Here is a 115,343-nt window from a genome sequence, read left to right as displayed (position 1 = left end):
CACCGGGTGATCCGTTTCGATCACCGCGACACCGGCCTGTCGGCCAAGATGCACGGGATGCAGGCCCCGGGCTCGGTCTACCGGCGCATCGGCCGGTACTTCATGGGCAGGACGAGTCCGGTGCCCTACACGCTGATCGACATGACCGAAGACGTGGTCGCGCTGCTGGACCATCTGGGCCTTTCCCGGGCCCACGTCGTCGGCGCCTCACTGGGCGGCATGATCGCGCAGATTCTTGCCGCTACCCATCCGAACCGGGTCGCCTCGCTGGGGATCATCATGTCGACGACTGGCAAGCCGCTGTCGCCGCCGCCGGCGTGGCGAGTAATCAAGCTGGCATTCGACCCACCTGCCAAAGACGCCACCGCTGAGGAAAAGTTGGCCTTTGAGGTGCGCAACGTAGCGGTATTCAATGGCCCCAATTTCCTGCCGCCCGACGAAGAGTTGCGAGCGCGAGTTCAGCAGCTTGCGGAACGCAGCACCTATCCGCCCGGAATGCTGCGCCAATTCGACGCCGTATTGGGCACCGGCAGCTTGCTTTCGTACAGCAAGGCGATCACCGTGCCGACGGTGGTGTTGCATGGATCGGCGGACCCCATGCTGCGGCCCCGCAACGGCCGCTCGGTTGCCGCGGCCATCGATGGCGCACGCTTCGTGGTCATCGATGGCATGGGCCACGACCTGCCCGAACCGGTGTGGCGGCCGATCGTGGAGACGCTGACCGAGAACTTCGCCCGCGCGACCTGATTTCAGCTTGGACGGGGATTTCCCCGCAGGTGAGCGGGGTCACGTGGATTGGTTGTTTGGTACTTCGATTTGGCACACTGCAGTAATGAGTTCCACTAAGCACCGCGACGTGGCCAGATTGGACCGGGTGCCGTTGCCGGTCGAAGCGGCCCGGGTAGCTGTCACTGGCTGGCAGGTCACCCGAACCGCGGCACGGGTGGTCGCCGCACTACCCGGCAAGGGTCCTTGGCAGCAGAAAATCATCAAGCAAATTCCGCAGACCTTCGCCGATCTCGGTCCGACATACGTGAAATTCGGACAGATCATTGCGTCAAGCCCGGGAGCATTCGGCGAATCGCTGTCCCGTGAATTCCGTAGCCTGCTGGACCGGGTTCCTCCGGCCGATACCGAGGCCGTACACAAACTGCTGATCGAGGACCTCGGCGACGAGCCCGCCAATTTGTTCGCCAGCTTCGAGGAAGAGCCGTTCGCATCTGCGTCGATCGCCCAGGTGCATTACGCGACCCTGAAGACCGGCGAGGACGTGGTGGTCAAAATCCAGCGGCCGGGAATCCGTCGCAGGGTCGCCGCAGACCTGCAGATCTTGCAGCGCTTCGCTCAGGCCGTCGAATTGGCCAAGCTGGGGCGCCGGCTGTCGCCGCAGGACGTCGTCGCCGACTTCTCCGACAACCTGGCCGAGGAATTGGACTTCCGTCTGGAAGCTCAGTCGATGGATGCGTGGGTATCCCACTTGCATGCTTCGCCGCTCGGCAAGAACATCCGGGTGCCCCAGGTGCACTGGAACTTCACCAGCGAGCGGGTGCTGACGATGGAACGGGTGCAGGGCATCCGCATCGACAACGTCGCTGCCATCCGGCAGGCGGGCTTCGATGGGACCGAACTGGTGAAGGCCCTGCTGTTCAGCCTGTTCGAAGGCGGGCTGCGACACGGGCTGTTCCACGGCGACCTACATGCGGGCAATCTCTACGTCGACGACGAGGGCCGCATCGTGTTCTTCGACTTCGGGATCATGGGCCGCATCGATCCGCGCACCCGCTGGCTGCTGCGCGAGCTGGTGTACGCGCTGCTGGTCAAAAAGGACCACGCCGCGGCCGGCAAGATCGTCGTGCTGATGGGCGCGGTCGGGAACGTGAAGCCCGAGGCGCAGGCAGCCAAAGACCTGGAGAAGTTCGCCACCCCGTTGACCATGCAGTCCCTCGGCGACATGTCGTATGCCGACATCGGCCGCCAACTGTCGACGCTGGCCGACGCGTACGACGTCAAGCTGCCCCGGGAATTGGTGCTGATCGGGAAGCAGTTCCTCTATGTCGAGCGTTACATGAAGCTGCTGGCTCCGAAGTGGCAGATGATGACGGACCCGCAGCTGACCGGATACTTCGCCAATTTCATGGTCGAGGTTAGCCGCGAGTACAACTCGGATATAGAGGTCTAGATGGAAGTTCGCAGCGGCACCGCGCTGTCCGGTGATGTGAAGCTGTACTACGAGGACATGGGCAACCTCGACGACCCGCCTGTACTCCTCATCATGGGCTTGGGCGCCCAGATGCTGCTGTGGCGGACCGGGTTCTGCGAGCGACTCGTCGGTCATGGCCTGCGGGTGATCCGTTACGACAACCGCGATGTCGGCCTGTCCACCAAGACCGAGCGTTATCGGGCCCCCCAGCCGCTGCTGACGCGGATGGCCCGCTCCTTCCTCGGGCTACCCAGCCAGGCGGCCTACACCTTGGACGACATGTCCGATGACGCGGCGGCCCTGCTCGATCACCTCGACATCACCCGCGCGCACATCGTCGGTGCGTCCATGGGCGGCATGATCGCGCAGGTTTTCGCGGCGCGGTTCGCCGAGCGGACCCAGACCCTGGGCATCATCTTTTCCAGCAATAACCACAGGTTCCTGCCGCCGCCGGCGCCGCGCCAACTGTTGGCACTACTCAAGGGCCCGGCACCGAGTTCACCCCGAGACGTCATCATCGACAACTCGGTCAGGGTCGGCAAAATCATCGGCAGCCCGCTCTACCCCACGCCCGACGATGAGGCGCACGCGGACGCCGCCGAGAGCTACGACCGGAACTTCTACCCGTGGGGCATATCCCAACAGTTCAGCGCCATTTTGGGCAGCGGCAGCCTGATGCACTACGATCGCCGCATTACTGCGCCGACCGTGGTCATCCACGGACGGGCAGACAAACTAATGCGGCCATTCGGGGGCCGCGCGATTGCCAGGGCGATCAAGGGTGCCCGCCTGGTGCTGATCGACGGCATGGGACACGACCTGCCCGAAGCTTTGTGGGATAGGGTACTCAGCGAGCTGAGGAGCAACTTCGCTGCGTCTAGCAAGGGCTCAGGGCTAGGTGTATGAAGACCCTCCACTTTCGCTCCAGCCCTCTGCCGTTGTTGCGCAGCGCGCGAAATTGCCACCTTCGAAGGGGAGGATGTTCGACATGGCCGAGTTGAGGCCGTATTACGAAGAGTCGCAAGCGACATACGACATTTCCGACGACTTCTTCAGGTTGTTTCTGGACCCCAACATGGTCTACACGTGCGCCTACTTCGAGCGCGATGACATGACCCTCGCCGAGGCCCAGATCGCGAAGCTGGACTTGGCGCTGGACAAGCTGGAGCTCAAGCCCGGCATGACGCTGCTCGATGTCGGCTGCGGATGGGGCGGTGCCGTCGTCCGAGCGGTTGAGAAGTATGACGTCAACGTCATCGGCGTCACCCTGAGTCGGCACCATTACGAGCTCAGCAAAACACGACTGGCCAACATCGACACCAAGCGCCATACCGAGGCTCGGCTACAAGGCTGGGAAGAGTTCAACGAGCCGGTCGATCGCATCGTCAGCTTCGAAGCCTTCGACGCCTTCAAAAAGGAACGCTGGCCGGCATTCTTCGATCGCTCCTACGAGATCCTGCCCGAGGGCGGCCGGATGCTGTTGCACAGCATTTTCACCCATGAGCAGACGTACTGGCGTGACAACGGCATCACCGTGACCATGAGTGATCTGCGGTTCTTCCGCTTCCTGGCAACCGAGATCTTCCCGGGTGGCGGAATGTGCGGCGAGGTCGACATCATCGACAACGCCCTGAACAGCGGATTCGCGGTCGACGAGATTCAATACCTACAGCCGCACTACGCACGGACGCTGGACATGTGGGCGGAAAACCTGCAGTCGAACCGCGAACAGGCGATCGCCATCCAGTCCGAAGAGGTCTACAACCGCTTCATGCGCTATCTGCACGGCTGCGCGAACCTGTTCCGCAAGGGCCTCTCCAATGTCGCCCAGTACACGCTGACGAAATAGCCGTCTGGCCCGGAAAGGCAACTACGACACTATGGCCGACAAGCTGAAGCCGCACTTCGACGACGTGCAGGCGCATTACGACCTGTCCGACGACTTCTTCCGACTGTTCTTGGACCCGACTCAGACCTACAGCTGCGCGTACTTCGAGCGCGACGATCTGACGTTGGAGGAAGCTCAGATCGCCAAGATCGACCTGGCACTGGGCAAGCTGGGCCTAGAACCCGGCATGACGCTGCTCGATGTGGGATGCGGATGGGGCGCCACCATGCGCCGCGCAATAGAGAAGTACGACGTCAACGTCATCGGCCTGACGCTGTCGAAGAACCAGGCCGCTCACGTGCAGCAGACCTTCGACGAGCTGGACACCTCGCGCAGCAGGCGGGTAGAGCTCAAAGGCTGGGAAGAATTCGACGAGCCCGTTGACCGCATTGTGTCGATCGGCGCGTTCGAGCACTTCGGATTCGACCGCTACGACGACTTCTTCGCGATGGCCAACAAGCTGCTTCCCGATGACGGCGTGATGCTGCTGCACACGATCACCGCGTTGATCCCGTCCCAGATGACCGAGCGCGGCATGCCGCTGACCTTCGAGATGGCCCGCTTCATCAAGTTCATCCTGACCGAGATCTTCCCCGGCGGCCGGTTGCCGTCGATCGAAAAGGTCGGCGAACACTCTGCCAAGGCCGGCTTCGAGCTGACCCGCCGCCAGTCGCTGCAACCGCACTACGCCAAGACCCTCGACATATGGGCGGCGGCGCTGGAATCGCGCAAGGATGACGCCATCCGGATCCAGTCTGAAGAGGTCTACGAGCGTTATATGAGGTACCTGACCGGTTGCGCGGATGCGTTCCGGGTCGGCTATATCGACGTCAACCAATTCACTTTGGTCAAGTAGCGCGTATTTCCAAGAAAAGCAAGCGTTGCCGCCGCCAAATGCCGAAGATGCGCCTGGTCGCGTGTAGGGTGCCGGTGGTAGTCACCTCGAGGGGTGTGGTCTTGTCCCATGGGGAGGATGTATGGCAGACAATTTGACTCGAGCCCGGAGTAGGGCCGAGAACTACGACGACATCCAGGCGCACTACGACATTTCCAACGAGTTCTTCGAGCTGTTCACGGATCCGACCCGGACCTACAGCTGCGCCTACTTCAAGCGCGACGACATGACGCTGGAGGAAGCCCAGGTCGCCAAGCTCGATCTGGCGCTGAGCAAGCTGGGGCTGCAGCCGGGGATGACCCTGCTCGACGTCGGATGCGGCTGGGGTTCGACCATGAAGCGCGCCCTGGAGAAGTACGACGTCAACGTCATCGGGCTCACCTTGTCCAAGAACCAGCACGCCTACTGCGAGCGGCTTCTCGGCCAGGTCGACACGAACCGCTCGTACCGCGTGCTGCTGAGCGACTGGGCCGAGTTCGACGGGCAGGTGGACCGCATCATCACCATCGAAGCGTTGGAGCACTTCGGCTTCCAGCGCTACGACGACTTCTTCAAGTTCGTCTACAACGCACTGCCCGAAGATGGCGTGATGCTGCTGCACTCGATCACCGGTTTGACCGGGGGGCAGATCGTCGAGCGGGGCATGCCGGTGACTTTCGAGATGGCCCGCTTCATCAAGTTCATCGTGACCGAGATCTTCCCCGGCGGTCGGCTGCCATCGGTCGAGAAGGTCGAGGAGCATGCGACGAAGGTCGGGTTCAAGGTGAGCAATGTCGAATCGTTGCAGCTGCACTTCGCCAAGACCCTCGATCTGTGGGCCGACGCTCTCGTGACCCACAAGGACGAGGCCATCGAAATCCAGTCCCAAGAGGTCTACGACCGTTATATGAAGTACCTGACCGGCACCGCCGAGTGCTTTCGGATCGGCTACGTCGACTGCCACCACTTCACACTGACCAAGTAGACTTTGCTGCCGCAGAGGGATGATCGGGGCGCTCCGCACCAGTTGTGAAAATCGTCAATCCGTAAGCTGAACAACCCAGTCGAGCGAGCGTGCGCGCGTACGAGCAGTGAACATCATTCAGGAGATCAGGACGACAATGGCTGAGAACCCGCCTAGCCCGACGAAGATTCGGACCAGCTTCGAAGACATCCAGGCGCATTACGACGTCTCGGACGAATTCTTCGCGTTATTCCAGGACCCGACTCGGATCTACAGCTGCGCCTACTTCGAGCCCTCGGATCTCACGCTGGAAGAAGCCCAGATCGCCAAGATCGATCTGAACCTGGACAAGCTGGACCTCAAGCCGGGCATGACGCTGCTGGACATCGGTTGCGGCTGGGGCACCACGATGAAGCGTGCGGTCGAGAAGTACGACGTCAACGTCATCGGCCTGACCCTGTCCAAGAACCAGCACGCCCGATCGCAATCGGTGCTGAATGCGATCGAGACCGACCGCTCACGCCGCGTTCTCCTGCACGGCTGGGAGGATTTCAATGAGCCGGTCGACCGGATCGTGTCCATCGAAGCGTTCGAGCACTTCGGGCACGAGAACTACGACGACTTCTTCAAGCGCACTTTCGACATCATGCCCGACGACGGCCGGATGGCAGTGCAGAGCAGCGTCAGCTACCACCCCTACGACATCAATGCTCGCGGCAAGAAGCTGACCTTCGAGACGGTCCGTTTCATCAAATTCATCATCACCGAGATCTTCCCGGGCGGTCGCCTTCCCACCACCGGCATGATGGTCGAGCACGGCGAGAAGGCCGGTTTCACCGTCCCCGAACCGCTTTCGCTGCGACCGCACTACATCAAGACGCTGCACATGTGGGGCGATACGCTGGAGTCCAACAGGGACAAGGCCATCGAAATCACCTCCGAAGAGGTCTACAACCGCTACATCAAGTACCTGCGCGGCTGCGAGTTTTACTTCACAGACGAGATTCTCGACGTCAGCCTGGTCACCTACCTCAAGCCGGGTGCGGTCGCCTGATTTCTTTTCCGGCTGGCTGTCGGATTGCTCGCGCGTCGTTCGTCTAACCGGTAGAGAGTGAAGCAGACGGCTTCGCTCACAACCCGGAGGTGACCGAACATGCAGTACCTCGCTTTGTTGATCAACCAGGAGCGCGACCTCACACCCGACGAGGGTGCTGCCGAGATGGCCGCCTATCAGGCCTTCCACGCGAAGGTCGCGTCCGCGATCCGTGGCGGTGATGCGCTGGTCCCCGCGGCCACCGCGGTCCACATCACCGGGACCCCCGACGCGCCCGTCGTAACTGACGGCCCATTCGCCGAGAGCGCGGAAATCGCCGGGGGCTTCTACGTGTTCGAAGCCGAGAATCTCGACGAGGCGCTGGCTTTCGCCCGTGATATCCCCGCGGCCAAGCACGGCGCCATCGAAGTGTGGCCCGTGTACGGGGAGTTCCAGCCCACCCAACGAGACGGCACCCAATGGCTGGCACTGCTGCTTGAGCCGCCCGCCAACGCCGAACCGCCCGGCAGCGCCGAATGGGAGGTCATGGCCGCTCAGCACGGGCAGTTCGCGGCCGCCGCCGGCGAGCACATCATCGGTGGAGCCGCTTTGCACCAGCCGTCCACCGCGACCACTGTCCGGGTTCGCAACAGTGAAACGCTGATTACTGACGGGCCGTACGCGGAAGGTGCGGAGGTCGCGAACGGCTTCTATGTGCTCGGCGCACGCGACCGCGACGAAGCCGTCAAGCTCGCGTCGATGATCCCTGCCTCGACTATCGAGGTGCGGCAGCTCGCCGGAATCTCGGGGTTGTAGATAGCCGAATGTCCAGCCTGGACGGCGTCTTCCGCCGGGAATGGGGAACCGCCGTCGCCGCGCTCGCGCGGTGGTCTGGCGATCTGTCCATCGCGGAAGACGCCGTCCAGGAAGCCTGTGCCGAGGCGTTGCGCACTTGGCCGCGCGACGGCATGCCCGACAAGCCCGGCGGATGGTTGGTCACGGTTGCCCGCAACCGCGCCCGGGATCGGCTGCGCCGCGAATCGGTCCGGCCGGGAAGGGAATCGGCCGCAGTGATCGAATCCATTCGGGCCCGCACCGACTACACCGATCCGCAACCGGTGCCCGACGACGAGTTGCGAATGATGTTCACCTGCGCACATCCGGCGTTGGATCGGCAGTCGCAACTGGCATTGACACTGCGGCTGGTTTCAGGCCTGACCGTAGCCGAGATCGCTCGGGCACTGCTGCAGACCGAGACAGCGGTCGGCCAGCGAATCACGAGAGCCAAGAACAAGATTCGGCACGCCAACATCCCGTTGCGGGTGCCGCCGGCCGAATTGTTGGCCGAACGCACACCGCACGTTCTCAGCTGCATTTATTCGGTCTTCACCGAGGGGTACTGGTCAACCGCGGGGCCGTCGGCAATTCGCGACGAACTGTGCAGCGAGGGGGTTCGGTTGGCTGCGGAGTTGTGCGCACTGATGCCGCATGAGCCGCAGGCACAAGCCCTGGCAGCCCTTGTGCTGCTCCATGATTCACGCCGCGAGACTCGGGTGGACGACGCCGGCGCGTTGGTGCCGCTCGAGGAGCAAGACCGTCGACGGTGGGACCGTGGCCGGATCGGTCGCGGCCTGGATCGGCTGCGGCAGGCCGAGGGATCGGGTGGGCCTTATTTGCCGCAGGCCGTGATCGCCGCGGTACATGCCACGGCACCGACCTGGGAACAGACCGACTGGACAACGATCTGCGCGGCCTACGACCGACTGGTGCAGACGACCGATTCGCCGGTAGTGCTGGCCAATCGTGCGCTCGCGGTCGGTTTTCGGGACGGCCCTGATGCCGGCCTGGCCGCGCTGGACGAAGTCGCTCACGATCCTCGACTGGCCAGGTCCAATCTGGTCGCCCCGATTCGCGCCGACCTACTGCGCCGCGCGGGACGTCCCGCCGATGCGGTTACCTGGTATCGAATCGCGCTGGAATCCAACGGATCTGAGCCGGGCCGCGATTTCCTGCGGCGCCGTATCACCGAATGCAGCGGCTAACCCCCGAACGCCGAACAGACGCAAACTCGCATCGCCGAAGCGATTTCTGTGCGATTTTGCGTCTGCTCGCGCTGAGAGCCTAGGCCTCGGTAACGAAGTTCCGCGTGATCGACGGGTCAACCGGGATACCCGGGCCCGTGGTCGTCGACACGGTGACCTTCTTCAGGTAGCGGCCCTTCGACGACGAAGGCTTGTGCCGCAGCACCTCTTCGAGCGCCGCGCCGTAGTTCTCGGCGAGCTTGGTCTCGTCGAACGACGCCTTGCCGATCACGAAGTGCAGGTTGGCCTGCTTGTCGACGCGGAAGTTGATCTTGCCGCCCTTGATCTCGGTGACGGCCTTCGCGACGTCTGGGGTGACAGTGCCGGTCTTAGGGTTCGGCATCAGGCCGCGCGGCCCGAGGACTCGCGCGATGCGACCCACCTTGGCCATCTGGTCGGGGGTGGCGATCGCGGCGTCGAAGTCGAGGAAACCGCCCTGGATCTTCTCGATCAGGTCGTCGCTACCCACGATGTCAGCTCCGGCAGCGATGGCGGCTTCTGCCTTCTCGCCCACCGCGAACACCGCGACGCGAGCGGTCTTACCCGTGCCATGAGGCAGGTTGACCGTGCCGCGGACCATCTGGTCAGCCTTACGCGGGTCGACACCGAGCCGAATCGCGACCTCGACGGTCGAATCCTGCTTGGTCGACGAGGTCTCCTTGGCGAGCTTGGCGGCCTGCAGCGGGCTGTAGAGGTTGTTGCGGTCAACCTTCTCGGCCGCGGCGCGGTATGCCTTGCTGGTCTTGCTCATCTTCATATCCAATCTGTGTTGGGTTCGTGGTTCGACGGGCCGCAGCTGGCCCTCCCACGCTTTCGGGGTGTGACTTGTTCTACTACTCGACCGTGATGCCCATCGACCGGGCGGTCCCGGCGATGATCTTGGCGGCCGCGTCGATGTCGTTGGCGTTGAGGTCCGCCTTCTTGGTCTCGGCGATCTCGCGAACCTGATCCCAGGTGACCTTGGCGACCTTGGTCTTGTGCGGTTCCGCCGAGCCCTTGGGCACACCGGCAGCCTTGAGCAGCAGCTTGGCGGCCGGCGGCGTCTTCAGGACGAACGTGAACGTCCGGTCCTCATAGACCGTGATCTCGACCGGGATGACGGTGCCGCGCTGGCTTTCCGTCGCGGCGTTGTAGGCCTTGCAGAACTCCATGATGTTGACGCCGTGCTGACCCAGCGCGGGACCAACGGGGGGCGCGGGGTTAGCCTGCCCCGCCGTGATCTGGAGCTTGATTAGCCCGGTGACCTTTTTCTTCTTCTTCGGTGGCATGAGATGTCGATATTCCTTCCTGGATTTTCAAAGTTGTTGCTGGCGTGCCCAGCGGGCTAGATCTTGGAGACCTGGCTGAAGGTCAGTTCCACCGGTGTTTCACGGCCGAAGATGGAGACCAGCACCTTGAGCTTCTGCTGCTCGGCGTTGACCTCGTTGATCGTGGCCGGCAACGTGGCGAACGGTCCGTCCATCACCGTCACCGATTCGCCGACCTCGTACTCGACGTCGATGATCGGACGTTCCAGCCCACCCGTCTCGGCCGCGGCAGCGGTGCTTGCCGCACCCTTGGCGGCCTTCTTCGCCGCTCCCGGCGGCAGCAGAAACTTCACCACGTCGTCGAGCTTGAGCGCTGAGGGGCGCGACGTAGCACCGACGAATCCGGTCACTCCCGGCGTGTTACGCACCGCAGCCCACGAGTCGTCGGTCAGATCCATGCGCACCAGGATGTAGCCGGGCAGCACCTTGCGGTTGACCAGCTTGCGCTGGCCGTTCTTGATCTCGGTGACCTCCTCGGTGGGAACCTCCACCTGGAAGATGTAGTCGCCGACGTCAAGATTCTGCACCCGGGTTTCGAGGTTGGCTTTCACCTTGTTCTCGTAGCCGGCATAGGAATGGATGACGTACCAGTCGCCGGGTTTGCGGCGAAGCTCAGCCTTGAGCGCGGTAGCGGGGTCGACGTCTTCAGCCGGGGCCTCGGCACCCTCTGGGGTGCTGACCTCTTGCAAGTCGACCGCTTCACCCGCGGACGTGTCACCGTCGAAGGTAGTCACGGTATTCAGTCCCTCTCTATCACTGTCAGGTCTCAGCCGAACACCAGCAGGACGAGCTTGCTCAGACCCAGATCAGCGCCGCCGACCAGCGCCACCATAAAGGCGAGGAAAACCAGCACCACCGAGGTGTAAGAGATCATCTGCTTGCGGTTAGGCCAGATCACCTTCCGCATCTCGGCTACAACCTGCTTGAGGTAGTTGTAAACGAAAATGAACGGGTTGATCGAGCCGGACTTCGCCGACTTCTTCGCCTTGTCCTGCTTGCCCGACTTGGCTTTGGAAGCTTTAGACGCGTCCTTCTTGTCCTTCTTGGCCGAGTCTTTCTTGGGGTCCTTCTTCGGATCCTTCTTCAAGACCACAGCTTCGGCCGTCTCATCGTCGGCCGACGACTCCTCGGGTTCCAATGCACGCTGCCGGGACCGCTTGCCGGTGGGGCGCTGTGGCCGCGACACCGCCTTGGTCACTACGGCCGTCCGACCACCGTTGGTGTCGTCGTCGCCGTCGCTTGTGGCGTCGTCGGCAATGTCGCCTTCGTCGCTCACCGCATGCTCCTTTGTTCGCTAACTGTCCCGCGAGCCGTTGTGTGGTTGGACACTCTCCCAGTGTCCACCATTGCACAGCCCGCCTCTGGTCCGGCTCCTCCGCAGGCCATGCTGGCCTGCATCGCCGCCGGACGGCCTTCTGCAGGGGCGACAGGACTTGAACCTGCAACCTGCGGTTTTGGAGACCGCTGCTCTGCCAGTTGAGCTACGCCCCTTCGCGGTTGGCAGGCCATGCCCAGACCAACCCAGCTGACTTGGGGCTTACATGACTCGCGCGCTCCCCGTTCGGCAATCGCGAACCGACCGGACAGCGCGCTTGTAATGGGAAAACCCCGAGGTCCGAGTGTACATGGAGGCAGGACTCAGTTACTAATCACGCCGTCCGGACGACCTGGCCGGTTTCCTTGTCCCATTTCAGCTGGATGGAGTTGTCACCCTCGTGGCCCATCAGGGTGGTGAAAGCCTCCAAAACCAGGTCGCCATGCTGATTGTGGCAATGGTTCTTGGTGACGACGATGTCGGCGCCGAATCGCTCGACGACAGATTCGATGCGCATGCTGCCGTAAAGCTTGTCGCCGACCTGCGCCTGCTTGTGATAGACGAACTTCTGGTCGACCTGAACGATCTGCATGGTCTCCATGCCCACGTCGACATTGCGGAAGAAGTCGTCCTGGATGAGTTTGGCCAGAATCGACACGAAAGTCAGCGGGGCGATGATGGCCTCGTAACCCAGTTCCGCCGCCGCGGCTTCTTCGAAACAGGCCCGGTCGTCACTCTTGATCGACCGGGAGAATGCTCGGACCTGTTCGCGACCGACCTCGAAGTAGTCCGGGTACTCCCAGGTCATCCCGACAATGTTGGTCTTGAGCGCCATCGACTACGCCAGCTTCGCCGAGGCGATGGCCCGGCCGAAAATCTTCTTGCCACCGGTTGTCGCGGTCAGGGCGATCGTCACAGATTTGCTCTCCGGGTCGACAGACTTCACCCGGCCGCTGAAGATCAGCTCCGCGCCCTTGCCGTCGTTGGGCACCGGGACCACCGCGGTGAAACGCACGTTGTACTCGGTGACCGCACCCGGGTCGCCGACCCAAGACGTCACATAGCCACCACCGATACCCATGGTCAGCATGCCGTGCGCGATCGCGGTGTCCAGCCCGACCACCTTGGCAATCTCGTCGTCCCAGTGGATCGGGTTCAGATCACCCGACACACCGGCGTAGTTGACCAGGTCCTGGCGGGTGAGCGGGTAGGTCCGCTCTGGGAGCTGGTCGCCCACCTGCACCGAACTGAACTCACGCAGAGGCATCAGAAAATCCTTCTTCTCCGTCTTCGCCGGCACGACCTGCCAGGGTCGTGTAGTTCTCCTGCACAGTGTCACCAGCTTCATTGGTGATGATGTTCTTGGTCACGATGATCTGGGTGCCGTGCGCCTCGCGTATCGAATCCACGTAGACATCGCAATAAAGCTTGTCCCCAGCAACAATGGGCTGCTGAAATCTCAGCACCTGGTCGATCTGCACGATTTTCTCGTCCGAAATCGCGATGTTCGCGTGCTTGAAGAACGCCGACTGTGCCTTGTAGCCGAATACGCAGATGAACGTCAGCGGTGCGGTCAGCCCGTCGTAGCCCAACTCCGACGAAGCGTCTTCGCCGAAGAAGGCGGCATCGTCGTTTTGCACCGCAATCGCGTACTCGCGGATCTTTTCCCGTTCCACCACGTAATGGTCGGGGTAGCGATAATGCATCCCGACGATGTCTGCGGACAGCGCCACGGCTCTGAAACCTACCTAATGTTCGGGGTCGGTCTGCGACCAACGGCGTGCGCAATCACCGCGTTTCGCGGTGCCCCTGGTGCTTTCCGCAGTTCGGGCAGAACTTCTTCAGCTCCAGCCGGTCGGGGTCGTTGCGGCGGTTTTTCTTGGTGATGTAGTTGCGGTGTTTGCACACCTCGCATGCCAAAGTCACTTTCGGCCGCACATCGGTGCTGGAAGCCATAACGGTTCCCTCTCAAATCTCTCTTCACGAGCCACGTTGTATGTCGTAGCGATGGCCGGACTCGAACCGGCGACCTAACGATTATGAGTCGTTCGCTCTAACCAACTGAGCTACACCGCCCTGGACGCGCCGTCCACGTGCTCGGCGTCCGCCGAGCCCCCTAACGGAATCGAACCGTTGACCTTTTCCTTACCATGGAAACGCTCTACCGACTGAGCTAAGGGGGCCGTTCACCCGGAGCGACCAGTCGTGCAGGTTACGCTTCAAGGCCTAGAAGAGGTTACAGCGTGGCGCGCGACGTCGCCAAACCGCCGTGTGAAACCGCATCGATCACTGCCCGAAGAGAGTCATCCCGTCCCGCTGGTTGGATGCAGTCGCCAGGCGTTCAGATCGGTGAACTCGTCGTAATCATCGTCCTGCGGCTCTGCCTCGTTCTCGGCCTGATCAAGAAGCGCCATAAGCGCCACATGAATGGCTTCGCGGGCATCGGCCAGGTGGTACCGGTGTATGACCTCTTGGAGGAGGTCGTCAGCAACTAAGATCTCGACCCTCTTCAGCATGGACCAACTTTACCGACGAGTCTGTGCAGGTGGAAGGCCGAATTGGGTTAATTTTGGACGCCTCATACTCTGGTGGGGTGTCAGATTCGGATCGGCTCTATTTCCGCCAACTGCTTTCCGGTCGCGATTTCGCCGTCGGCGACCCGATAGCTGCGCAGATGCGCAACTTCGCCTACCTGATCGGTGACCGCCAGACCGGGGATTGTGTGGTGGTCGACCCGGCATACGCGGCCGGGGACCTGGTCGACGCCCTGGAGGCCGACGACATGCACCTGTCCGGGGTGCTGGTGACCCATCACCACCCGGACCATATCGGTGGCTCGATGATGGGCTTCGAACTCAAGGGGCTGGCCGAGCTGCTGGAGCGAACCTCGGTTCCAGTGCACGTCAATACCCACGAGGCGCTGTGGGTTTCCCGGATCACCGGGATCCCGGTGAGCGATCTCACCACCCACGACCACCGCGACAAGGTCAGCATCGGCGACATCGAGATCGAGTTGCTGCACACTCCCGGGCACACGCCGGGCAGTCAGTGCTTCCTGCTCGACGGTCGCTTGGTCGCCGGCGACACATTGTTCCTGGAAGGCTGCGGCCGCACCGATTTTCCCGGCGGCGACTCCGACGAGATATATCGCAGTCTGCAGCAACTCGCCGCGCTGCAAGGCGACCCGACGGTGTATCCCGGGCATTGGTATTCCGCCGAACCGAGCGCGGCACTGTCGGAGGTGAAGCGTTCCAACTACGTATACCGGGCACGCAGTCTCGACCAATGGCGAATGCTGATGGGCGGCTGACCGCTCGGCGAACTCAGGCGACTCTTCCAGGCACGGTCGATAACCCTCTCAGCAATATGCAGCACGCCCCTCTACGATCAGGGCAGCTACATTCCCGGTCCGAGGTCGGTTTCGGGCGTCGGTAGCGGTACGAGCGGAGGTGGGGTGCCAATGGGGTGGGTCCAAGGCTGGCACGGAATCACAGATGTCGAGTCCAACACCTGGCTGGCGTGGGCCGCCTGGGGGGCGCTCGCACTCGGCGTCGTCGCGCTGATCTTCACGCATAGACAACTGCAGCGCAGCCGTTCACTGGCTGCCGAAAGCACGCGGCCGCACGTCGCCATGCTGATGGAGCCGCATGTTGCGGACTGGCATGTCATCGAGCTCGTGGTCAGGAATTTCGGCCGCACCGCGGCCTACGACATCCACTTCAACTTCCCCAATCCCCCGACCGTGGCCGAGTACGAGAACGCATCCGACGGCTACGCCGATGTGGTCGAACTGCAGCTGCCCAAGGAGCTCCCCACCTTGGCGCCCGGCCAGGAGTGGCGGATGGTGTGGGATTCAGCGCTCGACCGCGCCGAGATCGGGCATGGCGTCGAGTCCCGTTTCGAAGGGACGGTCACCTACTACGACCGCCGCGAGCAGCCACGAGGATGGAAATTCTGGCAGCGCGCCCGTAGCCCGCTGGAGACGAAGGTAGTGCTGGACTGGGACGCCCTGCCGCCCGTGCAGCGCATCGAGCTGATGACCACACACGACCTGGCCAAGCGGGAGAAGCAGAAGCTGGAGTTGTTGCGCAGCCTGCTGACCTACTTCCACTACGCAAGCAAGGAAACGCGTCCCGACGTGTTTCGCGGCGAGATCGATCGCATCAACCGCGCCGTGACCGAAACGCAGGACAGGTGGCGCACCCGGCAACTCGACGAGCCCACCGACGTCAGCCTGCGTTGGGGCGACGCCGAGAACGAACTGGGCAAGCACCGCAGCCAACGGGTGTAGCCGCGCGACCGGAACGGCATCTGATTCAATCGACTCCGTTGCCCGCAGCGAAGGAGTCACCCATGAGCGACCCGGTCGTTTACACCCACGACGAAACCATCGGGGTCATCCGGATGGACGACGGCAAAGTGAATGCGTTGGGCCCGGCCATGCAGCAGGCCCTCAACGACGCGCTCGACCAAGCTGACAGCGACAACGTGAAGGCGCTGGTGATCACCGGCAATCAGCGCGTGTTCAGCGGCGGATTCGACTTGAAGATCCTGACGTCCGGCGAGATGCAGCCCGCGATCGACATGCTTAGGGGCGGATTCGAACTGTCCTACCGGCTGCTGTCTTATCCCAAGCCGGTGGTGATCGCCTGCACCGGGCCCGCGATCGCGATGGGCTCGTTCCTGTTGTGTTCCGGCGATCATCGAATCGCCGCCCACGCGTACAACATTCAGGCCAACGAGGTCGCGATCGGCATGGTCATCCCCTGGGCCGCACTCGAAGTGTTGAAGCTTCGGCTGACGCGGTCGGCGTACCAACAAGCCACCGGACTGGCCAAGACGTTCTTCGGCGAAACGGCCCTGGCCGCCGGCTTCATCGACGAGATGGTGCTGCCCGAGGTGGTCGTCAGCCGCGCCGAGGAAGCAGCGCATGAATTCGCCAACCTGAGTCAGTCGGCGCACGCTGCCACCAAGTTGCGGGCCCGCGCCGACTCATTGAAGGCGATCCGGGCTGGGATCGATGGGATCGAGAAGGAATTCGGCGCCTAGATGGACAGGTGATGCGGTTGCCCGAAACAACCGCGCCACACCGCGCCTCCTCCAAATCGGAGTCTGGCACTTTCCGCGGCGCTTTCAGGGCAATTTTGCCGTTTTTAACTGAAGGTCTTTTTTCAGGCTCAGATGATGCCTACTGGTATTGGCGGAACCGCTCCAAATATTCGACCCAGTTCCAGGTCGACAAAAAGGTCGCGGCGGCGTCGTAACCCTTTTGGTAGAGCGCTTCGGCATCCCTTCGCGAGATGCCGAAATCGAGGAAATTGACCGCTGTGGAGTCCACGCGGATCGCACGTGCGCTGACCCACGGCTGGTTGAGGTAAGTCTGATCGCGCCCGACGAACATCGTGGTGATCAGTTGCTCGAGGAGCACCGACGGCGGGCCCAGCAAACGCAGTGCCGACACACCGGGGATCACCTGATCGTTGCCTTCGGGCAGATTCGGCATCACCGTGATGCCGAAAGTGGGCCAGCGCGGGGGTTTTCCGTCCGGCCGGTCAAAGGAGTCGATCGGGAAGTTGGACAGCACACCGCCGTCGACCAACGTCGAGGTGAGCCCGGCGGAACTGGTCAGGGTGACCGGACGGAAATAGAACGGGATCGACATCGACGCCCGGACGGCGTCGGCAACCAATTGCTCGTCAGGATCGAGTCCATACAGGCGGCGGTAGTCCCAGGGCAGCCGCACCAGTTGCCCGGTCGTGATGTCGGTGACGGTGACCGCCAACCGGTAGCGGCGCTCGGCATGGATCTGTTTGTCGGGCAGCGCCAGATCGCCAAAGGTCGTGACGCCCAGGTTCTTCAGTTCGCTGCGGATCCAGTCCCGGGCGAAGTCGCCGCGGTAGATGCCGTTCTCGCGCAGCAGCCCCCACGCCTGGCCGACGACCGGTAGGTGGCCGACGGGACCGGAGTCACGGAACTTGTCGTAGGGCAGGGTGAGGGCAAGTTCTTTGATCTGGGCGCTGGTCAGCTTGTCGCCGTTGGACGCGGCAGCCAGGATCGAGCCGACCAGGGAACCGGCGGAGACCCCGGATACGCGTTTGAGCGAGTAACCGGCGTCCATGATGGCGACCACGCCGCCCACCAGGCCTACGCCCTTGACCCCGCCGCCGGACAGAACCAGATCAACCGATTTAGACCGTTGCGCTGCCATGACTCACCCTTCAGTCTTGCGCCGAAGTCCATTGGTAGGGAAGGAATTTCCCGTCAAACGTCACCACCACCCGATCGCCTGACGGGTGCTCTTTCTTCTGCAGGTCGAGACTGAAATTGATCGCGCTCATGATGCCGTCGCCGAACTGTTCGTGGATCACTTCCTTGATGGCACCGCCGTAGACCTGAAGCGCCTCGTAGAAGCGGTAGATGGTGGGGTCGGTGGGCACGCCACCGGACTGGCTGCCGCGCAGTGGCGGGGCTGCCAGAACCGGCACCGCCGAGTCATCCAGACCGAGCATCTCGACCAGGATCTTGCCCAGCTCGGCGGGTACCGGGTGCTGCCCCAGCAGGGCCGAGGTCGTCCATAGCAGTGGTCGGTCGACGGCATCGGCCAGTTGCTGCCAGCTCAGCCCCTTGGACAACCGAGCAACCACGATCTGTTCGGTGATCTCGTTTCGGTTCATCGCCCTAGCATGCCAAGCATCGTCACCAGCGGCCGTGATGGACCACCTCGTCGAACGGCCGTCGACTGGGTTTGCGGATCGGAGCCAACGGGCGGTCGGCCGGATATCCGACCCCGAGCAGGTAAGCGACCAGATAGCCGTCGGGCACGCCCAGGATGGCCCGCGCTTTGTCCTGATCCCCCACCGACGAGTGACCGGTACCAATCCCTCGATCGGTGGCCGCGATCATCATCGCCATGGTCGCCTGCCCGACGTCGTACTGGTCGGTCACTTTGCGGCGCTCATCCGGCGGCACCGGAATCACGAAAGCGATCGCGGCCGCGGCTCCCGCAATATGACCCGCGCCCATCCAGACGGTCGAAAGTTCTTGCAGCTGAGCAGAATCGGTGACGACGACGAAATCCCACGGCTGGCGGTTCTTCGCCGACGGCGCCCGCCAGCCGGCCTCGACGATTCGGTTCAAGTCATCCGCTGAAACCGGCTGCTGTGTGTACTGCCGCACGTTGCGCCGGGCACGGATCGCATCCCAGGTCTCCAATTTCACGCCTCCCTATCGCTTCCCCGCCATCCATGCTGCCATCAGCCTGTCGTAGCAAAGAGCTATCGTGGCGCCCGATGCCGCTTCACCTCCACCGTGCCGAACGGACCGATCTACTTGCCGACGGACTCGGCACATTGCTGGCCACTGCGCTGTCCGACCCGTTCGGCGAGGAGTTGGTACTCGTTCCGGCGCGCGGCGTGGAGCGCTGGCTGAGCCAGCGACTGTCACACCGCTTGGGCTCCGGCCATGCCGGTGGTGACGGCATCTGCGCCGGGGTCACGTTCCGCAACCCCGCGTCGTTGATCGCCGAGATCACCGGAACCGTCGACGAAGATCCGTGGTCAGCAGATGCGATGACGTGGCCACTACTCGAGGTGATCGACTGCTCGTTGCAGCAGTCTTGGTGTCAGACACTGGCAAAACATCTGGGCCACTTCGACATCGGAGCCGAGGCAGACCTGCGCCGGGGCCGGCGGTACTCGGTGGCCCGCCGACTGGCGGGGCTGTTCGCCTCATACGCGCGGCAGCGTCCCCAACTGCTCATCGACTGGCTCGACGGCAATCCCGGCGAGCTCGATACCGACCTGGCCTGGCAGCCCGAATTGTGGCGGGCACTGGTCGCCGCCGTGGCCGCCGATCCGCCGCACGTCCGCCACGAGAAGACGATCGTCCGACTGCAGGAAGGTCCGGCCGAACTGCCGTCGCGGCTGTCACTGTTCGGCCACACCCGTCTGGCGTCCACCGATGTGCAACTGCTCGGCGCGCTGGCCACCCACCACGACCTGCACCTGTGGCTGCCGCACCCCAGCGATACCTTGTGGCGGGCGCTCGCCGACGGCGACACCAGCAGGGGGCCGGTGCCGCGGCACGAAGACACCAGCCACCGCCTGGTCGGCCATCCCCTGCTGGCGACTCTGGGCAGGGACCTGCGCGAACTGCAACGGAGCCTGCCGTCCGCGGTCGCGACCGACGAGAGTCTCAGCAGCCCGGATCGTCCCGAAAACCTTTTGGGCTGGCTGCAATCCGACCTGGCAGCCAACACCGTCCGCCAATCCGGCCGCACGTTGGCGGCCGATGACCGGTCGATTCAGGTGCACAGCTGCCACGGGCCTGCCCGGCAGATCGACGTGCTGCGGGAGGTGCTGCTCGGGCTGCTCGCCGACGACCCGACGCTGGAGCCGCGCGACATCCTGGTGATGTGTCCCGACATCGAGACCTACGCGCCGCTGATCGTCGCGGACTTCGGTCTCGGCGATGTGGTCAGCGGCTCGCATCCCGCCCACAAGCTGCGGGTGCGCCTGGCCGACCGCTCGTTGGTGCAGACCAATCCACTGCTGGGCGTTGCCTCGCAGCTGCTGGCGCTGGCCGGCAGCCGGGTCACCGCGAGTGAAGTACTCAACCTCGCCCAGGCCGACCCGGTACGCGCCCGGTTCAGCTTCAGCGATGACGATCTGGAGAACATCACCCGGTGGGTCCGACAGTCCAACATCCGGTGGGGCTTCGATCAGGAGCACCGCAAGCCGTTCGGCGTCGACTTCGTCCACAACACATGGCGATTCGGCATCGATCGCGTCCTGGCCGGCGTCGCGATGTCCGACGCATCGCACGCCTGGATCGACTCGACGCTGCCCCTCGACGACGTCGGCAGCAACCGGGTCGAATTGGCCGGCCGACTCGCCGAATACATCGACCGACTACAGCGGGTGGTCGACTCGCTCACCGGCACCAGGCCGCTGCGGGAATGGCTGAGCGCGCTGTCCGACGGCATCAGCCTGCTGACCCGCACCGACGATGACGATGTGTGGCAGACCAACCAGATGCAACGTGAGTTCGCCGGCATCGTGCGCACCGCGGGATCCCGGGCCGACACCGCGCTGCGGTTACCTGACATCTGTGCACTCCTGCAACGACACCTGGCCGGACGGCCCACCCGTGCCAACTTCCGCACCGGGACACTGACCGTGTGCACGATGATTCCGATGCGCTCGGTGCCACATCGGGTGGTCTGCCTGGTCGGTCTCGACGACGGCGTGTTCCCGCGTCTCGGTGTCGTCGACGGCGACGACGCCCTGGCCCGCCACTCGTTGACCGGTGAGCGCGACATCCGCTCAGAGGACCGGCAGTTGCTGCTTGACGCCATCGGCGCGGCCACTAGCAATCTGGTAATCACCTACACCGGCGCCAATGAGTACTCAGGCCAACGCAGACCACCCGCCGTGCCGCTGGCCGAACTCTTGGACGCAGTGGACATGACCACCGGCACGAAGGTTCGTGACCAAGTCCTCGTCGAACATCCGTTGCAGCCGTTCGACATTCGCAACGTGGAACGCGGAAAGCTGGTGCCGGGCGTCCCTTTCAGCTTCGACCCGACCGTGTTGCGGGCAGCCAGAGCAGCAAACGGGGAACGCGCCGAACAGCCGAGTTTCATCGGTGCACCGCTGCCAGCACCGCCACCGGACGATGTGGCACTCGCCGATCTGATCGCCTTCTTCAAGGACCCGGTGAAAGGCTTCTTCCGGGCACTCGAATTCACGCTGCCCTGGGATGTGGACGGTGTCGCGGACGCCATGCCGGTCGACATCAATGCGCTCGAGGAATGGTCGGTCGGCGACCGGATGCTGCACGACATTCTCGGTGGCATGGCACCCGACGAGGCGCGACAAGCGGAGTGGCGGCGCGGAACCTTGCCGCCCGGCCAACTCGGCTGGCGCAAGGTGACCGAGATCCGCGATCAGGCCGCCCTGCTGGCTAGCGCAGCACTCCGACACCGACGCGCCGCACCCGTGGCATATGACGTCGACGTTGATCTCCCCTCGGACCTCGGCTCGCGGCGGTTGACCGGCACCGTGCCACAAGTGTTCGGCGAATGTCTGGCGTCGGTCACGTACTCGAAACTCGACGGCAAGCACCTGCTTGAATCCTGGATTTCGTTGCTGGCGTTGTGCGCTCACGCCCCGGACCGCGACTGGTCCGCCGTCTGCATCGGCCGGCCGAAACGTGGCACCGCGCCTCGGGGGCAGGCGCTGGGACGGCCACGCGAGAATGCCGTCGATGTACTCCGCGAGCTGGTAACGATCTACGACGCGGGTCGCCGCGAGCCAATTCCGTTGCCCATCAAGACATCTTATGCGTGGGCGGTGGCCCGGTCCGGCGGTGACGATCCGGTGCGGCAAGCGGGTTACCGGTGGAAAACCGATCTCTATCCCGGCGAGGATGAATCTCCGGCGCACGTGCGGGCCTGGGGCAGGCACGCGCGGCTGACCGAACTGATGCAACCAGTCCGGCCCGGCGAGGAGTATGCCGGCGAAGACAACCGATTGGGGGCCTTCGCCGCACGGCTCTGGCTGCCCCTGTTGCGTGCCGAGAAGGATCCCGGCTGATGAAACCTTTCGATCTGCTCGGCCCGCTGCCCGCGGCGCGTTCCACGACAGTGCTCGAGGCCAGCGCGGGAACCGGCAAGACATTCGCGCTGGCCGGCCTGGTCACCCGCTACCTTGCCGAGGGCCACGCCACGCTGGACGAGATGCTGCTCATCACATTCGGGCGGGCCGCCAGCCAGGAGCTGCGCGAACGGGTTCGTTGTCAGATCGTCGACACAGTGCGCGCTTTCGACGACCCATCGGTCGTCGGGGACAACCAGTTGGTGGCACACCTGATCGACGGCACTGACGAGGAGCGCCTGGAGCGCAAGCAACGACTACGCGACGCATTGGCGGGCTTCGACGCGGCGACCATCGCCACCACCCACCAGTTCTGCCAGCTCGTGCTGAAATCCCTTGGTGTGGCTGGTGATAGCGACGCGGGCGTCACGCTGGTGGAGGATCTCGGTGACCTGGTCGCCGAAATCGTCGACGATCTCTATCTCGCCCATTTCGGGCGGGAGCGTGACGATCCCGCGCTGACTTACCGCGACGCACTGCGCATCGCCAGGACGGTCGTCAACAACCCCTCGACGCAGCTGAGGCCCAGCGACCCGCCTGCAGGCACCGCGGCCGCGGTCCGCGTCAACTTCGCGAAAAGCGTTCTCGTCGAGCTGGAAGCGCGTAAGCGGCGGCGCGGCATCCTGCACTACGACGACCTGCTCAGCCGATTGGCCGACGCGCTGGCCACGAACGACTCCCCCGCTCGCGTCCGGATGCGGCAACGCTGGCCGATCGTCATGGTCGACGAATTTCAGGACACCGATCCGGTGCAATGGCAGGTGCTCGACCGGGCGTTCACCGGACAATCCACGCTTATCCTGATCGGCGACCCGAAGCAGGCGATCTACGCGTTTCGCGGCGGCGACATCGTCACCTACCTGGAAGCGGCCAAAACGGCCGGCGAGAAGCAGACCTTGGCGACGAATTGGCGCAGCGACAGCGTGCTCGTCGACCGGTTGCAGTCCCTGCTGCTCGGAGCCGAACTCGGCGACCCCGCTATCGTCGTCCGCGAGGTCGGCGCGTACCACCAGGGACATCGCCTGATCGGTGCGCCGCACAGTGACCCGTTCAGGCTGCGCGTGGTTCGTCGTGCGACTCTGGGCCGCAGAGCAACTCAGAACTTGCCGATCGACGAGGTGCGGGAACACATCGGCCGTGATCTGGCCGCCGACATCGCAGGTCTGTTGGCATCGGGGGCGACATTCGGCGGCAAGGCACTTGTCGCTCGCGACATCGCGGTGATCGTCGAGACACACAAGGACGCCCGCGCCTGCCACCAAGCTCTGACTCAAGCCGCCATTCCCGCGGTGTACACCGGCGACTCGGACGTGTTCAATTCGGAGGCCGCCGACGATTGGCTGTCGTTGCTGGAGGCCTTCGACCAGCCGCATCGGCCCGGACTGGTGCGTGCTGCCGCAGCGACGATGTTCTTCGGCGAGACCGCGGAAGGTCTTGCGGCCAAAGGTGATGCGCTGACCGACCGCGTCGCCGAAACTCTGCGGGAGTGGGCCGATCACGCGCGTGAACGCGGGGTAGCCGCCATCTACGAGGCCGCTCAATTGAACGGGATGAGCGACCGCGTGCTGTCGTGGCAGGGCGGCGAACGGCACATGACCGATCTGGCCCACCTCACCCAGCTATTGCAGGAGACCGCGCACCGTGAGGGCTTTGCGCTACCGGCGCTGCGGGATTGGCTGCGCGGCCAGCGTGAGGAGCGCGGCGGCGCCACCGAACGCAATCGGCGGATCGACAGTGACGCGGCCGCAGTGCAGATCATGACGGTCTGGGTGAGTAAGGGACTGCAGTACCCCGTGGTGTATCTGCCGTTCGCGTTCAACCGCAATACCCAGGAACGCGACTTGCTGCTGTTCCACGATGACGGAGTGCGCTGCCTGCACATCGGCGGAAAGGACAGCCCCGATTTCGCAGCTGTGGAGCGACTGGGGAGCAAGGAAGCTGCCAGCGACGACAGTCGGCTGACCTATGTCGCGATGACGCGGGCCCAGTCGCAGGTGGTGGCCTGGTGGTCGCCGGCCTACTACGAACCCAACGGCGGGCTGTCACGACTGATCCGGGGTCGCCGACCCGGGGCTACGGCGGTGCCGGATCGCTGCACACCTGCCAAGATCACCGACGAAGCCGCGTGGGATCTGTTCACGGAGTGGCAACGCGCCGGTGGACCAGTGTTGGAAGAGTCTGTGATCGCCGCGGCGCCAAGAATTTCCGGTCAATCAACGGTGACCGATCTAGACATTCGCGATTTCCATCGCAGCATCGACACCCGGTGGCGGCGCACTTCCTATTCCGGGCTGATTCGGGTCCTCGAAGGGGCGGCCACGACAGGCGTCAGCAGTGAGCCGGAGGTCACCGAACTCGACGATGAGGTCGGCGACATACCGCTGACGCAGGCGCCGTCCGGGGCTGAGGTGCCGTCGCCGATGGCCGACCTGCCGATGGGCGCACGGTTCGGCACGCTGGTGCACGCGGTACTGGAGACGGCCGATCCGTTCGCCACCGACCTCGGCGCCGAACTAGAAGCGCAGATAGACACACATTCCGTCTGGCATCCGGTCGACGTGCCGGCCGCCGACCTGGCAGCGGCGATGATCCCGATGCACGACACTCCGCTGGGCCCGTTGGCCGGCGATTTGACCCTGCGGCAGATCGGTTTGCGAGACAGGTTGCGAGAACTGGACTTTGAGTTCCCACTGGCGGGTGGCGATCGTCGCGAGAAGGCACCGGACATCCGCCTGGCCGACGTCGGCAGGTTACTGCGGTCCCACCTCCCAGCCGAGGATCCGCTGGCGTCCTACGCAGACCGACTGGTCGGCGAGACGCTCGGCGGCCAGTCGTTGCGCGGTTATCTCAGCGGTTCGGTCGACGCGGTACTCAGGATTCCCGACGGGTCAGGCCATCGCTACCTGGTCGTTGACTACAAGACCAACTGGCTGGGTGATCCCGATCGGTCGCTGACCGCCGCGGATTACGACCGGCCACGGTTGGCCGAAGCGATGTTGCACTCGGACTATCCGCTGCAGGCTTTGCTCTACAGCGTTGTGCTGCATCGGTTTCTACGCTGGCGGCAGCCCGGCTACGACCCGTCACGACATCTCGGTGGCGTGCTGTATCTGTTCCTGCGCGGAATGTGCGGACCTGACACTCCGGTGATCGACGGCCATCCGACCGGAGTCTTCAGTTGGGCGCCGCCGCCGGTGTTGGTGACGGCGTTGTCGGATCTGCTCGATGCAGGGCGGGTGGTGGCATGACGATCGCAAGCCCGGCGGAGCCGGGCGCAGCGGGTCGGCATCAAACAGCCATGACGATCGCAAGCGAAGGTGCCACTGAGGTCCTCGACCCGGCGGACCGGCGCCAAGCGGTCAGCGCCTCCGGGCTCCTGCGGACCTTCAGCGAGGCCGGCGTATTCGAGCCCGCCGATGTTCATGTCGCGCAACGACTTACCGCCATGGCCGGCGATTCGGATCCCGCCGTGTCGCTCGCGGTCGCGTTGGCGGTGCGCGCGCTGCGGGCCGGCTCGGTGTGTGTTGACTTGAGGTCGGTCGAGGACCAAGTCGGCATTGCCGACCTCCCGTGGCCGCGGCCAGACGAGTGGCTCGCGGCGGTGCTGGCCAGCCCGCTGGCCGGCTCACCGCCGGTGCTGCGGGTGTATGAGAACAATCTGCTCTACCTGGACCGGTATTGGCGCGAGGAACAGCAGGTGGCAGATGACTTCCTGGCTTTGCTGTCCACCCGCACCCCGGGCCAGGCCCTCGACGCCCATCGACTGTTTCCGGAAGGCTATGACGAACAGCGGGCGGCCGCGAGCATCGCGCTGACGCAAGGCTTGACGGTGCTCACCGGTGGCCCCGGAACGGGCAAGACCACCACGGTGGCACGACTGCTTGCCCTATTCGCCGAGCAGGCCGAGCAAGCCGGTAACGCCCGGCTGCGTATCGCCCTGGCGGCGCCGACCGGGAAGGCGTCGGCACGGCTGCAGGAGGCGGTCCAGTTGGAGATCGAGAAGCTGGATCCGGTTGACCGGCAACGAGTCCCGGCTTTGCAGGCCACCACGTTGCACCGGCTGTTGGGAAGCCGACCGGATACCTCGTCACGCTTCCGTCACCATCGCGGTAACCGGCTGCCGCACGACGTGATCGTCGTCGATGAGACCTCGATGGTGTCGCTGACCATGATGGCCCGGCTGCTTGAATCGGTGCGCCCCCAAACGCGCCTGCTCCTCGTCGGCGACCCGGACCAGTTGGCCTCAGTGGAGGCCGGCGCGGTACTGGCCGATCTGGTCGACGGGCTTGGCGCCCGCAAGGATGCTCGAGTTGCGGCCCTGAAGACCTCGCATCGGTTCGGCAGTTCCATCGGCGAGTTGGCGGCGTCGATCCGGGACGGAGACGCCGACCTCGCCATCGACAAACTGCGCGCAGCGGGCGAGCACATCGAGTGGATCGACACCGAAATTCCGACTGAGCATCTGCGCAATGTGCTGGTGCCGCACGCTCTTCGGCTTCGGCATGCCGCCGCGCTTGGCGATAGGGCGACCGCGCTCGCGATACTCGACGAGCATCGACTGCTGTGTGCGCACCGCCGGGGGCGATTCGGCGTCGAGCACTGGAACCGGCAGGTTGAGCGATGGCTCGTCGAGGAGACGGGCGAGCCCATCTGGTCTTCGTGGTACGCCGGACGGCCGTTGCTCGTCACAACCAACGACTACGGGCTTGGCGTCTACAACGGCGACGCGGGAGTCACGGTTCTTGCTGACGACGCACTCCGCGCCGTCATCGCCGGCGCCGAGGAGTCGCACGAGTTCGCCACCAGCCGATTGTCCGACGTCGAAACGATGCACGCCATGACAATCCACAAAAGCCAGGGCAGCCAGGCCGACGAGGTGACCGTGTTGTTGCCGTCGGCGGATTCGCGGTTACTCACGCGAGAGTTGTTCTACACCGCGGTAACTCGCGCCAAGACAAAGGTGCGTGTGGTCGGCACCGAGGCCGGGGTGCGCGCCGCGATTGAGCGGCGCGCCGTGCGTGCCAGCGGCCTGGCTCGTCGGCTTCAGGCCAAATCACCTGTTAGCTGACAGGAACGAGCACCGCGATATCGCTGTGCAGGTGCGCTAGCCCACTATCGAGAGTGGCCAACTGCCCGTTACGATTTCGGGCAAGTTGCGCGAGGTAGGCGTCTGTCACCTGCCGGTGACCCACTACGCCACCGACTCCCACGTCGGCGAAAGAGATACTGGCGGGCCAGAATTCATGGCGGTCCACATTCTCGATTGCACTCACGACGTCGCGTGCAGCGGCTGCGGACTGGCCCGTTCGAACGAGAAATCGGACAAGACTTCCCTGGGTGATCGGGCAAGTGGCGAACATCGCCTCGGATGCCGCCAGCCACTCTGCCGCCGCATCATGATGCACGTGCTCCGCAACGGCGAGCGCGATGAGCACATTGGCGTCGAGCAGTGCCGTCACTCATCCTCCAGCGAGCGCACGTCTTCTGAAGTCACGACCCTCCCGACACTCACCACCGGAAACCCGGTCCGCGGATCTGCCGATATCGCAGCAACTTTGCCGGGTCCCAGGCCGCGCCGCATCAGATCGGCGACCGTGGCACTCAATGTTTGGTTGGTATCGCGCGCAATTGCCATCGCCTGTTTGTGCAGGTCATCCGGTAAATCGATGGTCGTGCGCACACCAAATAGTAGCATCAATGCATCATGATGCAATGATGGCTTGTCGCCAACTCACGATGCTGACGCGACAGGAGCGGTCTGGAGCGCACTGCACGCAGCTCCGAAGCGGGCCCACTCAGACGCGTAGGGTCGCACGCCGCGGTCCGAGAAAGCATCGTCGCTAACCACCAGACCCGGCCCGATCGACGTGAGCGAAGTTGCCAGCTTGCCGATCTGCCTCGCCGGGCTGGCGGAAACGACTACCAGTCAAGTGCTGGGCGGGCCTAGGTCCGCTGTGCAGCCACGAACAAGTTCCCCGGCACCCGGTCCGCTACCTCGGCGGCAGCGGCTCGCCCGTAACCGGCCATCAGCTCATCGGATGGCGTCACCCGCACATCCCAGCCGTGGCGCCGAAACCAGTCACCCACGTCTTCGCGCTCTTCGAAATACCAAAGCTCGTCGGTCCGCGGGACTTGACGCGTGGGATCCACTCGCGCCAGGACCTCCTGGACCCGATCCATCCGAGCGCGACGCTTGGCACGGACTTCGGGGTCCGAAAACGTCGGCCCCAGCGCCTCCACTGCGACCCGACTGCCGCCGGCGGTGAGTCCCTGAACACGATCGAACAGCAAATCCTGGGCCGCGGCAGGCAGGTAGGGCATCAGCCCCTCCGCTGACCACGCGCTGGGTGCGGAAACGTCAAAACCCGCCTGCGTTAATGCCGCCGGCCAGTCCTGGCGCAGATCCACCGCAACAGGGATCCGGTTACACGCGGGCTCTGCGCCGTTCTCGGCCAACGTCGACGCCTTGAAGTCCAACACCTTGGTCTGGTCGAGTTCGTAGACCGTCGTCCCGTCCGGCCAGGGCAGCCGCCAGGACCGCGAGTCCAGGCCGGCCGCCAGAATCACCACCTGGGTGATGCCCGCCCCAGTCGCGTCGAGGAAGTACTGGTCGAAAAAGGCTGTCCTGCAAGCCATATACCCGACCATCGCTTGCATCTGGTGCGCCAGGTCCGGCTCGGTTTCGAGCACCTCAGGCGGCAGCTGAGGCGCCGAATGCCAGTTCCAAACACCGTCGCCGACAGCATCGATGAACACCTGCGCAAGCTGATCGATGATCAACGGATTCTCACTTCGCGTCTCCGCTGCACGTGCCGCAGCCACGCCCAACGCAGTCGCTCCCACGCTTTCGGTGATCTCCCAGCTGTCGTTATCGGTCCGCACCATGCCCTCGTCCTCCCATCGGTCACAACCCCAGTGGCGAACGTACGTCAGTTGGATGTGAACCAGCTGTACGCCGTCAGACAGCGCGGTCGTAGCGACCGTTCAGCAGAGCGGACACCGTCGCCGGCTGCCACGGCCGTCCCTTCGGAGTGCGCTGGCCCACCGAGTTCAATACCCGCGCAGTCGCCGCTTGGGTCACACCGCACTCTCGTACGAGCCATCGGACGTAGCCCTTCAGCGCCGGTCGGCGCTGCCGCCAGGGCGCATTCGGCACCGGGAGCATTGGCGTCACAGACGCGCCGTCCACGCGCGCATCGGCGCCGCCTCCGCCGCCCGCGACGATTCGCCGCCCGCCGGGGGGCACGCAAGACGCATCCGCCGCAACCAGCTCTAATTCGATTGCACGCGAGAGACTTTCGGCGCCGAGGGCCGCCATCACCGCGCTGTCGAGATCATCGACCGCGTGTACCTCACGCCTCAGCGCGTAGTCGATTTCGTTGAAGCCGCCGGTGATCGAACACGGGTCGAGGTCCCAACCGAACCGAAGATTGAGGCCGTGGCGCTGCAGAACCAGGCTGAGGCGCCGCCAGTGCTGCTCCCGACCCAGATCCGGACCCGGAAAAGGCACCCAGAGGTGTACGCGGTTCGCGATGGCGTGGCCCAGCGCCGAGACCACCGCGTCGATCTCGGTCAGATCGTCGGCCGATGCCACCTCACCAGGCGCAAATGAGAAGGCTTCGACGATGACGCATCGCTGCACCCTCGCTTGTTCGCACAACCTGTCGCGGTCCCGCCGCGCCGTGTCGTGGTCGCCGAGCAGGACGACCTGAAATTCGACCTGTGAGTGGTCCGAAGAATGCGCCATGGATACCTCCCAATGTCCGACGCCAGTCGATTTATCGTCCGAGCCGCCGAGGCATTTCATGAGGCTGGCATCTCGCGAAGTTGAAATCAGGCTATCGGCGGCCACCGACAAGTTTGCTTGCTCAGAACCTGCCGGCACCCGATGCGGCGTGGGTCTGACTGATCACCGGCTCGTCGTACCCCGCATCGACCGCAGCCCGTTGCACCGCTTCGGTGACGCCCTGCGTCCGGTCGCCCGGCACCAGCGCGATGACGACGCCTCCGAAGCCGCCACCGGTCATCCGGGCACCCAGCGCACCGGCGCCCACCGCGGTGTCCGCGAGCAGATCGATGTGCCCGGTCGTGATGCCGAAGTCGTCACGCATGGATTCGTGAGACGCCGTCATGATCCCACCGGCAGCGTTGAGGTCCAAATCAGCCAGTGCAGCAACGAAATCCAGCACCCGCTGATTCTCGGTCAGGACGTGACGGGCCCGGCGGGCGTCGATCGGATCGTTGACGACACTCAGTGCAGCCACCCCACGATCCTGCACATCGCGCAACGACGACGCTCCCATATCGGCGGCCGCCCGTTCGCACGCAGCCCGCCGCGCCGCGTACTCGCCACCGGCGTGTCGGTGCCGGGCCAGGGAGTCGATCAACAGCAATGTGGCATCGGAGGTATCCGGGTCGAATGAAACCGGACGCACGGTGATGTCGCGGAAGTCGATCAGCAGCGCGACCTTCGGCTGTGCGAACAGCGCTGCAAGGTGGTCAAGCAAACCGGTTGGGGCACCGACGTAGTCGTTCTCGGCACACTGGGCGACCCGGGCCCACTCGACCCGGTCCATTTCGATCCCGGCCGCAGCGCCAATCGCGCCGAGGGCAGCGCCCACCAACGCCGCCGATGACGACAGTCCAGAACCGATTTGAACGTCGCTGGTGATCGACATCGTCCCGCCCGGCACCCGATAACCGGCCTCGCGAAGCGCCCAGATCCCCCCGGCCACGTAGGCAGCCCAACCCACGACCTCTCCCGGCGCGGTGTCGAGCGGGATCCGCACCGAGCCGTCTGCACGGTCGCTGCAAACTGTGATCGCGTCGGTGCCGTCCGGCGAGAGCGTGACGACGGTGCGCTGCGGCAACCCGATCGGCAGTGCGAAGCCCAGGTTGTAGTCGGTGTGCTCGCCGATCAGGTTTACCCGCCCAGGTGCGGCGAAGCGGATGCTCATGACCCCAGCTCGCGCAGTCGTGCGGCTACCGTCTCCGGGCTGACGTCACTGATGAAGGCATCCATCGCGGACTCGGCGGCCGCCAAATATTTCAACTTGGTGGCGCTGCGCCGAACAGACATCAGCTCGACGTGAAAGTAGCCATCGCGCTGGGCATTGGTGTCGGCGTACTGGTGCAGCGCCGACATGTACGGCAGCACAGAGAAATACATTTGATCGAACCTGCTCAGCACGTCGCTGTACATCGTTGTGAATGCTTCCAATTCTGCGCTGGAAAGGTCAGTAACATTGCGCCTGAATTGATTTGGATAGATGTGTACCTCCACCGGCCAGCGGGCCGCGAACGGCACGAACGCCGTGAATACCTCGTTGCGCGCGACGATGCGGCTGCCATCGGCGACCTCGCGCGCCAGTAGATCAGCAAAAAGGTTGGTGCCGTGCTTTTTACGGTGCTTCCGCGCCTGACGCAGCATGGTTGCCGTGCGCGGAGTCAGGTAGGGGTAGGCGTAGATCTGGCCGTGCGGGTGAGCCAGGGTCACTCCGATCTCCTCGCCGCGGTTCTCGAAGCAGAACACCTGCTCAACCCCGGGCAGCGCCATCAGCTCCGCCGTACGGTGCTGCCACGCCTCGACGACCAACTGCGCGTGCGCCGGCGGTAGATCGGCGAACGACCCGGTGTGGTCGGACGAGAAACAGATCACCTCGCAGCGGCCGTACCCAGCGTTTTCCACCAATCCGTCGAGCGGAGTAGCCGAAATTAGGCCCTGGCCAGCCAGACTGGGGAAGCGATTCTCGAAGACGACGACGTCGTAATCGGCAGCAGGCACCTCGCTGGTCAGGCCGGTCGGTCCGGGACACAGCGGGCACTGGTCGGGCGGCGGTTTGTACGTGCGGTCCTGGCGGTGTTCGGCGATGATCACCCACTGCCCGGTGGTCCGGTCGTACCGCAAATACGAAGGGCCGGAGTCGCGTTGGGGCAACGGCCGTCGATCCGGCACCGGCACCGGGACGTGTCCGGGCAGCACGAAGAACAGCAGATCACGGCCATCGGCCAGCGTCCACCGCGTCGGTGCCGTCACGTTGTCGAACCTTACTGGGCCAGCCTCCTCACTCAGCCACTACACTTCCCGAGGATGGAATCCGGAGAGTTGCGGATCAGTGTCCATCAGCTAGAAGCCACGGCCAGGCGATGGAGTGCGCTCAGCACCGAACTCAGCGTCCTCGCACCACCTCCGCCGGGGCAGCCATTTCAACCCACGACGGCGGCGCTGGGCAGCGCCCACGTGGCGGTTGGCCTTGCTGCAGCCGCGTTGACAGCCCGCGCACAAGCCACAGCCGCGGCCGTAGAGGCGAGCATTGCGGGGTACGTCAACAACGAGGCAAACGCAGCAATCGACATGGCGGCCGTGCCACCGAGGTCGGTGTAAATGGTGCCGACGGTGTCCCAAGTCCAGGCATGGAGCACCGACCATTTGATTGAGGCGGCCACATACTGGACCAAGACCGCCGATCAGTGGGAAGACGTATTTCTGCAGATGCGCAACCAATCCCACACTCTGACTTGGGGAGGCACGGCCGCCGATGCAATGCGCACCCGAACCGGTGCGGACCTGGCGATGGTCAGCGCCCAGGCCGACAAACTACGCCAAGCCAGCAGGATTGCCCGTGACGGCGCCGGAAGCATAGGCGCCACCCAGCGCAGGGTCATCTATGCCGTCGAGGACGCCCACAATGCGGGTTTCACTGTCGGAGAAGACCACTCGGTCACAGACATCCGAACCAGTCGCACCGCCGCCGAACAAGCGGCTCGCCAGGCCGAAGCCCAAGCCTTCGCCACCGAAATCCACCGACGCGCAGCCCAACTCATCGGGATCGAACATGAAGTAGCAGCCAAAATCACCGCCGTGACTGCCGGAATTGCCATCAACGACTTCCCGGAAACACCCCACGAACACACACCTCACATACGGACCGTCGATCACTCCTTCAAACAAGACCCACCACCAGGGTTAGGGCCTAACAACGGCCCAAACGCCGACGATATCCGCCGGGTGCTCGACAGACTGCCCGCCGGGGAGCGACCGTCCATCAGGGAGGTCCGTTCGCCCGAAGATCTTCAGAATCTATGGAAGTGGGCCCAGCAGAACGGGGTGGAAATCCCGAACGGGTACGGCGACCCCGGTAAGGGCACCCGATACCAACTACCTGACGGCACCATAATCGGGCAACGCTGGTCCGCTGGGTCCACGAGCAGGCCGGTCCTTGACTTCGATATCCCAAGCAACGGTGGCTACACCAAAATTCACATCAACCCGCGAGGGGGCGTACCGGACATTCCCGCCTCCGTCAGGCCAGTGCTACCCGAACCGGTACGAGTGCCCGTCGAGCCGCCACCCGTAGCGCGTCCACCCGTAGAGCCAATGCCCGGGCGCTGCGGGCCAGCACCACCGGGCGCCGGCCTCGGCCCAGTGCCGCCAGAATCCATCCCACACCCTGTTCACCCGCCGCACAGCCACCACGGGCTACCTGTGCTCGGCAAAGACGAGCTACCTGACCTAGATGAGTTCGGCCATTGATGACGCCCCCGACGTTGGGCTCCTACTGGTCGCCGGAAAATTACGGCCCCAAACACTGCCGAAAAATGGAGAACGATGACCCAGCCTGAGGACGGCCGCGCCGATCACCAGCCCGACATGACGCCACAAGAGCGGCTGCGCGCCGAGCTACTCACCAGTGGGCTCTACGACTGGGTGCCTCTGGCGGAGGTCGAAACCGCGATCGTCCGCTTGAGCCTCGCCATACCCCGTGCGGCTCAACAGGACCTGGCGCTGCGAACTATTCGATCGCTGGTGGAAGAGGGGCTGATGCAAATTGGGGACCTCCCTTACCCAGGCGAGAAATTCTCAGGATGGGATCTCTCGATCGACGCTGCCATGGAACGCGTCTACGACCTCTACGTACGACGCCACGAAGAGCGCCCGTTGTGGGATCTCACGATCTGGCTGGGGCTCACGCCCAACGGGGAACAGTTCGCCCGCGCGCTCAGGGATCAGAAAACGAACTGAACCGCACATTCGACGAGATCTGTCACCGCGAGCGTTATGAGCGGCGGACGCCGGCGACGAACAACGTCCGCGGAGTCGTGTCCTCAATCTCGTCAGGAATCCCACGACCGTAGCCGGCCATCAGGTCCTTCGACGGTGTCACGGTCGCGTCCCAGCCGTGCCGACGCAACCAGTCGCCGACGTCCTCGCGCTCCTCGAAGTAGAACAGTTCGTCGGTTCGCGGGATCTCGCGCTGCGGATCGGCGCCGGCCATGAAACCACGCAATCGATCCATCCGCTCGCGCCGTTGTGCGCGAATATCGGGATCCATCCAGCCCGGTCCGGGCCCCTCCACCGCGATGCGGCTACCCGCCGCGCTCAGCGCATCAATCCGTTCGAACAGCAGCTCGTGGGCAGCCGCCGGCAGATATGGCAGCAGTCCCTCGACCGACCAGGCACTCGGTCTCGAAGCGTCAAAACCGTTCTGCTGCAACACCGACGGCCAATCCTGGCGCAGATCCACGGCGACGGCGACCCGATCGCACGTCGGCTCGGCACCATGCTTGTTCAGAGTCGCGACCTTGAAATCCAACACCTTCGGCTGGTCGAGCTCATAGACCGTCGGGCCGCCGGACCACGACAACCGCCAGGCCCGGGAGTCCAACCCGGCCGCCAAGATTACCGCCTGGCTGATGCCTGCCGCGGTCGCGTCGACGAAGAAGGCGTCGAAAAATGCTGTGCGCGAGGCCATGTAGCCCATCATCGACTGCATCTGCAGCGGCAGGTTCGGTTCAGCTTCGAGGAGTTCGTCAGGCAACTTCGGGGTGGCGAACCAATTCCACACCCCATCGCCGGCAGCGTCGAGGAAGACCCGCGCAAACGGATCACTGATCAGTGGGTTGTCACTTTCGGTTTCGGCCGCCCGCGCCGCTGCAACGCCCAGTGCCGTGGCACCTACGCTTTCGGTGATCTCCCAGCTGTCGTCATCGGTCCTCGCCACGCCCAAGTGTCCTCTCGTTCAGCCCTTCGGCGCCAACATCTTCCGCCACCCGTCTTCTCCGATGTCGCTGGAATTCTCGACGGAGTACACGGCGCCGTCGGGTCCGACGACGACGCCACTCTGCACATCGTAGATCGCGGTGGGAACAGCGCTCGGGACGTAGATGCAGGGATTCGGTTGCTGCCCATTGCATCGGACCGTGCCCGACCCCGGTCGCTGCAGTGGATCACTGACGGGTGGCGGTGTGCCCGGCAGCCGATCCGCGGGTAGCGGATTGAGGCCGTTGTTGACCGAGGGCGCCGGGATCACCTGACCCGGCTTCACCGGCTGGTCACAGCGCGCAGCGGGCGCGGGACAGGTCAGGATCTGGTTCGGGTCCCCGTACCAAGGGTTGGTACCCAGCGGCACATAGGGCTCGTTGCTGCGGCACTCCCTCGGGGTCGCCGCCCGCTTACCGGGCACGTCCACACACGGATAGTTGCGTGCGCCGCGCACCACATTCGGCGCGTCCATGGGGATCTTGCAATAGGTGCCGCTCGGTAGCGGCGCGATGCTGGTGTCGGCGGGCGCCCGCCATTCGGATGCCGACATGAAACCGGTCAGGCACGGCGGGGGTTGGTTGAAAGCCAGGGCGCCGACGCCCAGAGACGCCTGGCCGGGAAACTCCGAGGTGACTGACTGGGCAATCGCACCGGACTGCGGCAGGAACACCAATGCCTGCTCAACGCCGTTGTGATACCGCTTGAGCATGTCGATCACGACCTCGAGATTGGCCAGCGTCTGCGGCAACGACTGCCCTACTTCACCGAACGTCGCATTGACCTGTTCGGCCGTCGGCGCCGCGTTGGCCAGAATGCGACGGACCGCTTGATCCTGCAGTGCGGTCTGCGCGGCCAAGGTGTTGAGGTTGGCGGCCCAGCGACCGATATCGTCACCGGAATTGACCTGACTATCGATGATGGGCGCCGAATGCTCGATGATGTCGTCGATATCGTCCATGCTTCCCCGGACATCGTGGGCAATCGCCTGGGTGCCGTCAACGAGACGCCGGAGCGCCGGACCAAGCCCGCCTACTGCCACCGAAGTTTCGTGTAGCAGCGATCCGATCTTGTCCTTCGGCAGCACCGCCAATCCCCGGTTGGCGGCATCCAGCGCCGGGCCGATCTGGCTCGGGACCGTGCTCTTGCTGATCGTCTGCCCGTCATGCAGATAAGGACCGTTCTTGTGCGTCGATACCAGGTCCACGAACTGCTCACCGACCGCCGATACCGAATGCACATTCGCCGACGCGTCGATCGGGATCTGGTAGCCGGTGTCGATGCTCATCGTCGCTCGGACGCCGCGCTCGTGTGGTTCGACGTCGGTGACCGTCCCGATGGTGATGCCCCGGTAAGTCACGTTGGCGGTTCGATACAGGCCACCAGACTGCGACAATTCCACGTACAGCGTGTATCGGCCGATGCCGACAAGACTCGGCACCCGCAGGAAGTACCAGCACAGAACCACAACAGCCGCGACCGCCAGCACCACAAACAACACAAGTTGGGTTCTGATCAGGCGGGTCAGCACTTCTCATTCGCCCCTTTCCACCAGCGGTCCCCCGGGAGCGTCATTCGGGTTTGGTGTGTAGCGCACGTCCGGAACCATGGTTTCGGGATCCCGTCCCCACGATTGCTCAAGTGCCCGAAGCATTCCCGACAATCCCGTTCCACTCAGCAGCGCGTTGTCGAGACTGGACAGCGTCAGGTCGAACGCCCCCGACATGTTGACGTAGTCGCCGCGGATCACCTGGTTCACACCGTCGATGTTGAAAGGGGCTGTAAGGCCCAACCTCAACGCGTCGACCACATACGGCGCAGCGCGGCCGAGTTGCTTGAGTGGTCGTTGAAGTGCCAAGAGATTCCGGTACAAGTCGCGACGGGCATTCGACAATGTCTGATTCGCGACGTCGCTGAACCGACCCAGAGACTCGGTGGCGTCGGCGAAAAGGTCTCGGGTGTCGGAGAAATGCCCGATCAGCGGCGGCAAATCAGTGAGCACCCGATCCAACGTGGCGTTTCGGCTCGCGATGCTGGCCAGTAGTTGGTTTGTCGAATCGATTGCGCGAGTCAGGTTGCCACTCTGGCGATTCAGCTCGCGGGCGAATGTATCGATCCGCGTAAGGAATTCATGGATCTGGTCGACGTGTCCGTCCAGGACGGCAAGGATTTCGGTCTGAATGAGCTCGAGATTCGGTATCCCGCCGCCGTTGAGGATCACCGCGACGCTGGCCAACGTCCGTTCGACCGTTGGGTAGGCCGACGAGTGCTTCAGTGGGATGGTGTCCCCGCTCCGCAACGTCTGCGGTGAAGCGTCAGGCGGTGCCGAGAGTTCGACGTGTTGGGTTCCGAGCAAGCTGGTCTGACCAATCTTCGCGATCGCGTTCTGCGGAAGCTTCACCGTCGGCTCGAGATCCAATGTCAGGATCGCGGTCCAGTTGTTCAGCTGGATGTCGCGCACCGTGCCGACCCATACGTCGGCGACCCGCACCCGACTGTTGGTATTGAGCGCCAGCGAATCCGCCATCTGCACGTACACCGTCATACGATTCGAGCCGGTGCCACGGCCGACCGGCAGCGGAACGTTGGCGATGCCGCGCCAATCGCACGAAGTCAACAGCCCTGATGTCAGCAAGGCCGCCATCAACAGCGCCAGTCCACGCCTCAGGCCGCGCCTCACCGTTCTCCCCCTGTCTGCGGGAAGCCCTGCGGCGCAGGTGGATTGAACTCGTCATAGGAGTTCGGCGACCCGGGCAGATTGGTTCCCGGCGGCGGGGGCGGGATATCCGGACCGCCCATCAGTTCAGCCAGCGAATCCGGGGTCAGCATGCCCGCGGTGAGCGCCTGAACCTGCGCCCCCTGCATCCCCGGTGCGACCACCCAGCCCGGATCGTGGTTGCCGTGCGAGAACAATGTGTCCCGCGAGAAGATCCCGGGAACGGTGGTGTCCTTATATCCGGGCGGCGGGCGCAGTCGATCCTCGGAGTAGGCCACCTCCTTGGGCAACGTGGCCGCGTTGCCGAACATGTTCAATCCGAACGGCACGTAGTTGAACTTGATAGCGTCGAGCACGGGCGCCAGATACTGCGCGCACAACTCGGCGGAGTCCTGATATCCAAGGCGGCTGCCGGCCTGGACTGCGCTGCACAAGAACTGGATCGGGTTCGCAAAATTGGGGAACTCGAACAGGCCCACCAACGAGCTGTGTACCGGGTAGTAGAGGTTGTTGAAGTTGGCCGCGAAGGTGGGCAGCACGTGCAACGCGGTTTCCAGACCATCCCGCGGTTCGGGTTGCAGGATCGCGTTCGTCACCTCTGCGAGGTTGTTCACGTCGTGAACCAGCACGGACTTGTTGTCGCCGATGAACTTTCGCGCGGTGCCGAGTACATCGTCGACCCGCCTGACCAGAACGGACAGGTCTTCGTCGGATTTCGCGTACCAGCCGGTGAATTCGGCCAGGTCGTCGTTGAGTTCGACGAATTGCTGATCGTTCTGATAGAGCGCCCTGACGAACTGCGCGAGGCTGTGGGTGATCCCTACGAAGTCCCCTCTGCCCTCGTTCAAGGCACTCAACGCATCCGACAGGCCGTTCAATGTGTCATGGATCTGTTTGCCCTTGCGGGCCAAATTGTCTCCGGCGGCGTCGATGACGTCACCGAACGGCCCCTTCGGTTGCTGCTCAGTCGGCCCAAGATCCCGCAGCAGGCCGTTGATCGACTCGCGCAACTGATCCCACTCGACGGGGACCCGGGTGCGCTCGATCGGGATCACTGCGCCGTCCTTCAACACTGCCCCACCGGTGTAGGGCGGGGAGAGCTGTATGGTGCGCGAGGCCACCAGACTCGGGTTCAGAATCGTTGCGGTGGCGTTGGCGGGCACCTGGTAGTCGGTGCTGTAGTGCAGCGTGACGCGCATCTGGTCGCCGTCCGGCTCGATCTTATCGATCGCACCGACCCGCACACCCATGATCTGAACCTTGTCGCCCGGATACAGCGCCAAGGTCTCCGGAAAATACGCGATCACGGTGGTATTGCTCAGTTTGCGGTAAAGCTGCACCCCGAAGAACACTGCGGTCACGACCAGAGTTGCTGCCAAAGCTCCGCCGACGATCACCCTGGCGGACAGCTTCGGCAGGCGGACGCTGCGAATGTCGAAGATGGTGCTCATCAGTTGCCACCTCCGGTCCGCGCCCCCGGCGGCGCGGACGTCGGCAGTGGCACCGGCACGCCCGGAACATCCGGCGGCCTTTCGCCCGGCCTACCTGCGCTCGGCACACCCGGCCCGGGCAACGGTCCGGTTGGGTTCGGCGGCAACGTCCCGACGTCGAGCGGCGCCGGGAAGCCACCAAGGATGGGGCCGAACGGCCCCTGATCGACCATCGTGCAGGGCAACGGATTTCCCGGTCGCGGCAGGCCGCCTGCCGGTGGCGTGTACGAACAGGGTGATCCCGGCGGCACTGCCGGTAGGGGATGATCCGGCGTGCCTTCCAGCACCCGGGGTGCTGGCGGCGGCGCACCGTTGGGGAACCGCCTGCCGTTCGGGTCGGGGAACCGGAATTCCGGCAAGCCGGCATCACGCCAAAACTCTTCCGGGTCGATGCCCCGTTTCTTGAACGCCGCGTCAACCCATGGCTGGATTATCTGGGGCGGCAGCAGATTGACAACCATCGCCTTGAAATAGGGCCCCGAACCAACGGCCTCGGTCAGCGACGCGGTGTACCTACTGACCAACACCAGCACATCACCCAGCTCCTTCTTACGCTTCACCAACTCGTCGCTGACGGTGCTCAGTTCCTTGAGCAGCTGGCCGAGATTGGGGTTCTCGTTGAGCAAGCCGGAGACCTGGGCCGACACCGCGGATACGTTGGTCAGCAACACTTTCAGCGCCTGGCTGCGTTGCTTGAACGCGGCCAGCAGAGTCTTGGCGTTGACCAGCAGACCGTTGACTTGTCCGCTTCGGTCACCGAGGACGCGCGCAACCTTGTTGGCGTTAGCCACCAGTTGTTTGATCTGCTCGCCGCGCGTTCCGATGGTGTCGGAGAACGCTTTGATGCCGTCGAGAGCCGCACTCAGATGTGGCGCAGTCTGGTCGAAGGTTTCCGACAGTACGTTCAGCGAACGTTTGACGGTGTCGATGTCCCAACCCTTCGCTGCGTCAGTGACATCGACGAAGGCGTCGTAGATCTGATACGGGGTAGTGGTCTGCGCCGACGGGAGAAAGCCATTGGGCCGCAACCGCTCTGAACCACGGGGTTCGATCTCCATGTTCTTGCGGCCGAGAATCGTGTCGGTGCGAATCGCCGCGCGACTCTGCGTCCCGATGGTCCGATCGGCCAACGTGAATCCGATCATGACCCGGTCGCCACGGATCACCAGCGATCGCACCAGACCGACGTTCACCCCGGCAATCTCCACCTTGTCGCCCACGCTGATGCCCCCGGTGTCGGCGAACTGCGCGTAGTAGACCGGAGTCGCATACAGCATCGGCGTGCTGGTAAAGCTCTGTCCCACGCCAATTACCAGCATTGTGATGATCACACCCATCAACCCCACGCGGCCCCGGTTGAACTCCGTCAACGTTCTCATTGCGGTGTGCACCTCCCCGTCGGCTGCCCGAAGAGCTTGATGGTGCGTACCGGACCGCCGGGCTGTAATCCGTTCACTTTCAATGAGATTTCGCACAGGTAGAAGTTGAAGAAGTCGCCGTAGGTCCCGCCGACTCGGCCGATGACGCGATATGCCCCAGGCAGTTTGGCCAGCACATCGTCGAACGTCGAGAGATCATGGATGAATGACTGCTCGATGCTGTCGACATAGCCGAACGTGCTGTTCAGCAGCGGCCGATCATCGGCCAGCAGATCGGCCAAAGTGCCTGCGGCATCACTGATGTGAGCAACCGCCGCGGCCAGCGGGTCGGCCCTATTCTTCAGCCCGCTGATCAGCACATCCAACTTGTCCACCGTTCGGTCAAAATCCTTCTGATGCTGGACCGTGGTCGCCAGCACCGTGTTCAGGTTGGTGATGACCTCGCCTATTGCCTGGTCTCGGTTGGCCAGTGTTGCGGTGAGCGAGGCGGTTTGATCGAGGATGTCGTTGATCGTGGCGCCCTGGCCCTGGAACACCGTGATGATCGACTGAGCAATGCGGTTGACCTTGTCCGGCTGCAAAGTCCGGAAGAGTGGCCGGAACCCGCCCAGCAGAGCGTCGAGGTCCAGGGCCGGCTGCGTGTGCTCGAGCGGAATCGTGGCGCCCGCGGCCAGGCGTCGTCCGCTGTCGCCGCGTCTGAGCTCGAGATAGCGGTCACCGATCAGATTGAGGTAACGGATCGACGCGGTCGCCGCCTCGTCGATGGCCAGTGAGCTTTGGACGGTGAAATCCACCAATACCCGCTTGTCGCCGTCGATCAGGGTCACCTTGGCGACCTTGCCGACCTCCACCCCGGCCGCACGGACGAACTGGCCTTCCCGTAACTGGCTGACATTGCTGAACACGGCGGAATACCTGGTGGTGCGATCGAACCGCAGCTGACCGAACACCACGACGATGACGGCGGTGAACGCCAGCAAGACCAGCCAGAAGATGCTGAGTTTGATTGCGGTGCCGGTGATCTTCATGGATTGATCGTGTTCTCCCCGTACTGGCGTCCCCAGACGTATTCGGTGAGCATGGGCTGGCCGAGCTCGAAGTGGTTGTAGGGCGCGAGGCTGGCGCCGGTGTCCATCACGAGATAGGGCGCCGGCCACAAATCCCGGGTGATCGTCTGCCAGCACCCCGGCCGTCCACCGGGTCCGCCATGTGCGTTTATCCGCGGCAGATTGTCGGGATAGACGTACGGGTTGGGCGCACCCAAGATGGTTCCGGCCGCGGACAACGAATAGCCGTTGCCACCAACCGCATTCGCGACTTTAGGTGCGGCGTCGTGAAAGTTGCGCACCATACAGAACAGTTCGGGGCTATAGGCGTCGAGTAGATCTGCGGTGGGTACCAGGTCGCTGGCGCCACGAACCAGGTACGGTCCGGCCCGATCGAAGATGTCCGCACCGGTCCTGCCCGCACCCACCGCCGCCAGCAATGCGGCGTCCAGATCGTTCTGTTGTCTGGTCAGTGTGCGGGCTGTGATGACCGCGTTGTCCAAGAAGGCCCAGAGATCCGGTGACGCACGGGTATAGATATCACCGAGGTCCGCCAACTTCCGCACGTCGTAGCCGAGCTGCGGAATTCGCGGGTTCAGTTGCGCAAGAATCTGATTCCCGTCGACGATCGACGCGCCGAACTTGCCCCCCAGCCCGTCCAGTGCTTGCGCCAGCGCGGACAACGTGGCATTCAGCTCGATCGGATCTACCTTCTCGGCGAGCGAGGTGACGGTCTCGAACAAGGTGTTGAACTCCGTGGTCACCGACTCCACGTTAATCACGTCACTAGGCGAGATCGACTGTTTTTGTGGGTTTTTCGGCGATACCAGCGAAACATATTTGTTTCCGAACAGAGTGGCCGCCTCGACATTGGCGACGACATTCACCGGAATGTGCCGGACGTACTTGGGATCGACATCCAACATCAGCTTCGCCGCCGGCTTGCCATCGCGAGTTATCTCCGAGATGCTGGCCACCCGTCCGATCGCCACCCCGTTGTAGGTGACTTTCGCTCCCGGCTCCATCACCAGCCCGGCACGCGAAGCCACCAGCGTCAGCTCGGTCTTCGGTGTGAAGTCGCCGCGAAACTGCCAGTACACCAACGCCAGAACCAACGCACCGATTGCCAACAGCACGATGCCCTCCACGTACAACCACACCCGTCGGCCCTTGCTCGTCAGAACCGTCGTCATGGCGGTTACACCGTGAGATTGAAGTTCGGGTCGACGCCGTAGAGCGCCAACTCGGCCAGCAACACGACAACCACGACGGAGACCAGGGATAGGCGCATCGACCGTCCGACCGCCAGTCCGACGCCGACCGGGCCGCCGCTGGCCGTGTACCCGTAGTAGCAATGGTTGACCATCACCACCACCGCGATGATCACTACCTCGACGACCGACCAAGCCACGTCCTCCGGGCGCAGGAAGGTGCGGAAATAGTGCTCGTAGGTGCCGTTCGACTGTCCGTAGAGCACCGTCGTGACGACCTGACCCGAAGTGAAGGCCATATCGAGGGCCAGCGCATACAGCGGCCCGATGACCACCAGCCCGCCCAGGATCCGGGTGGAGACCAGGTACGAAATCGACTTGATGCCCATCACTTCCAGCGCATCAATCTCCTCACTGATCCGCATGGCACCCAACTGTGCTGTGGCACCCGCTCCGACCGTTGCGGCCAACGCGACACCGGAGACGATGGGTGCGGCGACTCGCGTGTTGGCAAGTGCGGCAAAGAATCCGGTGAACGCCTCGACACCGATGTTGCCCAGCGACGCGAATCCCTGGATGGCAATCAGCGAGCTACCCGACAGCGTGACGAAACCGATGATCGCTACCGTGCCGCCGATGACGGCCATCGCGCCGGTGCCCATACCGATCTCGGCGATGAGACGCAGCGTCTCTCTGCGGTAGCGATACAGCGCCCAGCCGATTTCCACCACGCTGATCCGGACGAATCTTGCGAAGATACCCAAACTTTCCAATCGCCGGACCGGGCCGCCGCCGTAGCGGCCAACATTGGCCACGGTCCGCGGGTAGCGGGCGCGAAAAACCACAAAGGTAGCCAATTCAGCGCCCCGTGCCGAACCGGACGCCGATCGTGGTCAGCACCACGTTGACCGCGAACAGAGCGATAACGCACAACACCAACGTCTCGTTGACAGCCGTGCCGACGCCCTTGGGTCCGCCCTTGGTGGTGAGCCCCCGGTAACAGCCGACCAACCCGGCGATTAGTCCGAATGTGGCCGACTTGATCACGGAGATGATGACCTCTGGCAGGCCGGTGACCAGAGTGAGGGTGCTGACATACGCGCCGGCCGAAATGTGTTGGATGAACACGCCGAAGAGGAATCCGCCGACCAGTCCGATGGTGATGACGGCGCCGTTCAGCAACGTGGCGACGATCGTGGCGGCGACGACGCGGGGCACCACCAAACGGTGAATCGGGTCGATGCCGAGCACCTCCAGCGCATCGATCTCTTCCCGGATGGTGCGCGCGCCCAGGTCAGCGCAAATGGCGGTCGCCCCGGCTCCGGCGATCACCAGCACAGTGGTCAGCGGGCCAAGCTGGGTGACCGCGCCCAGCGCCGCTCCTGCGCCGGAGATGTCGGCAGCCCCGAACTCGGCGAGCAGGATATTCAGCGTGAAGATGATGAGCACCGTCAGCGGAATGGCGACCGCGAGTGTCGGCAGCAACGACACGCTCGTAATGAAGTAGCCCTGCTCGATGGTTTCGCGCCAATAGAAGGGCCGCCGAAAGAGCGCCTTGCCGGTCAGCACGCACGTGCGATAGAACCCACCGACCGCGTCCACCGCGGGCTGAATCTGGCCGCGTAGAAATGTGGTGATGTCGGCGGGGGTCGTCATAGGCCGTTATTCCCTGTCTCCCGGCGATTCGAGGTCGGCCAGCAATGTCGTGTTCGCGCGCTCGAGGACGTCTCGGGCGGCCTTTTTGGCCCCCGCTGGATCACCCGAGCAGATCGCATCGGCCAACTTCCGATACGCATCCGGACGCTTGGGTTCGGCGGTGATCGCGGTGCCCATTGCCAACAGGGCCGGCTCGTAAGCGGCGCGAAACGCGTTGAACATCAATCGAAATACGATCGAACCGGCGTTGTCGACCGCGTGGTCCCAGAACTTGAGCGCGTGCAGCTGCCATTCGACCGGATCGTCTTCAGCCCCCAGCCTGCGCAATGAATCCTCAAGCAATTCAGCCAATTCGGGTCCGTGATGTTCGGCCGCCAACTCGGCGACCTTGGGCCCGTTGCGCAGTCGGGCCTCGAGCATGCTGCGGAATACGGAGACGTCGACTTCGCCGTTGCGAACCAGCAATCGCGGTAGCAGGTCCAGGCTCGCGTGCCGCCGAAAATCACGCACCGTGGTGACATCACCGTGCCGCACCTCGACCAGCCCCGCCGCGGATAGCCGCTTGAGCGCCTCACGGACGGCCGGCCTGGATACCCCGAGCAACTCTGCCAATTTCCGCTCGCTCGGCAATGCCTCGCCAGGCTGCAACTCCCCGCTGAGCACGTCGGTCGCGATCTGCTCGAAGACCTCCTCGGGCACCGACCGGCGGACCACGGGCTGTAGCGCCATGGGCACGATATTAGTGGTATGAGGTCGGAGGTCAAGTGGTCAGACCAATATCGGTGTGTCGGTCGCCGCATCCGCCCGGCGCGTCCGCGCATCGGCGACAATCGACTGCGCAACGCAAGTGTCCGGTTAAGTTGTCTGCGGGCCGCTTTTACCCAGGGTGCAGACCTGATCCGAAGGACCTTTGGACATGCGAGTTGACGGTCGCGACATCCTCGTCGCCGGCAGTCTGCTGCAACCACTGACCCGGCGGACCAACGACATCATTCGGCTGGGACTCTCCGCCGCGGCCCTGGTCGCCGTGATCACCAGTTCACTGATCACCCGCCCGCGATGGGTGCGGTTGGAAAAGTCGATTTCGGAGATCGTCGGAGTCCTGACCCCGACCCAATCCGATCTGGTCTATCTGGCATACGGCATAGCGATTCTGGCGTTGCCGTTCGTAATCCTGATCGGCTTGATCCTGTCGCGGCAATGGAAGCTGCTCGGCGCCTACGGGGCCGCCGCGCTGATGGCCGTGCTTCCGTTGTCGATCAGCAGCAATCGGATCGCCGCGCCGCGGTGGCACTTCGACCTCTCGGACAAACTCACCACGCTGCCGGCGCAGTTCCTCGATGACCCGCGCTGGATCGCGATGCTCGCAGCGGTGCTCACCGTGTCCGGCCCGTGGTTGCCCGCTCGATGGCGGCGCTGGTGGTGGGCGCTGCTCCTGGCTTTCGTGCCGATCCACCTGATCATCAGCGCCATCGTTCCGGCCCGCGCCGTGGTGGGGCTGTCGGTGGGGTGGTTCGTCGGTGCCTTCGTGGTGTTGGTGGTCGGCACTCCCGCACTCGAGGTGCCACTCGACGGCGCGGTCCGCGCGATGGCCAAACGCGGGTTCGCGGCGTCCAGACTCTTGGTGGTCCGGCCTGCCGGTCCCGGACCGCTCGTCATATCGGCTGAATCGACCGATCCGCTGTCCAGGGCAGCCGTCGAGTTGTACGGCCCCCATCAGCGCAGCGGCGGCGCGCTGCGCCAACTCTGGCGGAAGCTGCGGCTACGCGGCACCGAAACCGCCCCCCTGCAACCCTCCATGCAGCGCGCCGTCGAGCACCGTGCGCTGATGGCCATCGCGATCGGTGAGGCCGGGGTGGCCAACACCGCGACGATCGCGGTCGCCGCGCTCGACCGCGGGTGGACGCTTTACGCACACAAGCCCATTCGGGGAACCCCGCTGGACGAGTGCGCAGGCGAGACGCCGGTCGCCCGAGTTTGGGAATCCCTGCGGGTATTGAACGACCAGCAGATCTCGCACGGCGACCTGCGCTGCAATGAGATCACCGTCGCCGATGGCACGGTGCTTTTCGGTGGCTTCGGCGCTGCCGAATACGGCGCTACCGAAGCGCAGCTCCAATCCGACATCGCCCACCTGTTGATCACCACGTCGGCCCTCTATGACGCGCAGTCTGCGGTGGCCGCCGCGATCGATGCGTTCGGCAAGGACACCATCCTCACCGCATCGCGTCGACTCACCAAATCTGCTGTGCCGAAACGAATCCGTCAATCGGTGGCCAACGCGAAGACCGTCATCTCCGGCGCCCGTGCGGAGGTGATGCGCCAGACGGGTGCCGATGACATCAAAACCGAGACGGTCACCCGGTTCAGTCGCAGCCAGTTCATTCAATTGGTGCTGATCGGCGCCCTGGTCTACGTCGCGTACCCGTTCATCACCACGGTGCCGATATTCTTCTCCGAACTCAGGTCCGCGAACTACTGGTGGGCGCTGCTGGGCCTGACGGTGTCGGCGCTGACTTACGTCGGCGCGGCGGGGTCCTTGTGGTCCTGCGCCGATGGCCAGGTGGATTTCTGGAAGCTATCAATCATGCAGGTAGCCAATACTTTTGCCGCAACAACCACGCCGGCCGGCGTCGGCGGGCTGGCGCTCAGCACGCGGTTCCTGACCAAGGGCGGCCTGACCGCGTTGCGGGCCACCGCCGCGGTGGCACTGCAGCAAACCGTGCAGGTGATCGTCCACGTCGCGTTGCTGATCTTCTTCAGCGCCTTCGCGGGAACGTCAACCGACCTTTCGCACTTCGTCCCGACCACCACCGTGCTCTACCTGATCGGGGGCGTGGCGCTGGGAATTGTCGGAACCTTCCTACTGGTGCCCAATCTGCGGCGGTGGCTGGCTACGGAGTTGCGCCCGAAGCTCAAGGAGGTCATCGGCGACCTCGCCGAACTCGCCCGCGAACCAAAGCGATTGATACTCATCGTAATCGGCAGTGCCGGAACAACTCTCGGTGCCGCACTGGCGTTGTGGGCCAGCATTGAAGCCTTCGGCGGTGACACCACGTTCGTGACCGTCACCGTAGTGACGATGGTCGGCGGCACGCTGGCCTCGGCCGCCCCAACGCCCGGTGGCGTCGGTGCCGTCGAGGCCGCCCTCATCGGCGGACTCGCCGCCTTCGGCCTGCCCGCGGCCATCGCGGTGCCATCGGTGCTGCTGTACCGGGTATTGACGTGCTGGCTGCCGGTGTTCGTCGGTTGGCCGGTGATGCGCTGGCTGACCAAGAACGACATGGTCTAGGCCTCGGGGAAGGGGCTCGTTTGATGCACGCACCCGTCTTCGACGAAGTAGTCCCAGCGCACTCATCGGGCGCGCCCGCGTTTGGATATGTCATCGCGCGGGGCGCCATGTTGCCGCTCGAAGAGGTACGACTGCACGCCGACGTGGCAGGTTTGGCGGCCCTAGTCGATCTTCGAGCGACATTCCTCAACAACACATCCAGCCCGGTCGAAGCGACTTACGTTTTCCCGCTCCCCGAGTTGGGCGCAGTCAGCTCGCTGCAGATCCGGACGCCCACCGCAGTGATCGATGGCTGGTTGCTGGAGCGAGGCGAAGCGCGCGGCCGCTACGCCGCCAGCCTGCGGCACAGCGATAAGGTAGCGATCCTCGAGCAGGAACGTGACGACGTCGTCACCCTCCGGGTGGGAAGTATCGCCCCCGGCGAGCGGGTGACGGTCAGGTTGGTGCTGAGTACGCGATTGTCCTACTACGACGGCCAGATCTATTTCCGCTTTCCCCTTGTCGTCGCGCCACGACACTTTCCCGGTGCGACGTTGGCCGGCGCACAGGTCGGAGCCGGCACCGCCGCCGATACCAAGGTGGTGCCGGACGCATCCCGGATCTCACCGCCGCTGCAATCTGGAATCGCTGTGCGACTTAGGGTTTCGATCAATGTGACGCTCAGCGCATACAACATTGACGAGATCGGGTGCACACTTCGAACTACGATCGGCGACACCCAATCCGATGATTCGTTGCGCGTCGAGGCAATTGCCGGCCAGCCGTTGGACCGTGACCTTGTTTTGCGATTACGCGTCGCCGCCCATGGCCAGCCATCGTTGTCCCTGCTCACCACCATGGACGGCGACGGGCAGGAAGGTACGTTCGCGCTGACCGTGCTGCCGCCAAACCTTGACCAGGAATCGCGCAGCGCCCGCGACGTTGTCGTGCTGGTCGACGCTTCGGGACCGATGTCGGGTTGGCGCCGCAGCGCCGCGCGCCGCACTGCGGCACAGATCGTCGACACACTGACTCCAACAGACAGATTCACCGTTCTGCTGTTTGCCGAAACCGTGAGTGGCCCGGGCTGGGGCGGACTGACCGAGGCGACGGATCGCAACCGATTTCGGGCGATCGAGCACCTGATAGCGACACCCGCACATGGCAACCCGGAACTATTGTCCGCACTCCAGATCGCCTCCGAACTGCTGAACGACCCCGGTCGAACGTCGATCCTCGTTGTGATCACCGGCGGACACGTCGGCAACGAGGACCAGATCGCCGCGCAGTTCACCCTGCGCACCGGTGTCGTCCGCGTTCACACCGTCGGCGTCGGAGCCGTGGTCAATGCCGGCCTGTTGCAACGGCTTGCCGCCACCGGCCGCGGCGAGATGTTGCTCGTCGAGAACGAGGACGTGCTCGACGACGTGATACCAAACCTGTTGCGGTTGTTGGGTTCAGCGTTCCTGACCGACCTCAACCTCGCCGGCGAGGAGATCCAGTTGCTCAACAACACGATCTCCCCGGGCCGCCCGCCCGACATCTTCGCCGGCGTGGCGACGGTGATCACCGGCCGATTCCGCGGTAGCCAAACCGGGAGTCTCACCGTCTCAGGAACCGGTGCCGACGGACAAGCCTGGGCGTCACGTGCCACTGCGGTGCCGGTCGAGGGGCGCGCCATGACGCAGCTTTGGGCGCGGGCTTTCCTGACCGACCTGCACTACCGGTATTTGCGCTGCCGCATGGAGGATGCTCCCGGTCTGGAACGGCTCATCATCACGACTTCGCTGCGGTTCGCTGTGCTGACCAGGCTTACGGCATTCGTTGCCGTCAGCAACGCGCCCACCCGCGCGCCCGGCGCTCCCGTCCAGGTGATCCAGTCCGTCGAAATGCCATCCGACTGGGCCGAGCTCGGACCCAGCCTGTCGCCGTACGAGGTTGAGTACGCCCGGATCCTGGCTGCCACTCGCAACTCCGTGCCCGATCTGGGCTCGTCGCAGCCCATCCGGGAAGAATTCTCAGTGCCGACCGCGGATCGCACCGCCGACTACCCGGCACCGCCCAGACCAGCGCCGCCCGCCGCACCCTTCCCCGCCCAGAGCTCGGCGCCGGGCGCCATGCCAGGCCGGTCGCCAGTCCCTTCGCCAGGCCCGCCGGCAAGGCAATCGGGGTCACGAATGGGGCGCTACATCGGCGCGGGCGCGGGGGTCGTCGTAGTCGCTGCGGGCATTTCGGTGGCAGGTATCACGATGACGCAGACAGACAGACCGCCGGTGGCGTCGGCGCCGACGGTCCACTCAACTACCCAAGCAACGACGTCGCCCCGCTCGGCGACCAATGTCGATCCGCGCACCGGCGCGCGTTTGGACGTCACGGTATCCCCGCGGGGTTCCAGCAGTCGGATCACCGCGCACCTATCGGGAGTTCCCAAGGGCAGCAAAGCCCGCCTGATCGTGATCGGTCGCGACGGGACCCGACAACCAGTCGCTCAGTGGGTTGTCGAAGACAGCTCTTCGAGCCAAATCGCGACCACCAGTTTTCGAATCGATGAAATCGCTTCCATCGCAGTGGAAGACCCGTCCGGACAGAGCTACGTCTCTGCCTCCTTCAAGTGAGTCCGAGCGAGCCACGCCGTGAAACCACTTTCAGCACACGATCCGCGATTGATCGGCCCGTTCACCTTGCTGGGCCGGTTGGGCCACGGCGCCATGGGCACCGTGTTTCTCGGCAGACTCCCCAGCGGCCGACTCGCAGCAATCAAGCTGGTGAATCCAGATTTGGCCGGCGACGTCAAGTTCCGGGAGCGCTTCGCTCGCGAAGTCGAAGCCGCCAAGTCGGTCGGCGGCTTCTTCAACGCCTCGATTGTCGACGCCGATGCTCTTGCGCCCACCCCATGGTTGGCGACCGCCTACATCGAGGGCCCCACGCTGCAAGAGGCGGTCAGGCAAAATGGGCCGCTGCAGACTGAGGCGGCCACCACGGTCATGCTCGGTCTCTGCGAGGCGCTGATCGCGATTCATCACGCCCGTCTGGTCCACCGGGATCTCAAACCGTCAAACATCATCCTTGCCGCGGACGGCCCACGCGTGATCGATTTCGGCATCGCCCACGCCATCGACAACCTACGAATCACCGATTACGGCACCCTGATCGGAACTCCGGAGTACATGTCGCCAGAACAGGCAAGCGGTGTAATCGACCTCGCAGCGCCCTCGGACGTATTTGCCCTCGGCGCCGTCATGGTTTTCGCGTCAGCCGGGCATCCGCCGTTTTACGGCGGCCATCACCTGGCCTTACTCAACAGCATCAGGAGCGTGGCTCCCGACCTGAACGGGGTTCCCCGCACGCTGGCTCCGATCGTTGCCGCCTGCCTGGAAAAAGAGCCCGCCCGCAGGCCGCGCCTGGCGGCGGTTCTGAATGCCGCCGCGGGCCCTGGTCAAATGCCCCCGTGGTCAGCCCCGAACGTCGACCGCCAGCGTTGGTGGCTTCGAAACTCCTGATAGCTGACGGATTGGCGCTTCGTTAGCTGGCCCTTTTCCGGCGACGTGCTGGCCGTTAATTGACCAGTTTGAAAGGGATCGTGCAGCGCTTCTTATGAGTTCAGCTAGTGTCAGTCGGAATGTCACCGGCGCTGGTACCGGGGGCCCAAGTTCTGGAGATGCAATAGATGAAGGTTCTCACCGCGGTAGTGGCAACGGTGGCACTCAGCGTGACCCTTGTTGGCTGCAACAAGGAAACCAAGACCGAGGTCAAGACTTCGACGTCAACAAGCACCTCGACCTCGACGTCAACGGCGACCTCTTCGGCCACGACGACAAGCGCCACGCCAGGCGCGGGGGCCCACAAGACCATCGCCGACTACATCAAGGACGCGAACCTCAAGGAAGTCCCCGTCCACCACGGCGACCCAGGCTCCCCGACCATCGACCTGCCGACGCCCGACGGATGGCACCAGGTACAAGAAGGAGCCGACGCTCCATATGGCGGCATTGTTTACGATCAGCCCGCAGACCCCAACGACGCGCCCAAAATTGTGGCCATCGTCTCGAAGTTAGAAGGAAACGTCGACCAGAACAAGCTGTTCGAATACGCCCCAGGCGAACTGAAGAATCTGCCAGGATTTGAGGGCGGGAGCCCCAACGGAAGCTCATCTAAACTGGGCGTGCCGCCGGGGGAGAGCTTCCCGGGGTGGGTGTTTAGCGGCTCCTACACCAAGAACGGCAAGAATCGGACCGTCGCGCAGAAGACCGTGGTGATCACCGGCCCTAGTGGGCTCTACGTGTTGCAACTCGACGCCGATGCACCCGACGCTGAAGCAAGCCCGTTGATGGACGCCACGGGCGTCATCGATGAACGGACCGTCATCACTCCATAGCCATCGAGGAATAAATGCGCCGCGAAGCAGAACAAGCTCCGCGGCGCATTTTCTTGCGGCGCCACAGTGCTCGATTGGTAATCCACCGACCGGTGCCGTTTTTCATAGACCTTTCGCAGGATGCAGCGTCGCAATAATGAACGTCGACAGCATCGCGCGAACGGCATTAGATGCACGGTCCGCCAGATCGCCGCAGGCCTAGGTTCCACGCCTGCGGGTCGGCATTAATCATGCCGATGTGCTCGGCAGACCCGATCCCAGTGCTGGGTAATTCGGTCGGTAGATGCAGCACATACGGCGTGGTAACCCAAGCGTTAGCACGCGATGAGCAGGGTCGGGCCGCGCACGGAGACCGTCTGAACGTGCAAGTTTCAACTGACGAGCCGTATGAGCGACTATCGTGCAGACAACTATTTGCTGCGCGGGAGGTTGCTGGAAGTGGATGGGACGCCGTTCGGTCGCTACCAGTTGATCGAGAAGCTGGGTGAAGGTGGCATGGGTGAGGTGTGGCGTGCCTTCGACTCGCAGATGAATCGCACTGTGGCGTTGAAGGTGTTACCAGCTCAATTCGCCAACGATCGAACATTTCAGCAGCGGTTTCGGCGTGAAGCGCAATCTGCTGCCGGGCTTGACGAGCCGCACGTAGTCCCAATCTACGATTTCGGCGAGATCGAGGGCCGACTGTATATCACTATGAGGTTGATCAAGGGCCACGACCTGCTGACTCTATTGAGAAGCGGCCCTCTGCAACCGAGCCGAGCAGTCAGGATCGTCGAACAAATCGCCTCCGCCCTACAAGCAGCACATGACATCGGGCTTGTGCACCGCGACGTCAAACCGTCTAACATCCTGGTCTCGCAAGAGGATTTCGCCTACCTTATTGATTTCGGTATCGCGCGAACTGCCGGGCAAACCGGATTGACAAATACCGGCACGGCAATCGGGACGTGGGCTTACATGGCTCCGGAACGGCTTAACACTGGAACTGCCGAAGCCAGCGCCGATATCTACGCACTGACGTGTGTCCTGCACGAGGCACTGACCGGATACCGACCATTTCCCGGAGACAGCCTCGAGCAGCAAATCGTTGGACATCTGACGACTCCCCCGCCCCAACCGTCGAAGTTGGAAACCTCAGTGTCCCAAGCAATGGACAAAGTGATTGCGAAGGGGATGGCCAAGAATCCAGATGATCGGTATACCACCACTCGCGAGCTGGCGAATAGCGCCAGGGCAGCGCTCGAAAAGCCGACGAAACGCCCTGATTTTCAATCACGCGACTCCGTGTCCTCTAGGCGAGAATCTGAAGCGGCCGCGTCCACGATGGCTGCTCCATCCGATGCAGCGTCTCCCCAGCAACAGCCCCCAACAATGGCGGCCTCCTTCGCCGCCGCAACCACCCCGCATCAACCGAAGTCCCCATCCTCAATAACGCATACACCTCTTCACGCACCGGTCATGCCCCCGCGCAAAAGCCGCGCCCTAGCTTTCGCGCTCGTAGCTCTTGTGTCATTCGTTGGTGTGATGGTTGTCCTTTTTGTGAACAAGTCCACAACCACGACTCCGGCCTCAACTACCGCTACCACCTCTCCTTGGCCGATCCCGACTTCAGCGTCGGCGACTTCGCCAAAGTCGTCTTCAGCGTCGCCAACTTCGCGCACAACCAGTGCTGCCCCGGGCGCATCTGCGAACTACACGATCGCCGACTACATCCGGGAAGCGAATATCAGGGAAGTCCCCGTCCACCACGGTGACCCCGGTTCGCCGACGATCGACCTGCCGGTGCCCAACGGCTGGCACGTGTTGGCAGAAGGCTCAGGCGCACCCTACGGCGGCATCGTCTACGACGCAGCCGCGGACCCTAACGACCCGCCCACCATCGTGGCGATCGTCTCCAAGCTTGAAGGCAACGTCGACCCGGCCAAGGTCCTCCAGTACGCACCCGGCGAGCTGGAGAATCTGCCAGGCTACGAGGGCGGAAGCGCCAATGGAACCGCATCCACGCTCAGTGGTTTCAAAGCTTGGCAGCTCGGTGGTTCTTACATCAAGAACGGTAAGAAGCGAACCGTCGCGCAGAAGACGGTGGTGATCAACGGCCGGAAGGGGCTTTACGTGATGCAACTCGACGCCGACGCGCTGGACGCCGAGGGCGGCCCGTTGATGGACGCCACCAACATCATCGACGACCAGACCACGATCACCCCATGACACAAGCCCGGCAGCTCGGCACCGATCCCGCGCCGTCTTTCCGAACTCCCACACCCGACCACGATTGTCTACGGTGAGTACATGGCAGAACAGTCTTATGCGGTCGACATCGGGCACCCGCCGGAGCCTTTGCTTCGCGCCGTCAACCCCCTGTTGAAGTTTTTGTTGGGTACTCCGCTGGCCGGTCCGCTGCGCAAGCAGCTGATGGTGCTGAACTTCACCGGGCGCAAGTCCGGCAATCAGTTCTCAATTCCGGTGAGCGCGCACGTGATCGACAAAGAGCTCTACGCGCTGGCCGGCGCCAATTGGAAGTACAACTTCAAGGGCGGCGCTCCCGCGCGCGTCGTCTATGCCGGCAAGAAGACCCAAATGCAGGGCGAACTGATCGCCGACCAAGCGACCGTTCACGATCTCTACCATCGCTGCGCTCTGTCCTACGACGTCAAGCGCGCCCAGCGCATGATGGGACTCACGTTCCGCGACAACCGCATCCCGAGTCTGCCGGAGTTTGCCGAGGCCGTCGACCGGCTGAAGCTGGCGGCCATCAGGTTCACTCCGGTGGCGTAGCGGTCGAAACTCCTTGCCCACAACAATTTTCGGCGAGCGCCGCCGCCGAGTGACCCTCGCCTGCGCGCTGTCCGCGGTGACGGCGGCCGGGCTGCTCGTAGCGTGTTCTCACGAGGAGCCCAGCCGAGTCGCCTATGCCTCAGCACCCTGTCCAAAGCCCAATTTTCCGGGCGTGCCACAGGCCGACCTGGGTGCGAACTACAGCTGCGGCTACCTCACGGTTCCGGAGAACCGCGACGATCCGAAGAGTCGGACGATCCGGATCCTGGTAGCGCGGGTGAAGGCGGCCAGCAGTACGCCGAAGCCCGACCCCATCGTGTTTCTGGCCGGCGGTCCCGGCGGCGCCGGAACCCTCAATGCCACCGGGGCGGTGGCCGCCGGCATGAATGCCAACCGGGACGTCATCTTCGTCAACCAGCGCGGCACGCTGCACAGCGACCCACACCTGAGCTGCCCGGAGATGGACGACTTCACCACTCACGCAGTGCAATTGGCACTTCAGGCACCAGCCACCGCCGACCAGGATGCCGCGGCGGTGGCGGCGTGCCACAAGCGCCTGTCGGCGTCGGGGGTCAATTTCGCGGCCTACTCCACCCGGGAGAACGCTGCCGATATCGCTGATCTGCGGGAGAAGCTGGGCATCGACGAGTGGAACGTCTACGGCGTCTCGTACGGCACCGATCTGGCTCAGCAGCTCCTGCGCGACCATCCCAAGGGCATTAGGTCGCTGGTCCTGGATTCGGTGGTGCCACCGCATTTGAACCTCATCGACAACTGGTGGCAGGCGCCCGCCAGCGGAGTGGCCTCGATATTCCAGGCCTGCGCTGATCAACCGACGTGTGCCGCCGCCTATCCTGACCTGCCGGCGGTGTTCCTGAACACCGTCAACAAATTGAGTCAGACGCCGCTCAACGTCACGACGTCGACGCCTACCGGCGAGGCGGCGCAAGTCACCATCGACGGAGCCAAGGTGGTGCCACTGGTGTTGGAGTGGAGTGCCGACCCCACCAAAGCGGTTGACATTCCACGCATGATCTTCGCCCTTGCCAAGGGCGATGGTTCCCTGGCCGCCAGCGGTATCGCCGCGTCCACCCCGTCCGGATCGCAACGTGGGCTCCTGGGCACCGGACTGGCGCTGGGCGCGTACTGCCAGGAGATGGCGAACTGGACCACACCGGACCAGGCCCTGGACCGGGCACGGATGGCGATGCCAGGATTGCCCGATTCGGTGCTGCGGGTCACCCCGTCCGGCAGTTGGATTTTCCGCGAGTGCGAAGCCTGGGGGCTGGGCCGGTCGGACACCGCCGATACCCTTCCGGTGCTGAGCAAGATTCCCACCCTGATCATGTCGGGCTCGTTCGACTCCAGCACCGCACCACAGTGGGTCAGGGAGGTCACACCCGGACTGAGCAACGCCGTCGCCCTGCGCTTTCCCTGGGTCGGGCACGGGGTGCTACCGAATTCCGCCTGCGGCCAGAAGATCATGACGGCGTTCCTGGACAACCCTCGCCCCGACGTCGACCAGTCCTGCATCGCGTACACAACTGCCCCGACGTTCAGTCTTCCCGAGGGATGAACCCGGCCATCAGCACCGCATCGCTGACGGCGCGCTATCAGCGCGCGCAAACCTGGACCCTGGGCTCGGATCCCGGCAGGCTGCGACTGCGCCTGGCTATCCGGACCACCATCGCGCTCGGTTGTTCGCTGCTGGTGATGTTCGTGCTGACGAGAGCGAGCGGGCAACCGCTGACCGTCGCGCTACTGGGTGCGGTGATCACGATGATCGCGGCGCGATCGGTCAACGAGCCAGACCCGCGTGAGCAACGGATCACCATGGCGCTGCTGCCATTTCCGGCCGCGTTGTCCATTACCGCCGCCGCACTGCTCTCACCGCACCCGTTGATCAGCGACATCGTTTTCGTCTTCGTGGTGTTCATCGCGGTGTACGTCCGTCGCTACGGCGCCCGCGGGCGGGCATTCGGCATGGTCGCGTTCATGGCCTACTTCTTCAACCTTTTTCTGCGGGCCGGTGTCCACGAGTTGCCGTGGATGATCGGCGCGGTCGTGGTGGGCACGTTGTGCACGTTCGTGATGACCGCTTATGTGTTGCCGGATCGCCCAGAACGAGTGCTGCGAGCCACGATTCGCTCGCTGCGGGCTCGGATGGCGATCGTCGTCGACACCACCGCCGACGTGTTGCGCCTGGGGCGGCTCGATGAGCGCCGGCGCCGCCGCATCCGGGCCCGGATCGCGCGACTCAACGAGACCGCACTGATGGTGCAAGACCAGATCGAAGACATGACCAATTCGGCCGTCACGCTGCCGGGAGGTGGCGCCGAACACCTGGCCCCGTGGCTGTTCGATGCCGAACTCGCCGTCGAATGGGTCGCGATCGCCGGGCAGCGCGCGATGCTGGCAACGCCGGAGATGCCGGCCGCCGTCCGCGCGGAGCTGACGGCCGCACTCACCGAACTCGCCTGGGCCATCAGTGTTCCCAGCCCTGGCCGGTTGCGCAACGTTGCGAGTCAGGCACAACGGATCCTCGACGAACAGCCGACCGGTCCGGGCTGCACGCCTGGCGAAGCTGCCGTCCGGCGCCTGGTGCTGGCGATAATCGCGGCTGCGAAAGCGACTTCGGAAGCACGCGAGATGGTCGAACACGCCGCGGCCGGCGACACCCTAGCTCCGCAGCCGGACGACGAGCCCACCATCATCGACGCGGACGTCGATACCGGGCAGTCACCTACCGGCCTGCTGCCCACCACCCGGCAGGCCATCCAGGCTTCCGTCGCGGCCTCACTGGCGATTGTGCTGGGCGACTTGGTTTCTCCGGCCCGCTGGTACTGGGCGGTGATCGCGGCGTTCGTCATTTTCGCGGGCACCAACACCTGGGGCGAAACCCTCACCAAGGGCTGGCAACGACTTCTGGGCACCGTATTGGGCGTGCCGTCCGGCATTTTGGTTGCGACGCTGGTCGCCGGCAACAGCACCGTTTCGCTCGTGATGATCTTCGTCTGCCTGTTCTGCACGTTCTACTTCATGCAGATAACTCAGAGCCTGATGGCTTTCTGGATCACCACCATGCTGGCGTTGCTGTACGGCTTGCTCGGCCAGTTCAGCTTCGACGTGCTGCTGGTGCGGATCGAGGAGACCGCGGTGGGTGCGGTCGTAGGGGTTGCCGTCGCAATCCTGGTGCTGCCCACTCATATCGGCGCGACGGTCCGTAGCGACACCCGCGAGTTCCTGGCCGCGCTGTCCGCATTGATCGAGACATCCATCGCGACCATGTTCGATGCCGAGCCGGTGGACAGTCTTGCCGAACAGGCTCCCACCGAGCAGGCCCGGCAACTCGACCGCAAGCTGCAACAGTTCCGAGTTACGGCGAAGCCACTACAGGTCGGCGTCGCCGGCCTGGCCGGCCGCCGCAGTATTCAGCGCAGCGTGCGACTGCTCGCCGCCTGCGACCGCTACGCCCGGATTCTGGCCCGCCGCAGCGAGCAGTACCGCAACCCGGACTGCCCGCACGATCTGGTCGATGCCATCACGACCGCGTCAAGCCAGATCCGGGACAACATCGACGCGCTGATGGCCACGCTCGAGGGCGAGCACGCTGACACCATCGTGTCCGCAGCCGATGCCCTCGACGTTGCCGAAGCACTGGCCACCGAACATGACGAGTCCTTCCAGCCGGCGGATCCGGGGCCTCAGCCGGTACGGCACCCCTCGGTACTGCACCCCCTGCGCCAGATCGATCGCATCGTCGTGGCAACCGCTTCTCATCTGGACGCGCATACCGGCCTCAAACCCACTGGGCCACAGCTGGATTGAGCCGGCTTACGGCACGGGCCAGACTTTCCGGAGTAAGTCGGCCAGTTGAAGGGTCACCTGGCCAAGCATCAACTGCACCTCCGGTCGCTGATCCGGCGGCAAGGCATCGATGTCCCGCTGCACGATCGTCGACTGCTGGCTCAGCTGGTTCAGCTGCTGCTGCCGCTGCGCCGGGCTGAGGCTGTCCCAGTTGGCATGCAAGTCGGATGTTTGCTGCTGCAGCTGTTGAACTTCCGCCCTGGGGTCCGCATAAGCGGGACTCGCCGTCACCAAGGCGGTAGCGACAAGGGCAGCGATGGCTATCGATTTGAACCTCATGAAAATGTCTTCCCTCCGCCGGTGAGCCTCCAGGCTGCCGCGTCCCACTCATCCGATGTTTGCGAGTTTCTTGCGAAACTCTTGCGCCGGCTCACCAAGGCGTAGTTACCATCGGCCATGGCCGCTCCGAATTTGCCGCCGGGCTTCGATTTCACTGATCCCGACATCTACGCCCATCGACTGCCAGTGCAGGAGTTGGCCGAGCTGCGAGCCTCGGCCCCGGTCTGGTGGAATGCGCAGCCACTCGATCAAGGCGGGTTCGGTGACGGCGGCTATTGGGTGGTGAGCAAACACCGCGACGTCCGGGAGGTCTCGCTGCGCAGCGACGTGTTCTCGTCGTCCGCGAAATCAGTGGTGCCGCGCTACCGGGAAGACCAGGCGCAAGGCCAGATCGAGGCTGGACGGGCGTCGATGATCATGATGGACGATCCCGAGCACAGCAGGCTGCGCAAGATCGTCGCACGTGGATTCACCCCACGCGCCATCGAACGGCTGCGCGCCGACCTCGCCGAACGCGCGCGAATCATCGCCGCCCGGGCGGCCGCGCAGGGGTCCGGCGACTTCGTCCGACAGGTGGCCTGTGAGTTGCCGCTGCAGGCGATCGCCAGCCTGCTCGGGGTGCCCGAAGAAGACCGCGACAAGCTGTTCGACTGGTCGAACCAGATGATCGGCAGCGACGATCCAGAGTTCGCTGAGCACGACTCGCTGACCTCAGCGGGCGAAATGATGTGGTATGCAATGCAATTGGCGGCCCGGAAGGCTAAGGATCCTGGCCTGGATATTGTGACGACGTTGATCGAGGCCGACGCGGACGGTGCCCTCTCCGAAGCCGAGTTCGGCATGTTCGTGGTCACCCTGGCGATCGCCGGCAACGAGACGACCCGCAACTCGATCACGCACGGGATGATGGCCTTCACCGAGTTCTCCGACCAGTGGGAACTGTTCAAGGCGCAGCGCCCCAAAACGGCCGCCGACGAGATCATCCGCTGGGCCACGCCGATCACCTCGTTTCAGCGAACCGCCGTCACCGACACCGAACTCGGTGGAGTCGCGATCAAGGAGGGCCAGCGACTGGTGATGTTCTACCGATCGGCCAACTTCGACGAAGACGTCTTCGACGATCCGTTCGCCTTCAACATCCTGCGCAGCCCCAATCCGCACGTCGGGTTCGGCGGTACCGGAGCGCATTACTGCATCGGCGCCAACCTCGCACGCATGACGATCGACCTGATGTTCAATGCGATCGCCGACACCACGCCGGACCTGACCGCCTTGGGAGAGCCCGAGCGGTTGAGGTCGTCGTTCATTACCGGAATCAAGCACTGGCAGGTTGATTACGGGAGCAAGTGACGGCGTCATTCGGGTTCGTCGTCATCTTCGAGTGCCAGCAGTTTCTCCGGGTGGTGGAACGTGTTGATGCGTGGTTGTCCGTGATCGAGGTGGGCTGGGGGTAGCCATTCGGTCTCGCCGCCGGCGTTGGTGCGGGTGGTCCAGCCGTTTTCGGCTAGTTGGTTGTGGATTCCGCAGGCCAGGGTGAGGTCGGTGATGTCGGTGCGGTGGGTGTTGGTCCATCCGGAGACGTGGTGGACTTGAGTGTGGTAGGCGGGGGCGTCGCAGCCGGGCATGGAGCAGCCAAGGTCTTTGGCGTAGAGCATGATTCGTTGTGCCGGTGAGGCGAACCGTTTGGTGTGATACAGCGCCAGCGGCTTGCATCCATCGAAGAGTGCCAAGTAATGATGTGCGTGGCCGGCCCAGCGGATCACATCCGACATGGGCACCACGGTGCCGCCTGCGGTGACCGCTCGGCCGGTGGCTTTCTCGAGTTCTTTGAGGGTGGTGGTGACCACGATGCTCACCGGCAAGCCGTTGTGCTGACCCAGGCTCCCCGAGGCGAGTAACCCCCGTAGCCCGGCCAGCAATCCGTCGTGCTGGCGCTGGGCCTGGCTGCGGGTATCGCGGCGCACCGCCGCCTGATCCGGGGCGCCATCCACAACCGGGGTCTCATCCTCGGGGTTGCACGCTCCGGGCGCCGCCAGCTTGGCCCACGCCGCCTCAATCGCGGCACGCAACTCCGGTGTGATCAGGCCGCTGATGCGCGACATGCCGTCGAATTCCTGCTTACCGAGAATGATTCCGCGTTTACGGGCACGTTCCTCATCGCTGTAGTCGCCATCGGGGTGCAACAGATTCATGAGCTGTTGGGCGTATGTGGCTACCTGTTCGGGGCGGTAGTCGCGGGCTTTGCCGGCCAGGTCGGCTTCGGCGGCTTCGCGGGTGCCGGGGTCGACCGTGGCGGGTAGGTGGGCGAAGAAGCCGCGGATGACTTTGATGTGGGCGTCGCCGATCAGGCCGGCGGCTTGGGCGGCGGCGGTCGCGGTGAGCAGCGGCGCCAGGATTTCCCCGGTCAGGGCGCGGCGCGGGCCGAGATCGTGGGCTTCGGCGACGCGGCGGCCGGCGTCGGCCTTCGTGATCCGCAGCCGATCAGCCAGCGCGGCGGGCAGGGTGCCGCCGAGTTCTTCCTTGGTGGCCTGGGCGGCGAGCTGGTTGAGCAACGCGTGCTGGGGTGTGCGCAGTCGGCGGGCCACTCGTTCGAGGCGTTCCATCGCCCGCATCCGTTCCGGAGTGGTGAACGCATCAAAACCCAACGCGCACAGCGAATCCACGTCGGCATCGAGTGCGTCGAAGACCTCCACGATCTCCTCACGCGTGCTGCACGACATACCTGAATTCTATGAGAGGGCACTGACAACAATTCTCGGTCGATTGAGCTAGAAGCACAGCAGCACAACATATTTCGCTCACAGCGAAACGCAGTCTTTCGGTCGGTCGTCAGGGCACGCTCTTGTACACATCTCACCGCGTGTCGCATACCGACACGCGCCCTCGACGTTCATGACGCGCGGTACACCCGCCCACGCGCTTCCCGCACCCACAGCACACCATCCCCCGCCGTCGACCCTTCCTTGATCAGGTCGCGCTTGAGGATCTTGTTGGTCGCGGTTCGCGGCAAGGCGGCGTTGATCCGAACGTATCGAGGCCAGGCCTTCGGCGACAAGTCCGGCTGAGCTGTAAGGAACTCGCCAAACCGACTGGGCGGCAACACTGCTCCTGGATTGAGGACGATCGCCGCCATCACCTGATCACCGACCTGTTCGTCCGGAACGGCATACACGGCAACATGGTTGATCTCCGACAAACGCTGCAGAACACGCTCGATCGGACCGGCGGCCAGGTTCTCCCCATCCACCCGCATCCAGTCCGCGGTGCGCCCGGCGAGATAGATCCAGCCGTCAGCGTCCCGGTAGGCCAGGTCCCCCGACCAGTACATGCCGTGCCGCATCCGCTCGTCGGTGGCGGCGGAGTCGTTGTAATAGCCGGTAAATCCGCCGGCACCGTAGGTGTTGACCAGTTCGCCCACGGCATCGTCGAAATTGGCCAGCGCGCCGTGTTCATCGAAAACCGCTGTGGCGCATTCGGTAACAGTCTCCGACTTATAAACGCTGACGCCCGGGTAGCCTCGGCCGATCGAGCCCGGCGGCGTGCCGTCTTCGCGCATCACTACTACGGCGAACTCGCTGGATCCGAAGCTGTCCACCACCCGGCATTCGAAACGTCTTGCGAATTCTTCGATATCGCGCTCGGTGGCCTCGTTGCCGAAGGCCGCCCGTAGTGAATTGTCCGCGTCGTCGGGTAGCTCCGGGGTAGCCAGCACCAGCGCCAGCGGCTTGCCGACGTAGTTCAGATACGTGACGCCATAGTGCCGAATGTCGGCGAGGAACCGCGACGGTGAGAACTTGGCCGGCACCATCGCGGCACCGGCGGCGATCGCCACTGACCAACCAGCGGCCACTCCATTGGAGTGGAACAGTGGCATGGCCAGATAGCAGACGTCATCGGACGTCAGCGCGAACCGCTCGACCAGGCTGGCCCCGCACATGACCCCCATCGCGTGCGCGAAGCGAACCGCCTTCGGGTCACCACTGGTGCCGGAGGTGAAGATCATCACCACCGGATCAGCACCGCCGACCTCCCGCGGCACAAGCGGTTTCGCACTGGCGACGCCGTCGCGATACCCGTCGCCGTCTACATTCAGGACTGTCGCGTCGTCGAGATCGAGGCCGTCCAGCAGCGGCAGGTGTTCGCTGTCAACCAAGACCAATTGGCAATCGGCCCTGTGAATGTCGGCCGCCAGACCTCGACCGCGGCGGGTGGTGTTGATGCCGCAAAGCACGTACCCGCCGAGCGCGGCCGCGGCCATCGAACGCAGCATTGCCGGAGAATTGCCGAGTAGCGCGCCGACGTGCAATGGGGCGGTCGGACCCGCCAAGGTCAAGAGATAAGCCGCCTCGGCAGACGCCTCACGGAGATGCTCCCGCCAGGTCCAACTTCGATCGCCGTGCAGCACCGCGACGGTGTCGTCTTCCATGCGCGAACGCAGCAGTTGCTGAATGGTTTCGAACACAATCAGTCACCCTCAGCGGGCCGGTAGCGCAACAGTGTGATCGGCTGATCGTCAACGTCATAGAACACCGGGGAAACCCGCATGCCGATTCGGATGTCTTCCGGTTCGACATCGACCAGTTCGGTGCTGATCCTCGGGCCGACATCCCACTGCACGACAGCGAGAAGTTGTGGCACGTGCTCCGACCATGGCGGTCCGGTCGGGCGGCGCGCGACGGTATAGGTGTACAGCGTTCCGGCACCGTCGATTTCGCGCCATTGGAGATCATCGGCGAATGTCCCGGGGGCCAAGGTGCGCGGATAGAACACGTACTGACCTGACGACGGCGAGTACTGGATCACGATCCGGTGCTCGCGCAGCGCATCCCAGAACGGTCGGGACACCGGCGTCGACTCGGGCATAGGACGGGGTTGGCTCATGTCAGTCGCCCCCCAATATCAGCGCGACCTGCTCACTCATGATGCCGCCATTGCCCGTCACGAACGCTGAATTGCATTCACCCACTTGCGCTTCGCCGGCGCGGCCCATGATCTGCCGGGTCCCGTCGACGACATGATGCATGCCACCGGCCATTCCCGCCTGGCCGTAGGAAAGTTGGCCGCCCGCAGTGTTCACCGGGAAGTCGCCGCGAAACGTGAGGTCGTGCTCGGTCAACCAGTGCATGCCCTCGCCCTTTCCGCAGAATCCGGCATCCTCCAAAGTCATCAGCACCGTGATGGTGTAGCAGTCGTAGATCGACGCGACGTCGATGTCAGAGCGCTCTCGCCCCGCCATGGCGAACGCCTTCTCGGCTGCCCGGGCGATCGGTGTGTGCGTGAGATCGTCTGCGTAGGTTGGGGTTTTGAATCGAATGTGTTCACCGAATCCTTGGATCCAGACGGGTCGGTGGCGGCTTTGCCGCGCTATGTCGGCATTGGCGATCAGGACACCGGCACCGCCCTGGACCCGCATCACCGTCTCGAGCATGTGAATCGGGTCGGCGATCACCGGACTGGCCAGCACGTCCTCCACGGTGAGCGGCTTTCCGTGGAACACCGCACCCGGATGCGCGCACGCGTTGGTCCGCTGGTGCACCGCTATCCGCGCCAATGCCGCTGCGTCGTAGTTATATTCAGCTGCATACCGCTGCGCGATCTGGGCATACGGTGCGTTCTGGCCGACGTTGCCATACGGAATCTCAAATTCGGCCTGCGGCGATCCGTAGTTGTTGCTCGATGCCCCGTACCAGCCGAGACTGCGGCCGGGCCGTTGCTCGGAGCGCGGAATTTCCAGTGAACCCGGAACCACCGCCAGCACCGCATCGCAAACGCCCAATTCGACCGCCGCCGCAGCACGCCATACCATTCCGGCGGCGGTCGCACCGCCGAGGTCCACCCGGTCGCCGAAGTCCAATGGCAAGCCGAGGTACTCCGACAGGGTGGCCGGCGCGAACATGTCCGACTCCGCGATGCCGTGGCACGACAATCCGTTCACCACAGCGGGATTCACCCCGGCATCCTCGATCACCAGCTTTGCCAACAACGCATACTGGTCCAGAGTGAAAGACGGCGGTCGGGTCTGGCGCCGCTCGGCTGGCAGTTCCGCGATGCCGATGATCGCCGCGTCGCCCCGCAGCCCGCTCACGAGTTGATCCTGCGGGGCAACGCAACGGTCGCCGTTCCCGGCATCAATACGTCGTCGCCGCGCCGGCACGCGATCTCCAGATCCACCAGCGCCTCGGTATCTGTGAGTCGCTTGCCGGTGACGACACCGCCGAAAACGAGCCCCTCACCTGGGTAGGCGATCGCCCGGTTCTGCGCCGAAAAGGCCACCAATCGGCCGGCGCCACCGATCCAGTCGGTGAGCGAACGCGACAACAACGCCGCTTGCAAGGGCCCGTGGACGAGCACATTGTCGTAGCCCTCGACGTCGCGTGCCCACTCCTTGTCGTAGTGAATGCGATGTCCGTTGTAGGTGGCGGCACTGAAGAAGAACATCTGAGTCTCGGTCACCGCTATCGTCAAAGCTGGTATTTCATCGCCGATTTTGACATCGTCGAAGTACACCTGCCCGGTCATGCGGGTCTGGCGATCATGGATGTGGTTGCCTCGGACACCAGCTCCCGGTGCTGATTGCGGTATGCGCTGCGCCACGTCACCAACACGAATCGCCCTGAGCGACCTTGCTTTTCCACGATCGACTCGATGGTACGCACCATCTCTATCTCGTCGCGATGGTAGGCAGGCTGGTGAAAGATGGTGTTCTCACCGCCGGCCATCCGCCGCGGCGCTCGCGGAAACGCCAGGCTGCCGGTCACCGCGCCAGACGAGCCGTCGGGTCGCAGGTCGCCAAGCGTCATGACGCCGAGGATTGCGTATTGCAGGTAGAGCGGCGGGCAGATGACATCACGGTAGCCCTGTGCCCGCGCGTAATCGGCGTCGAACCACAGTGGGTTGCGGTCGTCGATCGCCGCGGCCCAGCGCTGCCAGTCACGCTTGTTCACCTCACCGATTGCGGTGGCGACGACCGTACCGACCCGCGCCGCGGATTCAGCGTCAATCAAGCTGTCGTCAGCTGCCACTATCTACCTCCCAATTGATCTCGCCCTCGAGCCATCCCGCAGCGATATCGGCGCCGCCGTCCAATGTCGAAAACACCCGGGCCCGTTCGGAATAGAGGTGCAGGTCGGTGTCGAGGACATACCCCATCCCTCCGTGCAGTTGATGGGCGTCCAGGGTGATCTGTTTGACCGCGGCCGCGTGGATTCGCGCGATCGCCGTTTCGCGGGTGGCAACCCGACCACGACCGATCCAGAACACCGCCGACCGAGCGGCGAGTCTGGCCGCCGACAGCGCGATATGCATGTTCGCGACCAGATGCTGAGCGGCCTGGAAGGACGCGATCGGCCGCCCGAACTGTTCGCGCATCTTGGTGTAGTCCACCGTGCGCTGCAGCACGGCCTCGGCCACCCCGACCAGATCCAGGCACGACAATGCCACCGCCGCGTTGGCCACCCGCCGCAACTCGCGGTCGCCCAACCCCTCGTCGGCCAGAATGCGGCGCGGATCATCGACGACGACATCGTCGAAAGTGACGCGGAATGCGCGGTGGCCGCCCATCATCGGCAGGGGTACAGCAAAGATCCCAGGTGATCTGGCATCCAGCACAAACCCCATTGTGGCGCTTTTACTTTCGGCGGCAATGACGATGAGGTCAGCCAGATCGGCGTCCGCCACGAAATATGCGGTTCCATGCAGCCGCCATCGGCCTTCGGCGTCTGCATCGGCGCGTACCCCGGGGGTCAACTCCGCCGCATTGCGCGGGTTCCACAACGCGGTCGTTGCACGGGTGGCTCCGGAGGCCAGTCCGGGCAGCCAGGCCGCCCGGGATTCCGGTCCGCCCAGCCAGTCGACGGCAAGCGTTGCTAGCAAGGTGTTGTGAACGACCATGGGACACAACGCACGTCCCGCCTCCACCCAGAAGACACCGAGGTCCGTCAGCGCACCGCCAGAGCCGCCGAACTCTTCTCCGACCGCCAACCCGAGCACACCCGCTTCGGCGAGCGCCTTCCACAACGCCGGCGTGATGCGCTCGCCGTTGGGTTTGTGCAAGGCGCGCGCGAGGGTGGTCGGACACTGGGCGGCGAGCAGGCTACGACACATGGCGGCGAGGTCCCGTTCGTCCTGATCGGGTATCAGTCGCATGCGGTCACCGCCCGTAAGACGGCATGCCATAGCCACGCTGGGCAATCACATCCCGCAGCACCTCATTGGTGCCGCCGCCGAAACGCATCAGCGGCGACACCCGGTAGAGGCGCTCGAAATGGCCGTCCAGCGGAGCGTCGGGGTTTCGGTGCGCCAACAGCCCCTCCGGGCCCAGCAGGTCGATCGCCAAATCCGCTATCCGCTGGCGTAATTCACTGGTGAAGATCTTCTCGGAGCTGACTTCGACGCTGGGAATGCGTCCGCTGTCGAGCATCGATGCCGCTTCGTAGCCCATGAGTTTCGCGACTTCGACGTCGGCCTCGGCTTGTGCGAGGCGGCGACGGAACGCCGGTTCGTGCGCCGGCACCGACCCATCGCGTCTCGGCCCAGCAGCCAATGCCAACAGGTCATCCAGTGCCCGTCGCAGGTCGCCGGCGTTGGTCAGGGCACCGCGTTCCAGATCGAGGGCACCGGTGATGTAGGTCCAGCCATGGTTGACCTCGCCGATCAGATTGCCGACGGGTACCCGCACGTCGCGGAAGAACGTTTCGTTGGTGCGGTATCCCGACCACGCGTACAGCGGTCGGACTTCGACGCCGGGAAGGTCGATAGGCACCATGATGACCGAGATCCCGCGATGGCGCGGCGCATCGGGTTCGGTGCGCACGCACAGCCATTCGTGCGTGCTGCGCTGGGCGCCGCTGTTCCAGATCTTGGCTCCGGAGATCACCCATTCGTCACCGTCGCGCACCGCCCGGGTGCGCAGGGCGGCCAGGTCGGTCCCGGCATTGGGCTCGGAATAGCCGACGGCACAGGTGATCTCGCCCCTCGCGATCGGTGGCAAGAATTCGCTCTTGTTCTGCTCGGTGCCGTGTCGCATGATCATCGGCGCCACCGACGTGACCGTCAGGTCCGGTCCAGGCACACCCCAGTACTCGAATTCACTCATCAGCAGATGCTGGTGGGTGGCGGTCAATCCGAGGCCGCCGTACTCGCGCGGCCAGTTCAGCCCGAACCAGCCTCGTTCACCGATCTTGCGACGGAATGCCGCAAGCTCACCGTCACGGAACTCGAGGTCATGCGCAGCCATCTCGGCACGCAGCGCTGCGGTGACGTTGTCCCGGAGGAACTGTCGGACCTCCGTCAGCCAGGCTCGCTGCTCATCGTTGAGCTCGAAATCCACAACCTCGACCGTAGTACTAGCTTGTGGCTCGCGCCGGGCAGTCGACGGACTGCGGCACTGACGCGGCATCGTGGATGCCGCGAACGCTGACCCGGGCGCCGCGGTGCGGAATGAAGATGACGTGCTTGAGCTTGCGCCGTTCGCCGGCAGCGGTAGTGGTGTTCAATTCGGCGCGGCGCAGAATCTCGCGAAGCACCACCCGCATCTCAACCATGGCGAAGGTGGCGCCGAGACAGCGGCGGTTGCCGCCCCCGAACGGCAACCACGTCGTCGGGCTCAAGGTTGCCCCGAGCATCCGATCCGGATCGAATCGGTCCGGGTCCGGGTACACATCGGCGCTCGAATGCACCAGGCCCATTCCCGGCACCACCATGGTTCCCGCAGCTAGCCGGTATCCGGCCAGGTCAACTGGCTTGGTCAGCACCCGGCCGACGTCGAAAACCACCGGGCGAATCCGCAATGTCTCCTTGATGACGGCGTCCAGATACTCGTCTCCCGCCGAGTCGCCCGCCGCGCTGGCTTCAGCTGCGCTTACGGCTTTGGTCAAGGCGGCCGGGTGACGGGTCAGTCGCTCCAGCGCCCAAGACAGCGCGGTCGCTGTCGTGTCGTGCCCGGCTACCAGGAGGGTTATCAGCTGGTCACGCAGTTCACGGTCGGTCATGCCGGTCTCGGCATCGCCGGCCCGCACCAGCATGGCCAGCGTGTCCGTCCGCTCCGCCAGATCGGGGTCTGCGCGGCGGTCGGCGATCTCGGCGTACAACAACCGGTCCGCTTCGGCGATGCAGCGCCGCAGCGCGCGCCACGGGCGGCGGCGAAGCAGGTTCGGGTTGGTGATCGCCAGGCTCTCCCAGGGGCCCACATCGAGCAATTGCGGCATGATCGTCCGCAAAGCGGCCAGCCGGGCCTGGTCGCTGGCGCCGACGACGGTGCGCAGGATCACCTCGAGCGTGATCTCAGACATTCTGGGCGCCAACGCAAACGGCTTTCCGATCGGCCAATCGGCGATGTTGGCCGCAGCAATTCCTGCCATCAGTTCAGCTTGTCGGGCGACAGCCTCTCGATGAAACGGCGGCAGCATCATCCGGCGCCGGTCGCGGTGCGCGTCTTCGTCGATCACCAACAGCGAACTATCACCCAACAGGCCGCGCAACATCCGGTTGGCTTCCCCGGCATGAAAAACACTCGGATCGCCGGCGAACACGGTCTTGATGTCTGCCGGGTCAGACACGTACACCATTGTGCCCAGGAACGCGATACGCAGCGCGAATACGCTGCCGTAACGACGGCGACAAGCCGCGACAGTCGCCGCACCGCGGCCCATCATCAATGCGGCTAATATCCACCCGGGCAGCCGCGGTCCCGGTGGCCCGCCCGCAGATTTCCCCGTCGGCATTCCTCGATACTCAACGCGCGGCGAGTTACCGGAAGTCATAAGTCTCAGGCGAATTCGCATCCAATTCACCGGGGTTTACGCAGCATTGGCCACAGCGGCGCCGATTTGCCGGCCTGGATGGCGCCGAGCTCCTCGAACCCGTGGGCGGCATAGAGCCGCCGGTTGCGGGGGTTGGTTGCTTCAAGGTACGCAGGCAAGCCGTCGCGGTCGCAGCGCTCCGCCCCGTGGCGGAGCAGTGCTGAGCCGAGCCCACCGCCAATCTTGGTCGAATCGACACCGATAAGTGGGAGGTACCAATGGCGTTCAGTCGGGTGGTATTCGCCCATCTGCCCCAGGACGTCGAATACGTCTTCCTGTTCCGGCTCGGGTACGGCTTCGGCCAGGATGGCCGCCGTTGCCTCGTCGTCGGACCCGACGCCGGGCGGCAGCCACATGGCGACACCTCCACAGTCGTCGATCGAGTCTGCTGTGCCCGCCGCGACCGCATTCCCGGCGAGTGCCCGTACAAACCAGGGCCAGTACGTCAAATAGCGACCGGCGTCGGGAAAGACCCAGCGGGCTACCGGATCGCTGCTGAACGCGATGGTGAGCGTCGCGATCGCCTTCCCCTCGTCGGTCGCAGGGGTTGCGCCGTTTCCGTCAGGAGTCGTCATGTAATGACGATAGACAATGCGGCCCGGCCCGCCTCGCTAACTTTTTTCGAATTGAGTCGCCCAGCCTTTGGATAACTGCGGTTCATGTCTTGTGCGCAGCGGCAGAATCGCCCATTTCGGCATTGAAATGGGCGATTCCGCGTCCGCGGGGCGGGTTAGTCACCCCCAAGAGCTCAGTAGTAGTGACGGCGGCCGCCGACAGCGCGGCCCGCGGATCCCAGGAACGCCAAAATCGCTCCGACGACAAGCAAGATGACGCCCAGAATTACGAGAATGTGGCCGAAAGCGAAAGCCGGGATTACTGCGGGCAGCACAAGCCCCAGGACGATGAGAACAATTCCGAAGATGATCATGGTGAGCCTTTCTAGGTCTGGCGGTTTGCTTTGACGTGACTTCAGTTCACACCCCTAAGGGGGGATCCAATACACCCCTAGGTAGGTAATATCTGCTCCATGCCTTCTCCCACGAGCAACGCGATCACCGTGGCGCTCGTCGACGACTACGACGTAGTTGTCATGGGTGTCGCCAAAATGCTCGACCGGTACCGCGACCGGGTGATCGTCGCCGAACTCGACTCGACCATGCCCGTCTCCGACTCCGTCGACATCGTCTTGTACGACTCGTTCGCGCAACCGGAATCCGACCACGACGAAATCGCGGTTCTCGTCGCGAATCCGCATGCGCATCGAGTTGTGGTCTATACGTGGAACTTTCACCCGGACCTCATCGCCAGCGCGCGGCAGCACGGAGCCCACGGCTACCTGTCCAAGACGTTGCCGGCGCGGGATCTGGTGTCCGCGTTAGAGGCAGTGCATGCCGGCGAGACGGTCATCAGCGATGTGCCACCGCGCACACGTAGCGCCGTCGGGCTCGACTGGCCCGGCCGCGGCGAAGGACTCAGCGACCGCGAGGCCGAGATCCTGGCCCTCATCACCCAGGGCATGAGCAATGCTGACGTGGCCAGGCTGACCTACCTCAGCCCCAACACCGTCAAGTCCTACATCCGCACGATCTACCGAAAGATCGACGTCGGCAGCCGGACCCAGGCGGTCCTTTGGGGTGTGGAACACGGTTTTACTCCAGACCATCACCGCATCGAACACTGGCGCGGCGGCCCTTAGCGGTCAGCCAAGAGACCGCGGGCAGACGCGGAGTCGTATTGCTTTGGTCCGCAACGCTTTCAGTTAGGGATTCGACCTCAGCACCTTTGAAACACTGCAAGCGATGCGGCCCATGGGCAGTGGGTAAATCTCATCACAATCCGCGACCACCGGATAGAGCTAGCTCGTGACCATACACTTTCGATACCGCGTATGCCGTTGACAGCGCCCGGCCGGCGACCATACATTATCTAAGAGTTGTCCTGGCAGACCCGTTGCACGATGGCGCCAGAGCAGAGGAGTCCGTGATGACTGTCGGCACCGCCCCCGCAAGCGTTTTCGATGCCGATCTACCGACGCTGGCCTACGACCCGGACGAGACGCCGGCGGCTGTCTATCCGCGCATCCAGGCCGCGCAACGGCAAGCTCCGATCGCACTGGGCCCCTTCGGACCCGAGGTGCTTTCGTACCACCTCGTTCGTTCCGTGCTGCGCGACACCCGGTTCCAGATTCCGCCCGGCCTGAACCTCTTGGTGCAAGGCATCACGTCTGGACCGTTGTGGGACAAAGTGATGGACAGCCTGCTGTGCCTGGAAGGAGATGCCCACCACCGACTGCGCAGCCTGACCTCCAAGGCGTTCACGCCCCGAGCGACCCTGCGACTGCACGACACCATGGTCGAGATGATGAACGGACTCGTCGACGAGGTCAGCGAGACTGGACACTGCGACGTGGTCGCCGATCTGGCGCGCCCCTACCCCGTCCCGATCATTTGCGCCTTACTGGGTGCACCGCGCGAGGACTGGCAACAGTTTTCGCTCTGGGCCGACGAAATATTCAAAGCCTTCAGCTTCCTCGCCGGCGTCAAAGAAATAGAGCCGGCGGTCATGCGCGCCTGGGGCGAGCTCGACGACTACGTCGACGAGATGGTGGCACGGCGGCGACACAGCCTGACCGACGACCTGCTCTCCGACCTCATACGCGCCGAGGACGACGGTGACCGCCTCAATGCCGCAGAGTTGCGCATGCTCGCTGGAGGCCTCCTGTTGGCCGGTACGGATACCACCCGTAACCAGCTGGCCGCCTCAGCGCACGTCCTCTGTGAGCATCCGGAGCAGTGGGAGCTACTCGCGGCGAGGCCAGAACTCGCGATGCGCGCGGTCGAAGAAACAATGCGGCACTCCCCGATCGCCTGCGGAACCCTTCGGTTGGTCACCGAGGATGCCGAGATCGAGGGCTACCTGTTTCCCGCGGGCACCATGATCCTGGTGAATACCGCTGCGGCCAACCGGGATTCGTCGGTCTACGACGACCCGGACCGTGTCGATATCACCCGCGAGGGGGCCCCGGCGATACTGACATTCGGCGGCGGAATCCACTACTGCCTCGGCGCCAACCTGGCCCGACGCGAACTGGCAGAAGCGCTGACCGTGCTCACAAGTCGGCTGCGGAATCCACGCATTGCGGGCCCGGCACCGTGGAAGCCGATGGTGAGCCTGAGCGGGCCGATCAGCCTGCCGATCGAGTTCGACTAGCTCGTGCGCTCGAGCTACCGCCCCGGTTCTGGCCAAAAGTCGAGTGCAAGACGTTGACTAGCGGGACTACACGACCTTTCGCGCTCGGGCCTCGGCAACGGGCACGGCGCGTGCTAACCTTTCGCAGGATGTTTTCCTACATCCAATCTAGATGAAAGAAGTTGAAGAAGTATGACACAGGGAACTGTGAAGTGGTTCAACAGCGAGAAGGGCTTCGGCTTTATCGCTCCCGACGGTGGTGCAGCGGACGTTTTCGTTCACTACTCAGAAATCACGGGCAGCGGCTACCGCTCCCTTGAGGAAAACCAGCGGGTTGAATTCACCATCGGCCAGGGAGCCAAGGGCCCCCAAGCGACAGGCGTCAGAGCCGTCTAACGGTTCGTATCGACACGAGTGGGCTGGCAGGTACTACCTGCCAGTCCATTTTCGCTTCTACATAGTCGCCCAGTAGGCGCACCAGCCGCGAGGCTTCCCAAGACGCGCACCAAGAAGGCGTCAAAGGAATCATCAAGCGCTGCAATGGATTCTGTCGTTGTCAGAACAAGGCGCAACACCTGCTCCTACTGATGCGCCATCCAGCGGGGACGGTCACGGGATCGTAGGCCGGTGACCGGCCCACGGATGGGCCGATTCCAGTTGCGCGGCAACACGAATCAAGATGTCCTCCCGTCCGTAGGCAGCGGCGAGCTGGACACCGACGGGCAATCCGTCGGCGTTTCGGTGCAGCGGGAGGCTGATCGCCGGCTGGCCGCTCATGTTGAAAGGCGGCGTGAAGGCGGCGAATTCGCCCCCGCGGCGCATCGGGGCGGTCGGGTGCTCCGGATTATTCTCGAACTCGCTCAACGGAATTGGCGGCTCCGACACCGTCGGGGTGAGCAGCAGATCCCAGCCCTCGGCCCACCACTGCTGCAACGCACGACGGAACGCGTACACCCCGTTCTCCGCGGCGGCATAGTCAACGGCCTTCAGGTGTTGCGCCCGCTCGATGAGCACCCAGTTCACCGGCTCGATGTCGGCGGCGGTCATTTCACGGCCGAGCGTCGCGCCGAATCCGCGCGCACCCATCGCCAGCTGCGTCGCCCACAGCGCCATGAATTTCTGCTGCAACGTGTTATCCGCGAGAACCGACGGCCAGGCCGGCTCCACGGTGTGCCCGAGACCCTCCAGCATCGTCGCCGCCGAACGCACGGCCGAAACGCAATCCTCGTGCAGGAACTCGCCGCGCGGATGAAAGTCCAGCAATCCGATGCGTAATCGGCCCGGCTCGGCGCCAACCTCCTCGATGTAAGGGCGCTGCGGTGCCGGGGCGATAACGCTGTCGCCGATACCTGGTCCGCGTACTGTATCGAGCAGGCCGGCGGTGTCACGCACCGTGCGACTGACGCAAAGTTCCACGCCCAGTCCTACCTCGGCGCGGACCGGCCCGACCGTGATGCGGCCCTGACTGGGCTTGAGCCCGACCAAACCGCAACACGACGCCGGGATGCGGATGCTGCCGCCCCCATCCGAGGCATTGGCGAACGGAACCATCCCGACTGCCACGGCGGCCGCGGCACCTCCGCTCGACCCTCCCGAGGTGCGGTCCAATGCCCACGGATTGCGGGTGGGCCCCCACGCCAATGGCTGAGTAGTAGGCAGGCTGCCCATCTCGGGGCTGTTCGTCCGACCTGCGATGACCAACCCGGCCGACTTGAATCGGGACACCAGAGTGGTATCGACGGTATCGACGATGGCCGCCTCTTTGAGTGCCGCATTCCCGTTGGACATCGTCTGGCCGGCGAAGCTGGTGTAGAGGTCTTTGAGCAGAAACGGCACCCCACGAAACGGACCGGAGGGCAGGCTCGGGTCGGCCGCCACCGACCGGGCGTGCTCGAACCACTCGATAACCACGGCATTCAATGCCGCGTTGGACTGTTCGATCCGCTCGATCGCCGCGTCCAGCAACTCGCTCGGCGTCACCTCGCCTTTGGCGACCAACTCCGCCTGATCGGTGGCATCCATCCACCGCGTTTCCTCGACAAGTTCAGTCACGGCTCTCGGTCTACCACGTCCCGGGGCTTATCAGGGCCACAGCCGGGTGCGCTCCCAGCGGTCATCGATCCGTTCGTAACTCAACCGCCAGTGCCGTCGATCGGCGGAGCCTTGCCAGAATTCGACCTGGTTCGGGCGCACTGCGTAGGACGCCCACTCCTGCGGCACCAACCCGGGGTTCTCGTTGAGCTTGTGGTGGGCCTTCGCGATCTCTGTGTCGAGTTCTGCGACGTCATCAAACGGTTGACTTTGCCGCAGCGTCAACGCCATTGCGCGTGAACCCATCGGGCGGGCGAGAAAGTCCTCGGCGCTGGCTTGGGTTCCGTCATGAGTGACGACGCCGATGACGCGAATCTGGCGGACCAGCGCAGGCCAGTAGAAGGTCAGTGCTGCTGCAGGATTGGCGGCCAGGTCTCGGCCCTTCTGACTCACTGAGCTGACCGCGAAATGCCAACCGCGCTCGTCGACGCTCTTCACGATCAGTACCCGCGCCCGCGGCAGGCCCTGACTGTCGACCGTCGACAAGGTCATGGCGTGCGGCTCGGGCGTACCCGCGTCGAAAGCCTGCTGCAGCCACCTGACGAACAACGAGATCGGCTCGTCGGGAATCACGTCGAGGTCGAGATCCGGTCCCTGGCCGGTCAGCACCGGTAATGAGCGCAGGTAGGAGCGGCCACCGTCGTCATCGGACCAGCGCGATTCAATGCCGTCTATCGTCACCCAGTCGACGGTAGACCGGCGATGGCGCAGCATCCGTTGGCCACCCATTGCAGCAAAACATCCGGGCAAACTCGGAGATGCTTTTGACGCCGCCGCAAATCGCTCGATTCGCGGTGCGTGGCCATCGGCTCTAGGCTCGAAAGAACGCAAGACTTAGCGGGGGGAAATCGCTAATGAGGGTGCTTAATAGGCTGTTCGCGTCCAGATGCCGACAGGTGCTGGTCGTGGCAGTCGCCTGCCTGTCTGTAGCGTCCTGTGCCACGTCAGCGACCGCGCGGCCGCCTGCGGCTCAGACCAGCGTCACCACGTTCAAGCCCCCCACTAATACGGTTGCGCCGCCGCCACCGCAGATCAGCGCCCTAGCAAAAGATTGGAAAACCTACGGCGGCACGGTCTACTTCGGCTGCCCCAATGAGTTTTCCGTCAGCAAAACCGCGCTCGAGGACATCCGGCCCAAAGTCCTCGATATCAAATCCGCAGATTTGATAATGCCAGCGGTGCCCGTCGTCGCCGACGACGAGATCATCACCGGCGCCATGTGCGCACTGTCGAACGATGTGAGCGACATGAAGGTCGTCTATGTCATCACGACTCTCAAATCCGGGCACGGGTCAGCACCGGACGTCACCAAGACCGTCGCTTACGTCTTCGATCTGAAGTCAAGTCGGCCGCTGGTAGCCAAGGAACTGAAGTCGCCGACCCCGGAGGTCCGTCTGGCCCCAGCCAAGGAATGGCGACTTGCCGCGACCGCAACCGGAGTGGCGTGGATCAACGCCTTCACTGACGCGCGTGCGGCGGCATCAGCACCGAAGACCGTCATCCTGTCCAATACGGATCTGGCGACGCTGTGGGACGACCCCCAGCAGGGCCGGGTGTGGCAAGACGTTCTTTCATTCCGGCGCAGCACAGTGCCAGGCAGCGCGATCGGTGCGGAGTTGCGGCTACCGACGGGCGAACCGGTATTGCAGGACAATGACATTGCCACCGTCGATGGCGAATTATCGGACGGGCCAGACAAACTCGTGCAGATCACCCACTGGGATTCGCAGTCTCCCCCCGTGATGTCGACAATCTTCTTCGACCTGAACACCCGCGCTCTGATCAAAATCGTTGACAACGAACGGATTTCCGGCGGCGGGCTGGCCGCCACGTTGTCGGATGGCAAGCTGTTCATCGACGGCCGCGGTTCGGACACATCGCAATTCGGGTATGGCGTCTGGAATCTGCGCACCCAGCACTGGGACCTGCTGAGGAATCGAGATGACGCCAAGAAGCAGCCGATTTCCAAGTTGGCGTATTACGGCGACCATCTATACGTCACCAATTCTGGTAGTACGTACTCGGTAATCGCACTGCCCGGAACCGATTCCGTCGCATCCAATTGGTCCGGACGGCCGTTCGGCCGAATCACCGGTTGGACGCTGGTGTGCCGTGGCGAGACCGCGACGCCACCGACCGGCGAGTGCCGAGAGATCGTGCTGGTGCAAGACGCCGACGGCCACTATCCCGGCCCCTGGTTCTAACCGCCGGCGACGAGAGCCTCGACGGTCTGCAGGTTGTAGGCCCCAGCGTCGGTTCCGAGACCGCCCGCTACCTGTGCCGCGGCGGCGCAACCCAAGCGAGCGGATTGTGCCAGGTCGCGCCCGAGCGCTCGGCCGAGGATAAATCCAGCGGAAAACGCGTCGCCGCATCCCGTGGTGTCGACGACGTCTACGGCGAAGGCGGGTACCGCAATAACGTCTTCCGCGGTGACGATGAGCGCACCGTCGGCGCCGCGGGTGACCGCAACGCAGCCCGCTCCCGCGTCTACGAGAGCCCGGGCACCCGCCTCCAAGTCAGCGGCGCCGGTGAAGCCGAGCACCTGTTCGTCATTGGGCAGCAGGTAGTCGGTGTGCGGAAGGGCGTCAACAATCCAGGCCAGCAGGCCGGGGTCACCGGCGGCGAGTATGTCAACAGAGGTGCTGAGCCCCTTGTCTCTGGCGTGCTTGAGCAGCGTCGCGGCAGCGGTTCCGCCGAGGAATTCGGGCCCGCCGAGGTGAACGTGGGACCCGCGCACCACCTCGTCGAGGTCGAGCGCGTCCAGGGTGAAGCCTGCGTTGGCACCCACGCAGTGCCAGGCAGGCCGGTCGCCGTTGGGGCGCACCGGGATTACCGAGGCCGAGGTCTGGGTGTCCGCGGTGCGCACCAGGCCGGCGACGTCGACGCCGTTGGCAGACAGCAGGGTGATCAGGGTGTCGCCGAGCGCATCAGTGCCCACGGCCCCGTAGGAACGCACCCGGGCTCCGAGCCTGCTGAGGACCACCGCGGTGCCACCCGCCGTGCCGGCCGGAGAGACCCGGATCGACTCAACCAACTGCCCGTCGGACCCTTCGGGAATCGACTCGATGCCGATGACGTGAGTATCGAGGACGTGGACGCCGACGGCGGCGATGTCGACTTGGGTCACCAGGTGATTCTGGCGAGTCCCGGTTGCGGAGTCCAAACGCGCCCGCCACCAACACCGTCATCGGATCACCGATCAGCGCCGGCGCAACCCGCGTCAGGTGGCGGTGAACCCGACCAGTGGCTGCGTCTTCGTCACCAATGAGGTCAGTAGCACGGTGTCTGTGATCAGCGGATAGAAGAATGCGCCAGGTCTCTTACACCTAGTGCCGAGGGTCACTCGGAGCGCCGGAATTCGCCGGGGCCTGACGACTGTTGACGAGTGCATCGCAGCACAGGAAGGTTTCCGTATGACTCAACGCGTCGCCATCATCACCGGCGCTTCGCAAGGGATCGGCGACGCCCTTGTCACCGGCTATCGCGAGCGCGGTTACGCCGTTGTCGCCAACTCGCGCCGCATCAGCGAAAGCACCGATCCATTGGTGCTCGCCGTAGCGGGCGACATTGCCCAGCCCGGGGTCGGCGGGCGGATCGTCAACGCGGCGCTGGAGCGCTTCGGACGGGTCGACAGTGTCGTCAACAATGCTGGGATCTTCGTCTCCAAACCGTTCACCGAGTACACCGACGAGGACTACGACGCGATCACCGGCGTCAATCTGCGTGGCTTCTTTGAACTTTCGCGCGCCGCCATCGGCGCGATGCTGTCCCGCGAAGGAGGTGGTCATATCGTGAACATCTCCACGGCCCTGGTCGAGCATCCCAATTCGCAGGTGCCGTCCGTGTTGGCATCCCTGACCAAGGGAGGGCTCAACGCGGCCACCAAGTCGCTCGCAATCGAGTACGCGAGCCGGGGCATCCGGGTCAACGCGATCGCGCTGGGAAACATCAACACGCCAATGCATGACCCGTCAACGCACGATTTTCTGGCGAAGATGCATCCGCTCGGACGCCTCGGCGAGATCGGCGAAGTCGTGGACGCGGTGCTTTTCCTGGAAGGCAACTCATTTGTGACCGGCGAGATTCTTAGTCTCGATGGAGGTCAAAGTGCCGGGCACTGACAGCGATCACGTTGTCCGCGAGGTCATGGATCGCTGGAAGGCCGGCATCGACGCTCACGAACCCGACGTGGTGGCCGAACAGTTCACCGAAGATGCGATCTTCCAGGGATTGCGGCCGTATAGCGTTGGGTCACAAGGTGTTTTCGCCTACTATGACTCGCAACCAGTCGGCATGACGGTCGCTTACCGCGTCCTGGAATCCCGCCAGGTCGGCGCCGACGCGCTACTCAGCTATCTGCACGCAGACTTCTCGCTGCCCGATCAGTCGACGATCAGCGTCCGTATCGGCGTACTGATCCGGCGGGGAGATAGTGGTTGGCGGATCGGCTACTACCAGGCTTCCTTGTTCACGGGCCCATAACGGGGTTTCCCGCTCCGCCCCCGAGGACTACTCTGTTACAGGGATGTTAAATCGCAGTTAAGGCGGAGGCGATTCGGGTGGTCGCAGTCAGGGTGCTGCTGGCAAGCGCACTGGCGGTTGGCGCGATATCTCTGGTCGGCGCGCCGCTGGCTCAGGCGGACCCACTGATGCCGGATCAGGAGCAGTTGCTCAGCAGCGATCCTATAGATGCGACGTGTCGAGACGCCGCCTGCCAGGCACCGCCCCAATCAGCCCCGCCTCCGGTTCGGGGCGTCCTCGGCTGCAGGCGAGGTGTGTGCATTCCCAAGCCTATTCGTCCCGGCGCCCCGCATTAGCTCTCATCCTGCTGCGCACGCCGCGCCCGCGCGCGCCGCTTGCCTTCGTGCATGGCGGCCACTCGGGCGACGGGTATTGCGCGGCCCTGTTCGATGAGGTCACTCGGCAGCCGTTGCGGCTCTGACATCGATGTCGTCCACGGGTCGCGCCCGCCGAGCGCGTCGATCGCCGTATGCACTGTGAAATCAACCGGATTCGCTCGATCCAGGTCCGACCACTCCAACGGGAATGACACCGGGGTACCTGGGCGCAGGCGCGGACTGTAGGCGGCCGCCACCGTGGCGCCTCCCGCGCGGGTCGCGTCGACGAACACCTTGCCTGCTCGGTCCTCCACGATGAAAGCCGTTGTGGCAGCGTCAGGATCGAGCGCCTCGGCGCGGGCAGCCAACGCGCGGGTGGCCGCAGCGACATCGTCGACGGGCGCATGGTCGTCGATGGGCACAAACACATGCAGGCCTTTGGCGCCGCTGGTCTTGACCGCGCCGGTCAGACCGCTATCGGAGAGGGCCTGGCGGACGAGGTAGGCCACCTTCACCACCGCCGCAAAGTCGCTGTCGGTGGGCGGATCCAGATCCAGCACCAGATGCGTGGGTCGATAAATGTCCTCGGCCAGCCCCAACGCGGGGTGGTACTCGACGGCCCGTTGATTAGCGAGCCACACCAGCGTGCGCCTGTCGTCACACACCGGGTAGTGCACCTCGCGGTGAGAAGCCTCCGCCCAGATCGAGACCGTTCGCACCCAGTCCGGGGTGTACTTGGGCACATTTTTCTGCATGAACGGAGCGCGACCGCGCAGCACTCGCAGAACGGTGAGTGGCCGATCGGCCAGTCCGGGCAATATCCGATCCGCCACCGCGTCCAGGTAATCCACCAGGTCACGCTTGGTCGCGCCGGATTCGGGACCCAGCGGTTGGTCCAGGTTCGTCAGATCGATTCCCGCGCGCTGCTCACCGGCGCTCATTTGACTAGCCTATGCGCCGACTTTCGTTCCGGGCCAAACCTCGAGATGTCGCGTATCGTCGGGTTTAGATTCAAATTTGAGGACCAATCCCATGACGGCATTCAAGATGCTTGTGGCAGGCATTCTCGCGGTCGGCGCTGTATCCCTGGCGAGTTCGCCGGTAGCTCAACTCGGCCCGGGCGCGTCGGGACAACCGCAGCACCTCACCTACCTGGCTGACGATCCGCCGTGCGATGGCGACGAATGTCAGCAACCGCCGCGGAACAAGCCGAAGTACCCGAAGCATGTTTACGCTTGCGTGCGAGGTGCCTGCGTTCCATTGCCGGCTCCCCGGTCTTGGCAATAACAAGCTAAAAGACTGTATCGCAACCTGTTTCGCGGCTGATAGCGTGGCCGGTTATGGGTGCCTTGGATGGACGAGTCGCACTGATCACCGGAGCGGCCCGAGGGCAGGGACGCGCGCACGCGGTGGCGCTGGCTGCCGAGGGGGCCGACATCGTGGCCATCGATGCGCCCGGTCCGATGGCAGACCTCAGTTATCCACTCGGCACCGAGGACGACCTGCGCGAGACCGCGAAGCTGGTTGACGAGCTCGGGCAACGTTGCTTGCCGCTGGCCGTCGACGTCCGTAGTTCGGCACAGGTGGGCGCGGCGATCGAACAGACCGTCAATGACTTCGGCAGCGTCGACATCGTCGTGGCCAACGCCGGCATCGTCAGCACCGGGCCGTTGGACGAGGTCAGCGACCAGGTGTGGCAGCAACTGCTCGACACCAACTTGACCGGGGTATTTCACACCCTGCGAGCGGTAATTCCGGTGATGCGGCGACAGCGCTTCGGCAGGATCGTCGTGACCTCCTCGATGGGCGGCCGGATGGGTATCCCGGATCTGGCCGCGTACAACGCCACCAAATGGGGCATCATCGGCCTCGCCAAGTCTGTCGCACTCGAGGTCGCCAAAGAGGGCATCACCGTCAATGTGATCTGCCCGACCACCACGCAGACACCGATGGTCCAGCCCACCGGCGCCGACGACATTCCTGACGAATTGGTGCGTCGCATGATGAGGGCAAACCCGATTCCGCAGCCGTGGCTACAACCCGAGGACGTCAGCCGCGGAGTCGTGTACCTAGTCAACGATCCGGGAGTCATCACGGGCAGCGTTCTGGAAGTCGGCCTGGGCGGCAGCGCCCGCATTCATTAGCGTGGCGATCGCAAGCGCGGCGGAGCCGGGCGCAGCGGGTCGCCACCATCAGGACCCGTGGCGATCGCAAGCGCGGCGGAGCCGGGCGCAGCGGGTCGCCACCATCAGGACCGGCACCTACCCACTCGACCCCCGGACATGGAAGGCTCATCTCATGCCTGATCTAGCTGACCCACGTTTTCTCGACGAACGCCTGGCTCACTGGGCCGAAGCCAAGCCCGACGAAGAGGCGATCGACTTCATAAACCGGAACTGGACCTGGGCCCAGTGGAACGACAGGGTCCGCCGTTTGGCCGGTGCCCTAACCGAACTCGGCGTCAAGCGTGGCGACGCGGTGGCCTTTCTGGACAAGAACCATCCGGCCTGCGTCGAACTGACGTTCGCCGCCGCATCCCTGGGTGCGGCCAACGCGATCATCAACTTCCGTCTTGCGGCTGACGAGCTCGACTACGTGCTCAACGACTCGGGCGCAAAGGTGTTGGTCGTCGGTTCGGAGCTGACGAAGAACATCGAAAAGATTCGCGGGGATCTCACCGAGGTCACCCACGTCTTCGAGGTGACCCCCGACGGCGGCGACGGCGACGAGTACGAAGCTCTGCTGGCCGGGGCGACGCCGGTCGGCAGATCGGACGACGTGGATCCCGACGACGTGTGCATCATCATGTACTCGTCGGGAACCACCGGCCGCCCTAAGGGCGTGGAACTGACTCAGTCGAATCTGATCGCGCACACGCTCAACGCGCATGAGGGCTTCGATTTCGACCCGGGTGACAAGAGCATGGTGTCGATGCCGCTGTTCCACGTCGGCGGGTCGTCCTACGCGCAGTTCGGTGTTCACGACGGGGTCCCGAGTGTGATGACTCGCGACGCCGACGGCAAGACGCTGGCCGGCGCAATTCTGAAGGGCGCCAACAGGACTTTCCTGGTGCCGGCGGTGCTGGCGAAGGTACTCGAGTCCGGCGAGGACGCCGTGAAGCTGTTCGGCGCACTGAAGACGTATTCGTATGGCGCGTCACCGATGCCACTTCCGCTGCTGCGCGCGGCTTTGGAGGCGTGGCCGAATACCGACTTCATTCAGGCCTACGGCCTGACCGAACTATGTGGCGTGATCAGCCACCTGCTTCCCGAAGCCCATCGCGCCGAGGACCACCCGGAGCGGCTCAGCAGCGCGGGAACACTGGTGCCCAATGCGGAGGTCCGCGTTGTCGATCCGTACACACTCGAGGACGCGGCAGACGGCGAACAGGGCGAACTATGGTTCCGCTCACCGCAATTGATGAAGGGCTATCACAACAAGCCGGAAGCAACGGCCGAGGCGATCACCGAAGACGGCTGGTTCCGCACCGGCGACATCGGCCGGGTCGACGAGGGCGGCTACATCTTCGTCGAGGACCGACTCAAGGACATGATCATCTCGGGTGGGGAGAACATCTACTCGATCGAGGTGGAGCGGGTACTGGCCGAACATCCGGCAGTCGTGGAGGTCGCGGTGATCGGGGTGCCCGACGACAGGTGGGGTGAAGTTGTGAAAGCCGTTGTCTCACTTGAGGGTGAGGCCACCGCGGAGGAGATCATCGCGTTCTCCCGCGAACGACTGGCCGCCTACAAGTGCCCGAAAACCGTTGATATCGCAGACGAACTGCCACGCAACCCGACCGGCAAGATCCTCAAGAAGGAGCTGCGCAAGCCGTACTGGGAGGGCCGCGACCGCGCGACTGTGTAGTCGCGATCGCAAGCCGGGCGCAGCGGGCCGCGATCATCGGACCTAATCAGTCGCGGGGATCCATGCCGCAGGGCAGGCCACGGCCGCGTAGCCAGTCGTGATGCTGCCTACCCAGCGGCGTGGCCGGTGCTGCGACGCCATCCATGTCGTCGTTGATCGCGCGAGCCGGCAGGGTCGCTTGTAACGTCGCGAACAGGGTGTACATCCCGATGTATAAGCGCGGGAAGAAGGCGGTCTCCTCTGGCAGCAGCATCTGCCGAGCAGGATGGTCGGCGGCACGCAGATCGATGAAGCCCCGGACCGCGCGCATCGGGTCGTCGCGGCTGTAGGTGAACGGCTGGGGTGCGATCATCTCGTGCAGAGTTCCCGCCCACCACTCGTACGCTTGATCAACTGTCATTGCGGAGTCGCTCGTCAGAAATCCGGATTCGACCATCAGATCGCGCAGATACTGTTTGCGCCCGTCGATGGTCGCACGGGCCATGCCGACGAGCCCCCGGCGTTGCCTTTCAGACAGGACTTTGACACAACCGAAATCGACGAACCCGACTCGCCCGTCGGTGCCGAAGCGATAGTTGCCCGGATGCGGATCGCAGTGAAATAGATTGGCGTGTCGGATCGATCCCGCCAAGAAACGCGTAATCGCCTCTGCCCAAAAATTTTTCAAATCCTGATCGGCTCTTTGCGCGGCCGCCCAGTCCATCCCGTCGAGATAGGTCATGGTCAGTACCCGGTCACCGGACGCTTCGGCGACGACGTCGGGGACCACGATGAAGGGGTGGCCGCGGTAAAGCTCGCTGAAGGCAGTGATATTCGCGGCTTCGTTGCGGTAGTCGATCTCTTCGGCGATGCGCGCGACCATCTCCCGGGTGGAAGCTCGCAAGTCGGGCATCGCCGCCCCAGACGCCGACGACATGAGCCGCAGGACCTTCGTCACCATTTCGTGGTTGGCAAGGTCGGCGCGAATCGCTTCTGCCGCACCGGGATACTGGATCTTGACCGCGACTTCGCGGCCATCGTGCGTGACCGCGCGATGTACTTGACCTATCGATGCGGCCGCCATCGGTTCGTCGCTGAACCAAGCGAAGACCGCATCGATCGATCTGCCGAGATCCGCTTGTAGGGTTTGTTTGGCGAGTTCCGGGTGCATCGGCGGCGCGTCAGCTTGCAGCCTGGAAAGTGTTGTCCGATAAGGCATGAAACCACCACCCAGCATGTCCGCGTCGAACTGGGAGACAATCTGGCCGATCTTCATCAGCACGCCTTTGGAGTTGCCCAACAGCTCCGAATAGCGTTCGGCGTTGCGCTCATGAAAGCGGGCCACCGCGCCGGTGTCACCCGCCTTCTCCCGCAGGGCCGTCACGATCCGGTCGCCCGCGGCACGCGCGGCGAAGCCGGCCAAAGGTATCGTTCGGCGGATCCTCCCCCGCGGTATCCCGTCACCCGCGACCCGCACAGCAGACTTTCCCGACGGCGTCGGTGTAGTCATCGCTTCGGCCATCGCCATGTGCCATTCGAAGCCCAGCGAGACCGCCAAGGCGCGGTACCGCTGCGCCAGCGCCCAATAGCGCATCTCATCGCCGCGGGCCCGCGAAACCACGGCTTGCATCCGCAGTAGCCAGACCTCTCGGTACAACGGAGCTTCATCGGGACCACCCGCCAAACGCTGGATTACGTGATCGGCTTCATCGATGTCACCTTCTGCACCGCGGGCAAGCAGCACGTCCACCAGAACACCCGCGGTGGCGCTCAGATATCCCCACTGCCCGGTGGCCAACAAGGTGTCCACAGATTTCCGGATCATCGAGAGCGCACCTACGTGATCTCCGGCCGCGAACATCTCCCGCGCTATCCATGCTTCGACGATCGGCAGTTCGCTCCCGTAAAACCGTTTGGCCAGGATCATTTCGCGTACCCGCGCCAGTATCGCGGCACCGCGTTCGTGTTCGGCGGCAGAGTCTCGGTACAGCAGCGCGAACCCCATGCTCATCCGGGTAAGGCCCAGCGCGATGTCGTCACTGGATCGCTCGGCACTGTGCAACGCCTCGTCGACGTTGGCCAGGACCTCGTCACTGGGCAGCAGTACTCCAGCGGCGATAGCGGAATACGTCACGCTCACCACCAGTCCGTGCACCATGGGGTCGGTTCCGCGCGCCATGCCGATCGCCCTATCCAGGTCCTCCCGCCACCCCGGAGTCCCGAGCGCCCAACGGGCTGAACCGCGACTCGCGAAGGCAGCCGCCATCATCGGTTCGAGCATCGGGTTGCCTTCGGACAACTCGATGGAATCCTGCGCCCAACGCAATGCGTCGGCGATCGGACCGGTCTCCATCTTGATCGGCAGCGCGACGAAGGCGAGTAGGACGGTGAGTGTCGGATCGCCGATCGACTCGACCAGCGTCATGTATTCGGACGCCAGTTCCGAGGCCTCCCGGACGCGGCCATACAGTGCGTGCACCGGGAGCATTCCCGCCATACCGAACGCGAGTGACGCCTTGTCGTCAGCCGCCTCACACAGCCGTTGAAGTTCTGAAAACCGGGCGTCGGTGGTCGCCGCATTTGTACGAATACCGTTGAAACACAACATTACTCGCGGAGCAATCCGCATTGCGGTGCGCTGCCTATCGTTTCGGGGCAACGCGTCGGCACATTCACGTGCCCGCTCCCAACTCTGGCCCGCGCCAATGAGATCCCGGTGGGCCAGCCATGCTGCGGCACGCATGTGCCAGGCGTATGCCGCAGCGACGTCACCCGCAGCCTGCACGTGCCCGGCAATCAGCGCCGCGTTCTCGTCGATCAAGGCGGGGTCACGCCTCTGGATCACCCGGGCAAGCCGCCGGTGCAGTTCCGCGCGATCCGACTTCAGCTGCGATTCGTAAGCGACCGCACGGATCAACGGGTGACGGAATACATACTCCGCCGGCGGCCCCACGCTGACGGCATCGATCAGCTCGGCTTTGACGGGTTGGTCGAGGACAGGCTCTACGTCCAATGCGGTGAGCAGGTCAGCCTCGAAATGCGATCCGATCACCGCTGCGGCACCGAGGCTTCGTTTGGCTTTCGGTTCGAGGCGGTCGATGCGGGCGGCGATGATCGCCTGCAATGTGGCAGGCACGCTGAACTCCGAAACGTCGGTTCGACAGACGTAGGCGCCACGGCCACCGACGAGCACATTGCGCTCAGCCAGGTCGTGCACGATTTCCTCGGCGAAAAACGGATTTCCGGAGGCTCGATCGGCGACGGTGGTGGTCAGCTCACCGACCGACGCATCACCACCTAGCAGCTCGGCGAGCAGCGAAGAAATCTCTGAATTATCCAGTGGTGCAAGGGATACGGTCCGATAGTCGACCGACTGCGTGAGTAGGCCCCGGTATTCCGGCCGGTAGGTGATCACCACCAGCGTGGCGGTTTTGGGTACCACCGTGAGGAAATCCGCCAACATCGACTCGCTGGCGTCGTCGATCCATTGTGCGTCTTCGATGACGAACGCAGCCGGTGTGGTCCGAGCGAGCGCGGACTCATTCACCAGCGCCGTCAGCCGCCTCCGGCGCGCATCCGGGTCGATATGCGGTAGCACAACACCGGGGTCGGCGATGCCGAGCAGGTCGTCGAGCAACAGCAGGTCTTCGGGGTCGGCACCCGGAAATCGATCGCGCACCTGCCCCCGCGCAACGTCTCCGTCCAGATCACCGACCCCCACGGCAGCTCGCAACAGGCGCGAGACGGCCTGCAACGGAGTGCCGCTGGCCAGGGATTCGCAGTAGGTCCAATAGACCTCGACACCGCGCGCGGCCGCGATCGCGGCGGCCTCACGGACCACACGACTCTTGCCGATACCCGCGGCACCGACCACTCCGACGACTGCGCCCTGTCCACCGATCGAACTGTCGAGCAGTTCGGTGAGGACGCTGACCTGCTGTTCGCGCCCGACCAATGTCGCTTCGGAACGTCCGGCGGTCCCGCGGCGTGGCGCCATCGCCAAGAGGCGACGGGCCGGCACCGCAGCGTGAGCGCCCTTGACATTGACCATCTGCGTCTCGCTGAGCACCGCAACGTCTTTGACCAGGCGGGCGGTGGATTCGCTGATCATGACGCCACCAGGCGGGGCGACCGATTCCATCCGCTGCGCCATCCCGACCTGCTCGCCGACGGAGGTGTAACCGAACGACGTGGTGCCGAATCCTCCCGAGATCACCTGACCCGAGTTGAGTCCCACCCGCAGTTGCAGATCCACCCGATCGCGACGCCTGACCTCAACGGCCAGCCGGACTGTCTCATCCTGAATTGCCAGCGCTGCCCGGCACGCGCGAACGGCGTGATCTTCCAACGACATTGGCGCGCCGAAGACCGCCATGATGCCGTCTCCGGTGAACTTGTCCACGGTGCCGCCGAAGCGCTGCACCACTATTGCCGCGCGATCGACCAGGTCGCCCATGATTGTGCGCAACCGTTCGGCACCGACTGCCGCCGCGATGTCCATCGAGTGCACGACGTCAGCGAACAGCACGGTGACCTGTTTGTACTCGGCCGATTGAGTCGCGGTTCCCTGGATTGGCTTACCGCATTGGCTGCAGAATTTGGCGCTCGGAGGCGATGGCGCACCGCACGAAACACAGGCAACGCCGGGTTTCCCCGACTGATTGCTGTCACCCACGTTTGGGTCCACGTCGATATCGTTGCACTTTGCCCACCCGATCGCCTCGCCTTGGCGCGCCGGTTCGCTGCCAAGGATTCCGGGTATCAACCAAGCATCCCTTTCGGCGGGGTGATGGGTTTTCGTGTGGATGAAGCGAGTGGCGATGGTCGGCTGGCTGGACAGGCTGCAGCGACGCAATCGCGGCGTGGGCTTAGCTGTCGCTGTCATCTACAAGTACGTCGACGACCAGGGCGGTTACCTTGCTGCCCTAATCACCTACTACGCCTTCGTGTCACTGTTTCCACTGCTGTTGCTGCTGACCACCGGTCTCGGAGTGTTGCTCGCCGGCCGCCCCGACCTGAAGGCCCAGGTCCTGCAGAGCACGTTGAGCCAGTTCCCTGTCATCGGCAGCCAGTTGCAACAACCCGAAGGGCTCAGCGGGGGGACGGTCGCCGTGGTCATCGGCATCCTGGGTGCGTTGTACGGGGGGTTAGGCGTCGGACTGGCTGTGCAGAATGCCATGGACTCGGTGTGGGCCGTGCCACGGAACGTGCGTCCAGATCCCATCCAATCACGCAGGCGCAGTTTGCTCTTGCTGTTGGTGCTCGGGTCGGCGGCCATCGCGACCACCCTGCTCTCCGGGGTCGGGCACGCGACCGACTCGCTGGGAGTGGTCGGAAAAATCGGCATCGTCCTCGCCGCGGTGGGGATCAACGCATTCATCTGTCTGGTGGCTTTTCGCGTCACCACCGCACGAGAACTCAGCTACCGGCAGGTGTTGCCGGGCGCACTTGCGGCGGCCGTCGTCTGGCAGGTCCTGCAGTGGTTCGGCGCCGGGTATGTCGGACACGTCGTGAAGTCGGCCAGCGCAACCAACAGCATCTTCGCGCTGGTCCTCGGAATGTTGGCGTTTCTGTTTCTCATTTCGTCGACCCTGGTGTTGTGCGCGGAGATCAACGTCGTCCTGGTGGAAGACCTGCATCCGCGCGCATTGCTGACTCCCTTCACCGACAACGTGGACCTCACACCGGCTGATCGCAAGACCTATGCCAGGAAAGCCAAAGCCGAGCGCGTCAAAGGTTTTCAGCACGTCAGCGTCAAATTCAACGATGTCGATCATGAGGACACCCACAGCGAGTGATCCCGGCCGGCCCGGCCGGCCCGGCCTACGAAGTTGGTTACTGCACTCTTGTGGAATTGGGTTCAAATTTCTGTAATGCGCGTAGCGTTACCGCCACTAACGGTGGCACTAGAGTTCGCTGAGGCGGGTCACCTATGAGTGATCGGAGCCGCACTTGTCGTCTTTCGTGTTCGCATCGCCTGAGGCTTTGAATTCAGCGTCGGCGACTTTGACCGGGATCGGGTCGTCGGTTCAGCAAGCCAACGCGGCGGCGGCGCGTTCAACGGCGCAGGTGGTGACTGCGGCCCAGGACGAAGTGTCGACGGCGATCTCGGCGTTGTTCGGCGGCCATGCCCAGGAGTACCAGCTGGTTAGCGCGCGGGCGGCCGCTTTCCATCAGCAGTTTGTCTCAACATTGAGCTCAGGCGGGGGCATGTATGCGGCGGCTGAGGCCGCCAACGCGGGTCCTTTGGAGGCGCTGGGGCGAGGTTTCTTCGATGTCATCAATGCGCCGACTAACGCGTTGTTCGGCCGCGCCCTCATCGGTAACGGTGCCGCCGGTGCGGCGGGGACCGGCCAGGCCGGTGGGGCTGGGGGGTTCCTGCTCGGCAGCGGCGGCAACGGTGGGTCTGGGACGCCCGGCGGTACTGGCGGGGCCGGCGGTTCGGCTGGCTTGCTGGGTAATGGCGGGGCTGGTGGGGCCGGCGGTGTCGGTGGCGCGCCGGGTGTGGCGGGCGGACTCGGCGGCGCGGGTGGTGCCGGCGGGTGGCTGGGCGGTTTCGGTGGAGCTGGCGGGTTGGGCGGTGCCGGCGGGGCCGGCGCGGCCGGTGTGGTTGGCGGGGTTGGCGGCGCGGGTGGGGTCGGCGGGGCGAACCGGGCGCTGTTCCTGTGGGGAGCCGGCGCCGGTGGCGCTGGCGGGGTCGGCGGGGCAGGTGCTGCCGGCACGACGGCGGGCATCCCGGGCGGGACTGGCACTGACGGCTTTACCGGTGGTGTTGGCGGAGTCGGCGGTGCCGGCGGCAGCAGCTACGGCTTGTTCGGCTCGGCCGGGGCCGGGGGTCTGGGCGGGGCCGGGGGCACTGGCGGCTTGGGCGGTGGCGGTGGTATCGGCATTCAGAGCAACGGTGGCACTGGTGGTATCGGTGGGAACGGCGGCGATGCGGGGGCCGGTGGTGCCGGCGGGTCGGGCGGATTCTTCGGGTTTGCCGGCGCGGCGGGTCACGCGGGTACTGGTGGCACCGGGGGCACTGGTGGCGCCGGCGGAGCTGGTGACGTGGCGGCTATCGCCGGCGGGACCGGGTTCAACGGCGGTGCTGGTGGGGCTGCTGGTAATGGCGGCAGCGCGGGTGCGGGTGGCACCAACGGCGCAGGCGGTGTGGGCGGCTCCGGTGGTGGCGGCGGTAATGGCGGTAACGGTGCGCCCGGTGTGGCGGGCGACGGCCTAGCCGGCGGCACCGGCGGTAACGGCGGTGACGCGGGTGCCGGCGGACTGGCGGGCGCTGGGGCGGGCGCGGGCGGTAGCGCGGGAATTGCAGGCACCGCCGGTAACGGTGGTCAGGGCGGCCAGGGCGGGGCCGGAGTGCTGGGTGCCGACGCTACGGGCACGACTGGCGCCAGCGGCGGCGCCGGCACTGCGGGCGGTCAAGGCGGTAATGGCGGGGTAGGCGGTAGCGCCGGCTTTGGCGGCACCAACGGCAACGGCGGGGCCGGCGGCCTCGGAGGCGGCGGCGGGCAGGGTGGTCACGGCGCCACCGGGTTCAGCGACAGCGGCGCCGGTGCAGGCGCCGGCGGCAACGGCGGGGCGGGCGGCAACGCCGGAGCGGGCGGCACAGGCGGGCTGGCTGGAACCGGGATCGGCAAAGCAGGCGTCAACGGCGGCGTCGGCAATGCGGGCGCCGCCGGTAATGGCGGGATCGGTGGCAACGGCGGGGCAGGTTTGGTTGGCAGCAACGCAGTTGGCACCACGGGTGCCGCTGGTGGTGCGGGCACTGCGGGCGGTCAGGGCGGCAATGGCGGAGCGGGCGGTAGCGCCGGCTTTGGTGGCACCAATGGCAACGGCGGAGCCGCAGGCAACGGCGGGAACGGCGGGCAGGGCGGTTACGGTGCAACAGGATTCGCCGATACCGGAGCTGGGGCAGGAGCCGGCGGCAACGGTGGCGCCGGCGGCAACGCCGGCGCGGGTGGCAGCGCCGGGCTGAAAGGCACGGGCAGCGGCACCGCAGGCAGCGACGGCACTGCAGGCGGCGCAGGCACCGCCGGCAACGGCGGGGCCGGCGGCCAGGGCGGCGCCGGGTTGGCTGGCACCAATGCCACCAGCGGCAATGGCGGCGCAGGCACCGCGGGCGGTCAGGGCGGCAACGGCGGGGCCGGCGGCAGCGCCGGTGCAGGCGGCACCAACGGCAACGGCGGAGCCGCCGGCAACGGTGGCACCGGCGGGCAGGGCGGCAACGGCGCCACCGGCATCAGCGACACCGGCGGCGGTGCGGGTGCCGGCGGCAACGGCGGAGCCGGAGGCAACGCCGGAGCGGGCGGCACCGCCGGGCTGAAAGGCACAGGCAGCGGCACCGCAGGTATCGACGGCACTGCAGGCGTCGCAGGCACCGCCGGAAACGGCGGCAACGGCGGCAACGGCGGCACCGGGCTAGCGGGCACCGACGCCACCAGCGGCAACGGCGGCGCAGGTACCGCCGGCGGCCAGGGTGGCAACGGCGGAGCCGGCGGCAGCGCCGGGGCAGGCGGCACCAACGGCAACGGCGGCAACGCCGGTATCGGCGGCGGAGGAGGCCGGGGTGGCAACGGCGCGACCGGGGCTGCCGACATCGGTGGCGGCGCAGGCGCCGGCGGCAACGGTGGCGCCGGCGGCAACGCCGGAGCGGGCGGCACCGGCGGGAAAGCCGGCACCGGCGCGGGCACGGCAGGTACCGACGCCATCGACGGCGCTGCGGGCATCGCCGGCAACGGCGGCAACGGCGGCCAGGGCGGCGCCGGGTTGGCTGGCACCAATGCCACCAGCGGCAATGGCGGCGCAGGCACCGCGGGCGGTCAGGGCGGCAACGGCGGGGCCGGCGGCAACGCAGGCGCAGGCGGCACCAACGGCAACGGCGGAGCCGCCGGCAACGGTGGCACCGGCGGGCAGGGCGGCAACGGCGCCACCGGCATCAGCGACACCGGCGGCGGTGCGGGTGCCGGCGGCAACGGCGGAGCAGGAGGCAACGCCGGAGCAGGCGGCACCGCCGGGCTGAAAGGCACAGGCAGCGGCACCGCAGGCACTGACGGCACTGCAGGCGTCGCGGGCACCGCCGGCAACGGCGGCAACGGCGGCAACGGCGGCGCCGGATTGGCGGGCGCCAACGCCACCGGCGGCAATGGCGGCGCAGGCACCGCCGGCGGCCAGGGCGGCAACGGCGGAGCCGGCGGCAGCGCCGGCGCAGGCGGCGCCAACGGCAACGGCGGGACCGCCGGTATCGGTGGCACCGGTGGAAAAGGCGGCAACGGCGCCACCGGAGCCACCGACACAGGCACCGGCGCAGGCGCCGGCGGCAACGGCGGAGCGGGCGGTGATGCCGGGGCCGGCGGCACCGGCGGCAAGGCCGGAACCGGCGCCGGCACAGCAGGTACCGACGCCATCGACGGCGCCGCGGGCACCGCCGGCAACGGCGGCAACGGCGGCAACGGCGGCACCGGGCTGGCGGGCACCGACGCCACCAGCGGCAATGGCGGCGCAGGCACCGCGGGCGGTCAGGGCGGCAACGGCGGGGCCGGCGGCAGCGCCGGCGCCGGCGGCACCAACGGCAACGGCGGGACCGCCGGTACCGGTGGCGGCGGCGGCCAGGGCGGTAACGGCGCCACCGGAGCCACCGACACCGGTACCGGCGCTGGCGCCGGCGGCAACGGCGGGGCCGGTGGCAACGCCGGAGCGGGCGGCACCGGCGGGAAAGCCGGCACCGGCGCCGGCACAGCAGGTACCGACGGCACCAGCGCCATCGCGGGCGTCGCCGGTAATGGCGGCAACGGCGGCAACGGCGGCACCGGGCTGGCGGGCACCAACGCCACCAGCGGCAATGGCGGCGCAGGCACCGCCGGCGGCCAGGGCGGCAACGGCGGGGCCGGCGGCAGCGCCGGCGCCGGCGGCACCAACGGCAACGGCGGGACCGCCGGTACCGGTGGCACCGGCGGAAAAGGCGGCAACGGCGCCACCGGAGCCACCGACACAGGCACCGGCGCAGGCGCAGGCGGCAACGGCGGAGCGGGCGGTGATGCCGGGGCCGGCGGGACCGGCGGCAAGGCCGGAACCGGCGCGGGCGCAAAGGGCACTGACGGCACCGGTGGCGTTGCAGGCACCGGCGGCAACGGCGGGATCGGCGGCCAGGGCGGCGCCGGGGCAGTCGGAACCGCTGGTGTTGCGGGCACGGCGGGTGGCCTGGGCGGTACAGGCGGAGTGGGCGGTAACTCCGGCGTGGGTGGCACCAACGGCAGCGGCGGCACCGGCGGCACCGGCGGCACTGGCGGCAAAGGTGGTTCGGGTGCACCAGATTTGGGCGCCGGCGCCGGTGCCGCCGGTGCTGGCGGTAATGGCGGTAATGGCGGGACCGGCGGACTCGCAGGCACTGGCGGCAACGGCGGGACGGTGGGCGGCGGCGGCCATGCCGGCGACGGCGGGGACGGTGGCATCGGCGCTGCGGGTGCCGCCAACAGCGGTAACACCGGCGGCGCCGGTGGTGCCGGCGGCAACGGTGGCACCGGCGGCAACGCCGGGGATGCCACCGGTACCAACGGCACCGGTGGCCAGGGCGGCATCGGCGGCGCCGGCGGCGCCGGTGGCAGCAGCGACTCGCAAGCCGGCGACGGCGGCGCGGGCGGTAACGGCGGCAACGGCGGGGTCGCCGGAACCATCGGCAAGGGCGGACTCGACGCCGGTGGCGGCTACGCCGGCAACGGCGGGGCCGGCGGCAACGGCACCGATGCTCTCGTGGGCAATGGCGGCAATGCCGGCAACGGCGGCACCGGCGGCGTCGGTGGCAACGCTGGCGGCGCGACCGCAGCTAACGGAAGTGGCGGCACCGGCGGCCAGGGCGGCAACGGCGGCGCCGGTTATGACGCCTCCGCCGATCCCTTCGGCGCAGGCAACGGTGGCAGCGGCGGCAGCGGCGGCAACGGCGGCAACGGCGGGGCAGCCGGCGCCGGTGGCAACGGGGTGGGCGAAGCGGGCAGCGGCGGCAACGCCGGCGCCGGCGGTAATGGCGGCCGCGGTGCCGTCGGCCTCAGCTTCATGGGTATTGGTGGCGAAGGCTTTGCCGGCGGGACCGGCGGCAGCGGCGGCACCGGCGGGAACGCCAGCACTATCGGCGTCGGTGGAATTGCCGGCAATGGCGGCAATGGCGGCGACGGCGGGACCGGCGGCGGCGGCGGCCATTCCGCCAACATCTACCCCGGTGGCGACGGCGGGGTCGGCGGCGCTGGCGGGAATGCCGGCGCCGGCGGCACTGGTCCGACCGGCGGCACCGGCGGCACCGGCGGCAGTGGCGGCACCGGCGGCACGGCCTACAGCACCGGCGAAGCCCGCGGCAGCGGGCAAGGCGGGGCGGGCGGCGCTGCAGGCGTGGGTGGCGACGGCGGTACCGGCACCACGGGGGCCGGCGGCAACGCCGGGGCCGGCGGGGCGGGCGGCAACGGCGGCAGCGCCGGTAGTGGCGGCACCGACAGCCAACTCGAACAATTCGGTGGCGCCGGTGGTAGCGGCGGCAACGGCGGCAGCGGCGGTACCGGAGCCACCGACGGCGGCAGCGGCGGCGCGGGCGGGGCCTCCGGAGCCGGCGGCACGGGCAGCAACCAGGTTGGCAACGCCACCTATGCCGGTTCCGGCGGCAGCGCCGGTACTGGCGGCGATGGCGGCAACGGCGGCACAGGCGGCACAGGCGCCGGCGGCACCGGCGGCGACGGCGGCAACGGCGCCAACGGCGGCGCCACCGGCACTGGCTTTGAAGGTCGGGGCGGGGCTGGGGGCAACGCCGGCCAGGGCGGCAACGGCGGTAGCAGCTCCACCGGGGTCGGCGGCAACGCCGGGGCCGGCGGAGTGGGCGGCAACGGCGCCAACGCGAGTAGCGGCGGCACCAACACCCAAGGCGAACAACTCGGAGGGGTCGGCGGTAACGGAGGCAGCGGCGGCATCGGTGGTACCGGAGTTACCGACGGCGGCAACGGAGGAAAGGGCGGGGCCTCCGGCACCGGTGGTGCTGGCAGCAACCAAAGTGGCACCGCCACTTATGCCGGTTCCGGCGGCAACGGCGGTACTGCAGGCGCTGGCGGCGCTGGCGGCACCGGCACCACGGGCGTTGGCGGCACCGGCGGCGACGGCGGCAACGGTGCCAGCGGCGGCACTGCCGGCACCGGCTTCGCCGGTCAGGGTGGCACCGGAGGCAATGCCGGCGCCGGCGGCACCGGAGGCGACGGCGCCACCGGCGGCGGTGAGGGCGGTACCGGGGGCAAAGCCGGCACTGGCGGCAATGGTGGTAAGGGCGACTTGAACTACGGCGGCGTCGGCGGTAGCGGTGGCGCGGGCGGGAACGGCGGCGACGGCACCGGCACCAACGCCTATGGCGGCAACGCCGGCGCCGGCGGCCAGGGCGGCACCGGCGGTAACGGCGGGCTTGACGAAGCCGGTGGGCCGCAGAACTTTGCTGGCGGCGGCGGCCACGCCGGTGCCGGCGGCAACGGCGGAGTCGGCGGCAAGGCCACCGGCACTGGCACCAACGGCAATGGCGGGGCTGGCGGCGAGGGCGGCCAGGGCGGCACCGGCGGCGACATCTACGTCTCGGGCGACGCCGGTGCTGCCGGCACCGGTGGCCATGGCGGCAACGGCGGCAACGCCGGCACGGGCGGTGTCGGCGGCGACGGCGGCAACGCCGGTGATGGCGGCAACGCCGGCGACGGCGGCAACGGCGGATTCGGCAGCGGCGCCAATGGCGGTATCGGCATCATCTTGAGCGGCACCGGCGGCACCGGCGGCACCGGCGGTAACGCCGGCAGCCTGACCGGCACCAATGGCAACGGCGGCGACGGCGGCACCGGGGCAAACGGCGGCGACGGCGGCGACGGCAACCTGAGCGGCGGCCCCGGCGGCGACGGCGGCTGGGCCGGTACCGGCGGGAACGGTGGGGCGGCCGGCACTGGCGGCACCGGCGGCATCGCGGGTAACGGCGGCAACGGCGGCAACGGCGGCAACGGTGGCGCCACCATCGGCAACACGGCCGGCAAGGGCGGCAATGGCGGCCAGGGCGGCCAGGGCGGTGCCGACACCGGCACCGGCGCCGGCCAGGGCGGTGACGGCGGCCACGGCGGCAACGGCGGCGACGACGACAGCAACACCGGCGTCATCGCGGGCACCGGCGGAAAGGGCGGTACCGGTGGCCAGGGCGGCACCGGAATGACCAGCACCACACCCGGCGGCGACGGCTCCACCGGCGGGCTCGGTGGCCAAGGCGGCGGCGGCGGCACCGGCGGCAACAGCGTCGCCGGAACCAACGGCACCGGTGGCGCCGGCGGCCAAGGCGGGCAGGGCGGCACCGGCGGCACCGGCTATGCCGACGACGGCAGCGACAACGCGGGCAATGGCGGCAAGGGTGGCACCGGCGGCGGTGCCGGCGAAGGCGGCCAAGCCGGCACCGGCGCCGGCGCGCCCGGCAAGGCAGGTGTTGCGGGTGCCGCGGGTACCGGCGGCACCGGCGGCACCGGCGGCGCCACCGCAACCCTCAATCACACGGCGGGCGACGGCGGCAGCGGTGGCACCGGCGGCCAAGGCGCTGCCGACACCGGAGACGGCGCCGGCCAGGGTGGCCGGGGCGGCCAGGGTGGCGCCGGCGGCGCTGACACCAGCGCCACCACCAGCAACGCGGCCGCGGGCAAAGGCGGCGCGGGCGGCGATGGCGGCGCTGGCGGCACCGGGATGACCAGTTCGAAGCTCGACGGCGCCGGCTCCACCGGCGGCCAGGGTGGCGACGCCGGGAATGGCGGCGCCGGCGGCAACAGCGCGCACGCATACGGCGGCAACGGCGGGGCCGGCGGCCAGGGCGGCCAGGGTGGCACCGGCGGTAACGGCGGAGACGACTCCGGTCAGGGCGGTCTGGGCGGCAACGCCGGCGCCGGCGGTGCCGGTGGCGCGGCCGGCACAGGTGCCGCCAACGGCAAAGCGGGTCTGGCGGGCAACGGCGGCATCGGTGGCACCGGCGGTGACGGCGGTGCCGGCCACGTCGACGACGGCACCAACAACGCCGGTAACGGCGGCCAAGGTGGCAACGGCGGCAAAGGCGGCAAAGGCGGCGCCGGTGGCGTCTTCGACGACACCACCCACGGTATCGGCGGCGACGGCGGCAAAGCCGGCAACGGTGGCGCCGGCGGCGCCGCCGCCTCGAGCACCAACACCGCAGGCTCCGGCGGCGCCGGCGGCAACGGCGGCCAGGCCGGCTTCGGCGATCTCTACGGCGGGCAGGGCGGGCATGGCGGCCAGGGCGGTGCTGGCGGCCACGGCGGCGGCCAGGGCGGGTCCGGTGGCGAAGGCGGCACCGGAGGAAACTCCTACATCACCGCCCCTCCGGGCGGTGGCTTTATCAGCACCTTCGGCGGCAACGGCGGCCACGGCGGCCAGGGCGGCCAAGGCGGCCAGGGCTTTGACGACAACGGCAGCAACAACGCCACCACTGGCGGCAACGGCGGCAACGGCGGCACCGGCGGCGCCCCCGGTCCCGCCGGTCCCGACGCGACACCATCATCGGGTCGCGCCGGCGCCGGCGGGCAGGGCGGCGCCGGCGGCAACGCCATGGCCGGCACCAACAACAGCGGCGCTGCCGGTGGCCAGGGCGGCAACGGCGGCCAGGGCCAGGACGTCAACGGCGGCGCCGCTGGAGCCGGCGGCGCCGGCGGCGCCGGCGGTATCGGCGCCGGCACCGGCACCGGCGGCAACGGGGGGGCCGGCGGCACCGGCGGCAACGGGGGGGCCGGCAGTTACGGTGGCCTGGGAGGCAACGGTGGGGCCGGCGGCGTCGGGGGTGCCAGCACCGGTACCGGCACCGGCGGCGACGGCGGGACTGGCGGGGCCGCCGGCAACGGCGGCACCGACACCGCCTTCATCGACGGCCCTCCGGGCGGTTTCGCCGGCGGCGGGGGCGGTGGGGGCGGCGGCGTCGGCGGCAAAGGCGGCGTGAGCGCCAGCGGCATCGGTGGCAACGGCGGGGCCGGCGGCGACGGCGGCACCGGCGGCAACGGCATCGTTGTAACTACCAGCATCGGCACCGGAACCGGCTTCGGAGGCGCAGGCGGCGGCGGCGCCGCCGGCGGCGCCCCCAGCGGCGGTACCGGCGGTGCCGGTGGTGCCGGCGGCGGCGGCGGCGGGGGTGGCTTAGCAGGCGCGGCACATAACGATCCCGGGGACTTCGTGATCGCCGCGGTCGGCGGTGGCGGCGGGGCAGGCGGCGGCGGTGCGGCCAGCTCCGGCGACGGCGGTGTCGGTGGCGCGGCCGTCACACCCACCGGTACCGGCAAAGGCGGGGCCGGCGGCGTCGGTGGCGGCGGCACCGGCGGTGGGGGCGGCGGCGGCGGCTTCAGTCAACCCGATAAGGGAAGTTTCAACGGTGGTGACGGCGGCTCAGGTGCCACCGGCGGCAAAGCCGGCGCCGGCTCTGGTGGTATCGGCATCGACATGCACGACCCGGACAACACCGGCGGCGCCGGTGGGCCCACCGGCTTCGGCGGCGGGGGCGGCGGCAGCGACGGGAACCAAGAAAACGGCAGCATCGGCGGCAGCGACCGCATCTCCACCATCTCCGTCGGCAGCCATCCGAATGCGGTGGCGGTCAGTCCCGCTGGCCCCGACCTTGGCAACATCTACGTCGCCAACGAGAGCGGCAACACGGTGTCGGTGATCGACCCCGCCACCAACACTGTCATCGACACCATCACCGTCGGCCAGAATCCGGCCGGGGTGGCGGTCAGCCCCACAGGAGCCCAGGCCGGCCACGTCTACGTCACCAATGTGAACGGCAGCACGGTGTCGGTGATTGATCCCGCCACCGACACGGTCATCGCCACCGTCCACGTCGGTCAGAATCCGACTGGGGTGGCGGTCAGCCCGACCGGCCCCGAGGCGGGCCGCGTCTACGTCGCCAACTTCGGCGGCAACACGGTGTCGGTGATCGACCCTGCTACCAACACCGTCGCCGGCAGCATCACCGTCGGCGCCCACCCGCAGGGGGTGGCCATCAGCCCGCAGACCGGCACCGTCTACGTCGCCAACCAGGGCGCCGCCACCCCCGGCAACACGGTGTCGGTGATCAACCCCGCCGACCACACCGTCACCACCGTCACCGTTGGCTCAGCGCCGTACGGGCTGGCGGTCAGCCCCACCGGCCCCGAGGCCGGCTTCGTCTACGTCGCCAACTCTGCCGACGGCACGGTGTCGGTGATCAACACCGCCAATACGGTCGTCGCCACCATTCCGGTCGGCGCAGATCCGCTCAATGTGGCGGTCAGCTCCAGCGGCCCCGACGCCGGCAAGGTCTACGTGACCCACAGTGACCACAACACGGTATCGGTGATCGACCCCACCGACCACTCCGTCGTCACCATCACCCTCGGCGCGGACACGGGCGCGTTGGCGGTCAGCCCCACCGGCCCCACCGCAGGCGACGTCTACGTCACCAACTTCGACACCAATGCAGTGACGGTCATCAGCTAGAACCCGGTGCCGGAGCAGCAGATTACAGTGTCAGCCATGGAGTTTCGCGTATTCGTCGAACCACAACAGGGTGCCAGCTACGGCGAGCAACTCGCCGTAGCCCAAGCGGCCGAGCAACTCGACTTCGCCGCCTTCTTTCGCTCCGATCACTACCAGGCGATGAGCGGCGACGGCCTGCCCGGGCCGACGGATTCCTGGGTGACGCTCGGCGCGATCGCCCGCGAAACGTCACGGATCCGGTTGGGCACCCTGGTGACGTCAGCAACGTTCCGCTACCCGGGCCCGCTAGCGATCGCGGTCGCGCAGGTGGACGAAATGAGCGGCGGGCGAGTCGAATTCGGCCTCGGCAGCGGCTGGTTCGAAGACGAGCACCGGGCTTACGGGATTCCGTTTCCCTCGGTTCGGGAGCGCTTCGACCGGCTCACCGAGCAGCTGGCCATCATCACAGGACTGTGGACCACACCGCCGGGTGAGACGTTCGACTATGCCGGCGAGCACTACAGCATCGTCGACTCGCCGGCCTTGCCCAAACCGGCGCAAAGCCCGCATCCGCCGATCGTGATCGGCGGCATGGGCCCTAAGCGCACTCCCGCGCTGGCTGCCGAGTACGCGGCCGAATTCAACGTTGCGTTCACCACGATCGATGCCGCCAAAAAGCAGATCCGACGGGTAGCCGACGCGGTAGCTGCGGCGAATCGGCCGGCCGACTCGATGACCTATTCGTCAGCATTCGTCCTCTGCGCCGGCCGCGATGATGCAGAGGTGGCCCGCCGCGCCGCGGTGATCGGTCGGGAAGTCGATGAGATGCGGTCGAACAGTCCGCTGGTCGGCACGCCAGCTGAAATTGTCGACAAGCTTGGCCCGTGGGCCGAGTTGGGCGTGCAGCGGGTCTACGCCCAGACTCTCGACCTGTCCGATCTGGAGCACCTGGAGCTGCTGGCAGGCGAAGTGATGTCGCAGCTGAGTTGATCGCCGTCGTCAAAAAGGCTTGGTAGGCAAGTACTTTCCATTGAGGGTGATGATTGCCCGCTCACCGCCGTCGGGGTCGGGCACCTTGTCGATGTCCAGCTTGAAATTGATGGCGCTGATGATGCCGTCGCCGAACTGCTCATGAACAAGCGCTTTAAGCGTGGAGCCATACACCTGCACCATCTCGTAGAACCGGTAAATGGTCGGGTCGGTCGGCACCCCGCCGGGGATCGAGCCCCGGACGGGGATGGTTTGCAATAGCCGCGCGGCGTCCTCATTCAGTTCAAGCAACTCGGCGACAGCCTTGGCAGCGGACTCCGGCAGGGCGTGCTGCCCGAGGATCGCCGCTGTCGCAAACACCACCGAAAGACCGGCGGCATCGGCGATCTGCTGCCAGGACAGGTCCTTGCGGATCTTGGCTGTCACGGCCTGCTCGGCCAAATTCAGGCGTGCGGACGGATCGACTTGTGCGTGCAACATGGGATGGCCTTTCGGTGGCACTGCCGGCTACGGATTCCGACGGAACTTGGATTCCCCTACCTTCCCCCAGCTGCAACTATTGTGTCCAAGACGGATTCCCGATCTCGGCCATTGTTCTCATCTATAGTTTGCTCATGCCGCCGGAACTGCGTCACCTGCGATATCTGCAGGCGGTCGCAGATCAGGGCAACTTCACCCGCGCGGCCCAGGATCTACACATCTCCCAACCGACGCTGTCCCAGCAGATTCAGCAACTCGAACGCAGTGTGGGCGCACAACTGCTCGACCGCACCGGCCGTTCGGTTCGACTCACCGACGCCGGCGACGCCTACCTACTACACGCCCGTCGGGCATTGCGTGAGATCGCCGCCGGCGAGCGTGCCGTCCACGACGTCACCGACCTGTCCCGAGGACATCTCCGCTTAGCGGTCACACCCACGTTCACCGCGTACCTCGTCGGCCCACTGGTCGCCGGACTGCGCACCCGCCACCCCGGCGTCACCGCCACGGTGCAGTCGCTGAGTCAAGACAGCATCGAAACCCGTTTGCTGGCAGACGAACTCGATCTCGGCATCGCATTCGACCAGTCCAATGCGGTTGGCGTCGCCGCCGCGCCGCTGTTCGCCGAAACGCTCATCCTCGTCGCCGGCACCGCGACCGGCCCGCTGACCGCTGACACGCTCGGCCGCCAGCCACTGGCTCTGCTCACTTCGGATTTCGCCACCCGCGGCCACGTTGACGACTACTTCGCCGAACACCACGTCACACCCCGAATTGCCATGGAAACCAACTCCATTCAGGCACTCACCGAAATCGTTCGCCACACGAAGCTGGCCACCGTACTTCCCGACGCGATCGCCCGCCAACAGCCACACCTGTCCCCCGTCGCTCTCGACCCGCCATTTCCCACCCGGACCGTCACCCTCTTGTCCCGCGAAGGCGGTTATCAGAGCGCCGCCGCCCGGGCCTTCACCGAACTGGTTCGGGACTACGTGCGCACTCATCTGTGACGATGGGTACCTGGTAGTCGGCGCAAAGGAGCGATCGTGAGAGCTTGGCAGGTCCAAGGAGTCGGTGAACCGGCCGACGTCTTACATCAGGTGGACCGGACGCTGCCCGAACCGGCGGCCGACCAAGTGCGGATCAAGGTCGCCGCGGCGGGAATCGGACTGCCCGATGTCCTCATGTGCCGGGGCACCTATCCGCTGACGCCAACCCTGCCGTTCACCCCGGGGCAGGAACTCGTCGGCACCGTCAGCGCCATTGGACCGGGCGTCGACCTGGCGCTCGGTACCCGGGTGATGGGCGTCAGCGATTTCATGGCCGGCAACGGCGCCTTCGCCACCGAGGCGCTTGCCTCGGCAAGCACGGTTTTCCCGGCCCCGCCCGGCATGGACGACGCCGCAGCGGCCGGATTCTGGATTCCCAACATGACCGCGTGGATCGGACTGGTCGATCGCGGCAGCCTCGAAGCGGGTCAACGCCTGGCCGTGCTGGGCGCCGCCGGAGGCAGCGGGTCTGCAGCGGTCCAACTCGGAAAAGCGTTGGGCGCGGAGGTAATCGCGGTCGTCAGCGACGAACGCAAGGCGGAGTTCTGCCAGTCTTTCGGCGCCGACCACGTGCTGGTCGCCAAGGGCGATAGCACTGCCGACGGAAAACCACTCGCACACGCGTTGCGGGAAGTGACGAACTGGGCCGGCGTCGACGTGGTGTTCGATCCGGTCGGCGGCGATCAAGGCACCGCCGCCATGAGTGCCCTGGCGCGCGACGGCCGGCACCTGGCGATCGGTTTCGCCAGTGGCGCTTGGCCGACCCCGAACGTGCCCATGATGGTGATGACCAACACCACGCTGGTCGGCGTGCTGGCGGCGGGCTACATCCGAGCGCACATCGAAGGAATCCTGCACAGCCTCACCGAATTGATCGACGCCGGTGCCCTGCGGCGCACGGTCGCCGAAAAGCTGCCGTTCGAGGCCATTCCGGAGGCGCTCACCCGGCTTGCCGAACGGAAGGTGCTCGGCAAGTTGATCGCGGAGATCGGAGACAAAACGCCGCCCTTGACGCCCGGCCCACAATTGGGATAACTATTATCAAAATTGATGCGGTAATTGGCCAAGCTAGGCGGTTGCGGGATGAGCGTCGCGAAGGTCACCTGCCCACTGTGCGAGGCAATGTGCGGGCTGAGCGTGGAGGTCCGCGACGGTGCCGTCGTGGGCGTGCGGGCCAACGCTGATGACGCCTGGTCGCGAGGACACATCTGCCCAAAAGGCGCCTCCATCGGCCACATTCACTCCGATCCCGACCGGTTGCGGCGACCGCTGATCCGCCGTCCGGACGGCAGCCACGCCGAGGCGTCCTGGGACGACGCACTAGCCGAGGCGGAGCGGGTATTGCGTCCCGTGCTCGACACGGACGGCGCCCGCGCCCTGGCGGTTTATGTCGGAAACCCGGTGGCGCACAACAGCGATCTGGCGACCTATATCGGCGCCCTGCTGGGGTTCGCTCAGGCAGCCGGAATGGGTGCGTACTACTCGCCGGGCACCGTCGACCAGTGGCCATTGAACGTAGTGAGTTGCTTGCTGTTCGGCGGAATGTGGAACGGCCCGATCCCGGATCTCGAACGCACCGATCATCTGCTGGTTTTGGGCGCGAATCCGGCTGCATCGCAAGGATCAATGCTGTCCGTACCCGACATCATGGGCCAGCTGGCAGCAATCGCGAAGCGGGGACGGGTGGTGGTGGTCGATCCACGACGAACCCTGACTGCGCAGCGCGCCAGCGAGTGGGTGTCGATCCAACCAGGTACCGATGCCCTGCTGCTCTTCGCGATATTGCGCACGCTCAACGAACACGGTTGGGTCCGGCGCCCAGATCACCTACGCGACAGAATTATCGGGCTGGATGAAGTTCTGGCGTTGGCCGATCCGTTCACCCCCGAACGCGTCGGCCCGGTAACCGGGGTCGATGCCGCGACCATCCGCCGTCTCGCGCAGGATCTGGCCGAGGCGCGAAATCCTGTGTTGTACAGCCGCATTGGCGGGTGCACTCAGGAGTTCGGCACCCTGACCACCTGGCTCGTGTTCGTCATCAACACCGCACTGGGCGTCTTGGACCGCGAAGGCGGGGCGATGTTCGCCAAACCTGCGGTCTGGGCGCCGATGTTCGCCAAGCCGCCCGACCAGGACGGCGAGGGGTGGCGATTCGGCCGCTACCGCAGCCGCGTTCGCGGCGCCCCCGAGATCCTGGGTAGTTTTCCGGTGGGCTGCCTGGCCGAAGAGATCGACACCCCCGGAGACGGACGAATCCGCGCACTGATCACCGTCGCCGGCAACCCGGCGATCTCCGCACCCGGCGCCGGCCGACTCGGTGCAGCGCTGGGCAAACTCGACGCGATGATCGCCGTCGACAACTGGCTCAACGAAACCAGCCGGCACGCGCACGTGATCCTGCCCGGATTGTCGCCACTGGAGCACGCCCACTTCGACGACCTCTACTGGATGTATGCCACCGCCTCGTGCGTGAAATATTCCGAGCCGGTCTTCGATCCCGCCCCGGCCCGACCGCACGAGTGGGAATTGCTGTTGCGGTTGGGCGGCGCAATGTTCGGCACACCGATCCCTGAGGTCGACGTGCCCGCCCTGGACGATCTGTACGTGGCCGGCACGATCGCCACGTTCGCCGGTCTACCCAACAACCCGTTGACCGGCGTGGACGCGGCATCTGTGCTGGGCGCCCTCGACGGCCGAGGCCCAGATCGTCTCGCGGACTTGGGCATTCGGGTCGGCCCGTGGGGAGACCGCTTCGGCGCGCGTCCCGGCGGCCTCACCCTCGCGGATGTACGCCGCCATCCCGACGGGTTGCGATTGTGTGGCTTGGAGGGCGGACGTCTCGCAGAGGCCGTCACCACTGCATCCGGCAAAGTCGAGCTGTTGCACTCGCACATCACCGACGACATACCGCGCCTGCTGGCCCGCATGGACCGCGCTAACCCCGACCTCGCGATGACCAGTCGGCGGCATTTGCGGTCCAACAACTCCTGGCTGCACAACGTGCCCACCCTGATGCGCGGCCGCGACCGATGCACGCTGCTGATCCATCCCGACGATGCCGCCCGCACCGGTGTGGCCGACGGCGCTCTGGCCGAAGTCAGCACCGTCGAAGGCGCGCTGACTGTGCTAGTCGAAGTCAGCGATGAAGTCAGATGCGGAGTCGTGTCGCTACCGCACGGTTGGGGACACGGCCTCGAAGGCACCCGACTCGGGATTGCGAACGACCATCCTGGCGTCAACAACAATCTGCTCAATCCCGTCGACGTCATCGATGTGCCAAGTAACACGCACGCACTCAACGGGTTGCCCTGCCGCGTCCGACCGGTTGATGTGACTGCGCCGCATGGCAATTGAACAACCCACCCCGCGCCGCGGAAGGCCGCGCCGCATCGACCAAGGCAGCATCATCGCCGCGGTTGCGGAGATCGGCGCCGAGAACGTCACCATGCGACGCGTCGCCGAGCATCTCGGCGTCAGCCTCCCCGGGCTCTACCATCACGTCAAGAACCGCGACGAATTGCTGGAACTCGCCGCCCATCATGCGCTCGCCCGAACGCCACCGCCGCGCTACCAAGGGCAGCATTGGGCGGAATGGCTGCGTATCTACGCGACCTACATCAGGTCAGCGCTGGCGGCCGAGCCGGCCTATTTGAACAAGTTTCTCAACGGAGCACTCGGCGATGCAGGAGAGATGGAGTACATCGGCGAATCCTTGGAAGGTTTGCATGCGCACGGGTTCAGGCCCGACCAAGCTATGGCCGCGTGGGCGGCAGTCACCGCGCTGGCCATCGGCAGTGTGGCCGAAGCCAACCGGGAGCGGATCCACGCCGAACAGGGTCGCCCCTGGCTGGCCCGCATCTTTGCCTTCGCCGGCCGCCAGCAGCCGAGTGCTTATCCCGTATTGCGCGCCATCGCTACCACCGAGTGCGACCCTTTCGACGACGAGGCATTCCAGCTGCGGATCGCGCTGCTGCTCCGCGGGATCGCAGGCGAATACGGCGTCAGCCTCGACCCTGCCGGCTGAGTCACATTCCGTGGCAACGGTCACACCACGGTTGCCTGGCGCGCTCCCCGGGTACTTCTCCAAGCTGGTTAATCAATCCGGTGGTTCGGGGCAAGGCTGGTGATGCGCGTGACGATCGACGATGGCGCGCGCAATCAATCTCCCGAAGATGTCGACGTCATCGTGATCGGGGCCGGCATCGCCGGAATCGGCGCCGCCTACCGAATCAACCGGCGAAACCCGAAGCTGACATACGCAGTGCTAGAGCGGCGGGCGCGGATCGGCGGCACCTGGGATTTGTTCCGCTATCCCGGGGTACGATCCGACAGCAGCATCTTCACGCTGGCGTTTCCGTTCGAACCGTGGACTCGCGACGAAGCCGTGGCCGACGGCGCAGACATCCTCGACTACGTGACCGCCACCGCGCGCAAACACGGCATTGATCGCCACATCCGGTTCAATACCCACGTCCGTTCGGCGAATTGGGACTCGGCCACCGACAAGTGGACGGTCACCGTGGACGAGAACGGCGCCCAGCGGCAGTACCGCGGCCGGTTCGTCTTCTTCGGCTCCGGCTACTTCGACTATGACGCGGGCTACACACCCGACTTCCCAGGCATCGAGCGGTTTGGCGGCTCCGTCGTCCACCCGCAACGCTGGCCCGAGGACCTCGACTACAACGGCAAGAACATCGTGGTGATCGGCAGCGGCGCCACCGCGGTCTCGTTGATACCGGCGCTGGCCGAACGCGCCGCCAAGGTGACCATGTTGCAACGCTCACCGACCTACCTGATAACGGGATCCAGGTACAACCCCAACGTTGCCCGCGCCCGTAAGAGGTTGTCCCCCAGAGCTTCTCACCATGTCATTCGATCGCTCGCGGCGTTCGGCGAGACGTTCGGCTGGGTGTGGTGCCGCACGCTGCCAGAGCGGGTGCAGGAGAGTATCCGAGAAGAGGCGATCGCCAACCTGCCCGACGGATACGACGTCGACACCCACTTCAAACCGAACTACAAACCTTGGGACCAGCGAATGTGCCTGATCCCCGACGCCGACCTCTACACCACGATCGCCGAGGGGCGCGCGGAGATGGTCACCGACCACATCGACCACTTCGACGAAACCGGAATCGTGCTCAGATCCGGTGGCCGCGTGGACGCCGACATCATCGTCACCGCTACCGGCCTACGACTACAGGCGTTGGGTGGGGCGAGTATCAGCGTGGACGGTGTCCCGGTCGCACCCCGCGACCGGTTCTTCTACAAGACACACATGCTCGAAGACGTGCCCAACCTTTTCTGGTGCGTCGGCCACACAAACGGCTCCTGGACCCTGCGCGCTGACATGACCGCCCGCGCTGCGGCAAAGCTGCTGGCATACATGACTTCCCACGGCTTCACCCATGCGTATCCGCACCTCGGTGCGCGGCCGATGACCGAGAAGCTCCCGTGGAACGTCGACGCCGGATACGTGGCCAGGGCGCTGCACGCGCAGCCCAAGTCGGGGACCCGGCGGCCGTGGATAGTGCGGCGCAGCTACCTCGCCGACGTGATCGACTACCGGTTCGGCCGCATCGGCGAGGCGATGAAATTCGGACGCGCGGTCGACGGTGCGCGTCGCACCGGATAGGTCGATAGCGCCCGATATTCCGAAAACCCAATTGCCACACTCGCCACTTGTGCACCTGGAAAGTTGGGCACGATAGGTTCTGAAATGCGATAGCGCGGGCGATATCAACCCCGACAGTGACTGGTGTGGCCAGTTTTCATCTCGCCTGCGAAAGCCTGGCCGGATTTCGTAATCGTCTTACTGGCACGCCGTATCAATGAGCAGCTCAGCGACATCGCGAGCCTCTTGCAGCGGCGCCATGTCGTTGAGCGAAGTGGCCATCGCCGTGGCTCCCTCGAGCAGTATGGCCAGTTGACGCCCCAGCTTGACGGGGTCGCGGGCGCCCGCCTCGGCCGCGGTGCGAGCGAGCCGGTCGGCGAAGGCCCGCTTGTGGCGCTGCACGATCTGCAGGGCATCGGGCATGTCGTCGGCGGCCTCGACCGCCGCGTTGTGAAATGGACAGCCTCGGTAACGACCTTGGGCAGTGATGTCGAAGACCGAGAGCAATCGGTCTCGAGGGGATCCGGCGCGAGCCAGGTTCTTCTCCGGTCGTGCCCCGCCGCTGTCGACGATGTCACGCAGATAGGCCGCGACGAGCTCGTCCTTGCTGGGAAAGTGCTGATAAAGCGTGCGCTTGGACGCGTGCGCATGCTCGGCCAGTAACTCGACGCCGGTGTTGCGAATACCGTTGCGGTAGAACAATTCCCGTGCCGATGCCAGGATCCTGCCGCGAGCGCCACGACCCCCGCGACCGGGGGCGGCGACGGTGGATTCGACGGTGTCCATGCGTTGAACTATACCGATCGGTTTACATTTCAGCCAGAGCGTTCTATGGTGGGCTGAGTAAAGCGTTCTATACCTAGCCGGCGGCGAAAGAGGGACGAGCATGACCACCGAGATCCGCAGCGACGCCCGGGCCCACCGCCTGGCGCAGCTCTACGCAACCGACACCGACCTGCAGGCGGCCAGGCCTTCGCCCGAAGTCCTCGAGGCTGCGCGCCGGCCGGGCACCCGGCTCGCCGAACTACTCCGCACCTACATGGATGGCTACGCCGACCGGCCGGCCCTGGGCACCCGGTCGGCCTCGGTGGTTCACGATCCAGTGACAGGGCGAGCCGAACGACGGCTCCTGCCCTCGTTCGACACCATCACCTACCGCGAGTTATGGGCCAATGTGACCGCGGTCGCGGCCGCCTGGTCCGGCGACGAAAATCCTGTGCAACCTGGCGACTTCGTCGCCGCCATCGGCTTCGCCAGCGCCGAATACCTGACCGTCGACCTGGTCAGCAACTACCTGGGACTGGTAGCCGTTCCGCTGCAACATAATTCGCCGGCATCCCGACTTCGGCCGATCTTCGCCGAGACCGAGCCCCGCGTGCTGGCTGTCAGCGCTGGCTACCTGGACCTGGCGGTCGAGTGCGCGTTGAGTAGCCCCTCGGTGCGGCGACTGACCGTCTTCGACTACGACCCCCAGATCGACTCTCAACGAGAAGCCCTGCAGCAGGCTCGCATTCGGCTCGCCGAAACGCCGGTCGTGATCGAAACACTGGCGGACGTTATCGAGCGCGGACGCTCGCTGCCGGTGCCGCCCGGCTTCGACGGCGCCGACGACCAGCGACTCGCGATGATCCTCTACACCTCGGGCAGTACAGGTTTGCCCAAAGGCGCGATGTGGACCGAACGGATGCTGACCATGATGTGGACCAGCGGCTTCGTCGCCGACGGCGACGTACCGGTGCGCAATGTCAACTTCATGCCACTGAATCACCTGGGCGGCCGTATCGCCTTAGTCGCGTCGTTCCAGACCGGCGGCACCAGCTATTTCGTGCCGGAAAGCGATCTGTCCACGCTGTTCGAAGACTGGCAACTGGTGCGACCCACTCAACTGGCGGTGGTTCCGCGGGTGGTCGACATGTTGTTCCAGCGCTACCAGACCCGGGTCGACCGGCTCCGGGCTGAGGGCGAAGGGCCGATCGCCGCTGACACCGTCGCGAAGGCCGAACTGCGAGACGATCTGCTCGGTGGGCGAGTCCTGAACGGGTTTGTCGGCACCGCTCCGCTGGCAATGGAGATGCGGCAGTTCATCGAAACGACTGTCGAGTCGCCGCTGTTCGATGTCTACGGACTCACCGAGGTGGGTGGGGTGACCCGCGACGGTGTCATCACGCGCCCGCCGGTCCTCGACTACAAGCTGGTCGACGTACCCGAACTCGGCTACTTCAGTACCGACCTGCCGCACCCTCGCGGGGAACTCCTGGTCAAGACAGCAACGGCGACACCGGGCTACTACAAGCGGCCCGACGTCACCGCCGAAGTGTTCGACGCCGAGGGCTACTACCGCACCGGCGACGTGATGGCCGAGGTCGCCGCCGACACGCTGGTCTACGTCGATCGCCGCAACAACGTGCTGAAACTGGCCCAGGGCGAGTTCGTCGCGGTATCCAACCTGGAAGCGATCTACGCCGGCGCGCCGCTGGTGCGCCAGATCTACGTCTACGGCAACAGCGAGCGCTCGTCCCTGCTGGCCGTGATCGTGCCAACCGAGGAGGCGACCTCACGCCACCTCTCCGGTGACGAGTTGAAGGGCGCGTTACGCGATTCGCTGCGGGCTACCGCGCGTGCCGCCGAGCTGCAATCCTATGAGCTCCCTGGCGACTTCCTCATCGAGGACGAACCGTTCAGCACCGACAACGGGCTCCTCTCCGGAGTAGGAAAACTGTTGCGGCCCAAACTCAAAGAACGCTACGGCGAGCGGCTGGAGCAGCTTTACGTCGCGTTGTCGCAGGCGCGGTCCGACGAGTTGCGCGTGTTGCGCGACGCAGCACAGACCCAACCCGTCGTTGAGACGGTGGTCAGGGCGGCGCAAGTGCTTCTCGGATTACCCGGCGCCGCGCCGTCGGCCGACGAGCACTTCACCGATCTCGGCGGCGACTCACTGTCAGCCCTGAGCTTCTCCAATCTGCTCGGCGAAGTGTTCGGCGTGGAGGTGCCCGTCGGCGTCATCATCGGTCCGTCAGCAGACCTCGCCGCGCTGGCTTCGTACGTCGAATCCGAACGCGCGGCCGGCGGTCGGCGACCCACCGCCACCAGCGTGCACGGCGCGGGGGCCACGTCGATCGACGCCGCGGACCTGACCTTGGACAAGTTCATCGACGAGGCCACCCTTCGTGCGGCCACATCGCTGCCGTCGCCGACTGACCAGGTCGACACCGTGCTATTGACCGGAGCCAACGGGTATCTCGGTCGCTTCCTGACTCTCGAATGGCTGCAACGCCTTTCGACGACTGGTGGTCGTTTGATCACGCTGGTACGCGGCGATGATGCCGAATCCGCGCGACAACGTCTAGAACGAGTCTTCGACTCGGACCCGGCGATGTCGGAAGAGTTCCGCACCCTGGCCGCACATCATCTAGAAGTGATTCCAGGCGACATCGGCGAGCCGAATCTCGGGCTGGACGACACAACTTGGCAGCGGCTGGCACGGGAAGTAGACCTCGTCGTACATCCCGCCGCACTGGTCAACCATGTGCTGCCCTACGGACAGTTGTTCGGCCCCAACGTCGTTGGCACCGCTGAGGTGATCCGACTCGCGATCAGCGAACGGATCAAGCCGGTCACCTACCTGTCCACGGTCGCTGTCGCCTTCGGCGTGGCCGACTTCGTCGAAGACGCCGATATCCGCACGATCAGCGCACATCGCCCGCTCGACGACGGCTACGCGAACGGCTACGCCAACAGCAAATGGGCGGGCGAAGTGCTGCTGCGTGCGGCGCACGATCTGTGCGGATTGCCGGTGAGCGTCTTCCGGTCCGACTTGATCCTTGCCCACAGTCGGTTCGCCGGCCAGCTCAACGTGCCGGACTCGTTCACTCGGCTTTTGGTCAGCCTGCTGTCGACCGGGCTGGCACCGCGCACCTTCTATGCAGAGGACGGTTCGGGCCAGCGTCCGCGAGCGCACTATGACGGTCTGCCAGCAGATTTCGTCGCCGAAGCGATCACCACCATCGGTGGCAACAACCTCGATGCGTTCCGCTCGTACGACGTGATGAACCCGCACGACGACGGGGTTTCCCTGGACGTGATCGTGGACTGGCTCATCGACGAAGGGGTCCCGATCGCCCGCGTTGACGACCACGCGGAGTGGATCGTGCGATTCGAGGGCGCCCTGCGCAGCCTGCCCGAGCAGCAACGGCAGCGTTCGGCGCTGGCCCTACTCGACGCCTACCGGGTACCCGAGCAGCCACTTCTTGGAGCGATCGCCCCGACCGATGTGTTCCGCGCAGCTGTACAGGACGCGAAAGTCGGCTCGGAGCAGGATATTCCGCACATCACTATCGAGCTCATCCGCAAGTACCTGACCGATCTCGAAGAACTCGGTCTGGTCAAGCGTCGCTAGTCAACCAAGAAGGAGAGACACAATGTCGACCTACAGCGCATGGCAAGTCACTGGTCAACGCCAATTCGAGTGGGTAGAGCGCGAACTCGTTGACCCCGCCGCCGGCCAGGTACGGATCCGGGTCCAGGCCTGCGGGGTGTGCCACAGCGACATGGTTGCCGCAGAGGCACTGATGCGGGATCCGAGTCTGCCGCTGGTGCCCGGCCACGAAATCGTCGGGGTCATCGACGCCGTCGGCGACGGCGTGCGCCGGTTCCAGATCGGCGACCGGGTGGGCGTGGGCTATCTCGGCGGACAGTGCCACGAATGTGAACCATGTCGCCGTGGGGACTTCGTGAACTGCGAGGACCAGCCCCAGTACGGCACCACGGCCGACGGCGGTTACGCCGAGTACGTCTACACCCGGGCCAGCGGAGTGGTCGTCATCCCTGAGGGGCTCGACAATATCGAGGCAGCGCCGCTGTTGTGCGCCGGACTGACCGTCTATAAGGCGTTACTGGGTGTACAGGCGCCACCCCGGTCTCTGGTGGGCATCCAAGGCCTGGGCGGACTCGGCCATCTGGCCGTGCAGTACGCCAAGGGCCTGGGCTATCGGACCGCGGTTATTGCCCGCGGCGCCGAAAAGGCCGCTTTGGCAAGCAAGTTCGGTGCTGACCACTACATCGACAGCAACGTCGAGGATCCCGGTGAGGCCTTGACACAACTCGGCGGTGCCGCCGCAATCGTGGCAACGGCCGCCAGCGGGGCATCGATGTCATCCTTGCCGGCCGGGCTGGCCCCCCGCGGACGCCTCGTGGTGGTCGGCATCGGGCTTGATCCGATCAGTGTGTCGACGGTCGACCTCGTCTTCGGCACCCGAACCATCACGGGATCGCTGACCGGATCGTCCATCGAGAATGAAGACAATCTCAAGTTCAGCCTGGCCGCGGGCGTCGAGCCGATGGTCGAGGTGATGTCGCTCGATCAAGCGCCGGCCGCCTACGAACGAATGATGTCCGGTGCGGCCAGGCTACGCATCGTGCTCACCGCCAACTAGAAGGAACGACCGTCATGTCCAACGACAACCTGATACTCGTCACCGGAGCGACCGGCAAGACTGGCGTTCCCGCAGTGGCGGCATTACGCGAGCGCGGTATCCCAGTAAGGGCTTTGGTACATCGAGCCGACGAGCGATCCGATCAGCTCGCGGCACTGGGGGCGGAGATTGTTCAGGGTGATCTGCTCGACTTCGACGCCGTGAGCTCAGCGGTGGCCGGTGTTTCCGGCGCGTACTTCTGCTACCCAATAGATCCGGGAAAACTGCTTGAAGCGACGGCGATCTTCGCCCAAGCGGCCAGCGAGGCCGGCGTCGGCGCGGTCGTCAACATGTCGCAGATCTCCGCCCGCCGCGAAGCCAAGAGCCATGCGGCGCATCAGCATTGGATAGCCGAGCGGCTGCTGGACCGCACCGCCATGGTCACCACCCACATCCGGCCAACCTTCTTCAGCTCCTGGCTGTCGCACGAATGGTCAAGGGACACAGCCGGATGGACGCGGCACCAAGATGAGGCAGTGTTGCGACTGCCCTTCGGCGACGGGCGCCACGCACCGATCTCCGGGTATGACCAGGGCCGCTTCGTCGCCACCGTCCTAGCCAACCCAGCCCCGCACGACCGGCAGATCTATCCGCTGACCGGACCCGTCGAATACAACCACTACGAGATCGCCGATGTTCTGGCGCAGACGCTGGACATTCCGGTTCGCTATGAGCCCATAGACATTCCGGCCTTCGCCGCGGCACTGAACTCCGAGGGCTACAGCCCGTTTCTGGTACAGCACCTGAGCAGCGTCGCCCAGGACTACCGCGATGGGATCTTCTCCGGCGCAAACAATCTGGTGGAGGTTGTCACCGGCTCGCCGGCGATGACGCTGCAGGAGATCGTCGCGGCCAACCCGTCACGGTTCGCCGAACGGGACCTGACAGCGGCGGGCGTGGACCGGCACGTCCGCCGCTGATCAGCCGCCGACGATCTGGTGCTCGATCTCGCCGATCCCGTCCAGAGTCAGAGTCAGTCGATCACCCGGCTTGAGCCAGCGGCCGATCTCCATCCCACTTCCGCCGGGCAGGGTGCCCGTCGCGAGGAGTTCGCCCGCGCGCAGGGTCTGCGATCT

At 65.3% G+C, this 115,343-nt stretch carries 93 protein-coding genes, 3 tRNA genes and 4 pseudogenes (2 of these 100 only partly in view); 47 read left to right on the top strand and 53 right to left on the bottom strand.

Going from position 1 to position 115,343, the window contains the following annotated elements:
- From ACZY1I_RS01380 to ACZY1I_RS01340, 9 genes are all read left to right on the top strand, one after another.
- Positions 1-747: the 3' portion of an alpha/beta fold hydrolase gene (locus ACZY1I_RS01380; RefSeq protein ID WP_463752494.1), read on the top strand. Its footprint begins 156 nt before the window's first position; only the last 747 of its 903 coding nucleotides appear in the window; its start codon lies off the left edge, out of view; its stop codon occupies positions 745-747.
- A gap of 85 nt (positions 748-832) precedes the next feature.
- Positions 833-2,179, top strand: a complete 1,347-nt coding sequence (locus ACZY1I_RS01375) for an ABC1 kinase family protein (protein ID WP_463752493.1) — start codon at positions 833-835, stop codon at positions 2,177-2,179.
- A complete protein-coding gene (locus tag ACZY1I_RS01370; RefSeq protein ID WP_463752492.1) occupies positions 2,180-3,106 on the top strand; it encodes an alpha/beta fold hydrolase in 927 nt (308 codons plus the stop codon).
- 82 nt (positions 3,107-3,188) lie between these two features.
- Positions 3,189-4,049, top strand: coding sequence for a cyclopropane mycolic acid synthase family methyltransferase (locus ACZY1I_RS01365; protein WP_463752491.1), 861 nt, complete (start codon positions 3,189-3,191; stop codon positions 4,047-4,049).
- A gap of 31 nt (positions 4,050-4,080) precedes the next feature.
- Positions 4,081-4,944, top strand: a complete 864-nt coding sequence (locus ACZY1I_RS01360) for a cyclopropane mycolic acid synthase family methyltransferase (RefSeq protein ID WP_463752490.1) — start codon at positions 4,081-4,083, stop codon at positions 4,942-4,944.
- A 121-nt stretch (positions 4,945-5,065) separates the two neighbouring features.
- Positions 5,066-5,947, top strand: coding sequence for a cyclopropane mycolic acid synthase family methyltransferase (locus tag ACZY1I_RS01355; protein WP_463752489.1), 882 nt, complete (start codon positions 5,066-5,068; stop codon positions 5,945-5,947).
- Between the two features lie 136 nt (positions 5,948-6,083).
- Positions 6,084-6,980 carry a hydroxymycolate synthase MmaA4 gene (gene mmaA4, locus ACZY1I_RS01350; RefSeq protein WP_463752488.1) on the top strand — a complete coding sequence of 299 codons (897 nt, stop codon included), beginning with the start codon at positions 6,084-6,086 and terminating at the stop codon, positions 6,978-6,980.
- Positions 6,981-7,079: 99 nt separating this feature from the next.
- Positions 7,080-7,775: a YciI family protein gene (locus tag ACZY1I_RS01345; RefSeq protein WP_463752487.1), complete on the top strand. Its 696-nt coding sequence runs from the start codon at positions 7,080-7,082 to the stop codon at positions 7,773-7,775.
- Positions 7,776-7,783: 8 nt separating this feature from the next.
- Positions 7,784-9,001: an RNA polymerase sigma factor gene (locus ACZY1I_RS01340; protein ID WP_463752486.1), complete on the top strand. Its 1,218-nt coding sequence runs from the start codon at positions 7,784-7,786 to the stop codon at positions 8,999-9,001.
- A gap of 79 nt (positions 9,002-9,080) precedes the next feature.
- On the opposite strand, the gene rplA is transcribed toward ACZY1I_RS01340, so the two are convergent.
- From rplA to ACZY1I_RS01280, 12 genes are all read right to left on the bottom strand, one after another.
- Positions 9,081-9,791 carry a 50S ribosomal protein L1 gene (rplA, locus tag ACZY1I_RS01335; RefSeq protein ID WP_463752485.1) on the bottom strand — a complete coding sequence of 237 codons (711 nt, stop codon included), beginning with the start codon at positions 9,789-9,791 and terminating at the stop codon, positions 9,081-9,083.
- Between the two features lie 82 nt (positions 9,792-9,873).
- Positions 9,874-10,308, bottom strand: a complete 435-nt coding sequence (rplK, locus tag ACZY1I_RS01330; RefSeq protein WP_463752484.1) for a 50S ribosomal protein L11 — start codon at positions 10,306-10,308, stop codon at positions 9,874-9,876.
- 56 nt (positions 10,309-10,364) lie between these two features.
- Complete coding sequence (gene nusG / locus ACZY1I_RS01325; RefSeq protein WP_463752483.1) at positions 10,365-11,081, bottom strand: transcription termination/antitermination protein NusG; 717 nt, start codon at positions 11,079-11,081, stop codon at positions 10,365-10,367.
- 32 nt (positions 11,082-11,113) lie between these two features.
- Positions 11,114-11,623, bottom strand: coding sequence for a preprotein translocase subunit SecE (secE, locus tag ACZY1I_RS01320; RefSeq protein ID WP_463752482.1), 510 nt, complete (start codon positions 11,621-11,623; stop codon positions 11,114-11,116).
- Between the two features lie 142 nt (positions 11,624-11,765).
- Positions 11,766-11,838, bottom strand: a tRNA-Trp gene (locus ACZY1I_RS01315).
- Positions 11,839-11,996: 158 nt separating this feature from the next.
- Positions 11,997-12,497, bottom strand: a complete 501-nt coding sequence (hadC, locus tag ACZY1I_RS01310; RefSeq protein WP_463752481.1) for a (3R)-hydroxyacyl-ACP dehydratase subunit HadC — start codon at positions 12,495-12,497, stop codon at positions 11,997-11,999.
- Between the two features lie 3 nt (positions 12,498-12,500).
- Positions 12,501-12,929: a (3R)-hydroxyacyl-ACP dehydratase subunit HadB gene (hadB, locus tag ACZY1I_RS01305; protein ID WP_463752480.1), complete on the bottom strand. Its 429-nt coding sequence runs from the start codon at positions 12,927-12,929 to the stop codon at positions 12,501-12,503.
- Positions 12,916-13,395, bottom strand: a complete 480-nt coding sequence (gene hadA, locus ACZY1I_RS01300) for a (3R)-hydroxyacyl-ACP dehydratase subunit HadA (RefSeq protein WP_463752479.1) — start codon at positions 13,393-13,395, stop codon at positions 12,916-12,918. The genes hadB and hadA overlap by 14 nt, the downstream gene beginning before the upstream one ends.
- A gap of 55 nt (positions 13,396-13,450) precedes the next feature.
- The gene (rpmG, locus tag ACZY1I_RS01295) at positions 13,451-13,618 is read right to left on the bottom strand and encodes a 50S ribosomal protein L33 (protein ID WP_205876410.1); all 168 of its coding nucleotides are present in this window, start codon (positions 13,616-13,618) and stop codon (positions 13,451-13,453) included.
- 46 nt (positions 13,619-13,664) lie between these two features.
- Positions 13,665-13,738: transfer RNA gene (locus ACZY1I_RS01290), tRNA-Met, on the bottom strand.
- A 34-nt stretch (positions 13,739-13,772) separates the two neighbouring features.
- A tRNA-Thr gene (locus ACZY1I_RS01285) sits at positions 13,773-13,845 on the bottom strand.
- 120 nt (positions 13,846-13,965) lie between these two features.
- On the bottom strand, positions 13,966-14,178 hold the full coding sequence (locus ACZY1I_RS01280) for a type II toxin-antitoxin system VapB family antitoxin (RefSeq protein WP_463752478.1): 213 nt from the start codon (positions 14,176-14,178) through the stop codon (positions 13,966-13,968).
- A 77-nt stretch (positions 14,179-14,255) separates the two neighbouring features.
- Here ACZY1I_RS01280 and ACZY1I_RS01275 point away from each other — a divergent pair, with 77 nt between their 5' ends.
- The 3 genes and pseudogenes from ACZY1I_RS01275 to ACZY1I_RS01265 all read left to right on the top strand — a co-directional run bounded on the left by ACZY1I_RS01275 (position 14,256) and on the right by ACZY1I_RS01265 (position 16,711).
- Positions 14,256-14,972, top strand: a complete 717-nt coding sequence (locus ACZY1I_RS01275) for an MBL fold metallo-hydrolase (protein WP_463752477.1) — start codon at positions 14,256-14,258, stop codon at positions 14,970-14,972.
- Positions 14,973-15,122: 150 nt separating this feature from the next.
- Positions 15,123-15,958 (top strand): annotated as a pseudogene (locus tag ACZY1I_RS01270) (hypothetical protein); the annotation flags it as partial.
- 57 nt (positions 15,959-16,015) lie between these two features.
- Positions 16,016-16,711, top strand: a complete 696-nt coding sequence (locus ACZY1I_RS01265; protein ID WP_463753450.1) for a crotonase/enoyl-CoA hydratase family protein — start codon at positions 16,016-16,018, stop codon at positions 16,709-16,711.
- A gap of 139 nt (positions 16,712-16,850) precedes the next feature.
- Here the strand turns inward: ACZY1I_RS01265 and ACZY1I_RS01260 are convergent, their stop codons facing one another.
- The 3 genes from ACZY1I_RS01260 to ACZY1I_RS01250 are packed head-to-tail and all read right to left on the bottom strand — an operon-like array spanning position 16,851 to position 18,874.
- Entirely contained in the window at positions 16,851-17,870 is a 1,020-nt protein-coding gene (locus ACZY1I_RS01260; protein WP_463752476.1) for a patatin-like phospholipase family protein, read from the bottom strand.
- A 10-nt stretch (positions 17,871-17,880) separates the two neighbouring features.
- On the bottom strand, positions 17,881-18,336 hold the full coding sequence (cynS, locus tag ACZY1I_RS01255) for a cyanase (protein ID WP_463752475.1): 456 nt from the start codon (positions 18,334-18,336) through the stop codon (positions 17,881-17,883).
- 22 nt (positions 18,337-18,358) lie between these two features.
- Complete coding sequence (locus ACZY1I_RS01250; RefSeq protein WP_463753449.1) at positions 18,359-18,874, bottom strand: nitroreductase family protein; 516 nt, start codon at positions 18,872-18,874, stop codon at positions 18,359-18,361.
- Positions 18,875-18,951: 77 nt separating this feature from the next.
- Here ACZY1I_RS01250 and recC point away from each other — a divergent pair, with 77 nt between their 5' ends.
- The 3 genes from recC to recD are packed head-to-tail and all read left to right on the top strand — an operon-like array spanning position 18,952 to position 27,385.
- On the top strand, positions 18,952-22,257 hold the full coding sequence (gene recC, locus ACZY1I_RS01245; RefSeq protein WP_463752474.1) for an exodeoxyribonuclease V subunit gamma: 3,306 nt from the start codon (positions 18,952-18,954) through the stop codon (positions 22,255-22,257).
- Positions 22,257-25,565 carry an exodeoxyribonuclease V subunit beta gene (recB, locus tag ACZY1I_RS01240; protein WP_463752473.1) on the top strand — a complete coding sequence of 1,103 codons (3,309 nt, stop codon included), beginning with the start codon at positions 22,257-22,259 and terminating at the stop codon, positions 25,563-25,565. Before recC ends, recB begins: the two co-directional genes overlap by 1 nt.
- A gap of 50 nt (positions 25,566-25,615) precedes the next feature.
- Entirely contained in the window at positions 25,616-27,385 is a 1,770-nt protein-coding gene (recD, locus tag ACZY1I_RS01235; protein WP_463752472.1) for an exodeoxyribonuclease V subunit alpha, read from the top strand.
- Here the strand turns inward: recD and ACZY1I_RS01230 are convergent.
- The 7 genes and pseudogenes from ACZY1I_RS01230 to ACZY1I_RS01200 all read right to left on the bottom strand — a co-directional run.
- Entirely contained in the window at positions 27,378-27,776 is a 399-nt protein-coding gene (locus tag ACZY1I_RS01230) for a TA system VapC family ribonuclease toxin (protein ID WP_463752471.1), read from the bottom strand. The genes recD and ACZY1I_RS01230 overlap by 8 nt on opposite strands.
- A complete protein-coding gene (locus ACZY1I_RS01225) occupies positions 27,773-27,997 on the bottom strand; it encodes an antitoxin (RefSeq protein WP_463752470.1) in 225 nt (74 codons plus the stop codon). The genes ACZY1I_RS01230 and ACZY1I_RS01225 overlap by 4 nt, the downstream gene beginning before the upstream one ends.
- Before the next feature lie 263 nt (positions 27,998-28,260).
- Positions 28,261-29,202: a class I SAM-dependent methyltransferase gene (locus tag ACZY1I_RS01220; protein WP_463752469.1), complete on the bottom strand. Its 942-nt coding sequence runs from the start codon at positions 29,200-29,202 to the stop codon at positions 28,261-28,263.
- Positions 29,203-29,275: 73 nt separating this feature from the next.
- Positions 29,276-30,064, bottom strand: coding sequence for a hypothetical protein (locus ACZY1I_RS01215; protein ID WP_463752468.1), 789 nt, complete (start codon positions 30,062-30,064; stop codon positions 29,276-29,278).
- 121 nt (positions 30,065-30,185) lie between these two features.
- Positions 30,186-31,274, bottom strand: coding sequence for a galactokinase (locus ACZY1I_RS01210; protein WP_463752467.1), 1,089 nt, complete (start codon positions 31,272-31,274; stop codon positions 30,186-30,188).
- Positions 31,271-32,311, bottom strand: a complete 1,041-nt coding sequence (gene galT / locus ACZY1I_RS01205) for a galactose-1-phosphate uridylyltransferase (protein WP_463753448.1) — start codon at positions 32,309-32,311, stop codon at positions 31,271-31,273. The genes ACZY1I_RS01210 and galT overlap by 4 nt, the downstream gene beginning before the upstream one ends.
- A pseudogene (locus ACZY1I_RS01200) lies at positions 32,288-32,353 on the bottom strand (galactose-1-phosphate uridylyltransferase); the annotation flags it as partial. The gene galT and the pseudogene ACZY1I_RS01200, both read right to left, overlap by 24 nt.
- A gap of 54 nt (positions 32,354-32,407) precedes the next feature.
- Between ACZY1I_RS01200 and ACZY1I_RS01195 the strand changes: the two are divergent.
- The 3 genes from ACZY1I_RS01195 (at position 32,408) to ACZY1I_RS01185 (ending at position 34,339) form a co-directional block, all read left to right on the top strand.
- Positions 32,408-32,701 (top strand): hypothetical protein, encoded by a 294-nt coding sequence (locus ACZY1I_RS01195; protein ID WP_463752466.1) that lies wholly within the window; start codon positions 32,408-32,410, stop codon positions 32,699-32,701.
- Positions 32,702-32,713: 12 nt separating this feature from the next.
- Positions 32,714-33,850 carry a hypothetical protein gene (locus ACZY1I_RS01190; RefSeq protein ID WP_463752465.1) on the top strand — a complete coding sequence of 379 codons (1,137 nt, stop codon included), beginning with the start codon at positions 32,714-32,716 and terminating at the stop codon, positions 33,848-33,850.
- A 75-nt stretch (positions 33,851-33,925) separates the two neighbouring features.
- Positions 33,926-34,339, top strand: a complete 414-nt coding sequence (locus ACZY1I_RS01185) for a hypothetical protein (protein WP_463752464.1) — start codon at positions 33,926-33,928, stop codon at positions 34,337-34,339.
- A gap of 34 nt (positions 34,340-34,373) precedes the next feature.
- On the opposite strand, the gene ACZY1I_RS01180 is transcribed toward ACZY1I_RS01185, so the two are convergent.
- The 10 genes from ACZY1I_RS01180 to ACZY1I_RS01135 are packed head-to-tail and all read right to left on the bottom strand — an operon-like array spanning position 34,374 to position 45,583.
- Positions 34,374-35,318: a class I SAM-dependent methyltransferase gene (locus tag ACZY1I_RS01180; protein ID WP_463752463.1), complete on the bottom strand. Its 945-nt coding sequence runs from the start codon at positions 35,316-35,318 to the stop codon at positions 34,374-34,376.
- Positions 35,319-35,336: 18 nt separating this feature from the next.
- The gene (locus ACZY1I_RS01175; RefSeq protein WP_463752462.1) at positions 35,337-36,887 is read right to left on the bottom strand and encodes an MCE family protein; all 1,551 of its coding nucleotides are present in this window, start codon (positions 36,885-36,887) and stop codon (positions 35,337-35,339) included.
- A gap of 3 nt (positions 36,888-36,890) precedes the next feature.
- Positions 36,891-38,000, bottom strand: a complete 1,110-nt coding sequence (locus tag ACZY1I_RS01170; RefSeq protein WP_463753447.1) for a virulence factor Mce family protein — start codon at positions 37,998-38,000, stop codon at positions 36,891-36,893.
- A gap of 32 nt (positions 38,001-38,032) precedes the next feature.
- Positions 38,033-39,523 carry a virulence factor Mce family protein gene (locus ACZY1I_RS01165; protein ID WP_463752461.1) on the bottom strand — a complete coding sequence of 497 codons (1,491 nt, stop codon included), beginning with the start codon at positions 39,521-39,523 and terminating at the stop codon, positions 38,033-38,035.
- Positions 39,523-40,941 (bottom strand): virulence factor Mce family protein, encoded by a 1,419-nt coding sequence (locus tag ACZY1I_RS01160; RefSeq protein ID WP_463752460.1) that lies wholly within the window; start codon positions 40,939-40,941, stop codon positions 39,523-39,525. The genes ACZY1I_RS01165 and ACZY1I_RS01160 overlap by 1 nt, the downstream gene beginning before the upstream one ends.
- Complete coding sequence (locus ACZY1I_RS01155) at positions 40,938-41,969, bottom strand: MCE family protein (RefSeq protein ID WP_463752459.1); 1,032 nt, start codon at positions 41,967-41,969, stop codon at positions 40,938-40,940. Before ACZY1I_RS01155 ends, ACZY1I_RS01160 begins: the two co-directional genes overlap by 4 nt.
- Positions 41,966-43,180, bottom strand: coding sequence for an MCE family protein (locus ACZY1I_RS01150; protein ID WP_463752458.1), 1,215 nt, complete (start codon positions 43,178-43,180; stop codon positions 41,966-41,968). Before ACZY1I_RS01150 ends, ACZY1I_RS01155 begins: the two co-directional genes overlap by 4 nt.
- 5 nt (positions 43,181-43,185) lie before the next feature.
- Positions 43,186-44,055 (bottom strand): MlaE family ABC transporter permease, encoded by an 870-nt coding sequence (locus tag ACZY1I_RS01145; protein ID WP_463752457.1) that lies wholly within the window; start codon positions 44,053-44,055, stop codon positions 43,186-43,188.
- Between the two features lies 1 nt (position 44,056).
- Positions 44,057-44,854, bottom strand: a complete 798-nt coding sequence (locus ACZY1I_RS01140) for an MlaE family ABC transporter permease (protein WP_463752456.1) — start codon at positions 44,852-44,854, stop codon at positions 44,057-44,059.
- Between the two features lie 6 nt (positions 44,855-44,860).
- Positions 44,861-45,583: a FadR/GntR family transcriptional regulator gene (locus ACZY1I_RS01135; protein ID WP_463752455.1), complete on the bottom strand. Its 723-nt coding sequence runs from the start codon at positions 45,581-45,583 to the stop codon at positions 44,861-44,863.
- A gap of 187 nt (positions 45,584-45,770) precedes the next feature.
- Between ACZY1I_RS01135 and ACZY1I_RS01130 the strand changes: the two genes are divergently transcribed.
- The 8 genes from ACZY1I_RS01130 (at position 45,771) to ACZY1I_RS01095 (ending at position 59,103) form a co-directional block, all read left to right on the top strand.
- The gene (locus ACZY1I_RS01130; RefSeq protein WP_463752454.1) at positions 45,771-48,146 is read left to right on the top strand and encodes a lysylphosphatidylglycerol synthase transmembrane domain-containing protein; all 2,376 of its coding nucleotides are present in this window, start codon (positions 45,771-45,773) and stop codon (positions 48,144-48,146) included.
- Positions 48,147-48,169: 23 nt separating this feature from the next.
- A complete protein-coding gene (locus tag ACZY1I_RS01125; protein ID WP_463752453.1) occupies positions 48,170-50,740 on the top strand; it encodes a VIT domain-containing protein in 2,571 nt (856 codons plus the stop codon).
- Between the two features lie 18 nt (positions 50,741-50,758).
- Complete coding sequence (locus ACZY1I_RS01120; protein ID WP_463752452.1) at positions 50,759-51,625, top strand: serine/threonine-protein kinase; 867 nt, start codon at positions 50,759-50,761, stop codon at positions 51,623-51,625.
- A 167-nt stretch (positions 51,626-51,792) separates the two neighbouring features.
- Positions 51,793-52,500: an envelope biogenesis lipoprotein LpqN gene (lpqN, locus tag ACZY1I_RS01115; RefSeq protein WP_463752451.1), complete on the top strand. Its 708-nt coding sequence runs from the start codon at positions 51,793-51,795 to the stop codon at positions 52,498-52,500.
- A 387-nt stretch (positions 52,501-52,887) separates the two neighbouring features.
- Positions 52,888-54,708, top strand: a complete 1,821-nt coding sequence (lpqN, locus tag ACZY1I_RS01110) for an envelope biogenesis lipoprotein LpqN (protein ID WP_463752450.1) — start codon at positions 52,888-52,890, stop codon at positions 54,706-54,708.
- An 81-nt stretch (positions 54,709-54,789) separates the two neighbouring features.
- Positions 54,790-55,275, top strand: a complete 486-nt coding sequence (locus ACZY1I_RS01105; protein ID WP_463752449.1) for a hypothetical protein — start codon at positions 54,790-54,792, stop codon at positions 55,273-55,275.
- Positions 55,276-55,447: 172 nt separating this feature from the next.
- Entirely contained in the window at positions 55,448-56,851 is a 1,404-nt protein-coding gene (locus ACZY1I_RS01100; protein WP_463752448.1) for an alpha/beta fold hydrolase, read from the top strand.
- Positions 56,848-59,103, top strand: a complete 2,256-nt coding sequence (locus ACZY1I_RS01095) for an FUSC family protein (RefSeq protein ID WP_463752447.1) — start codon at positions 56,848-56,850, stop codon at positions 59,101-59,103. Before ACZY1I_RS01100 ends, ACZY1I_RS01095 begins: the two co-directional genes overlap by 4 nt.
- Positions 59,104-59,109: 6 nt before the next feature.
- On the opposite strand, the gene ACZY1I_RS01090 is transcribed toward ACZY1I_RS01095, so the two are convergent.
- Entirely contained in the window at positions 59,110-59,469 is a 360-nt protein-coding gene (locus tag ACZY1I_RS01090) for a hypothetical protein (protein ID WP_463752446.1), read from the bottom strand.
- Positions 59,470-59,538: 69 nt separating this feature from the next.
- Here ACZY1I_RS01090 and ACZY1I_RS01085 point away from each other — a divergent pair, with 69 nt between their 5' ends.
- Complete coding sequence (locus ACZY1I_RS01085) at positions 59,539-60,771, top strand: cytochrome P450 (protein WP_463752445.1); 1,233 nt, start codon at positions 59,539-59,541, stop codon at positions 60,769-60,771.
- A 5-nt stretch (positions 60,772-60,776) separates the two neighbouring features.
- On the opposite strand, the gene ACZY1I_RS01080 is transcribed toward ACZY1I_RS01085, so the two are convergent.
- The 11 genes from ACZY1I_RS01080 to ACZY1I_RS01030 all read right to left on the bottom strand — a co-directional run bounded on the left by ACZY1I_RS01080 (position 60,777) and on the right by ACZY1I_RS01030 (position 71,148).
- Complete coding sequence (locus tag ACZY1I_RS01080) at positions 60,777-62,141, bottom strand: HNH endonuclease signature motif containing protein (RefSeq protein ID WP_463752444.1); 1,365 nt, start codon at positions 62,139-62,141, stop codon at positions 60,777-60,779.
- A 170-nt stretch (positions 62,142-62,311) separates the two neighbouring features.
- A complete protein-coding gene (fadD1, locus tag ACZY1I_RS01075) occupies positions 62,312-63,883 on the bottom strand; it encodes a fatty-acid--CoA ligase FadD1 (protein ID WP_463752443.1) in 1,572 nt (523 codons plus the stop codon).
- Positions 63,884-63,885: 2 nt separating this feature from the next.
- Complete coding sequence (locus tag ACZY1I_RS01070) at positions 63,886-64,302, bottom strand: Zn-ribbon domain-containing OB-fold protein (protein WP_463752442.1); 417 nt, start codon at positions 64,300-64,302, stop codon at positions 63,886-63,888.
- 1 nt (position 64,303) lies between these two features.
- Entirely contained in the window at positions 64,304-65,506 is a 1,203-nt protein-coding gene (locus ACZY1I_RS01065; protein WP_463752441.1) for a thiolase family protein, read from the bottom strand.
- Entirely contained in the window at positions 65,503-65,940 is a 438-nt protein-coding gene (locus ACZY1I_RS01060) for a MaoC family dehydratase (RefSeq protein ID WP_463752440.1), read from the bottom strand. Before ACZY1I_RS01060 ends, ACZY1I_RS01065 begins: the two co-directional genes overlap by 4 nt.
- On the bottom strand, positions 65,937-66,443 hold the full coding sequence (locus ACZY1I_RS01055) for a MaoC family dehydratase (protein ID WP_463752439.1): 507 nt from the start codon (positions 66,441-66,443) through the stop codon (positions 65,937-65,939). The genes ACZY1I_RS01060 and ACZY1I_RS01055 overlap by 4 nt, the downstream gene beginning before the upstream one ends.
- Positions 66,433-67,566: an acyl-CoA dehydrogenase family protein gene (locus ACZY1I_RS01050; RefSeq protein ID WP_463752438.1), complete on the bottom strand. Its 1,134-nt coding sequence runs from the start codon at positions 67,564-67,566 to the stop codon at positions 66,433-66,435. Before ACZY1I_RS01050 ends, ACZY1I_RS01055 begins: the two co-directional genes overlap by 11 nt.
- Before the next feature lie 4 nt (positions 67,567-67,570).
- On the bottom strand, positions 67,571-68,749 hold the full coding sequence (locus ACZY1I_RS01045; RefSeq protein WP_463752437.1) for an acyl-CoA dehydrogenase family protein: 1,179 nt from the start codon (positions 68,747-68,749) through the stop codon (positions 67,571-67,573).
- 16 nt (positions 68,750-68,765) lie between these two features.
- Positions 68,766-70,142 (bottom strand): cytochrome P450, encoded by a 1,377-nt coding sequence (locus ACZY1I_RS01040; protein ID WP_463752436.1) that lies wholly within the window; start codon positions 70,140-70,142, stop codon positions 68,766-68,768.
- Positions 70,143-70,207: 65 nt separating this feature from the next.
- Positions 70,208-70,795: a GNAT family N-acetyltransferase gene (locus tag ACZY1I_RS01035; protein ID WP_463752435.1), complete on the bottom strand. Its 588-nt coding sequence runs from the start codon at positions 70,793-70,795 to the stop codon at positions 70,208-70,210.
- A 173-nt stretch (positions 70,796-70,968) separates the two neighbouring features.
- Positions 70,969-71,148, bottom strand: coding sequence for a DUF6131 family protein (locus tag ACZY1I_RS01030; protein WP_463752434.1), 180 nt, complete (start codon positions 71,146-71,148; stop codon positions 70,969-70,971).
- A 99-nt stretch (positions 71,149-71,247) separates the two neighbouring features.
- Between ACZY1I_RS01030 and ACZY1I_RS01025 the strand changes: the two genes are divergently transcribed.
- The 3 genes from ACZY1I_RS01025 to ACZY1I_RS01015 all read left to right on the top strand — a co-directional run bounded on the left by ACZY1I_RS01025 (position 71,248) and on the right by ACZY1I_RS01015 (position 73,805).
- On the top strand, positions 71,248-71,916 hold the full coding sequence (locus ACZY1I_RS01025; protein ID WP_463752433.1) for a LuxR C-terminal-related transcriptional regulator: 669 nt from the start codon (positions 71,248-71,250) through the stop codon (positions 71,914-71,916).
- Positions 71,917-72,203: 287 nt separating this feature from the next.
- On the top strand, positions 72,204-73,430 hold the full coding sequence (locus ACZY1I_RS01020) for a cytochrome P450 (protein ID WP_463752432.1): 1,227 nt from the start codon (positions 72,204-72,206) through the stop codon (positions 73,428-73,430).
- Positions 73,431-73,601: 171 nt separating this feature from the next.
- Positions 73,602-73,805 (top strand): cold-shock protein, encoded by a 204-nt coding sequence (locus tag ACZY1I_RS01015; RefSeq protein ID WP_463752431.1) that lies wholly within the window; start codon positions 73,602-73,604, stop codon positions 73,803-73,805.
- A 213-nt stretch (positions 73,806-74,018) separates the two neighbouring features.
- Here the strand turns inward: ACZY1I_RS01015 and ACZY1I_RS01010 are convergent, their stop codons facing one another.
- A complete protein-coding gene (locus tag ACZY1I_RS01010) occupies positions 74,019-75,461 on the bottom strand; it encodes an amidase (protein ID WP_463752430.1) in 1,443 nt (480 codons plus the stop codon).
- A 30-nt stretch (positions 75,462-75,491) separates the two neighbouring features.
- On the bottom strand, positions 75,492-76,175 hold the full coding sequence (locus ACZY1I_RS01005; protein WP_463753446.1) for a pyridoxine/pyridoxamine 5'-phosphate oxidase: 684 nt from the start codon (positions 76,173-76,175) through the stop codon (positions 75,492-75,494).
- A gap of 179 nt (positions 76,176-76,354) precedes the next feature.
- On the opposite strand from ACZY1I_RS01005, the gene ACZY1I_RS01000 reads away from it, so the two are divergent.
- On the top strand, positions 76,355-77,704 hold the full coding sequence (locus ACZY1I_RS01000; protein WP_463752429.1) for a hypothetical protein: 1,350 nt from the start codon (positions 76,355-76,357) through the stop codon (positions 77,702-77,704).
- On the opposite strand, the gene ACZY1I_RS00995 is transcribed toward ACZY1I_RS01000, so the two are convergent.
- Positions 77,701-78,627 (bottom strand): carbohydrate kinase family protein, encoded by a 927-nt coding sequence (locus ACZY1I_RS00995; RefSeq protein WP_463752428.1) that lies wholly within the window; start codon positions 78,625-78,627, stop codon positions 77,701-77,703. The two genes, ACZY1I_RS01000 and ACZY1I_RS00995, sit on opposite strands and share 4 nt — an antisense overlap.
- A gap of 41 nt (positions 78,628-78,668) precedes the next feature.
- Between ACZY1I_RS00995 and ACZY1I_RS00990 the strand changes: the two are divergent.
- From ACZY1I_RS00990 to ACZY1I_RS00980, 3 genes and pseudogenes are all read left to right on the top strand, one after another.
- Positions 78,669-78,802, top strand: a pseudogene (locus ACZY1I_RS00990) (YncE family protein); the annotation flags it as partial.
- A 111-nt stretch (positions 78,803-78,913) separates the two neighbouring features.
- A complete protein-coding gene (locus ACZY1I_RS00985) occupies positions 78,914-79,621 on the top strand; it encodes an SDR family NAD(P)-dependent oxidoreductase (protein WP_463752427.1) in 708 nt (235 codons plus the stop codon).
- Positions 79,608-79,982 (top strand): nuclear transport factor 2 family protein, encoded by a 375-nt coding sequence (locus ACZY1I_RS00980; protein WP_463752426.1) that lies wholly within the window; start codon positions 79,608-79,610, stop codon positions 79,980-79,982. The genes ACZY1I_RS00985 and ACZY1I_RS00980 overlap by 14 nt, the downstream gene beginning before the upstream one ends.
- Before the next feature lie 331 nt (positions 79,983-80,313).
- On the opposite strand, the gene ACZY1I_RS00975 is transcribed toward ACZY1I_RS00980, so the two are convergent.
- Positions 80,314-81,279: a DNA polymerase domain-containing protein gene (locus tag ACZY1I_RS00975; RefSeq protein ID WP_463752425.1), complete on the bottom strand. Its 966-nt coding sequence runs from the start codon at positions 81,277-81,279 to the stop codon at positions 80,314-80,316.
- 399 nt (positions 81,280-81,678) lie between these two features.
- Here ACZY1I_RS00975 and ACZY1I_RS00970 point away from each other — a divergent pair, with 399 nt between their 5' ends.
- Complete coding sequence (locus tag ACZY1I_RS00970; protein ID WP_463752424.1) at positions 81,679-82,482, top strand: mycofactocin-coupled SDR family oxidoreductase; 804 nt, start codon at positions 81,679-81,681, stop codon at positions 82,480-82,482.
- A gap of 154 nt (positions 82,483-82,636) precedes the next feature.
- A complete protein-coding gene (locus tag ACZY1I_RS00965) occupies positions 82,637-84,205 on the top strand; it encodes a long-chain-fatty-acid--CoA ligase (RefSeq protein WP_463752423.1) in 1,569 nt (522 codons plus the stop codon).
- A 46-nt stretch (positions 84,206-84,251) separates the two neighbouring features.
- Here ACZY1I_RS00965 and ACZY1I_RS00960 read toward each other — a convergent pair whose 3' ends face one another.
- Together ACZY1I_RS00960 and ACZY1I_RS00955 are read right to left on the bottom strand one after the other, a co-directional pair.
- A complete protein-coding gene (locus ACZY1I_RS00960; protein WP_463753445.1) occupies positions 84,252-85,694 on the bottom strand; it encodes an ABC1 kinase family protein in 1,443 nt (480 codons plus the stop codon).
- Between the two features lie 1,911 nt (positions 85,695-87,605).
- Positions 87,606-89,069 (bottom strand): annotated as a pseudogene (locus tag ACZY1I_RS00955) (adenylate/guanylate cyclase domain-containing protein); the annotation flags it as partial.
- On the opposite strand from ACZY1I_RS00955, the gene ACZY1I_RS00950 reads away from it, so the two are divergent.
- From ACZY1I_RS00950 to ACZY1I_RS00940, 3 genes are all read left to right on the top strand, one after another.
- On the top strand, positions 89,005-89,982 hold the full coding sequence (locus tag ACZY1I_RS00950) for a YihY/virulence factor BrkB family protein (RefSeq protein WP_463753444.1): 978 nt from the start codon (positions 89,005-89,007) through the stop codon (positions 89,980-89,982). The pseudogene ACZY1I_RS00955 and the gene ACZY1I_RS00950 overlap by 65 nt on opposite strands.
- A gap of 154 nt (positions 89,983-90,136) precedes the next feature.
- The gene (locus ACZY1I_RS00945; protein WP_463752422.1) at positions 90,137-100,687 is read left to right on the top strand and encodes a PE domain-containing protein; all 10,551 of its coding nucleotides are present in this window, start codon (positions 90,137-90,139) and stop codon (positions 100,685-100,687) included.
- A gap of 36 nt (positions 100,688-100,723) precedes the next feature.
- On the top strand, positions 100,724-101,656 hold the full coding sequence (locus ACZY1I_RS00940; RefSeq protein ID WP_463752421.1) for an LLM class F420-dependent oxidoreductase: 933 nt from the start codon (positions 100,724-100,726) through the stop codon (positions 101,654-101,656).
- Positions 101,657-101,665: 9 nt separating this feature from the next.
- Here ACZY1I_RS00940 and cynS (ACZY1I_RS00935) read toward each other — a convergent pair whose 3' ends face one another.
- Entirely contained in the window at positions 101,666-102,136 is a 471-nt protein-coding gene (cynS, locus tag ACZY1I_RS00935) for a cyanase (RefSeq protein WP_463752420.1), read from the bottom strand.
- Between the two features lie 134 nt (positions 102,137-102,270).
- Here cynS (ACZY1I_RS00935) and cynR point away from each other — a divergent pair, with 134 nt between their 5' ends.
- The 5 genes from cynR to ACZY1I_RS00910 all read left to right on the top strand — a co-directional run bounded on the left by cynR (position 102,271) and on the right by ACZY1I_RS00910 (position 108,817).
- Positions 102,271-103,146, top strand: a complete 876-nt coding sequence (gene cynR / locus ACZY1I_RS00930) for a transcriptional regulator CynR (RefSeq protein ID WP_463752419.1) — start codon at positions 102,271-102,273, stop codon at positions 103,144-103,146.
- A 36-nt stretch (positions 103,147-103,182) separates the two neighbouring features.
- A complete protein-coding gene (locus tag ACZY1I_RS00925; RefSeq protein ID WP_463752418.1) occupies positions 103,183-104,220 on the top strand; it encodes an NADPH:quinone oxidoreductase family protein in 1,038 nt (345 codons plus the stop codon).
- Between the two features lie 48 nt (positions 104,221-104,268).
- Positions 104,269-106,539: a molybdopterin-dependent oxidoreductase gene (locus tag ACZY1I_RS00920; protein WP_463752417.1), complete on the top strand. Its 2,271-nt coding sequence runs from the start codon at positions 104,269-104,271 to the stop codon at positions 106,537-106,539.
- Entirely contained in the window at positions 106,529-107,209 is a 681-nt protein-coding gene (locus ACZY1I_RS00915) for a TetR/AcrR family transcriptional regulator (protein ID WP_463752416.1), read from the top strand. The genes ACZY1I_RS00920 and ACZY1I_RS00915 overlap by 11 nt, the downstream gene beginning before the upstream one ends.
- A gap of 108 nt (positions 107,210-107,317) precedes the next feature.
- The gene (locus ACZY1I_RS00910) at positions 107,318-108,817 is read left to right on the top strand and encodes a flavin-containing monooxygenase (protein ID WP_463752415.1); all 1,500 of its coding nucleotides are present in this window, start codon (positions 107,318-107,320) and stop codon (positions 108,815-108,817) included.
- 177 nt (positions 108,818-108,994) lie between these two features.
- Here ACZY1I_RS00910 and ACZY1I_RS00905 read toward each other — a convergent pair whose 3' ends face one another.
- Complete coding sequence (locus ACZY1I_RS00905) at positions 108,995-109,582, bottom strand: TetR/AcrR family transcriptional regulator (protein ID WP_463752414.1); 588 nt, start codon at positions 109,580-109,582, stop codon at positions 108,995-108,997.
- A gap of 100 nt (positions 109,583-109,682) precedes the next feature.
- On the opposite strand from ACZY1I_RS00905, the gene car reads away from it, so the two are divergent.
- Genes car through ACZY1I_RS00890 form a run of 3 tightly spaced genes read left to right on the top strand, consistent with a single transcriptional unit; the run spans position 109,683 to position 115,187 of the window.
- Positions 109,683-113,192 (top strand): carboxylic acid reductase, encoded by a 3,510-nt coding sequence (gene car, locus ACZY1I_RS00900; RefSeq protein ID WP_463752413.1) that lies wholly within the window; start codon positions 109,683-109,685, stop codon positions 113,190-113,192.
- 22 nt (positions 113,193-113,214) lie between these two features.
- Positions 113,215-114,228 (top strand): alcohol dehydrogenase catalytic domain-containing protein, encoded by a 1,014-nt coding sequence (locus ACZY1I_RS00895; protein ID WP_463752412.1) that lies wholly within the window; start codon positions 113,215-113,217, stop codon positions 114,226-114,228.
- A 14-nt stretch (positions 114,229-114,242) separates the two neighbouring features.
- The gene (locus tag ACZY1I_RS00890) at positions 114,243-115,187 is read left to right on the top strand and encodes an NmrA family NAD(P)-binding protein (RefSeq protein WP_463752411.1); all 945 of its coding nucleotides are present in this window, start codon (positions 114,243-114,245) and stop codon (positions 115,185-115,187) included.
- Here ACZY1I_RS00890 and ACZY1I_RS00885 read toward each other — a convergent pair whose 3' ends face one another.
- Positions 115,188-115,343: the 3' end of a fumarylacetoacetate hydrolase family protein gene (locus ACZY1I_RS00885; RefSeq protein WP_463752410.1), read on the bottom strand. It continues 756 nt past the right edge of the window; only the last 156 of its 912 coding nucleotides appear in the window; its start codon lies off the right edge, out of view; the stop codon is at positions 115,188-115,190.

The sequence above is a fragment of the Mycobacterium sp. IDUB_37 genome, from assembly GCF_055419245.1.
This window is presented reverse-complemented; position numbering and strand designations above follow the sequence as displayed.

Excerpts from the sequence above, each read along its gene's own strand:
- ACZY1I_RS01375 (WP_463752493.1), top strand. The coding sequence starts at position 833 with ATGAGTTCCACTAAGCACCGCGACGTGGCCAGATTGGACCGGGTGCCG.
- ACZY1I_RS01370 (WP_463752492.1), top strand. The coding sequence starts at position 2,180 with ATGGAAGTTCGCAGCGGCACCGCGCTGTCCGGTGATGTGAAGCTGTAC.
- ACZY1I_RS01365 (WP_463752491.1), top strand. The coding sequence starts at position 3,189 with ATGGCCGAGTTGAGGCCGTATTACGAAGAGTCGCAAGCGACATACGAC.
- ACZY1I_RS01360 (WP_463752490.1), top strand. The coding sequence starts at position 4,081 with ATGGCCGACAAGCTGAAGCCGCACTTCGACGACGTGCAGGCGCATTAC.
- ACZY1I_RS01355 (WP_463752489.1), top strand. The coding sequence starts at position 5,066 with ATGGCAGACAATTTGACTCGAGCCCGGAGTAGGGCCGAGAACTACGAC.
- mmaA4 (WP_463752488.1), top strand. The coding sequence starts at position 6,084 with ATGGCTGAGAACCCGCCTAGCCCGACGAAGATTCGGACCAGCTTCGAA.
- ACZY1I_RS01345 (WP_463752487.1), top strand. The coding sequence starts at position 7,080 with ATGCAGTACCTCGCTTTGTTGATCAACCAGGAGCGCGACCTCACACCC.
- ACZY1I_RS01340 (WP_463752486.1), top strand. The coding sequence starts at position 7,784 with ATGTCCAGCCTGGACGGCGTCTTCCGCCGGGAATGGGGAACCGCCGTC.
- rplA (WP_463752485.1), bottom strand. The coding sequence starts at position 9,791 with ATGAGCAAGACCAGCAAGGCATACCGCGCCGCGGCCGAGAAGGTTGAC.
- rplK (WP_463752484.1), bottom strand. The coding sequence starts at position 10,308 with ATGCCACCGAAGAAGAAGAAAAAGGTCACCGGGCTAATCAAGCTCCAG.
- hadC (WP_463752481.1), bottom strand. The coding sequence starts at position 12,497 with ATGGCGCTCAAGACCAACATTGTCGGGATGACCTGGGAGTACCCGGAC.
- hadB (WP_463752480.1), bottom strand. The coding sequence starts at position 12,929 with ATGCCTCTGCGTGAGTTCAGTTCGGTGCAGGTGGGCGACCAGCTCCCA.
- rpmG (WP_205876410.1), bottom strand. The coding sequence starts at position 13,618 with ATGGCTTCCAGCACCGATGTGCGGCCGAAAGTGACTTTGGCATGCGAG.
- ACZY1I_RS01280 (WP_463752478.1), bottom strand. The coding sequence starts at position 14,178 with ATGCTGAAGAGGGTCGAGATCTTAGTTGCTGACGACCTCCTCCAAGAG.
- ACZY1I_RS01265 (WP_463753450.1), top strand. The coding sequence starts at position 16,016 with ATGAGCGACCCGGTCGTTTACACCCACGACGAAACCATCGGGGTCATC.
- ACZY1I_RS01260 (WP_463752476.1), bottom strand. The coding sequence starts at position 17,870 with ATGGCAGCGCAACGGTCTAAATCGGTTGATCTGGTTCTGTCCGGCGGC.
- cynS (WP_463752475.1), bottom strand. The coding sequence starts at position 18,336 with ATGAACCGAAACGAGATCACCGAACAGATCGTGGTTGCTCGGTTGTCC.
- recC (WP_463752474.1), top strand. The coding sequence starts at position 18,952 with ATGCCGCTTCACCTCCACCGTGCCGAACGGACCGATCTACTTGCCGAC.
- recB (WP_463752473.1), top strand. The coding sequence starts at position 22,257 with ATGAAACCTTTCGATCTGCTCGGCCCGCTGCCCGCGGCGCGTTCCACG.
- recD (WP_463752472.1), top strand. The coding sequence starts at position 25,616 with ATGACGATCGCAAGCGAAGGTGCCACTGAGGTCCTCGACCCGGCGGAC.
- ACZY1I_RS01220 (WP_463752469.1), bottom strand. The coding sequence starts at position 29,202 with ATGGTGCGGACCGATAACGACAGCTGGGAGATCACCGAAAGCGTGGGA.
- ACZY1I_RS01215 (WP_463752468.1), bottom strand. The coding sequence starts at position 30,064 with ATGGCGCATTCTTCGGACCACTCACAGGTCGAATTTCAGGTCGTCCTG.
- ACZY1I_RS01210 (WP_463752467.1), bottom strand. The coding sequence starts at position 31,274 with ATGAGCATCCGCTTCGCCGCACCTGGGCGGGTAAACCTGATCGGCGAG.
- ACZY1I_RS01195 (WP_463752466.1), top strand. The coding sequence starts at position 32,408 with ATGGAATCCGGAGAGTTGCGGATCAGTGTCCATCAGCTAGAAGCCACG.
- ACZY1I_RS01185 (WP_463752464.1), top strand. The coding sequence starts at position 33,926 with ATGACCCAGCCTGAGGACGGCCGCGCCGATCACCAGCCCGACATGACG.
- ACZY1I_RS01170 (WP_463753447.1), bottom strand. The coding sequence starts at position 38,000 with ATGGCGGCCTTGCTGACATCAGGGCTGTTGACTTCGTGCGATTGGCGC.
- ACZY1I_RS01165 (WP_463752461.1), bottom strand. The coding sequence starts at position 39,523 with ATGAGCACCATCTTCGACATTCGCAGCGTCCGCCTGCCGAAGCTGTCC.
- ACZY1I_RS01160 (WP_463752460.1), bottom strand. The coding sequence starts at position 40,941 with ATGAGAACGTTGACGGAGTTCAACCGGGGCCGCGTGGGGTTGATGGGT.
- ACZY1I_RS01155 (WP_463752459.1), bottom strand. The coding sequence starts at position 41,969 with ATGAAGATCACCGGCACCGCAATCAAACTCAGCATCTTCTGGCTGGTC.
- ACZY1I_RS01150 (WP_463752458.1), bottom strand. The coding sequence starts at position 43,180 with ATGACGACGGTTCTGACGAGCAAGGGCCGACGGGTGTGGTTGTACGTG.
- ACZY1I_RS01140 (WP_463752456.1), bottom strand. The coding sequence starts at position 44,854 with ATGACGACCCCCGCCGACATCACCACATTTCTACGCGGCCAGATTCAG.
- ACZY1I_RS01135 (WP_463752455.1), bottom strand. The coding sequence starts at position 45,583 with ATGGCGCTACAGCCCGTGGTCCGCCGGTCGGTGCCCGAGGAGGTCTTC.
- ACZY1I_RS01130 (WP_463752454.1), top strand. The coding sequence starts at position 45,771 with ATGCGAGTTGACGGTCGCGACATCCTCGTCGCCGGCAGTCTGCTGCAA.
- ACZY1I_RS01125 (WP_463752453.1), top strand. The coding sequence starts at position 48,170 with ATGCACGCACCCGTCTTCGACGAAGTAGTCCCAGCGCACTCATCGGGC.
- lpqN (WP_463752451.1), top strand. The coding sequence starts at position 51,793 with ATGAAGGTTCTCACCGCGGTAGTGGCAACGGTGGCACTCAGCGTGACC.
- lpqN (WP_463752450.1), top strand. The coding sequence starts at position 52,888 with ATGAGCGACTATCGTGCAGACAACTATTTGCTGCGCGGGAGGTTGCTG.
- ACZY1I_RS01105 (WP_463752449.1), top strand. The coding sequence starts at position 54,790 with ATGGCAGAACAGTCTTATGCGGTCGACATCGGGCACCCGCCGGAGCCT.
- ACZY1I_RS01095 (WP_463752447.1), top strand. The coding sequence starts at position 56,848 with ATGAACCCGGCCATCAGCACCGCATCGCTGACGGCGCGCTATCAGCGC.
- ACZY1I_RS01085 (WP_463752445.1), top strand. The coding sequence starts at position 59,539 with ATGGCCGCTCCGAATTTGCCGCCGGGCTTCGATTTCACTGATCCCGAC.
- ACZY1I_RS01080 (WP_463752444.1), bottom strand. The coding sequence starts at position 62,141 with ATGTCGTGCAGCACGCGTGAGGAGATCGTGGAGGTCTTCGACGCACTC.
- ACZY1I_RS01070 (WP_463752442.1), bottom strand. The coding sequence starts at position 64,302 with ATGAGCCAACCCCGTCCTATGCCCGAGTCGACGCCGGTGTCCCGACCG.
- ACZY1I_RS01060 (WP_463752440.1), bottom strand. The coding sequence starts at position 65,940 with ATGACCGGGCAGGTGTACTTCGACGATGTCAAAATCGGCGATGAAATA.
- ACZY1I_RS01050 (WP_463752438.1), bottom strand. The coding sequence starts at position 67,566 with ATGCGACTGATACCCGATCAGGACGAACGGGACCTCGCCGCCATGTGT.
- ACZY1I_RS01040 (WP_463752436.1), bottom strand. The coding sequence starts at position 70,142 with ATGCCGACGGGGAAATCTGCGGGCGGGCCACCGGGACCGCGGCTGCCC.
- ACZY1I_RS01035 (WP_463752435.1), bottom strand. The coding sequence starts at position 70,795 with ATGACGACTCCTGACGGAAACGGCGCAACCCCTGCGACCGACGAGGGG.
- ACZY1I_RS01030 (WP_463752434.1), bottom strand. The coding sequence starts at position 71,148 with ATGATCATCTTCGGAATTGTTCTCATCGTCCTGGGGCTTGTGCTGCCC.
- ACZY1I_RS01025 (WP_463752433.1), top strand. The coding sequence starts at position 71,248 with ATGCCTTCTCCCACGAGCAACGCGATCACCGTGGCGCTCGTCGACGAC.
- ACZY1I_RS01020 (WP_463752432.1), top strand. The coding sequence starts at position 72,204 with ATGACTGTCGGCACCGCCCCCGCAAGCGTTTTCGATGCCGATCTACCG.
- ACZY1I_RS01015 (WP_463752431.1), top strand. The coding sequence starts at position 73,602 with ATGACACAGGGAACTGTGAAGTGGTTCAACAGCGAGAAGGGCTTCGGC.
- ACZY1I_RS01000 (WP_463752429.1), top strand. The coding sequence starts at position 76,355 with ATGAGGGTGCTTAATAGGCTGTTCGCGTCCAGATGCCGACAGGTGCTG.
- ACZY1I_RS00985 (WP_463752427.1), top strand. The coding sequence starts at position 78,914 with ATGACTCAACGCGTCGCCATCATCACCGGCGCTTCGCAAGGGATCGGC.
- ACZY1I_RS00975 (WP_463752425.1), bottom strand. The coding sequence starts at position 81,279 with ATGAGCGCCGGTGAGCAGCGCGCGGGAATCGATCTGACGAACCTGGAC.
- ACZY1I_RS00970 (WP_463752424.1), top strand. The coding sequence starts at position 81,679 with ATGGGTGCCTTGGATGGACGAGTCGCACTGATCACCGGAGCGGCCCGA.
- ACZY1I_RS00965 (WP_463752423.1), top strand. The coding sequence starts at position 82,637 with ATGCCTGATCTAGCTGACCCACGTTTTCTCGACGAACGCCTGGCTCAC.
- ACZY1I_RS00960 (WP_463753445.1), bottom strand. The coding sequence starts at position 85,694 with ATGACTACACCGACGCCGTCGGGAAAGTCTGCTGTGCGGGTCGCGGGT.
- ACZY1I_RS00950 (WP_463753444.1), top strand. The coding sequence starts at position 89,005 with ATGGTCGGCTGGCTGGACAGGCTGCAGCGACGCAATCGCGGCGTGGGC.
- ACZY1I_RS00940 (WP_463752421.1), top strand. The coding sequence starts at position 100,724 with ATGGAGTTTCGCGTATTCGTCGAACCACAACAGGGTGCCAGCTACGGC.
- cynS (WP_463752420.1), bottom strand. The coding sequence starts at position 102,136 with ATGTTGCACGCACAAGTCGATCCGTCCGCACGCCTGAATTTGGCCGAG.
- cynR (WP_463752419.1), top strand. The coding sequence starts at position 102,271 with ATGCCGCCGGAACTGCGTCACCTGCGATATCTGCAGGCGGTCGCAGAT.
- ACZY1I_RS00920 (WP_463752417.1), top strand. The coding sequence starts at position 104,269 with ATGAGCGTCGCGAAGGTCACCTGCCCACTGTGCGAGGCAATGTGCGGG.
- ACZY1I_RS00915 (WP_463752416.1), top strand. The coding sequence starts at position 106,529 with ATGGCAATTGAACAACCCACCCCGCGCCGCGGAAGGCCGCGCCGCATC.
- ACZY1I_RS00905 (WP_463752414.1), bottom strand. The coding sequence starts at position 109,582 with ATGGACACCGTCGAATCCACCGTCGCCGCCCCCGGTCGCGGGGGTCGT.
- car (WP_463752413.1), top strand. The coding sequence starts at position 109,683 with ATGACCACCGAGATCCGCAGCGACGCCCGGGCCCACCGCCTGGCGCAG.
- ACZY1I_RS00895 (WP_463752412.1), top strand. The coding sequence starts at position 113,215 with ATGTCGACCTACAGCGCATGGCAAGTCACTGGTCAACGCCAATTCGAG.
- ACZY1I_RS00890 (WP_463752411.1), top strand. The coding sequence starts at position 114,243 with ATGTCCAACGACAACCTGATACTCGTCACCGGAGCGACCGGCAAGACT.